The 111,492-nt window shown below is 71.9% G+C and carries 103 protein-coding genes, 2 tRNA genes, 2 pseudogenes and 1 riboswitch (2 of these 108 running past the window's edge); of the genes and pseudogenes, 42 read left to right on the top strand and 65 right to left on the bottom strand.

All coding sequences use genetic code 11. The features are described from left to right. The 3 genes from ACFYUS_RS03165 to ACFYUS_RS03155 all read right to left on the bottom strand — a co-directional run. Positions 1 to 1,331 carry the 5' portion of a cellulase family glycosylhydrolase gene (locus tag ACFYUS_RS03165; protein ID WP_388845009.1) on the bottom strand. 37 nt of this gene lie to the left of the window's left edge, so only the first 1,331 of its 1,368 coding nucleotides appear in the window; its start codon is at positions 1,329 to 1,331; the stop codon falls past the left edge of the window. An 89-nt stretch (positions 1,332 to 1,420) separates the two neighbouring features. After that, on the bottom strand, positions 1,421 to 2,386 hold the full coding sequence (locus tag ACFYUS_RS03160) for a zinc-binding dehydrogenase (RefSeq protein WP_388845007.1): 966 nt from the start codon (positions 2,384 to 2,386) through the stop codon (positions 1,421 to 1,423). A 143-nt stretch (positions 2,387 to 2,529) separates the two neighbouring features. Next, entirely contained in the window at positions 2,530 to 3,741 is a 1,212-nt protein-coding gene (locus tag ACFYUS_RS03155; protein ID WP_388845005.1) for an NADP-dependent malic enzyme, read from the bottom strand. Positions 3,742 to 4,277: 536 nt separating this feature from the next. Between ACFYUS_RS03155 and ACFYUS_RS03150 the strand changes: the two genes are divergently transcribed. Genes ACFYUS_RS03150 through ACFYUS_RS03140 form a run of 3 tightly spaced genes read left to right on the top strand, consistent with a single transcriptional unit; the run spans position 4,278 to position 6,986 of the window. After that, the gene (locus ACFYUS_RS03150) at positions 4,278 to 5,240 is read left to right on the top strand and encodes an ABC transporter substrate-binding protein (protein ID WP_388845002.1); all 963 of its coding nucleotides are present in this window, start codon (positions 4,278 to 4,280) and stop codon (positions 5,238 to 5,240) included. 31 nt (positions 5,241 to 5,271) lie between these two features. Then, complete coding sequence (locus ACFYUS_RS03145; RefSeq protein WP_388844999.1) at positions 5,272 to 6,222, top strand: amino acid ABC transporter permease; 951 nt, start codon at positions 5,272 to 5,274, stop codon at positions 6,220 to 6,222. Further along, complete coding sequence (locus tag ACFYUS_RS03140; RefSeq protein ID WP_388844996.1) at positions 6,219 to 6,986, top strand: amino acid ABC transporter ATP-binding protein; 768 nt, start codon at positions 6,219 to 6,221, stop codon at positions 6,984 to 6,986. Before ACFYUS_RS03145 ends, ACFYUS_RS03140 begins: the two co-directional genes overlap by 4 nt. Before the next feature lie 60 nt (positions 6,987 to 7,046). On the opposite strand, the gene ACFYUS_RS03135 is transcribed toward ACFYUS_RS03140, so the two are convergent. After that, positions 7,047 to 7,796 carry a class I SAM-dependent methyltransferase gene (locus ACFYUS_RS03135; protein ID WP_388844993.1) on the bottom strand — a complete coding sequence of 250 codons (750 nt, stop codon included), beginning with the start codon at positions 7,794 to 7,796 and terminating at the stop codon, positions 7,047 to 7,049. A gap of 106 nt (positions 7,797 to 7,902) precedes the next feature. On the opposite strand from ACFYUS_RS03135, the gene ACFYUS_RS03130 reads away from it, so the two are divergent. After that, entirely contained in the window at positions 7,903 to 8,532 is a 630-nt protein-coding gene (locus tag ACFYUS_RS03130; RefSeq protein ID WP_388844991.1) for a CGNR zinc finger domain-containing protein, read from the top strand. Here ACFYUS_RS03130 and sodX read toward each other — a convergent pair. Continuing rightward, entirely contained in the window at positions 8,436 to 8,870 is a 435-nt protein-coding gene (gene sodX, locus ACFYUS_RS03125; RefSeq protein WP_388844988.1) for a nickel-type superoxide dismutase maturation protease, read from the bottom strand. The two genes, ACFYUS_RS03130 and sodX, sit on opposite strands and share 97 nt — an antisense overlap. A 150-nt stretch (positions 8,871 to 9,020) precedes the next feature. Here sodX and sodN point away from each other — a divergent pair, with 150 nt between their 5' ends. Beyond that, entirely contained in the window at positions 9,021 to 9,416 is a 396-nt protein-coding gene (sodN, locus tag ACFYUS_RS03120; protein WP_388844986.1) for a superoxide dismutase, Ni, read from the top strand. 7 nt (positions 9,417 to 9,423) lie between these two features. Here sodN and ACFYUS_RS03115 read toward each other — a convergent pair whose 3' ends face one another. The 5 genes from ACFYUS_RS03115 to ACFYUS_RS03095 form a co-directional block, all read right to left on the bottom strand. Then, positions 9,424 to 9,669: a hypothetical protein gene (locus ACFYUS_RS03115; protein ID WP_388844983.1), complete on the bottom strand. Its 246-nt coding sequence runs from the start codon at positions 9,667 to 9,669 to the stop codon at positions 9,424 to 9,426. A 310-nt stretch (positions 9,670 to 9,979) separates the two neighbouring features. After that, positions 9,980 to 10,426 carry a hypothetical protein gene (locus tag ACFYUS_RS03110; protein WP_388844980.1) on the bottom strand — a complete coding sequence of 149 codons (447 nt, stop codon included), beginning with the start codon at positions 10,424 to 10,426 and terminating at the stop codon, positions 9,980 to 9,982. A gap of 1,117 nt (positions 10,427 to 11,543) precedes the next feature. After that, the gene (locus ACFYUS_RS03105) at positions 11,544 to 12,200 is read right to left on the bottom strand and encodes an ABC transporter ATP-binding protein (protein ID WP_388844977.1); all 657 of its coding nucleotides are present in this window, start codon (positions 12,198 to 12,200) and stop codon (positions 11,544 to 11,546) included. Between the two features lie 45 nt (positions 12,201 to 12,245). Next, on the bottom strand, positions 12,246 to 14,381 hold the full coding sequence (locus tag ACFYUS_RS03100) for a hypothetical protein (protein WP_388844974.1): 2,136 nt from the start codon (positions 14,379 to 14,381) through the stop codon (positions 12,246 to 12,248). A gap of 140 nt (positions 14,382 to 14,521) precedes the next feature. Beyond that, positions 14,522 to 14,815 carry a lactococcin 972 family bacteriocin gene (locus ACFYUS_RS03095; RefSeq protein WP_388844971.1) on the bottom strand — a complete coding sequence of 98 codons (294 nt, stop codon included), beginning with the start codon at positions 14,813 to 14,815 and terminating at the stop codon, positions 14,522 to 14,524. 453 nt (positions 14,816 to 15,268) lie between these two features. Between ACFYUS_RS03095 and ACFYUS_RS03090 the strand changes: the two genes are divergently transcribed. Then, positions 15,269 to 16,735: a hypothetical protein gene (locus ACFYUS_RS03090; RefSeq protein ID WP_388844968.1), complete on the top strand. Its 1,467-nt coding sequence runs from the start codon at positions 15,269 to 15,271 to the stop codon at positions 16,733 to 16,735. Between the two features lie 9 nt (positions 16,736 to 16,744). Here the strand turns inward: ACFYUS_RS03090 and ACFYUS_RS03085 are convergent, their stop codons facing one another. Then, on the bottom strand, positions 16,745 to 17,086 hold the full coding sequence (locus ACFYUS_RS03085) for a hypothetical protein (RefSeq protein WP_388844965.1): 342 nt from the start codon (positions 17,084 to 17,086) through the stop codon (positions 16,745 to 16,747). 179 nt (positions 17,087 to 17,265) lie between these two features. Between ACFYUS_RS03085 and ACFYUS_RS03080 the strand changes: the two are divergent. Together ACFYUS_RS03080 and ACFYUS_RS03075 are read left to right on the top strand one after the other, a co-directional pair. Then, positions 17,266 to 17,553, top strand: a pseudogene (locus ACFYUS_RS03080) (hypothetical protein); the annotation flags it as partial. A gap of 4 nt (positions 17,554 to 17,557) precedes the next feature. After that, complete coding sequence (locus ACFYUS_RS03075; RefSeq protein ID WP_388844962.1) at positions 17,558 to 17,932, top strand: ASCH domain-containing protein; 375 nt, start codon at positions 17,558 to 17,560, stop codon at positions 17,930 to 17,932. A 21-nt stretch (positions 17,933 to 17,953) separates the two neighbouring features. On the opposite strand, the gene ACFYUS_RS03070 is transcribed toward ACFYUS_RS03075, so the two are convergent. After that, a complete protein-coding gene (locus tag ACFYUS_RS03070; protein WP_388844959.1) occupies positions 17,954 to 18,586 on the bottom strand; it encodes a hypothetical protein in 633 nt (210 codons plus the stop codon). A gap of 190 nt (positions 18,587 to 18,776) precedes the next feature. Then, on the bottom strand, positions 18,777 to 19,763 hold the full coding sequence (locus ACFYUS_RS03065) for a sigma-70 family RNA polymerase sigma factor (protein ID WP_388844957.1): 987 nt from the start codon (positions 19,761 to 19,763) through the stop codon (positions 18,777 to 18,779). A gap of 141 nt (positions 19,764 to 19,904) precedes the next feature. Here ACFYUS_RS03065 and ACFYUS_RS03060 point away from each other — a divergent pair, with 141 nt between their 5' ends. After that, entirely contained in the window at positions 19,905 to 20,315 is a 411-nt protein-coding gene (locus ACFYUS_RS03060; protein WP_388844954.1) for an SgcJ/EcaC family oxidoreductase, read from the top strand. A gap of 15 nt (positions 20,316 to 20,330) precedes the next feature. Here the strand turns inward: ACFYUS_RS03060 and ACFYUS_RS03055 are convergent, their stop codons facing one another. From ACFYUS_RS03055 to ACFYUS_RS03040, 4 genes are all read right to left on the bottom strand, one after another. Beyond that, positions 20,331 to 20,816 (bottom strand): GNAT family N-acetyltransferase, encoded by a 486-nt coding sequence (locus ACFYUS_RS03055; RefSeq protein ID WP_388844951.1) that lies wholly within the window; start codon positions 20,814 to 20,816, stop codon positions 20,331 to 20,333. A 159-nt stretch (positions 20,817 to 20,975) separates the two neighbouring features. Further along, positions 20,976 to 21,395, bottom strand: coding sequence for a DUF6304 family protein (locus tag ACFYUS_RS03050; protein WP_388844949.1), 420 nt, complete (start codon positions 21,393 to 21,395; stop codon positions 20,976 to 20,978). Positions 21,396 to 21,481: 86 nt separating this feature from the next. Next, entirely contained in the window at positions 21,482 to 21,676 is a 195-nt protein-coding gene (locus ACFYUS_RS03045; RefSeq protein WP_388844947.1) for a hypothetical protein, read from the bottom strand. A gap of 36 nt (positions 21,677 to 21,712) precedes the next feature. After that, a complete protein-coding gene (locus ACFYUS_RS03040) occupies positions 21,713 to 22,294 on the bottom strand; it encodes a dihydrofolate reductase family protein (RefSeq protein ID WP_388844944.1) in 582 nt (193 codons plus the stop codon). Positions 22,295 to 22,398: 104 nt separating this feature from the next. Here ACFYUS_RS03040 and ACFYUS_RS03035 point away from each other — a divergent pair, with 104 nt between their 5' ends. Continuing rightward, complete coding sequence (locus ACFYUS_RS03035) at positions 22,399 to 22,974, top strand: TetR/AcrR family transcriptional regulator (protein ID WP_388844942.1); 576 nt, start codon at positions 22,399 to 22,401, stop codon at positions 22,972 to 22,974. 12 nt (positions 22,975 to 22,986) lie between these two features. Here the strand turns inward: ACFYUS_RS03035 and ACFYUS_RS03030 are convergent, their stop codons facing one another. Together ACFYUS_RS03030 and ACFYUS_RS03025 are read right to left on the bottom strand one after the other, a co-directional pair. Then, positions 22,987 to 24,030, bottom strand: coding sequence for a family 2 encapsulin nanocompartment cargo protein polyprenyl transferase (locus ACFYUS_RS03030; protein ID WP_388845972.1), 1,044 nt, complete (start codon positions 24,028 to 24,030; stop codon positions 22,987 to 22,989). Between the two features lie 94 nt (positions 24,031 to 24,124). Next, the gene (locus ACFYUS_RS03025) at positions 24,125 to 25,540 is read right to left on the bottom strand and encodes a family 2B encapsulin nanocompartment shell protein (RefSeq protein WP_388844939.1); all 1,416 of its coding nucleotides are present in this window, start codon (positions 25,538 to 25,540) and stop codon (positions 24,125 to 24,127) included. Between the two features lie 253 nt (positions 25,541 to 25,793). On the opposite strand from ACFYUS_RS03025, the gene ACFYUS_RS03020 reads away from it, so the two are divergent. After that, a complete protein-coding gene (locus ACFYUS_RS03020; protein WP_388844936.1) occupies positions 25,794 to 26,384 on the top strand; it encodes an N-acetylmuramoyl-L-alanine amidase in 591 nt (196 codons plus the stop codon). A 114-nt stretch (positions 26,385 to 26,498) separates the two neighbouring features. Continuing rightward, a complete protein-coding gene (locus tag ACFYUS_RS03015; protein ID WP_388844933.1) occupies positions 26,499 to 27,383 on the top strand; it encodes a 1-aminocyclopropane-1-carboxylate deaminase/D-cysteine desulfhydrase in 885 nt (294 codons plus the stop codon). Here ACFYUS_RS03015 and ACFYUS_RS03010 read toward each other — a convergent pair. Beyond that, positions 27,380 to 28,972 (bottom strand): Na+/H+ antiporter, encoded by a 1,593-nt coding sequence (locus ACFYUS_RS03010; RefSeq protein WP_388844930.1) that lies wholly within the window; start codon positions 28,970 to 28,972, stop codon positions 27,380 to 27,382. The genes ACFYUS_RS03015 and ACFYUS_RS03010 overlap by 4 nt on opposite strands. Before the next feature lie 39 nt (positions 28,973 to 29,011). Between ACFYUS_RS03010 and ACFYUS_RS03005 the strand changes: the two genes are divergently transcribed. The 3 genes from ACFYUS_RS03005 (at position 29,012) to ACFYUS_RS02995 (ending at position 30,926) form a co-directional block, all read left to right on the top strand. After that, entirely contained in the window at positions 29,012 to 29,272 is a 261-nt protein-coding gene (locus tag ACFYUS_RS03005; protein WP_384138487.1) for a UBP-type zinc finger domain-containing protein, read from the top strand. A gap of 233 nt (positions 29,273 to 29,505) precedes the next feature. Next, positions 29,506 to 29,919, top strand: a complete 414-nt coding sequence (locus ACFYUS_RS03000; RefSeq protein WP_019889334.1) for an anti-sigma regulatory factor — start codon at positions 29,506 to 29,508, stop codon at positions 29,917 to 29,919. A gap of 77 nt (positions 29,920 to 29,996) precedes the next feature. Further along, positions 29,997 to 30,926 carry an RNA polymerase sigma factor SigF gene (locus ACFYUS_RS02995; RefSeq protein WP_388844927.1) on the top strand — a complete coding sequence of 310 codons (930 nt, stop codon included), beginning with the start codon at positions 29,997 to 29,999 and terminating at the stop codon, positions 30,924 to 30,926. Between the two features lie 4 nt (positions 30,927 to 30,930). On the opposite strand, the gene ACFYUS_RS02990 is transcribed toward ACFYUS_RS02995, so the two are convergent. Then, positions 30,931 to 31,371, bottom strand: a complete 441-nt coding sequence (locus ACFYUS_RS02990; RefSeq protein ID WP_388844924.1) for a hypothetical protein — start codon at positions 31,369 to 31,371, stop codon at positions 30,931 to 30,933. A 120-nt stretch (positions 31,372 to 31,491) separates the two neighbouring features. On the opposite strand from ACFYUS_RS02990, the gene ACFYUS_RS02985 reads away from it, so the two are divergent. Then, positions 31,492 to 32,460: a diacylglycerol/lipid kinase family protein gene (locus ACFYUS_RS02985; RefSeq protein ID WP_388844921.1), complete on the top strand. Its 969-nt coding sequence runs from the start codon at positions 31,492 to 31,494 to the stop codon at positions 32,458 to 32,460. Positions 32,461 to 32,778: 318 nt separating this feature from the next. Then, complete coding sequence (locus ACFYUS_RS02980) at positions 32,779 to 33,036, top strand: WhiB family transcriptional regulator (protein ID WP_003953983.1); 258 nt, start codon at positions 32,779 to 32,781, stop codon at positions 33,034 to 33,036. A 159-nt stretch (positions 33,037 to 33,195) separates the two neighbouring features. On the opposite strand, the gene ACFYUS_RS02975 is transcribed toward ACFYUS_RS02980, so the two are convergent. After that, positions 33,196 to 34,662: a sensor histidine kinase gene (locus tag ACFYUS_RS02975; RefSeq protein WP_388844918.1), complete on the bottom strand. Its 1,467-nt coding sequence runs from the start codon at positions 34,660 to 34,662 to the stop codon at positions 33,196 to 33,198. A 411-nt stretch (positions 34,663 to 35,073) separates the two neighbouring features. Continuing rightward, a pseudogene (locus ACFYUS_RS02970) lies at positions 35,074 to 35,388 on the bottom strand (TetR family transcriptional regulator C-terminal domain-containing protein); the annotation flags it as partial. Positions 35,389 to 35,657: 269 nt separating this feature from the next. Between ACFYUS_RS02970 and nagB the strand changes: the two are divergent. Next, entirely contained in the window at positions 35,658 to 36,443 is a 786-nt protein-coding gene (gene nagB / locus ACFYUS_RS02965; RefSeq protein WP_388844915.1) for a glucosamine-6-phosphate deaminase, read from the top strand. 61 nt (positions 36,444 to 36,504) lie between these two features. On the opposite strand, the gene ACFYUS_RS02960 is transcribed toward nagB, so the two are convergent. The 4 genes from ACFYUS_RS02960 to ACFYUS_RS02945 all read right to left on the bottom strand — a co-directional run bounded on the left by ACFYUS_RS02960 (position 36,505) and on the right by ACFYUS_RS02945 (position 41,260). Further along, entirely contained in the window at positions 36,505 to 38,028 is a 1,524-nt protein-coding gene (locus tag ACFYUS_RS02960; RefSeq protein WP_388844912.1) for a glycoside hydrolase family 3 protein, read from the bottom strand. Between the two features lie 9 nt (positions 38,029 to 38,037). Further along, the gene (locus ACFYUS_RS02955) at positions 38,038 to 38,916 is read right to left on the bottom strand and encodes a carbohydrate ABC transporter permease (RefSeq protein ID WP_388844909.1); all 879 of its coding nucleotides are present in this window, start codon (positions 38,914 to 38,916) and stop codon (positions 38,038 to 38,040) included. Next, positions 38,913 to 39,905: a carbohydrate ABC transporter permease gene (locus tag ACFYUS_RS02950; RefSeq protein WP_388844906.1), complete on the bottom strand. Its 993-nt coding sequence runs from the start codon at positions 39,903 to 39,905 to the stop codon at positions 38,913 to 38,915. The genes ACFYUS_RS02955 and ACFYUS_RS02950 overlap by 4 nt, the downstream gene beginning before the upstream one ends. Positions 39,906 to 39,979: 74 nt before the next feature. Further along, a complete protein-coding gene (locus ACFYUS_RS02945) occupies positions 39,980 to 41,260 on the bottom strand; it encodes an extracellular solute-binding protein (RefSeq protein ID WP_388844903.1) in 1,281 nt (426 codons plus the stop codon). A 490-nt stretch (positions 41,261 to 41,750) separates the two neighbouring features. On the opposite strand from ACFYUS_RS02945, the gene ACFYUS_RS02940 reads away from it, so the two are divergent. The 8 genes from ACFYUS_RS02940 to ACFYUS_RS02905 all read left to right on the top strand — a co-directional run bounded on the left by ACFYUS_RS02940 (position 41,751) and on the right by ACFYUS_RS02905 (position 51,150). Then, entirely contained in the window at positions 41,751 to 42,515 is a 765-nt protein-coding gene (locus ACFYUS_RS02940; protein ID WP_388845970.1) for a GntR family transcriptional regulator, read from the top strand. A gap of 288 nt (positions 42,516 to 42,803) precedes the next feature. After that, positions 42,804 to 43,769, top strand: a complete 966-nt coding sequence (locus tag ACFYUS_RS02935; RefSeq protein ID WP_388844900.1) for an aldo/keto reductase — start codon at positions 42,804 to 42,806, stop codon at positions 43,767 to 43,769. A 105-nt stretch (positions 43,770 to 43,874) separates the two neighbouring features. Further along, positions 43,875 to 44,858, top strand: coding sequence for a LuxR C-terminal-related transcriptional regulator (locus ACFYUS_RS02930; protein ID WP_388844898.1), 984 nt, complete (start codon positions 43,875 to 43,877; stop codon positions 44,856 to 44,858). Between the two features lie 123 nt (positions 44,859 to 44,981). After that, the gene (locus ACFYUS_RS02925; RefSeq protein ID WP_388844895.1) at positions 44,982 to 45,245 is read left to right on the top strand and encodes a DUF3311 domain-containing protein; all 264 of its coding nucleotides are present in this window, start codon (positions 44,982 to 44,984) and stop codon (positions 45,243 to 45,245) included. Beyond that, positions 45,242 to 46,873, top strand: coding sequence for a monocarboxylate uptake permease MctP (mctP, locus tag ACFYUS_RS02920; RefSeq protein WP_388844893.1), 1,632 nt, complete (start codon positions 45,242 to 45,244; stop codon positions 46,871 to 46,873). Before ACFYUS_RS02925 ends, mctP begins: the two co-directional genes overlap by 4 nt. 87 nt (positions 46,874 to 46,960) lie before the next feature. Next, positions 46,961 to 47,461 (top strand): GNAT family N-acetyltransferase, encoded by a 501-nt coding sequence (locus ACFYUS_RS02915; RefSeq protein ID WP_388844890.1) that lies wholly within the window; start codon positions 46,961 to 46,963, stop codon positions 47,459 to 47,461. Between the two features lie 42 nt (positions 47,462 to 47,503). Beyond that, positions 47,504 to 47,647: riboswitch (cobalamin riboswitch) on the top strand. A gap of 132 nt (positions 47,648 to 47,779) precedes the next feature. Then, positions 47,780 to 50,134, top strand: coding sequence for a ribonucleoside-diphosphate reductase subunit alpha (locus ACFYUS_RS02910; RefSeq protein ID WP_388844887.1), 2,355 nt, complete (start codon positions 47,780 to 47,782; stop codon positions 50,132 to 50,134). Beyond that, positions 50,134 to 51,150 (top strand): ribonucleotide-diphosphate reductase subunit beta, encoded by a 1,017-nt coding sequence (locus ACFYUS_RS02905; RefSeq protein WP_388844884.1) that lies wholly within the window; start codon positions 50,134 to 50,136, stop codon positions 51,148 to 51,150. The genes ACFYUS_RS02910 and ACFYUS_RS02905 overlap by 1 nt, the downstream gene beginning before the upstream one ends. Before the next feature lie 55 nt (positions 51,151 to 51,205). Here the strand turns inward: ACFYUS_RS02905 and def are convergent, their stop codons facing one another. The 8 genes from def to ACFYUS_RS02865 all read right to left on the bottom strand — a co-directional run bounded on the left by def (position 51,206) and on the right by ACFYUS_RS02865 (position 58,507). Next, positions 51,206 to 51,841, bottom strand: coding sequence for a peptide deformylase (gene def, locus ACFYUS_RS02900; RefSeq protein WP_388844881.1), 636 nt, complete (start codon positions 51,839 to 51,841; stop codon positions 51,206 to 51,208). Positions 51,842 to 51,908: 67 nt separating this feature from the next. Beyond that, positions 51,909 to 52,889, bottom strand: coding sequence for a tetratricopeptide repeat protein (locus ACFYUS_RS02895; RefSeq protein ID WP_388844878.1), 981 nt, complete (start codon positions 52,887 to 52,889; stop codon positions 51,909 to 51,911). 79 nt (positions 52,890 to 52,968) lie between these two features. After that, entirely contained in the window at positions 52,969 to 54,237 is a 1,269-nt protein-coding gene (locus ACFYUS_RS02890) for an HD domain-containing protein (RefSeq protein WP_388844875.1), read from the bottom strand. After that, positions 54,234 to 55,613, bottom strand: coding sequence for an HD-GYP domain-containing protein (locus ACFYUS_RS02885; RefSeq protein ID WP_388845968.1), 1,380 nt, complete (start codon positions 55,611 to 55,613; stop codon positions 54,234 to 54,236). The genes ACFYUS_RS02890 and ACFYUS_RS02885 overlap by 4 nt, the downstream gene beginning before the upstream one ends. A gap of 150 nt (positions 55,614 to 55,763) precedes the next feature. Next, a complete protein-coding gene (rsrA, locus tag ACFYUS_RS02880; protein ID WP_366040973.1) occupies positions 55,764 to 56,081 on the bottom strand; it encodes a mycothiol system anti-sigma-R factor in 318 nt (105 codons plus the stop codon). Continuing rightward, positions 56,078 to 56,734: a sigma-70 family RNA polymerase sigma factor gene (locus ACFYUS_RS02875; protein ID WP_030207302.1), complete on the bottom strand. Its 657-nt coding sequence runs from the start codon at positions 56,732 to 56,734 to the stop codon at positions 56,078 to 56,080. The genes rsrA and ACFYUS_RS02875 overlap by 4 nt, the downstream gene beginning before the upstream one ends. 252 nt (positions 56,735 to 56,986) lie before the next feature. Then, positions 56,987 to 57,619, bottom strand: coding sequence for an alpha/beta family hydrolase (locus ACFYUS_RS02870; protein ID WP_388844871.1), 633 nt, complete (start codon positions 57,617 to 57,619; stop codon positions 56,987 to 56,989). 72 nt (positions 57,620 to 57,691) lie between these two features. Next, complete coding sequence (locus tag ACFYUS_RS02865; RefSeq protein ID WP_388844869.1) at positions 57,692 to 58,507, bottom strand: SOS response-associated peptidase; 816 nt, start codon at positions 58,505 to 58,507, stop codon at positions 57,692 to 57,694. A gap of 50 nt (positions 58,508 to 58,557) precedes the next feature. Here ACFYUS_RS02865 and ACFYUS_RS02860 point away from each other — a divergent pair, with 50 nt between their 5' ends. The 4 genes from ACFYUS_RS02860 (at position 58,558) to ACFYUS_RS02845 (ending at position 62,029) form a co-directional block, all read left to right on the top strand. Continuing rightward, positions 58,558 to 59,244: a M50 family metallopeptidase gene (locus ACFYUS_RS02860; RefSeq protein ID WP_388844866.1), complete on the top strand. Its 687-nt coding sequence runs from the start codon at positions 58,558 to 58,560 to the stop codon at positions 59,242 to 59,244. 20 nt (positions 59,245 to 59,264) lie between these two features. Then, positions 59,265 to 60,596, top strand: coding sequence for a 3-phosphoshikimate 1-carboxyvinyltransferase (gene aroA, locus ACFYUS_RS02855; protein ID WP_388844863.1), 1,332 nt, complete (start codon positions 59,265 to 59,267; stop codon positions 60,594 to 60,596). Positions 60,597 to 60,599: 3 nt separating this feature from the next. Next, positions 60,600 to 61,613, top strand: a complete 1,014-nt coding sequence (gene rsgA / locus ACFYUS_RS02850; protein ID WP_388844860.1) for a ribosome small subunit-dependent GTPase A — start codon at positions 60,600 to 60,602, stop codon at positions 61,611 to 61,613. Positions 61,614 to 61,705: 92 nt separating this feature from the next. Next, on the top strand, positions 61,706 to 62,029 hold the full coding sequence (locus tag ACFYUS_RS02845) for a DMT family transporter (protein ID WP_388844858.1): 324 nt from the start codon (positions 61,706 to 61,708) through the stop codon (positions 62,027 to 62,029). Here ACFYUS_RS02845 and ACFYUS_RS02840 read toward each other — a convergent pair. Next, positions 61,921 to 62,556: a TetR/AcrR family transcriptional regulator gene (locus tag ACFYUS_RS02840; protein ID WP_388844855.1), complete on the bottom strand. Its 636-nt coding sequence runs from the start codon at positions 62,554 to 62,556 to the stop codon at positions 61,921 to 61,923. The two genes, ACFYUS_RS02845 and ACFYUS_RS02840, sit on opposite strands and share 109 nt — an antisense overlap. Before the next feature lie 315 nt (positions 62,557 to 62,871). Between ACFYUS_RS02840 and hisN the strand changes: the two genes are divergently transcribed. Continuing rightward, entirely contained in the window at positions 62,872 to 63,672 is an 801-nt protein-coding gene (gene hisN, locus ACFYUS_RS02835) for a histidinol-phosphatase (protein WP_388844852.1), read from the top strand. Between the two features lie 165 nt (positions 63,673 to 63,837). Then, positions 63,838 to 64,230, top strand: coding sequence for a cyclic nucleotide-binding/CBS domain-containing protein (locus ACFYUS_RS02830; protein ID WP_388844849.1), 393 nt, complete (start codon positions 63,838 to 63,840; stop codon positions 64,228 to 64,230). Between the two features lie 62 nt (positions 64,231 to 64,292). Here ACFYUS_RS02830 and ACFYUS_RS02825 read toward each other — a convergent pair whose 3' ends face one another. Beyond that, complete coding sequence (locus ACFYUS_RS02825) at positions 64,293 to 65,804, bottom strand: catalase (RefSeq protein WP_388844846.1); 1,512 nt, start codon at positions 65,802 to 65,804, stop codon at positions 64,293 to 64,295. 72 nt (positions 65,805 to 65,876) lie between these two features. Between ACFYUS_RS02825 and ACFYUS_RS02820 the strand changes: the two genes are divergently transcribed. Then, positions 65,877 to 66,296, top strand: coding sequence for a Fur family transcriptional regulator (locus ACFYUS_RS02820; RefSeq protein ID WP_388844843.1), 420 nt, complete (start codon positions 65,877 to 65,879; stop codon positions 66,294 to 66,296). 154 nt (positions 66,297 to 66,450) lie between these two features. On the opposite strand, the gene ACFYUS_RS02815 is transcribed toward ACFYUS_RS02820, so the two are convergent. From ACFYUS_RS02815 to ACFYUS_RS02800, 4 genes are all read right to left on the bottom strand, one after another. Continuing rightward, positions 66,451 to 66,524: transfer RNA gene (locus tag ACFYUS_RS02815), tRNA-Met, on the bottom strand. 46 nt (positions 66,525 to 66,570) lie between these two features. Continuing rightward, entirely contained in the window at positions 66,571 to 68,544 is a 1,974-nt protein-coding gene (locus ACFYUS_RS02810) for a sel1 repeat family protein (RefSeq protein ID WP_388844840.1), read from the bottom strand. A 204-nt stretch (positions 68,545 to 68,748) separates the two neighbouring features. Continuing rightward, positions 68,749 to 68,822 (bottom strand) — tRNA-Met (locus tag ACFYUS_RS02805). A 45-nt stretch (positions 68,823 to 68,867) separates the two neighbouring features. Then, on the bottom strand, positions 68,868 to 71,771 hold the full coding sequence (locus ACFYUS_RS02800; protein ID WP_388844837.1) for a UPF0182 family protein: 2,904 nt from the start codon (positions 71,769 to 71,771) through the stop codon (positions 68,868 to 68,870). A 135-nt stretch (positions 71,772 to 71,906) separates the two neighbouring features. On the opposite strand from ACFYUS_RS02800, the gene ACFYUS_RS02795 reads away from it, so the two are divergent. After that, positions 71,907 to 72,458, top strand: a complete 552-nt coding sequence (locus ACFYUS_RS02795) for a PPA1309 family protein (protein ID WP_388844835.1) — start codon at positions 71,907 to 71,909, stop codon at positions 72,456 to 72,458. A gap of 75 nt (positions 72,459 to 72,533) precedes the next feature. Here the strand turns inward: ACFYUS_RS02795 and ACFYUS_RS02790 are convergent, their stop codons facing one another. The 4 genes from ACFYUS_RS02790 to ACFYUS_RS02775 form a co-directional block, all read right to left on the bottom strand. Then, entirely contained in the window at positions 72,534 to 73,622 is a 1,089-nt protein-coding gene (locus ACFYUS_RS02790) for a PDZ domain-containing protein (RefSeq protein WP_388844834.1), read from the bottom strand. 65 nt (positions 73,623 to 73,687) lie between these two features. Further along, positions 73,688 to 73,918, bottom strand: coding sequence for a hypothetical protein (locus ACFYUS_RS02785; protein ID WP_388846005.1), 231 nt, complete (start codon positions 73,916 to 73,918; stop codon positions 73,688 to 73,690). A 129-nt stretch (positions 73,919 to 74,047) separates the two neighbouring features. Beyond that, positions 74,048 to 74,509: a molybdenum cofactor biosynthesis protein MoaE gene (locus ACFYUS_RS02780; protein WP_388844832.1), complete on the bottom strand. Its 462-nt coding sequence runs from the start codon at positions 74,507 to 74,509 to the stop codon at positions 74,048 to 74,050. A 79-nt stretch (positions 74,510 to 74,588) separates the two neighbouring features. After that, positions 74,589 to 75,698 (bottom strand): SDR family oxidoreductase, encoded by a 1,110-nt coding sequence (locus ACFYUS_RS02775; RefSeq protein ID WP_388844830.1) that lies wholly within the window; start codon positions 75,696 to 75,698, stop codon positions 74,589 to 74,591. A 212-nt stretch (positions 75,699 to 75,910) separates the two neighbouring features. On the opposite strand from ACFYUS_RS02775, the gene ACFYUS_RS02770 reads away from it, so the two are divergent. Both ACFYUS_RS02770 and ACFYUS_RS02765 read left to right on the top strand, forming a co-directional pair. After that, positions 75,911 to 77,332 (top strand): zinc-dependent metalloprotease, encoded by a 1,422-nt coding sequence (locus tag ACFYUS_RS02770; RefSeq protein WP_388844828.1) that lies wholly within the window; start codon positions 75,911 to 75,913, stop codon positions 77,330 to 77,332. Beyond that, entirely contained in the window at positions 77,329 to 77,853 is a 525-nt protein-coding gene (locus ACFYUS_RS02765) for an NUDIX hydrolase (RefSeq protein ID WP_388844826.1), read from the top strand. The genes ACFYUS_RS02770 and ACFYUS_RS02765 overlap by 4 nt, the downstream gene beginning before the upstream one ends. A 49-nt stretch (positions 77,854 to 77,902) precedes the next feature. On the opposite strand, the gene ACFYUS_RS02760 is transcribed toward ACFYUS_RS02765, so the two are convergent. The 4 genes from ACFYUS_RS02760 to ACFYUS_RS02745 all read right to left on the bottom strand — a co-directional run bounded on the left by ACFYUS_RS02760 (position 77,903) and on the right by ACFYUS_RS02745 (position 81,746). Further along, complete coding sequence (locus ACFYUS_RS02760; RefSeq protein ID WP_388844824.1) at positions 77,903 to 78,658, bottom strand: AIM24 family protein; 756 nt, start codon at positions 78,656 to 78,658, stop codon at positions 77,903 to 77,905. Between the two features lie 17 nt (positions 78,659 to 78,675). Then, the gene (locus ACFYUS_RS02755; protein WP_388844822.1) at positions 78,676 to 79,356 is read right to left on the bottom strand and encodes an AIM24 family protein; all 681 of its coding nucleotides are present in this window, start codon (positions 79,354 to 79,356) and stop codon (positions 78,676 to 78,678) included. A gap of 11 nt (positions 79,357 to 79,367) precedes the next feature. Then, positions 79,368 to 81,044 carry a TerD family protein gene (locus ACFYUS_RS02750; RefSeq protein WP_388844821.1) on the bottom strand — a complete coding sequence of 559 codons (1,677 nt, stop codon included), beginning with the start codon at positions 81,042 to 81,044 and terminating at the stop codon, positions 79,368 to 79,370. A 126-nt stretch (positions 81,045 to 81,170) separates the two neighbouring features. Next, complete coding sequence (locus ACFYUS_RS02745) at positions 81,171 to 81,746, bottom strand: M48 family metallopeptidase (protein WP_388844819.1); 576 nt, start codon at positions 81,744 to 81,746, stop codon at positions 81,171 to 81,173. 223 nt (positions 81,747 to 81,969) lie between these two features. On the opposite strand from ACFYUS_RS02745, the gene ACFYUS_RS02740 reads away from it, so the two are divergent. Next, positions 81,970 to 83,193: a TOMM precursor leader peptide-binding protein gene (locus ACFYUS_RS02740; RefSeq protein ID WP_388844818.1), complete on the top strand. Its 1,224-nt coding sequence runs from the start codon at positions 81,970 to 81,972 to the stop codon at positions 83,191 to 83,193. Between the two features lie 41 nt (positions 83,194 to 83,234). Beyond that, positions 83,235 to 84,581 carry an ABC1 kinase family protein gene (locus tag ACFYUS_RS02735; protein ID WP_388844816.1) on the top strand — a complete coding sequence of 449 codons (1,347 nt, stop codon included), beginning with the start codon at positions 83,235 to 83,237 and terminating at the stop codon, positions 84,579 to 84,581. Positions 84,582 to 84,620: 39 nt separating this feature from the next. Here the strand turns inward: ACFYUS_RS02735 and ACFYUS_RS02730 are convergent, their stop codons facing one another. From ACFYUS_RS02730 to ACFYUS_RS02710, 5 genes are all read right to left on the bottom strand, one after another. Then, the gene (locus tag ACFYUS_RS02730; protein ID WP_388844814.1) at positions 84,621 to 84,803 is read right to left on the bottom strand and encodes a hypothetical protein; all 183 of its coding nucleotides are present in this window, start codon (positions 84,801 to 84,803) and stop codon (positions 84,621 to 84,623) included. Positions 84,804 to 84,901: 98 nt separating this feature from the next. Continuing rightward, positions 84,902 to 85,225 carry a hypothetical protein gene (locus ACFYUS_RS02725; RefSeq protein ID WP_388844812.1) on the bottom strand — a complete coding sequence of 108 codons (324 nt, stop codon included), beginning with the start codon at positions 85,223 to 85,225 and terminating at the stop codon, positions 84,902 to 84,904. Next, positions 85,222 to 85,593: a WhiB family transcriptional regulator gene (locus ACFYUS_RS02720; protein WP_388844810.1), complete on the bottom strand. Its 372-nt coding sequence runs from the start codon at positions 85,591 to 85,593 to the stop codon at positions 85,222 to 85,224. Before ACFYUS_RS02720 ends, ACFYUS_RS02725 begins: the two co-directional genes overlap by 4 nt. 173 nt (positions 85,594 to 85,766) lie before the next feature. Beyond that, complete coding sequence (locus ACFYUS_RS02715) at positions 85,767 to 86,123, bottom strand: hypothetical protein (protein WP_388844809.1); 357 nt, start codon at positions 86,121 to 86,123, stop codon at positions 85,767 to 85,769. 171 nt (positions 86,124 to 86,294) lie between these two features. Beyond that, the gene (locus ACFYUS_RS02710; protein ID WP_388844807.1) at positions 86,295 to 88,475 is read right to left on the bottom strand and encodes an ATP-dependent DNA helicase UvrD2; all 2,181 of its coding nucleotides are present in this window, start codon (positions 88,473 to 88,475) and stop codon (positions 86,295 to 86,297) included. Positions 88,476 to 88,622: 147 nt separating this feature from the next. Here ACFYUS_RS02710 and ACFYUS_RS02705 point away from each other — a divergent pair, with 147 nt between their 5' ends. Together ACFYUS_RS02705 and ACFYUS_RS02700 are read left to right on the top strand one after the other, a co-directional pair. Beyond that, entirely contained in the window at positions 88,623 to 88,880 is a 258-nt protein-coding gene (locus ACFYUS_RS02705; RefSeq protein ID WP_388844806.1) for a glutaredoxin domain-containing protein, read from the top strand. 246 nt (positions 88,881 to 89,126) lie between these two features. Continuing rightward, positions 89,127 to 90,233, top strand: a complete 1,107-nt coding sequence (locus ACFYUS_RS02700) for an acyltransferase family protein (RefSeq protein WP_388844804.1) — start codon at positions 89,127 to 89,129, stop codon at positions 90,231 to 90,233. A gap of 68 nt (positions 90,234 to 90,301) precedes the next feature. Here ACFYUS_RS02700 and nudC read toward each other — a convergent pair whose 3' ends face one another. The 6 genes from nudC to ACFYUS_RS02670 form a co-directional block, all read right to left on the bottom strand. Next, positions 90,302 to 91,249, bottom strand: a complete 948-nt coding sequence (gene nudC / locus ACFYUS_RS02695) for an NAD(+) diphosphatase (protein ID WP_388844802.1) — start codon at positions 91,247 to 91,249, stop codon at positions 90,302 to 90,304. A 35-nt stretch (positions 91,250 to 91,284) separates the two neighbouring features. Next, on the bottom strand, positions 91,285 to 92,703 hold the full coding sequence (locus tag ACFYUS_RS02690; protein WP_388844800.1) for a dipeptidase: 1,419 nt from the start codon (positions 92,701 to 92,703) through the stop codon (positions 91,285 to 91,287). 9 nt (positions 92,704 to 92,712) lie between these two features. Beyond that, complete coding sequence (locus ACFYUS_RS02685) at positions 92,713 to 96,156, bottom strand: ATP-dependent helicase (RefSeq protein ID WP_388844798.1); 3,444 nt, start codon at positions 96,154 to 96,156, stop codon at positions 92,713 to 92,715. 60 nt (positions 96,157 to 96,216) lie between these two features. Beyond that, positions 96,217 to 97,047, bottom strand: a complete 831-nt coding sequence (locus tag ACFYUS_RS02680; RefSeq protein ID WP_388844796.1) for a hypothetical protein — start codon at positions 97,045 to 97,047, stop codon at positions 96,217 to 96,219. Between the two features lie 89 nt (positions 97,048 to 97,136). Next, a complete protein-coding gene (locus ACFYUS_RS02675; protein WP_388844794.1) occupies positions 97,137 to 100,526 on the bottom strand; it encodes an ATP-dependent helicase in 3,390 nt (1,129 codons plus the stop codon). 188 nt (positions 100,527 to 100,714) lie between these two features. Beyond that, complete coding sequence (locus ACFYUS_RS02670) at positions 100,715 to 101,134, bottom strand: MGMT family protein (protein ID WP_388844793.1); 420 nt, start codon at positions 101,132 to 101,134, stop codon at positions 100,715 to 100,717. Between the two features lie 153 nt (positions 101,135 to 101,287). Between ACFYUS_RS02670 and ACFYUS_RS02665 the strand changes: the two genes are divergently transcribed. Continuing rightward, a complete protein-coding gene (locus tag ACFYUS_RS02665; RefSeq protein WP_388844791.1) occupies positions 101,288 to 103,930 on the top strand; it encodes a lysylphosphatidylglycerol synthase domain-containing protein in 2,643 nt (880 codons plus the stop codon). A gap of 97 nt (positions 103,931 to 104,027) precedes the next feature. Further along, complete coding sequence (locus tag ACFYUS_RS02660) at positions 104,028 to 105,602, top strand: alpha/beta hydrolase (RefSeq protein WP_388844789.1); 1,575 nt, start codon at positions 104,028 to 104,030, stop codon at positions 105,600 to 105,602. Positions 105,603 to 105,664: 62 nt separating this feature from the next. Here the strand turns inward: ACFYUS_RS02660 and moeZ are convergent, their stop codons facing one another. The 5 genes from moeZ to ACFYUS_RS02635 form a co-directional block, all read right to left on the bottom strand. Further along, on the bottom strand, positions 105,665 to 106,843 hold the full coding sequence (moeZ, locus tag ACFYUS_RS02655) for an adenylyltransferase/sulfurtransferase MoeZ (protein ID WP_388844787.1): 1,179 nt from the start codon (positions 106,841 to 106,843) through the stop codon (positions 105,665 to 105,667). 63 nt (positions 106,844 to 106,906) lie between these two features. Further along, a complete protein-coding gene (locus ACFYUS_RS02650; RefSeq protein ID WP_388844785.1) occupies positions 106,907 to 107,653 on the bottom strand; it encodes a spherulation-specific family 4 protein in 747 nt (248 codons plus the stop codon). Continuing rightward, positions 107,641 to 108,612 (bottom strand): NAD-dependent epimerase/dehydratase family protein, encoded by a 972-nt coding sequence (locus ACFYUS_RS02645; protein ID WP_388844783.1) that lies wholly within the window; start codon positions 108,610 to 108,612, stop codon positions 107,641 to 107,643. Before ACFYUS_RS02645 ends, ACFYUS_RS02650 begins: the two co-directional genes overlap by 13 nt. Positions 108,613 to 108,741: 129 nt before the next feature. Next, positions 108,742 to 110,208 carry a hypothetical protein gene (locus ACFYUS_RS02640; protein ID WP_388844782.1) on the bottom strand — a complete coding sequence of 489 codons (1,467 nt, stop codon included), beginning with the start codon at positions 110,206 to 110,208 and terminating at the stop codon, positions 108,742 to 108,744. Next, positions 110,201 to 111,492 carry the 3' portion of a glycosyltransferase gene (locus ACFYUS_RS02635; RefSeq protein WP_388844780.1) on the bottom strand. The gene runs 403 nt beyond the window's last position, so 1,292 of the gene's 1,695 nt are visible here — the last part of the coding sequence; its start codon lies off the right edge, out of view; it ends in the stop codon at positions 110,201 to 110,203. Before ACFYUS_RS02635 ends, ACFYUS_RS02640 begins: the two co-directional genes overlap by 8 nt.

Genomic DNA, 111,492 nt, shown 5'->3' with positions numbered 1-111,492 from the left:
GGGGTCGCGAGGATCCAGGCCCGGGTCCGGTCCTTGCGGAGGACCAGGGCGCCGCGGGCGGTCACCCGCCAGTCGCCGGGCGGCAGGGAGAGCTCGGTGACGCGGGAGCCGCGCGGGCCGGCCGCGTCGTACGACAGGCGGTAGACCCCGGCCCCGGGGTCGTACGTGGCGGAGCGGACCGTGCCCGCGACCGCCTCCGCGTACGGCTCGGCGGTCAGCTCCTTGTTCGGGCGGAAGGCCCCGGTGGCGTCCACGGCGCAGTAGCCACCGCCGTAGCACCACTCCCAGCCGGTCCAGCCGGAGCTGTAGCGGGAGAGCGAGGCCATGGCGTCGCGGTAGAAACGGTTCATGTTCGGAAGGGAGTTGTTGAGCGGCCCCCACTCCCCCACGATCACGGGGACCTTGTACTCCTTGGGGTACTGGGTGACCGCCGCCTCGTAGTTCTCGATCCAGCGGGCCGACGGGTCGTAGTCGCCGCCCGCCTCCATCACGCCGTTGTAGAAGTGCGGGGCGTAGACCACCTTCGGGTCGTCGATCCTCCCCAGACCGGTGGGCACGCCCTCGCCCACGATCGGGGTCGGCTCGACGAAGAGCCACCCGTCCTTGTCGACCGAGCGGACCGCGTCCGCGATGCGGTTGTACATCGGGGTGATCTGGTCCCGTTCGATGCGCCGGGCGGCCGTCGCCAGGTCCTCGCCCTCCCGCATCTCGCCCATCGGCTCGTTGATCGGGTCGTAGCCGAGCACGGCCGGGTGGTTATCGAAGCGGTCGGCGAGCACCCGCCACATGCGGGCCTGGGCGCGCTGGAGGTCCTCGTCCTCGTACAGGTGGGTGAAGGCGCGCTGGACGGCGGGCTCGAAGTACTCGGAGAACCAGTCGTCGGGGTGCGGGGTGAAGGGCAGCCCGTCGGTCCTGGTGGCCCAGGCGGGTATGCCCCGCGAGCCGAACGCGGGCCCGAAGATGTCCTGGTGGGCGTCGAGGATGACCTTGACGTCGTACTTCGCGGCCCAGTCGAGGACCCGTTCGATCTTGCGGAGGTAGGACTGGCTGTACTGGCCGGGGCGGGGCTCCAGATCGTCCCAGAAGACGAGGAGACGGGCCGTGTTGTAGCCCTTGGCCCGCATGTCCCGGAAGCTCTTCTCGGTGATCGCGGAGAGGGCGGCGTCGCCGCTGTGCGACTTGTCCGCGAGGTTCCAGCCACGGAGGGTGAGGACGCGGCCGCGGGAGTCGGTGAGGGCGGGTATCGCGTCACCGCCGGCCTCCGCTCGGGCGGCGGTCGGGGCGAGCAGGGAGGCGACGACGACGGTCGCCGCGAGGGTGGTGCGCAACAAGGTGGACCTCCGGCACGACAAGGTGAGAGATGTTCACGTTTCGCGTGCCGGAGATCCCATCAGGTCAACCGACCTGTATCAAGGGGTCGTCACGAGGTCTTCAGAACGATCTTCCCGAAGAGCTCGCCCGAGGCCATCTTCTCGAAGCCCTCCCGGGCCCGGTCCAGGGGCAGGACCTCGTCGATCACCGGTCGGACGCCCGTGGCCGCACAGAAGGACAGCAGGTCCTCCAGCTCGTCCTTGGAGCCCATCGTCGAGCCGACGACCTTCAGCTCCAGGAAGAAGATCCGGGTCAGCTCGGCGTGCGAGGGCCGGTCGCCGCTCGTGGCGCCCGAGATGACGAGCGTGCCGCCGGGCCGCAGCGACTTGACCGAGTGCGACCAGGTGGCCGCGCCGACGGTCTCGATGACGGCGTCCACCCGCTGCGGGAGCCGCGCCCCCGGCTCGTACGCCTCGACGGCACCGAGCTCGACGGCCCGCTTGCGCTTGGCCTCGTCGCGGCTGGTGGCGAAGACCCGCAGGCCGGCCGCCTTGCCGAGGGCGATCGCGGCGGTGGCGACGCCGCCGCCCGCGCCCTGCACGAGCACGGAGTCCCCGGGCCGGACGCCGGCATTGGTGAAGAGCATGCGGTACGCGGTCAGCCAGGCGGTGGGGAGGCAGGCGGCCTCCTCGAAGGACAGCTCCTTCGGCTTGGGCAGCACGTTCCAGGAGGGCACGGTGACGCGCTCGGCGAAGGTGCCCTGGTAGCGCTCGGTGAGGATGGACCGGGGCTCGTTCGGCCCCACGCCGTGGCCCGTCTGGCCGATGACGGAGTGCAGGACGACCTCGTTGCCGTCCTGGTCGATGCCGGAGGCGTCGCAGCCGAGGATCATCGGCAGCTTCTCCTCGGGCAGTCCGACCCCGCGCAGCGACCACAGGTCGTGGTGGTTGAGCGAGGCGGCCTTGACGGTGACGGTGGTCCAGCCGGGACGCACCTCGGGCTCGGGGCGTTCGCCCAACTCGAGGCCGTTCAGAGGCTGGTCGCGGTCGATTCGGGCAGCGTAGGCAGCGAACATGGCCCCGACCCTAGGGGCCCGCGGGTGGGTGACGGAACCGCACCTCACTGTGACGCGCGCCCCACCCGTACCACCGCCCCGCGCAGGCAGAAGGGCCCCGCCCCGCCCTTGCGGACAGGAACGGGGCCCTTCGGGAGTGCGCGTCAGCGGCGCGCGATGCCCTCGGCGCGGGCGGCGGCGGCGACCGCGGCCGCGACGGCCGGGGCGACCCGCTCGTCGAACGGCGACGGGATCACGCAGTCGGCGGCCAGCTGGTCGCCGACCACGTCCGCGATGGCGTTGGCCGCGGCGATCTTCATGCCCTCGGTGATCCGGGAGGCCCGGACCTGGAGCGCGCCGGCGAAGATGCCGGGGAACGCGAGGACGTTGTTGATCTGGTTCGGGTAGTCCGAACGGCCGGTCGCCACGACGGCCGCGTACTTGTGCGCGACGTCGGGGTGGACCTCGGGGTTCGGGTTGGCCATGGCGAACACGAAGGCGTTCGGGGCCATGGAGGCGACGGCCGCCTCGGGGACCGTACCGCCGGAGACGCCGATGAAGACGTCCGCGCCGGCCAGGGCGCTCTCCAGGGAGCCGCTGAGGCCCGCCTTGTTGGTGAGCTCGGCGATCTCGCGCTTGACGTCCGTGAGGTCCTCGCGGTCGCGGCTGACGATGCCCTTGCGGTCGGCGACGGCGACGTCACCGAGGCCGGCCTCCAGGAGGAACTTGGCGATGGCCACACCGGCCGCGCCGGCGCCGGAGATGACACCGCGCAGGTCGCCGAGGGTCCGGCCGGTCAGCTTCGCCGCGTTGCGGAGGGCCGCGAGCGTGACGATGGCGGTGCCGTGCTGGTCGTCGTGGAAGACGGGGATGTCGAGGCGCTCCTGGAGCTTGCGCTCGATCTCGAAGCACCGCGGGGCCGAGATGTCCTCCAGGTTCACTCCGCCGAAGGACGGGGCGAGGCGGACGACGGTCTCGACGATCTCGTCGGTGTCCGTGGTGGCCAGGGCGATCGGGACCGCGTCCACGCCGCCGAACTGCTTGAAGAGGATGGCCTTCCCCTCCATGACCGGGAGGGAGGCCTCCGGGCCGATGTCGCCGAGGCCGAGCACCGCCGTGCCGTCGGTCACGACGGCGACGACCTGGGACTTCCAGGTGTAGTCGTTGACCAGCTCGGGCTGCTCCGCGATCGCGGTGCACACCTTGGCGACGCCGGGCGTGTACGCGAGGGACAGGTCGTCCTTGTCCCGGAGGGGGACGGTGGCCTGCACGGCCATCTTGCCGCCCCGGTGAAGGGCGAAGACAGGATCGAAGGGCTCCTCGGGAGCCCCTTCCGTACCACTGTCATTGCGAGGATTGACGATCTCCGCTGCCATTGGGTTGACCCCTTAAGTCTGCTTCAGTTGAGGGTTGGCCGCTCCTGATGCGGAGCGGTGGGCGGGTCCCGCGGCCGCCGTGTCTGGCAGCCGCGCGGGCGCGCCGCACAACGCGCCCTGAGCCCCGGATGAGGGGTGTAAGGATCCTTCTTACCGGACGGACGGCACCGCAGACGAGTCCATAACCGTTCGGTGACGCGACTCATACCGAGTGCATCCGGACACGGACGGAGAACGACACGTCACCCGATGTCCCGATAGATGCTTTCCGCACCCGATTGGCGGCCTTCCCATCGTCCGAATGGCGAGATGAACCGCAGATCTTCCGGTGATGGGGAAGGGATTCCGAAGAAGATCCGGCCTTGATGTACCGGCCTGTAGCGATTTCGGGGTCACCCGTTATCCGATTTTGACATCCGAGGCCGTCGGTTTGTGGCAGTCCGAATGGCAAGATGCCGTAATCACACGAGGTCGCGACACTCGAAGATGCGTACGCGACTGCCTGGCAGCACTTCACACGCCGGAGGAACCCGACCATGACCGCACGCTCCACGCGCTGTACGACCGCCAAGACCCGCACTTCCCGTCTTGCCGCGGTCGCCGCCATCGCGGTCGCCGGCTCGATGCTGCTGACCGCCTGTGGCGACCAGACGGAGAGCGCGAACACGCCCAAGGAGAGCGGCTCCGCCGCCGCGAGCAAGGCCCCGCTCTTCGCGAAGCTCCCCGCCGACATCCAGAAGGCCGGCGTCATCAAGGTCGGCACGGACGCCTCGTACGCCCCGATGGAGTACACCGACGGCGGCAAGATCGTCGGCATCGACCCGGACCTCGGGGCGGCCCTCAGCAAGCAGCTCGGCGTCAAGCTCGAGTTCGTCTCCGGCACCTTCGACGGCCTGATCACCTCGATCTACACCGGCCGCCAGCAGCTGATCATGTCCGCGATGACGGACAACAAGAAGCGCCAGGAGGGCCTGGACGACAGCGGGAAGAAGATCGGCAAGGGCATCGACTTCGTCGACTACTTCAGCTCCGGCGTCTCCCTCCTGGTCAAGAAGGGCAACCCGCAGGGCGTCAACTCCCTCGACGACCTCTGCGGCAAGACCGTCGCCGTCCAGCGCGGCACGATCTACGAGGACACCTTCAAGGCGCAGGCCACCAAGTGCGGCGACAAGAAGCTGACCATCCAGGCCTTCGACACCGACGCCGAGGCCCAGACCCGTGTGAAGGCGGGCGGCGCGGTCGCCGACCTGAACGACTACCCGGTCGCCTCGTACATCGCGAAGACCTCGGGCGGCGGCAACGACTTCGAGGTCACCGGCAACCAGAGCGACGTCGGCCTCTTCGGCATCGGCGTCTCGAAGGACAACCCCCAGCTCCGCGATGCCGTCAAGGAAGCGCTCGACGCCATCATCAAGGACGGCTCGTACGCTGAAGTCCTGAAGAAGTGGAACGTCGAGGACAGCGCGGTCAAGTCGGCCACCGTCAACGCCGGCAAGTGACCTCTCCTCGTACCACTGAAGGGCAGTCGTCATGACTGACAAGATCAGCAAGGAACCGGCCGCCGCTCCGGCCGGTCCCACCCCCTCGGGCGTCCCCTACGAGGCGATCAAGGCCATCCCCGTGCGGCACTACGGCCGCTGGATCAGCGCCGTGGTGGTCGTCGCGCTCCTCGGATGGCTCGTCTACGCCTTCTCCCAGGGCGACGTCGTCTGGAACACGGTCTGGGACAAGGTGTTCGACCCGTCCGTGATCAGCGGCATGTGGAACACCATCATCATCAGCGTCTCCGCCATGGCGCTGGGCCTCGTCCTCGGCATCCTCTTCGCCGTGATGCGGCTCTCCAAGAACCCGGTGACCGGCGCGGTCGCCTGGCTCTACATCTGGTTCTTCCGCGGCACCCCGGTGTACGTGCAGCTGCTGGTGTGGTTCAACCTGTCGCTGATCTTCCACTACATCAACCTCGGTCCGATCTACAAGAACGAGACCGTGGACGTCATGACGCCGTTCATGGTGGCCCTGCTCGGCCTCGGCCTGAACGAGGGCGCCTACATGGCGGAGATCGTCCGCGCCGGCATCCAGTCGGTCGACGAGGGCCAGACCGAGGCGGCGCACGCGCTCGGCATGTCGCAGACGAAGACCATGTGGCGGGTCGTCCTGCCGCAGGCCATGCGGGTGATCGTGCCCCCGACGGGCAACGAGTTCATCAACATGCTGAAGACCTCGTCCCTGGTCTCGGCCGTGCAGTACACCGAGCTCCTGCGCGCCTCGTCCAACATCGGCAACACGGCCGGCGCCGTGATGGAGATGCTCTTCGTGGCCTCCATCTGGTACCTCGCGCTCACCAGCGTGTTCAGCGTCGGCCAGTACTACCTGGAGCGTCGTTTCTCCCGCGGTTCGACGCGCAACCTCCCGCCCACCCCGTTCCAGCGGGTCAAGGCGAACCTCACCACCTTCAAGCGTTCCCCGGAGGCAAGGGCATGACCGGCGCACCCATGGTCAAGGCCGAAGGCGTCCACAAGTCCTACGGCGCGGCCCACATCCTCCGCGGCATCGACCTGGAGGTGCAGAACGGCGAGGTCTTCTGCCTCGTCGGCCCCTCCGGCTCCGGCAAGTCGACCTTCCTTCGGTGCATCAACCACCTGGAGCGCATCGACGGCGGCCGCCTGTCCGTCGACGGCCAACTGGTGGGCTACAAGCAGAAGGGCGACAAGCTCTACGAGCTGAAGGACAGCGAGGTCGCGGTCCAGCGCCGTGACATCGGCATGGTCTTCCAGCGCTTCAACCTCTTCCCGCACATGACGGCCCTGGCCAACGTCATGGAGGCGCCCATCCAGGTGAAGGGCGACTCCAAGGCGGTGGCGCGCGAGCGGGCCGAGCGCCTGCTCGACCGGGTCGGCCTGCGGGACAAGATGGGGAACTACCCGTCGCAGCTCTCCGGCGGCCAGCAGCAGCGCGTCGCCATCGCCCGCGCGCTGGCGATGGAGCCGAAGCTGATGCTCTTCGACGAGCCGACCTCGGCCCTCGACCCGGAGCTCGTGGGCGACGTCCTCGACGTCATGCGGGACCTGGCCGAGTCGGGCATGACGATGGTCGTCGTCACGCACGAGATGGGCTTCGCCCGTGAGGTCGGCGACTCGCTGGTCTTCATGGACGGCGGCGTGGTGGTCGAGTCGGGCAACCCGCGGGACGTCCTGACGAACCCGCAGCACGACCGGACGAAGGCGTTCCTGTCGAAGGTGCTGTAAGACGCACGGAAAGGGGCGGTACGAGCGAGAGCCCGTACCGCCCCTTTCCGCGTCCCCCGGCTACTTCACCGCGAGGAGGAGCGTGTCGGAGGGGGACGCCCAGACGGCACGGGCCTCGCCGAAGCCGGCGGAGCGGAGCGCGTCGGCGTGCCAGCGGGCGGAGGGCATGTCGCCGTCGGCGTGCTCGCCGTAGATCTCGAAGCGGCGGGCGGTGGGCCCGGCGAGGACCGGGTCCGCGGCGGCGAGGGCCCACCAGTCGGCCCAGTCGAGGACCCCGGCGGCCTTCTCGCGGTCCATGCGGGCGTGCCGCTGGGCGCGCTCGGCGGCGTTGATGCGGGGCGTGCTCTCGTCGATCATGTGGTCGGCGTTCATGAGGACGCCGCCCTCGCGCACGAGACCGGCGAGCTGCCCGTAGAGGGCCTCCAGGGGGCCGCTGTGGAGCCAGTGGAGGGCGGTGGCGGTGAGGACGGCGTCATACGTGTCGTACGGCAGGCTCGCGGCCCACGCGGGGTCCTTGAGGTCGGCGGTGACGAAGGTGACGCGCTCGTCGCCCGCGAAGGAGCCCTCGGCGATGGCGAGGAGGGCCGGGTCGAGGTCGACGCCGGTGCTGCTCGCGTCGGGGAACCTCTGGAGCAGCCGGCTCGTGATACTCCCCGTACCGCACGCGAGGTCGAGGACGCGGGGCTTCGGTCCCACCAGCGCCTCGACCATGTCGAGCATCACGCGGAACCGCTCCTCACGGTCCGGCATGTACCACTCCTGCTGACGGTCCCAGCTCCGCTGCCAGCCCGCCCAGTCGGTTCCGGTCATGGTCGTTCCTCCCCGCGTCGGTCCTACCATTCGTAATACCCTCGAAGGGGAAACAGCCGTTACCCCCTCCGGTCGAGACACTAGCCCGCCGAAGTAAGGACTACAAGTGGAACTGGCCCATTACTCGGACTTCGCCGTACGCCTGGTCAACACCGAGGAGCCGGCCCGCGGCAAGGACACCCTGACCTCCGTCGAGGTCGTACGGGAGCTCTTCGGCCCCGCCACCCAGATGGCCCGCAGGGTCACCGAGGCCGATCTGCCGCGCTTCCGCACGGTGCGCGCCCGGCTGCGGGCGGTCTTCACAGCGGCCGACGAGGGCGACCACACGGGGGCGGTGGACCTGCTGAACTCGCTCCTCCTGGAGTTCCCCGTCAGCCCGCAGATCTCCGGCCACGAGACCCTCGACGAGGAGGGCCGGCCCCGCTGGCACATGCACCTCGCCGACCACTCCTCGAACGCGACCACGGGCTACGCCGCCATCTCGGCGATGGGCCTCGCCTTCCACCTGACGGAGTTCGGCGCGGACCGGCTCGGCCTCTGCCAGGCGCCGCCCTGCCGCAACGCCTACCTGGACACCTCCACGAACCGCTCCCGCCGCTACTGCTCGGACCGCTGCGCGACCCGCGCCAACGTGGCCGCCTACCGGGCCCGCAAGCGCCAGGAGGCCGAGCGGACGGACCGGACCGGCCTCACCGCGGACACCAGCCAGGAGATCATCACCCCCGCCGAACGCTGACGCCCCGGCGTCACCGGCCGGTACCGCGCCCGCACCCGCCCGAGGACCAGCTCGGGCGGTACGGCCCCGAAGACCCGGCTGTCCCCCTCGGCGTCCGGATTGTCGCCCAGCACCCACCAGCCGCCGTCACGTCGCTCGATCAGCCGCTTCACGATGAGCAGATCCTGCTGGAGCGGATGCCGCAGCACGGCCACGCACCCGGCCCGCAGCCGCGCCCCGTACTGCACGAGCAGCTGGTCACCGTGCAGCAGCGTGGGCACCATCGAGATCCCCGTCACCTCGGCGATCCCGAACGGGGCACCGGCCTCCCCCACCTGCTGCCGCCCCGACCGCGCCATCCGGCACCTCCCGATCCACTCGTCCACTCGTACACGCGTCCCATGGTGACCCTGGACTTTTGACCTAAGCCCCAGGGGGCGCCCGCGAAAACGCCCTTCTCACCGAGTAATGTCCCACCTGAGAAGACGATCACGAGGAAGGACGGCTCAATGCTCTCCCGCCTGTTTGCCCCCAAGGTCACGGTCAGCGCCCACTGCGACCTCCCCTGCGGCGTGTACGACCCGGCCCAGGCCCGCATCGAGGCCGAGTCCGTCAAGGCTGTCCAGGAGAAGTACCTGGCCAACGAGGACCCGCACTTCCGTGCGCGCGCCACGGTCATCAAGGAGCAGCGCGCCGAGCTCGCCAAGCACCACGTCTCGGTGCTCTGGAGCGACTACTTCAAGGCCCCGCACTTCGAGAAGTACCCCGAGCTCAACCAGCTGGTCAACGACACCCTGAAGGCCCTCTCGGCCGCCAAGGCGTCGACCGACCCGAAGACGGGCGAGAAGGCGCTGGAGCTCATCGCCGAGATCGACCGCATCTTCTGGGAGACCAAGAAGGCCTGATCTCCCTCTAGGTGACCTGACCTGTGCTTTCGCAGGTCGTGCCGCTTAGCTGTCCGCACCCGGTCCGCAGGCCGCCGAGCACGGCGTCCATGACGGCCCGGGTGCGGTCTTCTTCCCCCGGCCACAGGTGCGCGTAGATCCGCAGCGTGATCACGGCGGACGCGCATCCGAGGACCAGCCGCACCTGCTTGACGCTCGCACCGCCGGCGATGAGCGCGGAGGCGTAGAAGTGCCGCAGGTCGTGGGGGACCATGTGCGGCAGCTCGACGGGCTTACGGCCTTCCCCGCTCGGCTGCCCCGTTCTCGGCCGCCTGGAGCGCCTTGCGAGCCCCGTTCCCCCCGGTCTTCCACCGCCGTTGGTTGAGCGGCTCCCCCCTCCATCGTGAACAGCCACTCCCTGGAGGGGCGTGCGGCGAGATGCGCGAGGAGCGCGTCGGTGACGACCTCGCCGACCGGAACCGTGCGCCGGGACTTCGCGATCTCCGGCGGGCCGCTCCTCCCCGACTGGAGCCGCTGCCGCTCTACGCGGATGGCGCCGGCCTTGAAGTCGACGTCCGACACCTTCAGGCCGAGCAGTTCACCGAGGCGCGGCCCTGATCCGGCGAGGGGTGACGATCGCCGCTCGGATGCACGAAGGCCGCTCGGATGCACGGCGGCATCACGCGCACCATCGCCTCGACCTGCTCGACCGTGGGCGGGATGACCTCCTCGTCCGGCATGGCGGGGAGGGTGATCCGGCGGCAGGGGCTGGAGGCGATGGCCTTGTCGTCCACGGCTGCCGTCATGACGCGTACGAGGACGTCGTGGACGTTCCGCACGCTGCCGGGGCCTAGCTGGTCGGAAGGGTGCTTGAAGGGCACCTGGATGTCGTTGCGGCGTATCGCTGCCATGGACCGGGCGCCCTGCGCCGGTACGAGGCGGAGCCGCAGCGCGTTGTCGGTGATGCGCTCGCCCGCCTCGCCGGCTATGAGCGAGGCCTCCCACCCCTCGGCGTACTTCTCGAACGTCACGCGGCCGGCGCGGGGATCGACGTACTGGCCGGTGACCAGGCTGACCGTGACCTCGTCGAGGTTGATGCGGTACGAGCAGACGGTGATCGACGGCCAGGACGAGTGGGGCCTGGCCGTGTAGCCACAGACCCGAAGCTTCCGGGGTCCTCACCCACCCCTGAACGACCAGCCGACGAGAAGGCGGACCAGGCCCCCCCTCCGCCCCTCGCCAGAAAGGAACGCCCATGGAGGGCACCGCCTCCCCCACCCCGTCGACTGCCTCCGCCGCAGACGATCGGCCGCCGGCCGCGGCCCCCGGGCAGGGCAGGGCATCCCGTGGCACGGTCCGGGTTGCCCACGGTGCTGCGGGGACGGTCCCCGGACCGGGGACCGAGGACCGCGAGCGCGCCGGCCTCACGGCGGGCCGGGACCAGGACGGAGCCGTCGTGCTGGACGAGCCGCGCGCCGCGATCGGCCGGTACGCCGTACTGCCGAGCGAGGAGGCTCTGACGGCGGTCACCTCGTGGGGGGGCGGCCTCCCGCATCCAGCCCGCCCTCCGGCACGCGCCGTGCCTGGTCGGCCCTCGTCACCGCCCTCGCGCGTGCCGAGTCCGCTGGGCACCGCCCTCGCCGACTCCTGGCCCAGGCTGCCACCGAACGCGAACTGGACACCGCCGAGCACCCGGCCCAGGACCTGATCCGGCGCAGCGTGACCCAGTCCAGCAGGCGGGCGCAGGCGGCATCCCGGCGAGCCCCAGTCGGCGCCCCCGCTTCCATGCCTTACCAGCGCATCCGCGTCTTGGTGGGCTCCGGGCCGACTCCGCAATCGCCAGGGGCTGTCGTGGCGAAACCGCATCGTGCCGGCACGCTTCCCAGCGCCGTGGTGCCCCCGACGCGCCGCCGCGGAAACGACGGCCCGGGCGTCAGTCTGGTGGCAGGCGTCCGGATCGGCGCTGATCCACACCAGGAACGGCACGGCCGGTGCCGCCGCCGTCCTCACGTCGTTGGCGCGGAAGCCCCCACGTACACCGAGAGCCTGGTCGACCGCGACGGTGGCGCCTGAACGCACCCGAGTCTCGGGCCGTCGCGACCGCGACCAGGTCGGGGGCGCATGCCGCCCGAGGCCACCGCCCCCGGTTCAGGCGACTTCGGGCACGAGCGGCGCTCCCACGGCAAACACGTTGTCACAGGCGTCACGGACGGTGTCGTCATGGGTGGCGATCACCACTGCGCACCCGGCTCGGCTCATCTCCCGTAGCGAGTCCAGGACCATGGCAGTGTTGTCAGCGTCCAGGGCGGCGGTCGGCTCGTCCGCGAGGACGAGCGTCGGTTGCTGGACGATGAGACGGGCGAGGGCCACACGCTGCTGCTCGCCACCGCTGAGGCGGTGGACCGTCTCCTTGTGCCGCCCAGCCAACCCGACGCGCTGCAGTGCTTCCGCGAGGGACGCGCCGGCCGTGTCCCGGAGCGCACGACGCGGCTTCACGGCCACTTCCAGGTTCTCCTCGACGGTGGCGTTCTCGATGAGGGCGTACCCCTGAAAGAGATAGCCGAGAACATCCCTGCGGAACAGGCGGGCCTCACGCCTGCCGAAACGCGTGATGTCTTTCCCCTCGTGGCGAATGGCCCCGGCACTCGGCCTGTCGAGCAGCCCCAGACAGTTCAGGAGAGTCGACTTGCCGGAGCCGCTCGGACCGGTGAGGGCGAGCATTTCACCACGACCGACCGTCAGGTTGATATCGCGCCACAGCGTTCGCTTGCCGAAACTCTTCGACAGTCCCTCGACGTCAATCACAATTGCACTCCGGCTGGATGGGGGATTGCTTCGATTCTCGAGAGGTCACGCCTCGCATGCGCCTTCCTTCACGATCCGGCGGTGAAACGCCGACAGGGCGAGGAGGACCACGGCGAGTTCGACCACGGCAAGGCCGGCGATGAGGGCCAGTTCTGCGGGTTCGACGCGCAACGGCGGGAAGGGGGCCGGCAGGCCTGCCGCGGTGAACTCGGCGATCTCCCGGTTCTGCTGCCACACCTCGATGGGAATCCGTACCGCGAAGACGATCGCGATGGCCGCCTCCACCGCCAGAATGAAGCGATGGGATGTGGCGAACGTCCAGCCACTGATGTGACGCACGAAGATGAGCTGGGCGTTCTTCCTCGTGTAGATGATGCAGATTCCGACCCCCGCGACCAGGAGGACCGCCACCGCGAGGGCCAGGTTGAACATCTGCAGCCGGAAGTCGCCGACCGCGTCGCTCAGCTCCGTCGCGATCCGCTGCCCGACCGGGGATACGGACGACACATAGTCCTGTAGCCCGTCCGACGCGATAACGTTCAGGACGTCGTCGGGGTCGAGGAAGACGACACCTTCCTGAGTCGCGAAGGTGACGTAGGCGTCATCGGTGAGGAAATCCGAGCCGTTCGGGACTACGACCACGATCGGATCGCGCATCAGCGATCTGTCCTCGTTCGCGGGATGCGCCGAGCTGTAGACCAGGGCACCGGTGTTGTACCCGAAGAGCCGCTGCCCGTTCTTCGCGCCGAGCGTCTCGACGGGGATGTTCCGACCGAGTCCTGGGTCGAGCTTCCTGGAGACCGCCTTGGCGATCGCTTCTGTGTGCGAGGCGTAGGAAACGGGAATCATCACGCGCACGGGGCGGGGCTGCGAGGTCTTCGCGCCGCCTGTCCCGGGGACGTAACGGCGGCCCTCCTGATCGAGAACCGGCTGCTCCCGGGCGTAGGTCTCGTTGACGATGAGGATCTCGCCCGCCGGCAGGTTCGCATCCGGTGCCGTCATCTGGAGATCCCCTCGGCCGGCTACGACGATCTCGCCTCGCGCGTCCGCCGCCCGGAGCCACGGCCCGACCTTCCGGTCCAGTTCGTCGGGGCGGGTGGCGAACGCACCGCTGAGACGAATCGAGACGGCATCCCCCACGCTTCGGTAGACGTCGCGGTTCTCCTGCCGTTTCAGGACGTTCTGGCCTGCCATCGCGACGCTCAACGCGATGCTCAAAGCGAGGAGCAGCGCCGGTACGCGGACCACGTAGAGGCTGATGGTCGCCGCTCGCGAGGGCAGTTCGCCCTTCAGGAACGAAAGGATTCCGACCCGGAAGACGAGCGCGAGAACTGCGGCGTGGGAGCCGAGCACGAGGAGGGTCAGCAGGGCGGCGATTCCCAGAGCGACCGAGGCGAACAGACCGAGTCGGGCACAGCCGTTGTAGAGACCGAGGGCGCCGAGCGTCACCGCCACCACGCCACCGAAGGAGACGAGCCAGGAGCCCGCCGTCTGCCTCAGATCGCGCGCCAGGATGTCCGTGTAGGACATGCCCTGCAGGCGAAGGACGGCGTAGGTCTTCGCTCGCAGCAGCACGCTCGCCCCGGTCAGGGTCACGGCGGCGAGGGCCATGACGCCCAGGGACCAGGGCAGGGGGCTGCCGGAGTAGTCGGTCGCCAGCGTCGTGTAGGACAGCGGGTACGCCACGTTCGCACGGAGCCCGAGCTGGGTGAATTCGCCGACCAGGGCGTCGACGGCTTCGGGCGGACCGAAGACGTGATAGGCGCCGCGCGGATCGAGGTGTTCGATCTCGGACAGGGGATGGACGCGGGTCTCGACGTTCCGGCTGAAGGACGGGTAACCCTCGTCCAGCCACGCCCCCGTCGCCGATCCGCCGTCTCCTGTGGCGAGGTACAGATGCCGGAGCCCCTCGGGGTTCTTCAGATCCGGCACCTCGCGGGCCACACCGATCCGCCTCTCGGCCGCGACCGACTCGACGGCGTCCACAACGCGCGCGGAGTTCACCGAGCCATCGGAGTCGATCACGTCGACCAGGGCGACGCTTCCCAGGACTCGGGTCTCGTCGAGGCCTCGCACGAAGAGGAAGGCGAGGAGAGCGGAGAAAGCCAGTGTGACGGCGTGAACGAACCTGATACCTCGCTGCAGCATTGCCCATCTTATTTCGGAGTTCCAGGGAGCCATGCATGTCAGGTGAAAAAGGAGCAGAATGAAGCGACTGCGGGCGTGCAGCAGAACCGCACACCCGCAGCCGCGCCGGACCAGGGCCTCGGCTCACTCAGCTCTATCTGCTGCGCACTCTCACGACCTGAGCCCGGGCGGAATCAGCACAGGGGGTCGTAGTACCAGCTGACCGCGCCACCGTTCTTGCCGCCGGACGCCAGCGACCAGCTACCGGCCGAAGTGCAGCCGCTCCGGAAGATGTTAGCGCCGATCTTCACCGAGGACGCGTGCTTGTTGCCCGAGTGGTAATAGTTCGACCAGGCGCTGTTCGCCCCCTGGTCGTAGGTCCACCGGCCGCCGCCGACGTCCACCGTGATGGCCATCGCCGGAGCGGCCGCTCCGAGAATCAGCGCCGCAGAGGCGAGCGTGGCCTTCAGAGCACTTCTCTTCTTCATGAACGCTTCCCCTTACATGGTGATCAGTTTTCCGAGACGAGATCTTTGCCAACGGTTTAACAACCGGTCAACCCCGCCCTACGTGACCTGAATCACCGTCACATTTCGGCCGTGCCGCAATGTCAGCCATTCTCGTTCGACTTGACGTATTCGGTACCGGAATTCTTGGATCCGCTTACACGCACCCATCACCTTTACGCCAACTCGAAGCCCTCTTGGCGCGAAACGTTCCCCCATGCGGGAATCCCGGCCAGCACCCTCCCGCTTCACTGCCCCTTTCAGGCCGAAAATCGACGCTGCCCAGCCGTTCCGCGAAACCTCTCAGACAGGGCATGGCACCCCTTGCCGTAAGCTCACGACCGCGCTGCCGGCCTGCCCATCATTCGGATTCACGCCGAGCACCACACCTTGCGAACGATTACGTGAATTCGACCGGCCAGGGGGCGACCGACTTTGACGAGATTCACCGATTTCCGTTCTCGGTTCCGTGCTCCCGTCTGGCTGATTCCCTTCCTGTGGACCGTCGCGCTCGGCCTGTGGGGGCTGTCGCGGGAGGACAGCGTCTGGCGGGACGAGGCCGCGACCTGGCAGGTCGCCCTCCGGTCCACCGGCGACATCACGCACATGGTGGAGCACGTCGACGTCGTCCACGCCCTCTACTACCTGTTCATGCACACGCTGTTCGAGTGCTTCGGCCCTTCGACCACGGTGTTACGACTGCCCTCTGTGCTGGCGGTCGCGGCGGGAGCGGCATGTGTGGCGGAACTCGGCCGGCGGCTTTCCGGAAATCCGGTGGGCCTGGGCGGAGGCATGGCGTTCGGGCTGATCCCCTCCGTGCAGTTCTACCTTCAGGAGGGCCGCCCGTACGCCCTGGTGGCGGCGGGCTCCGGGCTCTCGACGCTGCTGCTCGTGACGATGCTGCAGGGACGACGGAACCGGTGGGGGCACTGGACCGCCTACGGCTGCACGGTCTTGGTTTGCGGCCTCCTGAACTGGCTCGCGTTACTGATCCTGCCCGCGCACCTGGCGACCCTGGCATGGGCACGCGCGACGCGCAGGACGTGGGTGTGCTGGACAGCGGCATCCGCGGCGGCGACGGCGGGCGCCACGCCATTGATCCTCTTCAGTCGCACCCAGTCCGGGCAGGTGTCCTGGATCCCGCCGCTGACCTGGCACATGTTGATCGGGCCGGCGATCCTGCTCGCCATCGCCGGCATCGGGACCCTGCTGGACCGCCCCCGGGCGGGACGGCTCTCGACAGCGGCCGTCGGGCTGCCCCTGCTCGCGGTCCCGCAGCTCGGTCTCGTCGGGATCTCGCTGGTCAAGCCGCTTTTCGTGGATCGCTACGTGCTGTTCAGCCTCCTGGGCCTGGCCTTGATGATCGGCGTCGTCCTCGGCGCGCTCGTGGAGGCGGTGCAGCGGCGGTCGCGGACCGTCGCGCGCTGGGTCCTTCCCCTCACGGTCGCCGTCGCTTCGGTCGCCCTGCTTTCGCAAGCGCTCGCGAAGCGCTCGCCGCAGAGCCGCGTGGACGATGTCCTGGCAGCCGCAGCGCAGGTGGAGCGGTTGAAGAAGTCCGGGGACGCCGTGCTGTTCGTCCCGGCGGCGCGGCGGGACACCAGATCGGTCTCCCCGCACGCCTTCATAGGCCTGCGGGACATCGCCCTGGAGGAGACGCCGGAACGCTCCGGAACGCTGAAGGGAGTGGAGTGGGATGCCGCGCGCATCCGGACCGAGATGCTCGCCCGACAGCGCATCATTCTCGTCACCGACGCGGGAGACCCGTCGAAGCCGACGAGTTCGGCGCGGGACAGGACCAAGATCTCCACGCTTCGGGAGCACTTCCGTTCGGTGGCCGACGAGCAGGTCCGCGGCCGGCGAGTGACTGTGTACGAGAGAAGTACGCCTGACCGATCGTCGTGACCTTTGACCTCAGCGCCGTGTGCCACCTTGCTCCACCACGCCGCCGAGGCAGGTGATCTCGTACGCCCCGTGGCGGGCGATGTGGTCGGCGACGAGAGCCCGGGCCCGGTCGGTGGCCCCCTCGAAGGGCACGTCGTGCTGGTCCGCCCAGGCGCGACAGGAGGCCACGCGGGCGATGACCGGGTCGGGGTCGCGGACCGTGCTGGTCCCCGGCAGTTCGGCGACCTCCACCCGGCCGAACTCCTCGGCGAAGAAGGCCAGAGCCTTCTCCGGGGAGAAACGTGCGCTGAGCGAGATCCGGGCCGGACCGCGGTCGATACCGAGGACATCGCCGGCGGCCCGCTGCCACAAGCTCGTCGAGCTCTACCTTGTCGCGGTCGCTGGAGGCGATCACAAGCCCGCTGTGGGCGACGACACGGGCCAGTTCCCTGACCGCGCCTGGGGGATGCCGGGCAGGTCGTACCGGGACGTCTGCCACTGCTAGAGCGACTGCCGGGCAGCCGGGTCCCGGTCTCCCTTGTAGGCGCTGCCTCACCCGCGCACAGCTGCCGGCACGGCTGCTCTGCCCCCAGGTCGTCACCGACACCGGCGCCAAGCTGTCGAAATCCCTCATACGAGAAGGCCGTGCCCCCTTGCCCGAGGGTGCAGCCCCCTGGATGCTCGACACCCGGCAGTGGCCCGGCACCGTCACCGAGTACGCCGACCGGCTGCTCATCATGAGCGAGACCCTGCTCTCCGACCCCCGCCACTTCTTCCGCTCGTACTCGGCCGCCGAGATCGGCCGCCTGACCACCGCACCGTCCCCAGGAGCGTTCCCTCCCGATGACCGACCGCACCGAGCGCCCCGCCCGCGTCCGCGAGCTCAACCTCTACCGCCAGTACTTCGAGCTCGTCGCCGCGGGCACCAAGACCATCGAGGTGCGGGTCAAGTACCCGCACCTCGCGGACCTCACCGCCGGCGACACCATCCGCTTCCGCGTCAAGGACACCGACGAGACCTGCGACGTCGAGGTCCTCCGCGTCACCGGGTACCCCGACTTCGAAGCCCTTCTCGACGGCGAGGGCCCGTCCGGCGTCAACCCGACCGCCACCCGCGACCAGCAGCTCGCCGACATCCGCACGATCTACGGCCCCGAGAAGGAAGCCCTCGGCGCGCTCGCCATCGAGGTCACTCGCTCGGAGCCGCCGCCGGCATGACGCCGAGCACGAAGCAGGGCCCTACGGCCTCGGCGGTGCGGGCAGGTCGAGGACTCGGGCGATCGCAGAGACGACAGGAGCTGCGTGGTCGGGCAGATGGCGGTCGGTCCAGGAAGCGGCCAGCCGGAGGAAGTCGGCCAGGTCGCGTTCCGCGTCGGCGAGCAGGTCCCGCAGGTGGCTGACGGGGAGCTCGATCACCGGGCTGTCGTCCTGTTCGGCATCGACGGTCAATCGCACCGCAGTGCCGACGCGTTCGGCGAGCGGGGAGGGATCGTGTCCGAAGGAGGCCCAGCCGTCGCCGTCGATGACCTCAAGCCAATCGCGCCGCTCCTCCAGCCCGTTGCAACAGCCCGGCAGCAGGGTGATGCCGGTCGCGGTGTCGGTGACCCGCAGGCCGCCGGCGGCAAAGAGGTGGTCCATGGTGAGCAGTCCGTGGAGGAAGCTCCCGAGTGGATCAGCGGGGCGTGGCGAGCGGCCGTCGACCTCCGGGTCGATGTCGTTGCACTCGGCGATGCGCATCACCGCCGTACCGACCTGTGCCGGCTTGAGCGCCCCGCCGAGCGGCAGGAAGCCGTTCGCCCCGAAGGCGGCGACCGGCCAGAGGTCGAAGCCGTTGGGGGCGCGGACTTCCAGGACTGGCTGCAGAACGATCACCTGCAGAGTGTGCGGCATTCCTTCACGGCAGTGCACTCGTATTCGGCGCGGCTTCTGATCACCGGCAGATCACCGCTCCGACCGGCGGCAGTCCGCACACAGCCCGCAGGACACCCGCTCAAGACCGTCGCACCCCATCGCCACCCATGTTTTTCGCGCTGTTTCCCGCCGCTTTCCCGCCGCGGGACGGTCAGCGCGCCGGTGGGAGGGTCTTCGGGAGGTCGAAGGCGGTGAGGACGGCGGGGTCCTGGAAGACCGTGTTCCGGGTGATGCGGCCGTCGGCGACGTCGAAGACCTGCAGGGTGTGCGGGCGGTAGGACTCCGTGGCGGTGTGGCGGACGTAGGCCGCCATCGCGGGGCTGCCGTTCGCTGCGGTGGGGAGGACGCGCCAGTCGGTGCCGTTCGCCGCGAACACCCAGGTCATGAAGCCGGCGTACCGGTCGCGGCCGGTGAACCAGGTGCGGACCGGCGGCATTTCCAGGATGGCGTCGTGGGCGAGCAGTGCGGTCAGCGCGCCGATGTCGGCCTTCTCGAAGGCGGCCGTGTACCGGTCCACCACCTGCCGGTCGGCGGCCTCTTCCGTCACCCGTGTCTCGGCGACGCCGGCGTCGGCGAGACGTGCCCGGGCGCGCTGGAGTGCGCTGTTGACCGCGGCCGGGGTGGTGTCGAGGAGCGCGGCGGTCTCGGCGGCGGAGTGGTCGAGGACGTCGCGCAGGATCAGCACGGCCCGCTGCCGCGCGGGGAGGTGCTGCACGGCGGCCACCCAGGCCAGGCGCAGGGTGTCGCGGGCGGCCAGCACCTGGCCCGGGTCCGCGAGCCACGCGTCCGGGATCGGCTGGAGCCACGGCACCTCCGGCGCGTACTCCAGCGGCGTCAGCGGGTCCTCGTCGGGCGCTCCGAGGCCGCTGGGCAGGGGGCGGCGCGTGCGGCTGTCCAGCGCCGTGAGGCACACGTTGGTGGCGATCCGGTACAGCCACGTGCGCACGCTCGCACGCCGGGCGTCGTACCGGTCGAACGCGCGCCACGCGCGCAGCAGGGTGTCCTGCACGAGGTCCTCGGCGTCGTGCGCGGAGCCGAGCATCCGGTAGCAGTAGGCCAGGAGCTCCCGGCGGTGCGGATCGGTGCGTCGGGCGAACTCGGCGGCCGGGTCGTCGGGGTGTGGGCTCGTGGTGGTCATGCCTGCCTCTCTCGGTGCGGTGATGTACGTACCGGCGACCCTCCCGGAATTCATCGGTGATCCGTGCGGCCGGCGGCGATGAGTTCCGGTCGCCCCGGCGGTACGTACCGGTGACATCCCTCGACCTTCCAGGAGGACGCCATGACCACGACGACCGCGCAGGACACCGCCGAGCAGCAGGTGCGGTCCGTGATCGACGCCGTGTACGCCGCATGGGCGGCCAACGACGCCGACGCCTTCGTCGCCGTCTACACCCCCGACGCGACCTCCGCACTGCCCGGCTCCTTCCGCGACGGCCGCGAGCGGATCCGTGCCGCGATGGCCGCCGGGTTCGAGGGCCCGTTGAAGGGATCGACCGTCCGCGACGAGCTCCACGGCGTGCGGTTCCTCGGCGAGTTCCGGGACTCGGCCGTCGTCGTCGCCCGCAGCGCCGTCGTCCTCGCCGGCGAGACCGACGTGCCGGACGGCCGCTGGGTCCGCGCGACCTGGGTGCTGGAGCGTACGTCCGACGGCGTCTGGCAGGTGGCGGCCTACCACAACTGCGCCGACTGACCGCCCCGGACGGCGCTACGCCCCGGCCGGGAGCGTGTAGCGGCGCTTCCGTCTCGAGGTGGCGCCCAGGCGGTCGTAGAAGGCGATCGCCCGGTCGTTCCATTCCGGAGTCTGCCACTGGAGTTCCGGGAGGCCCAGGGCGCGGGCCTCCGTGCGGAGGGCCGCGATCAGGAGGGGCCCGAGGCCGTGGCCGCGGGAGGCCTCCGTGAGGTAGAGGCAGTCCATGTGGAGGTACTCCGCGCCGTCCCAGGTGGAGAGTTCCGGGGCACAGGTCGCGTAGCCCGCGAGGGTGCCGTCGGGGAGGGCGGCGACGAGGCAGCGGAGGCGGGACGGTTCGGGGCCGAAGAGGAGGCCGGCGAGGCGGTCCGCGAGGCCGGGGGCCGGGGTCGCGGCCTTCTCGTACGCGGCGTGTTCGGCGATGAGTTCCACGACCCGGGGCAGGTCGTCGGGGCGTGCGGGGCGTACCTCTGCCCGGCCGGGATCGTCCTCGCGTTCGCTCATGCGGTCATCATGCACGGCCCCGCTGACAGCGTGCCCGTCGTCCACGGCGACCTGTGCGGCGAGTCGGTGTCGGGCGGCGCCCCTCCCCGGGGCGCCCCCTCCCCGAGACGCCGCCGCCCCCGAGACGCCGCCGTCCCCGGGGCGCCGCCGTCCCCGGCCTCAGGCTGCCTGGAGGAGCCTGCGGCCGAAGTCGGCGCCGGCCGGCAGCTGTTGCCGTACCCGCTCCAGGGCCCCTTCGAAGTCGCCTCCGGCGACGCACGCTTCGAAGGCGGCGCCGCCGTAGTGGAGGGTCAGGCTGAGGTCGGCGCGCTCGCCGAGGGTCAGCAGGCAGGCCAGCGTGGCCTGTTGGGTGGTGCCGTCGACGACGACGGGGAGCGGCAGGTCCCACTCCAGGACGCAGCCCGTGAGGGGCCGCCCACCCTCGTCGGCGGCGGTGAGCGCGGCGAAGCCCTCGCCCGTGTACTCGACCCCCCTGATGCGGGTGGCGACGCTTCGCCCGTCGGCCGTGATGACGATCGCTTCCGCGCCGCTGCGGTCCCGGTACCAACCGGTCCAGACTTCTGTCGACTCCGATGACATGCGCGGACTGTAGCGGTCTGACCGGCTCCGCCGCGCGTCCGGTCACCCCGGGGCCGGACTTCTCCCGATCTCGCCGTTCTTGCCGGTCACGTGCGTGGTAGCGGCTTCCGTGACTCGTACAGCGGGCAGTCCTGGTTGCGGCAGGGCTGCACCTCCCACTCCGGCACCCAGGCCCCGAGGACCTTGTGCCGGGTGGCCACCGTGCCGAGCGGTTCGCCGCAGGCCGGGCAGTGGCGCTCGGCCAGGGGGTCCCGCGTCGTGCGAGGCGCCTCTTCACCCATGCGTCCAGGGTAGGTCGCCTCGCACGGCGCCGCCTGTCACCGCTTCCTGGTGTACGTGCGGACGAGTACGCCGTTGTCGAAGGCGCGGACGTCGCCGAGCTCGAAGTCCCGGGGCTCGAAGCCGGCGCCGAACATCGGCATGCCGGTGCCGTAGACCTGCGGATAGGTCTTGATGACCAGCTCGTCGATCTCCTCGATGAGCTCGCCGGCGATGGTGGAGCCGCCGCAGAGCCAGATGTCCAGGTGGCCGTCCTCGGCCTTGAGCGCGCGGACGCGGCCGACGAGGTCGTCGGCGATCAGCTCGACGTTCGTGTGGGGCGACTCGGCGAGCGAGCGGGTGGCGACGAACTCGCGCAGGTGATTGTACGGGCTGGTGACGCCGATGTCCAGGGCGAGCCGGTAGGACCTCGATCCCTGGACGACGGTGTCGAAGTGCTTGTTCCCGCCGTCGATGCCGAGCATCTCCCGGCCCTGCGTCGGAATGGTCTCCGGGTATTCGGTGCCCATCCACGCCATGTACGACCCTTCGGTGTACTTGAACATGGAGGTGGCGTCGCCTTCGGGGTCGCCGATGAAGCCGTCGATGGTGCAGGCGATGTAGTAGGTGAGCTTGCGCAAACCGGTCCTCTTCGTCTCGGGGAGGTGGCTGCCCTCGCAACCACGACAGTTATAGTGCTTCATCTGTAGTGGTTGCGCAAGATCTTCATGTGAAGGAGTCCGACGTGGCGAGAAATCCGGAGCGCCGTACGAACCTGCTCGACGCCGCGATCGAGGTGCTCGCGGACGAAGGCGCCCGCGGGCTGACCTTCCGCGCGGTCGACTCCCGGGCGGGGGTCCCCACGGGCACCTCGTCCAACTACTTCAGCGACCGGGACCAGCTGCTCTCGCAGGTCGCCGACCGGATCTTCGTACGGCTGACCCCGGAGCCCGGCGCCATCGACACCGCCCTGCTGCCGGCGCCCAGCCGCGCCCTGGTCGTCGAGCTGATGCGCTGGCTCGCCCGGCGCATGACCGCCGAGCGCACCTGCTACCTGGGGCTCTTCGAACTGCGCCTGGAGGCCGTGCGCCGCCCCGAGCTGCAGAAGCGGTTCACCGAGGTGCTCCGGGCCGACCTCGACCACAACATCCGGCTGCACCTCGACTCCGGGATGCCGGGCGACGCGGACACGGTCCGGGTGCTCTACGTCGCCCTCACCGGGCTGCTCCTCGACCACTTCACCGTCCCCGGGCTCCTCGGCGACCGGGAGCTGGACGAGATGATCGAGACCGTGGTCACCCGGATCGTCCCGGAGGCGTGACCGCCCCCCGGATCAGCGCGTACGCCGCGTGACGAACTCCGCGAGGGCGAGCAGGTCCTCCGCCGCCGCCAGGTCCGGCACCGCCTGGGCCAGGTGCTCGACGGCGCGGCCCATGCGCTCGGCGGCCTGGGCCTGCGCCCAGTCGCGGCCCCCGGCCCGCTCGACGGCGTCCGCCGCCGCCCGTACCCCCGCCGCGTCGAGCGTCGGACGCGAGTACAGCTCGGCCAGCTCCTCCCCCGCGGGCGTGCCGGAGGTGAGCGCCGCCACCACCGGAAGCGACTTCTTGTGGGCGACGAGATCGGCACCGGCCGGCTTGCCCGTGCGGTCCGGGTCGCCCCAGATGCCGATGAGGTCGTCGATCAGCTGGAAGGCGAGGCCCGCCTCCCGGCCGAAGGCGTCCATCGCCGCGACCTCCTCCTCCCCCGCGCCCGCGTAGAGCGCGCCGAGGGCGCAGGAGCAGCCGAGCAGGGCGCCGGTCTTGGCGGTGGCCATGGCCAGGCACTCGTCGAGGGAGACCTCGCGCGGGTCGCGCTGCTCGAAGGCGCAGTCGGCCTGCTGGCCGGCGCAGAGCTCGATGACGCAGGCGGCGAGGCGCGCGGAGGCCGCCGCGGAGGCGGGGTGGGGATCCTCGGCGAGCAGCCGCAGGGACAGCGCGCTCATCGCGTCACCGGCCATGAGGGCGTCCGGGATGCCGAAGACGGTCCAGGCGGTGGGCCGGTGCCGTCGGGTCGGGTCCTCGTCGACGATGTCGTCGTGGAGCAGGGTGAAGTTGTGCGCGAGCTCCACCGCCGCCGCGGCGTTCACGGCACGGGTCTCGTCGGCGCCGAGGGCGCGGGCCGCGGCGAGGACCAGGGCGGGCCGGATCGCCTTGCCCGACTGCCCGGTGTCCGGGGTGCCGTCGGCACGCTCCCAGCCGAAGTGGTACATCGCCACCCGCCGCACCGAGTCCGGCAGGGACTCGACGGTCGAGCGGAGTCGGGGATTGACGGCCGCGCGCGTCCGGTCCAGGAGCGTCACGGCCCCCTGGCCGTCGGCTACGGCGTCCACGCTGGTCATGGTCACGGTCATTTCCTTCGCATCCTTCGCGGCGGTCGGCCGGGGAGCGCCCGGGGGCGGGCGGGTTCGGTGCCCGCCCCCGGGCGCCGACGACTCAGCGCCAGCGGCTGACCTCGACGTTCTCCAGGACACCGAGCGCGTCCGGGACGAGGATCGCCGCCGAGTAGTAGGCCGTGACCAGGTAGGAGATGATCGCCTGCTCGTCGATGCCCATGAAGCGGACGGAGAGGCTGGGCTCGATCTCGTCGGGGAGGCCGGTCTGGTGCAGACCGATCACGCCCTGGTCGGCCTCGCCGGTGCGCATGCAGATGATCGAGGTGGTCCGGGCATCCGTGACCGGGATCTTGTTGCACGGGTAGATCGGCACGCCGCGCCAGGTCGGGATGCGGTTGCCGGCGATCTCGATGGTCTCGGGGACCAGTCCGCGCTTGTTGAGCTCGCGGCCGAAGGCGGCGATGGCGCGCGGGTGGGCGAGGAACATCTTGGAGCCCCGGCGGCGGGAGAGGAGCTCGTCCATGTCGTCCGGGCTGGGGGCGCCGTCGTGCGGCTGGATCCGCTGCCCGTAGTCGCAGTTGGCGAGGAGGCCGAACTCCTTGTTGTTGATGAGCTCGTGCTCCTGGCGCTCGCGGAGCGCCTCGACCGTGAGCCGCAACTGCTGCTCGGTCTGGTTCATCGGCTGGTTGTAGAGGTCGGCGACGCGGCTGTGGACCTTCAGCACGGTCTGGGCGACGCTCAGTTCGTACTCGCGGGGCGAGGCGTCGTAGTCGACGTAGGTGTGCGGGACGACCGCCTCGCCGACGTGGCCGGCGGAGAGGTCGATGGCGGCCTCGCCGTAGGTGTTGGTGCTCCGGTCGGGCGTCGAGGCCACGCCCGCGAGGTGGGCGGCGAGCGAGCCGACCCGGTCCGCGAGGTTGCGCACGTCGTCCCGGGTGAGCTCCAGGACCGTACAGGCGGTGGCGGCCCGGGCGGTCCAGTCCCAGGTGGCGTCCGCGGAGAGCAGCGCGGCCTCGCCGAGGTAGGCGCCGTCGGCGAGGACGCCGAGGACGGCCTCGTCGCCGTAGGGGCCCTCGCCGATCTGCTCGATGCGGCCGTGCGCGAGGAGGTGCACCCGGTCGGTGGGGGCGCCCGCGACGGCGATGACCTCGCCCGCCGCGTACTCCCGCTGGGTGCAGCGGGCCGCGAGCTCGGTCAGCGCGCTCTCGTCCTCGTAGCCGCGCAGGGCGGGGAGTTCGCCGAGTTCGGCGGGGATCACCGCGACGCGCTCTCCGGTCTGGACGAAGGTGACGCGGCCGTCGCCCACGGAGTAGCTGAGCCTCCGGTTCACCCGGTACGTGCCGCCCTGCACCTGGACCCACGGCAGCGTCCGCAGCAGCCACCGGGAGGTGATCTCCTGCATCTGCGGGGCCGACTTGGTGGTCGTGGCGAGGTTCCGCGCGGCGGCGGTGCCGAGACTCTGCTGCGGACCCTGCTGCTCCGCGCGGACCTCGCCGTCAACCGAACCAACGGACATGGAACTCCCTCTCGTATGACTGAGTTGCGAAGGAAGCCTTTCAGTACGGAACGTGTCGGCGCCATTACACATTCGGGTGGGACTGTTCGACGATCTTCGGGGCATGTCACGCAATTTCCATCCGAACAGCGGAGCCCCACCCGCCTCCTGGCCATCTGTCCGGATCGGCTCGCACACGGTCCGAACGGATGGCGGCGGAGTGGTGGACTCCGGTACTCCGGAAGTTCACCCCGTCCTCCGGAAGGAGTCGGTCATGAGCTCACCCATGTCCGCGAGCAGGTTCCTGAACGCGCTACGCGGCGAGGGCCTCGCGGTCGTCCAGGTCGGCGACTGGTCCACCCACAACCGCAACCACAAGGGCCCCTGGGGCCCGGTGCACGGCGTGATGATCCACCACACCGTGACCCGGGGCACCGCCGCCACCGTCCGGATCTGCCGGGACGGCTACGAGGCCCTGCCGGGACCGCTCTGCCACGGCGTGATCGCCAAGGACGGCACGGTCCACCTCGTCGGCTACGGGCGGGCCAACCACGCGGGGCTCGGCGACGACGAGGTCCTCCGGGCCGTCATCGCCGAGCGGCGGCTGCCGCCGGACGACGAGGCCACCACGGACGGCAACCGGCACTTCTACGGCTTCGAGTGCGAGAACCTCGGCGACGGCGAGGACCCGTGGCCCAAGGTCCAGCTGGAGGCCATCGCGAAGGCGGCGGCGGCCGTGTGCCGGGTGCACGGCTGGACGCACCGCTCGGTCATCGGGCACCTGGAGTGGCAGCCGGGCAAGGTGGACCCGCGCGGGTTCACGATGGCGTCGATGCGGGAACGTGTCGCCGACCTGCTGCGCTGACCCCACGGGGCGTCCGTCGCCCGGGCCGGACCAGGGGCGGCGAGGGGAGCCGACGGACGCGTTCGACCGGCGAGAGGCGCCGGCAAGACGCGTTCGACCGGCGAGAATGTCCGGGTGAACGCGTCCGACCTCTCCCGTCTGCGGCCCCGGCTCCCCTCGCCCCTGGAGCCGGTGGAGGACGAGCGCTTCGCCCGGCGCGGCCTCACGCTGCTCCTGAAGCGCGAGGACCTCATCCACCCCGACCTGCCGGGCAACAAGTGGCGCAAGCTCGCGCTCAACCTGCGCGAGGCGGCCGGGCGGCCCGTGCTCACCTTCGGCGGCGCGTACTCCAACCACCTGCGGGCGACGGCCGCCGCCGGGCGGCTGCTCGGCTTCCCGACGGTCGGGGTGGTCCGGGGCGACGAGCTGGCCGGACGCCCGCTCAACCCCTCGCTCGCGCGGTGCGCGGCGGACGGGATGCGGCTCCAGTTCGTGGACCGGGCCACGTACCGCGCGAAGAACGACCCGGCCACGCTCGCGGGGCTCCTGGAACGGGCCCCCGCGGGCGCGTACGTGGTCCCGGAGGGCGGCAGCAACGCGCTCGCCGTCCACGGCTGCGTGGAGCTGGGCCGCGAGCTCGCCGGCCTCGCCGACGTCGCCGCGGTCGCCTGCGGCACGGGCGGCACCCTGGCGGGGCTCGCCGCCGGGTTCGAGGGCCGGACCCTCGGCGTCCCCGTCCTCAAGGGCGGCTTCCTCGGCGGGGAGGTCCGCGCCCTCCAGGAGACCGCCTTCGGCGGCCCGCGCGGCGACTGGGCCCTAGACGAGCGCTTCCACGGCGGGGGCTACGCGCGCGTGCCCCCTGCCCTGGAGTCCTTCGCACAGGACTTCGAGACGCGGCACGGACTCGCCATCGAGCGGCTGTATGTCGCCAAAATGCTCCACGGTCTGACGACCCTCGCGGAGGAGGGCGCCTTCCCGCCGGGCACCCGGCTCGCCGCCGTGATCACGGGCGCGCCCTAGTCGGCCTCCCGGTACGCCGCCGCCTCCTCCAGGTCGAGGCGGCGGAGGAGGGTGCGCATCATCTCGTCGTCGATGCGGCGGGCGTCGCGGAGCTGGACGAAGACCTCGCGTTCGGCGTCGATCATCTCGCGCGAGAGGCGGCGGTAGGTGTCGTCCACCGTCTCCCCGGTGATCTCGTTGACGGCGCCGAGGCGTTCCCACACGGAGTTGCGGCGGCGTTCCATGACCGTGCGCAGCCGGTCGGCGAGGGGTTTCGGCAGGGCGTTGCGCTCGTCGGCGAGGAGCGCGTCGAGGCGTTCCTCGGCGGCCCGCGAGGCCTCGCTCTGGGCCTGCGCCTCGGCGAGGGTCTCGGCGTACCGGTCGCGGCCGGGGAGCTTCAGGAACCGGATGAGGGGCGGCAGGGTGAGGCCCTGCACCACGAGGGTGCCGATCACGGTGGTGAAGGTGAGGAACAGGACGAGGTTCCGGGCGGGGAACTCCTCGCCGTCGGTGACGACGGGGATGGAGAAGGCGATGGCCAGCGAGACCACCCCGCGCATGCCGGCCCAGCCGACGACGAGCGGCGCCCGCCAGTCCACCTCGGGCTCCCGCTCCCGGATGCCCGGGGACATCCAGCGGGGCAGGAACGTCGCCGGGTAGACCCAGACGAAGCGGACGACGACCACGGCGACGAAGACCCCGACCGCGTACCAGGCCGCCTCGCCCATGCCGTACCGGCCGAGCCCCTTGACGACGTACGGCAGCTGGAGGCCGATCAGGGCGAAGACGGCGGACTCCAGGACGAAGGCGACCATCTTCCAGACGGCCTCCTCCTGGAGCCGGGTGGCGAAGTCGACCTTCCAGGCCTTGTGGCCGAGGAAGAGGCCGACCACGACGACGGCGAGGACCCCGGAGGCGCCGACCTCCTCGGCGGCGGCGTACGCGATGAACGGGATGAGCAGGGAGAGGGTGTTCTGGAGCAGGGCCTCGGTGAGGTGGGTGCGGAGCCAGTGGATCGGCACCATCAGGACCAGGCCGACGCCGATGCCGCCGACCGCGGCCAGGACGAACTCCCACAGGCCGCCGGCCCAGCTGACGCCCGCGCCGACGGCGGCCGCGAGGGCGACCTTGTACGCGGTGATCGCGGTGGCGTCGTTCACGAGGGACTCGCCCTGGAGGATCGTGGTGATCCGGTTCGGCAGGCCCAGCCTGCGGGCGATGGCGGTGGCGGCGACCGCGTCCGGCGGGGCGATCACGGCGCCGAGGACGAGCGCGGCGGTGAGCGGCAGGTCGGGCACGAGGACGTACGCGAGCCAGCCCACGGCCACGGTGGCGAAGAGGACGTACCCGACGGAGAGCAGCGCCACGGGCCTGATGTTGGCCCGCAGGTCGAGGTACGAGGAGTCGACGGCGGCCGTGTAGAGGAGCGGGGGCAGGACCAGCGGCAGCACGATGTGCGGGTCGAGGGTGTAGTCGGGGACCCCCGGCAGGTACGAGGCGGCGAGGCCGACGGCGACCAGGAGCAGCGGGGCGGGCACGAAGGTCCTGCGGGCGAACCCGGCCACGGCGGCGCTCGCCGCCACCAGTCCCACCAGCTGAAGTGCGTCCATCCCCGACCCCGTCCCGTGCCGCAACGTAACCTGGCCATCATGAGCGAGTGCCCGCACGTAGCCGAAATGCCGCGCCCCGAGCCTGCCCCGCTGGCCGACACCTGTCCCGAGTGCCTGGCGGACGGCACGCACCCGGTCCAGCTGCGGCTCTGTCTGAGCTGCGGGCACGTGGGCTGCTGCGACTCCTCGGCGGGGCGGCACGCGACGGGGCACTTCTCCACGACCGGGCACCCGGTGATGCGGACCTTCGAGCCGGGCGAGGCCTGGCGCTGGTGCTTCGTCGACGGTTCGATCGTCTGACGGCCGGTGCGTCCGGGACGGTTCGACCGTCCGACGGCTGGGTACGTCACCCCTCCGCGGGTCTCCGCGGCTGCCGGCGGCGGGGGATCACCTGGTCTTCAGGGCTCGCGGCGACAGGGCAGGATGGATCGCGATAGCGTCACGGCGGACCGCGCAGGCTCCCTGCGTACCGCCCGGTTCGGGGGTCTTCGCCCCCGGACCCCGAATGAGCTTGTGCCACCTTGGAGGTGAGGGTGTCCCAGATCGCAGGCGAGCCCGGGACCCAGGACTTCGTGGAAGTCCGGCTGCCCGCTGCGGGTGCCTATCTGTCCGTGCTGCGTACGGCCACGGCCGGTCTCGCGGCGCGCTTGGACTTCACCCTCGACGAGATCGAGGACTTGCGGATCGCGGTCGACGAGGCCTGCGCCATCCTGCTCCAGCAGGCCGTGCCGGGGTCCGTCCTCAGCTGTGTCTTCCGGCTGGTCGACGACTCCCTCGACGTGACCGTCTCCGCCCCGACGACGGACGGCAGGGCGCCCGAGCGGGACACCTTCGCGTGGACCGTGCTGTCGGCCCTCGCCGGGAAGGTGGAGTCGTCGGTGGCCGATGACCGCACGGTCTCGATCAGCCTGTACAAACAGCGCGGCGCGGGGCCAGGCCCGGCGTGAGGAGCGGGGACGCGACGGCCGGCATCCCTGAGCAGCAGGCGCGGCCGAACAGGGTCGCTACGGAGCAGGCGGACCAGATGAGCGAGCACGAGCAGCACCCCGAGGTTCCCGAGACACCAGGGACCGCCGAGGCCCCCGCGCGTCCCGAGGGCTCCGCCGAGGCCCCCGGGGCGCAGGCGCCCGAGGGCGCCGGGGCGGCCGGGGCGGCGGGGAAGGCCGAGGGCGGCGACGAGGACGACGCCGTCCCGGACCCGCACGACCGGAGCGGGGCCCGCGCCCTCTTCATCGAGCTGCGCGAGCTGCCCGAGGGCTCCCCGGAGAAGGCGGAGCTGCGCAACCGGCTGGTGCGCATGCACCTGCCGCTGGTGGAGCACCTGGCCCGGCGCTTCCGCAACCGCGGCGAGCCGCTGGACGACCTGACGCAGGTGGCGACGATCGGCCTGATCAAGTCGGTCGACCGCTTCGACCCGGAGCGCGGGGTGGAGTTCTCCACGTACGCGACGCCGACGGTCGTCGGCGAGATCAAGCGTCACTTCCGTGACAAGGGGTGGGCGGTCCGGGTGCCGCGCCGGCTCCAGGAGCTGCGGCTCTCGCTGACCACGGCGACGGCGGAGCTCTCCCAGCAGCACGGCCGCTCGCCGACGGTGCACGAGCTGGCGGAGCGGCTGGGGATCTCGGAGGAGGAGGTCCTGGAGGGCCTGGAGTCGGCCAACGCCTACTCGACGCTCTCCCTGGACGTCCCGGACACCGACGACGAGTCGCCGGCGGTGGCGGACACGCTGGGCGCGGAGGACGAGGCCCTGGAGGGGGTCGAGTACCGCGAGTCGCTCAAGCCGCTCCTGGAGGACCTGCCGCCCCGGGAGAAGCGGATCCTGCTGCTTCGCTTCTTCGGGAACATGACGCAGTCGCAGATCGCGCAGGAGGTGGGCATCTCGCAGATGCACGTCTCCCGGCTGCTGGCCCGGACGCTCGCCCAGCTGCGGGAGAAGCTTCTGGTGGAGGAGTAGTCCCTCAGGCGCCCTGACCGGGGCGCCGGATGCCGAGCGCCTCGGTCGTGGCCGGGTTCACCAGGAGGACGAGCCCGGCCACGGCGAGCGCGGCCAGGGCGATCCCGTAGGGGATCACGCCGTCGGTCTGGAGCATCTGCCAGGCGACCGGCAGGGCGAGGATCTGGGTGATCACGGCCGGGCCGCGGCTCCAGGAGCGCTTCGTCCACAGGCCGCGGGCGGCGGCGAGCGGGATCAGTCCGAGTGCGATCACGGTCACACCGCCCGTCACCCCGGTGGTGACGTCGCCGCCGCCGGAGCCCCCGTCGAGGAGCGTCCGCACCAGCATGTAGACGCCTCCGGCGAGGAGCCCGAGGGCCTCGACGAGGGTCACGCCCGCGGCCGCGGCCAGGCGGGCGGGGCGGGAGGTCTGCTCCGTACTGCTCGTACTGCTCGCACTGCTCATGCAAGGCAGCGTAACGGGGGCGCCTGAGGCACGGGGCCGCACCCCGGCCCGGCCCGTCGGAGGTGTCCGGGGATCGGCCTGGGCTGGGCCCGGTACCGGAGGGTAGGTACGCTGGCGGTCATGCGCGCACTCCTCGTGGTCAACCCGGCAGCCACCACCACGAGTGCCCGCACCCGGGACGTGCTCATCCACGCGCTGGCCAGCGAGATGAAGCTGGAGGCGGTCACCACCGAGTACCGCGGGCACGCCCGCGACCTGGGCCGGCGGGCCGCCGAGGCCGGGAACATCGACCTGGTCGTGGCCCTCGGCGGGGACGGCACGGTGAACGAGGTCGTCAACGGGCTGCTGCACGAGGGGCCCGATCCGGACCGGCTGCCGAGCCTCGCGGTCGTCCCCGGCGGCTCGACCAATGTCTTCGCCCGCGCCCTCGGCCTGCCGAACGACGCCGTGGAGGCGACCGGCGCCCTGCTCGACGCGCTGCGTGAGCGGCGGACACGGACGGTGAGCCTCGGGCTCGCGTCCGGGACGCCGGGCACGGAGGACGAGTCGGTTCCCGAACGCTGGTTCACGTTCTGTGCCGGTCTCGGTTTCGACGCGAGCGTCATCGGCAGGGTCGAACAGCAGCGCGAGCGCGGAAAGAGATCGACGCACGCCCTCTATCTGCGCCAGGTGGTGCGCCAGTTCCTGGAGGAACCGAACCGCCGGCACGGCACGATCACCCTGGAGCGCCCCGGCGCGGAGCCGGTCGAGGACCTGGTCCTCTCCATAATCTGCAACACCTCCCCCTGGACCTACCTGGGCAATCGCCCGGTGTACGCGTCCCCGGAGGCGTCCTTCGAGACCGCGCTCGACGTGCTCGGACTGCGCCGGCTCTCCACTCCGGCGGTGGCCCGTTACGGCGCCCAGCTGCTCACTTCGACCCCGGAGCGGGGCCCGCGCGGCAAGCATGCCGTGTCTCTGCACGATCTGACCGACTTCACCTTGCATTCGAAGGTTCCCCTCCCTCTGCAGATGGACGGAGACCACCTCGGACTGCGTACGAGCGTGACGTTCACAGGCGTACGCCGTGCACTGCGTGTGATTGTGTGAGTGGAAGGGCCCAAAGTCCTTTCACTCGAACGTTTAGGCGCGCATCCACCCCTAAGAAGTACGGCTGTGACCTAGCCGACACCGAGGAATCAAAAAAAACTTTCCGGAAGGGGTTGTATCCGCTGCTGGGGTTTGGGAGTCTCTTCTTGGCGATCGGGACGGCCCGCAAGACCGGCCTCCACTGAGAGCCAGAACCCCACCTCAAGCAACAGGACCACACCAGTTCATCTGGCAGTCGGCCCTTCCCTTGTCGAGGGATTCGTGAAAGCGTTCACATTCACAAGCAACTCGCACGTAACACTGAGAGAGGTAGCAGCCATGGACTGGCGTCACAACGCCGTTTGTCGTGAGGAAGACCCCGAGCTGTTCTTCCCCATCGGCAACACCGGTCCTGCGCTGCTGCAGATCGAGGAAGCCAAGGCCGTCTGCCGCCGCTGCCCCGTCATGGAGCAGTGCCTGCAGTGGGCGCTCGAGTCCGGCCAGGACTCCGGCGTCTGGGGTGGCCTCAGCGAGGACGAGCGCCGCGCGATGAAGCGCCGTGCCGCTCGCAACCGGGCGCGTAACGCCAGCGCCTGAGCCACCTGCACAGCCTGAGGCACGCGGCGCGTACACCGCGTACGCAATCACCGCCCCCGAGCCGCAGCGCGCAGCAGTAACCCACAGCATTCGAGCCCCGGACCGATTCCCTTCGGTCCGGGGCTCGCTGCTGTGCGCCCGTCTTTCTGCTGCGGCGCCTTACTTCTGCGGCCGTACGGGAAGGTCGAGGACCACCTTCGTGCCGCGCTCGGCGCCCGGCAGCATGTCGAAGGAACCGCCCAACTCCCCTTCCACCAGGGTCCGCACGATCTGGAGGCCGAGGTTGCCGGCCCGCTGCGGGTCGAAGCCCTCGGGCAGACCGCGGCCGTCGTCCTGGACCGTGATCAGGAGCCGGGCGTCCGCCCGGGTCTCGCCGCGGACGGCGCTGACCTCGACCGTGCCCTGCTCCCCCTGGGCGAAGGCGTGTTCCAGCGCGTTCTGCAGGATCTCGGTGAGGACCATGGAGAGCGGGGTGGCGACCTCGGCGTCGAGGATGCCGAAGCGGCCGTTGCGCCGGCAGGTGACCTTGCCCGGGGAGATCTCGGCGACCATCGCGATGACCCGGTCGGCGATCTCGTCGAACTCCACCCGCTCGTCCAGGTTCTGGGACAGCGTCTCATGGACGATGGCGATCGAACCGACGCGCCGCACGGCCTCGTTGAGGGCCTCGCGGCCCCGGTCGGAGTCCATCCGGCGGGCCTGGAGGCGGAGCAGGGCGGCCACCGTCTGGAGGTTGTTCTTCACCCGGTGGTGGATCTCCCGGATGGTGGCGTCCTTGGTGATCAACTCGCGCTCGCGGCGGCGCAGTTCGGTGACGTCCCGGAGCAGGACGAGCGAACCGATGCGGGTGCCCTTGGGCTTGAGCGGGATCGCCCGCAGCTGGATCACTCCGCCGTTGCCCTCGACCTCGAACTCGCGGGGCGCGTAGCCGGAGGCCAGTTTGACCAGGGCTTCGTCCACCGGGCCCCGGGAGGGGGCGAGTTCGGCGGTGATCTGGCCGAGGTGCTGGCCGACGAGATCGGCGGCGAGACCGAGCCGGTGGTACGCGGAGAGGGCGTTCGGCGAGGCGTACTGGACGACGCCCTCGGCGTCGAGGCGGACGAGGCCGTCGCCGGCGCGCGGCGAGGAGTCCATGTCGACCTGCTCACCGGGGAAGGGGAACGTTCCGGCGGCGATCATCTGGGCGAGGTCGGAGGCCGACTGGAGGTAGGTGAGCTCCAGGCGGGAGGGGGTGCGGACGGTCAGCAGGTTCGTGTTGCGGGCGATGACGCCGAGGACCCGGCCCTCGCGGCGCACGGGGATGGACTCGACCCGCACCGGGACCTCCTCGCGCCACTCCGGGTCGCCCTCGCGGACGATCCGGCCCTCGTCGAGGGCGGCGTCGAGCAACGGGCGGCGGCCGCGCGGGACCAGGTGGCCGACCATGTCGTCCTGGTAGGAGGTGGGGCCGGTGTTGGGCCGCATCTGGGCGACGGAGACGTACCGCGTGCCGTCGAGGGTCGGGACCCAGAGCACGAGGTCGGCGAAGGAGAGGTCGGAGAGCAGCTGCCACTCCGACACCAGCAGGTGGAGCCACTCGAGGTCGGAGTCGCTCAGGGCGGTGTGCTGGCGGACGAGGTCGTTCATGGAGGGCACGGTGCGAGCGTACCTGCGGAATTACAGGGGCGGTGAACCTGGATCTCCGGGGCTCCGTGTTGGAGGATGGGCCGGGAAGGACCGCGTTCCCATGGATGGACAGACAAGAATGGTCTAGTCCACAATGAACGCAACAGAGCCTCCATCCTCCCCGCACAGGAGGATGGACGAGGTACCCGGCGCTCTCTGCCCTGACTGCGCCGAGACCTCCCACACGGCCGCGGGACCGCACACCCTCGGCCGGGCAACTCCGGGCTGCGGTGCCGGGCGGGCTGAGGGTCCCGCCAGGCGCCGCGGCCCGCGGGTCTTTCCGGGGCCTTTCCCCCGCCCCCACCGCTCTCGCGCCGCCCGGCCCCGGGGGCCCTCGCAGGCTTCGGCCAGCAGGCCGGGCCCCGTCCGGCATCAGCCCGCCGCCACCGGCCGGGCCCGCCCCGCCGCCTCGGCCACCGCCGCCGGCTCCTCCGCCGTCGCCCCGTCGCGGGCCCGCTGGGACATGCCCTGAAGGACGGCACCTCTGAAACGGGCGAGCGCGCGAGGGTCGGTGCCGGCCGGCAGCTCGCCCGACTCGACGTCGCGGCGGATCCGGTCCTCGGACAACGCCAGGTTCGCGTTCCGGCGGCCGCGCAAGGCCTCCTCGCCCTCGGGGGTCGAGCAGTTGATCGCGGCGGAGGTCATCAGGCAGCCACGGGGATGCCCCGGATCCGTGAAGAGGCGGGCGACCCCAGGGACGGGGATCGGGCGGCTCCCGGGGCGGGGGTCGAGCGGCTCCCGGGGCGGGGGTCGAGCGGCGTCGGGGGCGGGTGGGCGGCGGCTTCCGGGGGTGGGTCCGAGTGGCTGGTGCGACGGGGGCGGCCGACGATGGAGGTGGTGTCGTCCGCGGGGCGGAACGGCATGGGGAGAAGGCCTTCCCTCTGCTAGATTTGGACCTAGATTGGTCTATACCACACGGTCCTTCACCAGCCCCTCACCAGATCGGCAGGCACAGCGTGGAAGTTGTCATCGTCAAGGACGCCAAGGCCGGCGGCGAGCTCATCGCGGACGGCATCGCCGACCTCCTGCGCCGCAAGCCCGACGCGCTGCTCGGCGTGGCCACGGGCTCGACCCCGATCCCGATCTACGACGCCCTCGTCGCCCAGGTGAAGGCCGGGGCCGTGGACGCCTCCCGGGCCCGCATCGCCCAGCTGGACGAGTACGTCGGCCTGCCCGCGGGGCACCCGGAGTCGTACCGCTCCACCGTGCTCCGCCAGGTCGTCGAGCCGCTCGGGCTCTCCCCGGAGGCCTTCATGGGCCCCGACGGTTCCGCCGAGGACGTCCAGGCGGCCTGCGAGGCGTACGACAGGGCCCTGACCGAGGCCGGAGGCGTGGACCTGCAGATCCTCGGCATCGGCACCGACGGGCACATCGGCTTCAACGAGCCGTGCTCCTCGCTCGCCTCCCGCACCCGGATCAAGACGCTCACCGAGCAGACCCGTGTGGACAACGCCCGGTTCTTCGACAACGACATGGAGCAGGTGCCGCACCACGTCATCACCCAGGGCATCGGCACCATCCTGGAGGCCCGCCACCTGGTGCTGCTCGCCACCGGCGAGGGCAAGGCCGAGGCCGTGGCGCAGACCGTCGAGGGCCCGGTGGCGGCGCTCGTACCGGCCTCCGCGCTCCAGCTGCACCCGCACGCCACGGTCGTCGTGGACGAGGCGGCCGCCTCCAAGCTGAAGCTCGCGGACTACTTCCGCCAGACCTTCGCCGCCAAGCCCTCCTGGCAGGGCATCTGAGGCGTACGGCGAAGGGCCCCGCACCCGGTCGGGTGCGGGGCCCTTCTCGTACGGAAGACCCTCAGGCGCCGGTGCCGGCCACGGCCTCCGCCGCCGCGCGGCCGCAGACCCGGGCCGCGCCGTGCGTGGCGATGTGCAGGGCCCCGCGGGGCTCCGCCTCGTTGAGGCCCATCTCGACCACGACGGTGTCGGGGCGGGCCGCGAGGAGACCGTCCAGGGCCTCGATCATCCACGGGTGCCGGTGGGCGTCCCGTACGACCGCGACGATCCGCCGCTCCCCCGCGGCGGCCAGGACGGCGTCCACGGACGGCTCGTCGTACGAGGCGGTCTCCGTGCCGGGCAGCAGGCGGTCCAGCTCGGCCGCGATGCCCCAGGGCGTCTCGTCGCCGACCGCGAAGTTCGCGACCGGGGTGAAGGCGGCCACGTAGGGGGCGCTGGTCATCGGCGTGTACGGCCGCTCCCCCCGGGTCACCTTCAGGGCGCGGCGGGCCGCCACCAGTCCGATGTCGGCGCCGGGCGCGGTCCCCTCCTGTGATGCCACGCCCGGCACCGCCACAGCCCCCCTGGCCCGGTGCGCCTGGGTCCAGGCCGCCAGGGCGCGCACGCGCGCCGCGGCGTCGGCCAGCCGCTCCTCGGGCAGTTCACCGGTCCGTACCGCGTCGACGAGCGCGTCGCGCAGCCGCAGTACGGTGTCCTCGTCGCACAGCCCGCCGCCGACGCAGATGGCGTCGGCGCCCGCGGCGATGGCGAGGACCGATCCGCGCTCGATGCCGTACGTCGCCGCGACGGCCTGCATCTCCATGCCGTCGGTGACGATCAGCCCCTCGAAGCCCAGCTCCTGGCGCAGCAGACCGGTGAGGATCTGCGGGCTCAGGGTGGCCGGACGATGGGGGTCGAGCGCGGAGAGCAGAATATGCGCGCTCATGACCGCTTTGGTACCCGCGGCGACGGCCGCGCGGAAAGGTACCAGCTCACGGGCGTGCAGTGTGGCGAGGTCCACATCGATCCGGGGCAGCGCGTCGTGGGAGTCCACGTTGGTGTCGCCGTGTCCGGGGAAGTGCTTCGTGCAGGCCGCGACCCCGGCTCCCTGGAGCCCGTCGACGTACGCCACGGTGTGCCGGGCGACGAGGTCCGGGTCCGGTCCGAAGGAGCGGACGCCGATGACCGGGTTCTCGGCGTTGGAGTTCACGTCCGCCGAGGGCGCCCAGTTCAGGTCGACGCCGCACTGTGCGAGCCGGCGGCCGAGCTCGCGGGCGACGGCACGGGTGAGCTCGACGTCGTCGACGCTGCCCAGCGCGTAGTTGCCGGGGAAGGACGAGCCCTGCTTGACCTCCAGGCGGGTGACGTCGCCGCCCTCCTCGTCGATGGCGACGAGGACGTCGTCCCGCTCGGCGCGCAGCTGCGCGGTGAGCGCGGCGAGCTGCGCGGGGTCGACGATGTTCCGGCCGAAGAGGCCGACCGAGGACAGGCCCTCGCCGATGCGGCGGAGCAGCCAGTCGGGGGCGGTGGTGCCGACGAAGCCGGGCTGGAGGACCGTGAGCGCGTCACGGGTCAGGGTGTCCGAGCCGTGTACGAGTGTGGTCATGGGAAGCCGTTATCCCTTCACCGCGCCGGCGGTCAGGCCGGCGGCCATCTTGCGCTGGACGAGGAGGAAGAGGATCACGATGGGGACGGCCATCATGGTGGAGCCGGCCATCATCGGGGCGTACTCGGTGCCGTTCTTGGTGATGAAGTTGGAGAGCCAGACGGTGGCCGTCTGGTTCTGCTGGCTCATCAGCATCAGGGCGTAGAGGTACTCGTTCCACGCCTGGATGAAGGCGTAGACGGAGGTGGCCACCATGCCCGGCGCGAGCAGCGGGAAGACGACGCGGACGAAGGCGCCGGTGCGGGTGCAGCCGTCGACCATGGCCGCCTCCTCCAGCTCCTTCGGGATGTTGACGATGAAGCCGCGCAGCGTCCACACCGTGAAGGGGAGGATGAAGGTCAGGTAGGTGATGATCAGGCCGCTGAGCCTGTCGTACTGACCGAGGTCGTTGAGCAGCAGGAAGACCGGGATGATCATCGCGACGAGCGGGACCATCTGGACGGCGAGGATGCCGACGATGACGGCCTTGCGTCCGCGGAAGGAGAAGCGGGAGATCGCGAGGGCGGCGAGCAGGCCGACCGCGATGCCGATGACGACCACGACCAGCGAGACGACGAGGCTGCGGCCGACGGGGCCCCAGAAGTCCGCGATGTCGAGGGCACGCTTGAAGTTCTCCAGCGTGAAGGTCGACGGGAAGAAGTGCGGGTCCGGGTCGATGGCGTCCTTGGCCGGCTTGAACGCCGTGTTGATCATCCAGTAGACCGGGAAGCCGGCCGTGAGGACGACGAGCAGGCCGAGGACGTTCCAGCCGAGCTTGGACTTGCGGCGGTGGGTGACGGCGGGCGCCGGCGACTTGGCCGGGGCTGCCGTGGCGTTGGCGGCGCTCACTCCACGTCTCCGATCTTGAGCATCTGGCGCATGTAGACGGCGACGACGCCGAGCAGCAGCAGGACCGTGACGAGCGCGATCGCGGAGCCGGTGCCGTAGTCGTTGACGACGAACGCCCGGTCGAAGGAGTACGTGGTGAGGAGCTGGAACTCGGGCTCGGGGTGGCCGTTGCGCATCACGTAGACCTGCGGGAAGACGCCCATGTCCCAGATCACCGACAGCGTGGTCAGCATGACGATGATGGGCTTGAGGATGGGCAGCGTGACGAAGCGGAAGACGCCCCAGGCGCCGGCTCCGTCGAGGCGGGCGGCCTCTTCGAGCTCCTTGGGCACCTGCGTGAGGCCGGCGCTCAGGGTGATGACGACGAAGGGGACGGCGCCCCAGACGACGAGCAGCATGATCACGGCGAGGCCCTGCGGGCCGCTGGCGAACCAGTTGTGGCCGATCATGTCGACGCCGGGGATGCGGCTGAGCAGCCAGTTGAGCACGCCGTAGTCGGCGTCGAAGAGCCACTTGAAGATGGCGGTGGCGACGATGATGGGCATGCCCCAGCTCGCCACGAGCACGATGTTGATCAGTGTCTTGACCCAGCCCGAGACGCGCTGGAGCAGGAGGGCGATCATCATGCCGAGGACCATGGTGACGATCACGGCGCCGGCCGCGAACAGCACGGTGCGCAGCACGACGGTCCAGAACTCGCCGTCACCGAGGATCTTGGTGAAGTTGTCGAAACCGGCCCACTCCGCCTCCTGGAAGCCCCACAGCTGGGGCTGCCCGAAGTTCTGGAACGAGAGGATGACCAGCCGGGCCAGCGGATAGCCCAGCACCAGGAGGAGGACCAGGAGGCATGGCGCGAGCAGCAGCCATGGGACGCCTGCCCCGCCGTCCGACTTCTTGCCGGGCTTCCCCGGGCCACCGGCTGTGGAGCCGGAGGGTGGCGATTGCCGCACCGGCGGCACCTTCGCGGTGGTTGTGTCTGCGGCACTCATCCCGTGCTCCTCAGCGATCCCTCTCGTGGTGCGGGCAGCAGGGCCCCGTCGGCGTGACGGGGCCCTGCCCTAGGTCACTTGGTGTTGATGACCTTGTCGATCGCGGTGTCGGCGGCCTTGGCGGCCTCCTCGACGGACTTGCCCTTGGCGATGTCGATGAGCATCGTCTTGAGGATCTGGGCCTTCTCGACCTGGCCCCAGCCGGGGGCGGTCGGGACGAAGTAGCTCAGCTCGGCCGCGGTCGCCGGGACGGCGGTGGCCGGGTTGCTCTTCAGCGGGGCGAGGTCCGCCTTGTTGTTGGGCAGGTTGCCCTTGGCGACGAGGCCCTTCTGGCCCTCGGCGCCGGTGAAGGCGGCGATCCACTCGCCGGCGACGCCCTGCGCCTTGGACTTGACCGGGATGGCGAGGTCCGAGCCGCCGAGGAAGACCGGGAGGGGCTTGCCGGACGGGCCGGGCATCACGAAGTTCTCGAGCTTGTCCTTCAGCCCGCCGACCTTGTCGCTCTTCGGGTCGGCGGCGGTGGCGCCCTCCCAGCCGGCGGCGAAGATCGTCGCGGACTTGCCCTGGCCGAAGACGACGGGACGGTCGGACTCGTCCTTCGTCTTGTCGCCGTGCATGTACTTGTCGAGGATGTTCTTGTACTCGGTGAGGCCCTTGATGGACTCCGGCGAGGACAGGTTCGCCTTCCAGGTCTCGCCGTCCTGCTTGGCGATGGAGCCGCCGGCGTCGAAGACGAAGGACATCGCGGCGTACCAGTCCGGCGACGGCTGGTACCAGGCGCTGAACTTGTCGCCCTTCTTCTTCTGGATGGCGTCGAGGGCGGCGGTCAGCTCGGCCCAGGTCTTCGGGGCGGCCTTGACGCCCGCCTCGGCGGCGACGTCCTTGCGCCAGGTGCCGACGCGGCCACCGGCGTAGTAGGGGACGCCGTAGGTCTTGCCGTTGTAGGTGACCGAGTCCTTGAGGGCGTCGAGCCACTTGTCGGAGTTCTCGAACTTCGACGCGTCGACCTCGGCGAAGGCACCCTTGGCCATGTAGCTGATCATCTCGGTGTTGCCCATCTCGACAACATCCGGGGCCTTGTCCGTGGCGAGCACCGCGTCGAGCTTGGTGTTCTTGTCCGGCCAGCCGTAGTACTCGTGCTTGATCTTGATGCCCGGGTGCTTCTTGGTCACCGCGTCGTCGGCGGCCTTGACCAGCTCGGGCCAGTTGTTCTGGGCGTCGACCGTCAGCCAGACGGTGAGCTCCTTGGCGTCGTTGCCGCCGGCCTTGTCGCCGCCCTTGTCGGAACCACCACACGCCGCGATGGAGACCATCATGCCCGCGACACCGATCGCCGCGATGAGCTTGCGCTTCACGCCACCCTCCTCAGGGATGCCTGCAACCCCCCTGCCCACCGCGCGAAGACATACGTCGGGTAATGCTCGTGGGGCTGGGACCTGGTCTTTAATGGTTTAGACCAGTACCGGGAGCTTGGCCTAGACCTTTTGGGGTGTCAAGGGTGTGCAAGAGGGGTAACGGTGTCCGTTATCGGACCGACACCTCCCCCCGCCCGGGCTCCCCCGGAGGCCCCGTACGCACCGTGAGGACGCGGTACTTCACCGTTCCGACGGCCCGCGCGGGCGGCGGCAGCCACGCGGGGCGAACGGTCCACACCCCTCCGCCGGAATGGCCTAGACCAACGAGGGATCTCTCGGTGTATAAGAAGCAGGAGGACGACTCCTCCTCGCCGAACCGGCACATATCGGCAGGAGAAGACGTGATGGCACACGAAGCGTGCCACCATGTGAGCCGCGACATTCGGAGGAGCCGGTGACGGCAGCAGCACAGGAGTCGGGAAGGCAGGCCATGGCCACGGACGCGGGCAGCACGGAGACGGAGGGCGGGGTCGCCACCCGCACCGCGCGCGTGCCCAAGTACTACCGACTGAAGCGGCACTTGCTCGACATGACGGAGACCCTGCCGCCCGGCACGCCGGTCCCGCCGGAGCGGACCCTCGCCGCCGAGTTCGACACCTCGCGCACCACCGTGCGCCAGGCGCTCCAGGAGCTGGTCGTCGAGGGCCGCCTCGAGCGCATCCAGGGCAAGGGCACGTTCGTGGCCAAGCCCAAGGTCTCCCAGGCCCTCCAGCTCACCTCGTACACCGAGGACATGCGGGCCCAGGGCCTGGAGCCCACCTCCCAGCTCCTCGACATCGGGTACGTCACGGCCGACGACACCCTCGCCGGGCTGCTCGACATCTCGGCCGGCGGCCGGGTGCTCCGCATCGAGCGGCTCCGGCTCGCGAGCGGCGAGCCGATGGCGATCGAGACCACCCACCTGTCGGCGAAGCGCTTCCCCGCCCTGCGCCGCTCGCTGGTGAAGTACACCTCGCTCTACACGGCCCTCGCCGAGGTCTACGACGTGCACCTCGCCGAGGCCGAGGAGACCATCGAGACCTCCCTGGCCACCCCGCGCGAGGCCGGACTGCTCGGCACGGACGTCGGCCTGCCGATGCTCATGCTCTCCCGCCACTCACTGGACGCCCAGGGCGAGCCGGTCGAGTGGGTACGGTCCGTCTACCGCGGCGACCGGTACAAGTTCGTGGCGCGCCTCCAGCGCCCGAACGACTGAGCTTGCCGTACGGAGCTTCCTGTACGGAGCTTCCGTACGGATCTCCCGTACGAGACGAACGGCCGCATCCCACCGGGTGCGGCCGTTCGGCGTCTCCCGGCACCTTCCGCCCGGCAGGAAGGTGCCATCGCCCGGAAACCCCCTGGTCAGAAGCGTTCGGCGACTGCTTTCAGATGCAGGACCGAACCGGCCACGCGCTTCATGCCGCACGGTTCCCGCTGACAGGGCGCCCCGCGGCGGGCGAGCCTGGGACGGCTACCGCCCCCGGCGAGGAAGAGGAAGAGACCGATGGAGTACACGAGCCTGGGCGGCCCCGAGGGCCCCCGCGTGTCCGCGCTGTGCCTGGGCACCCTGCCGTTCGGCACCCGGATCGACGAGGCCGCGGCCTTCGCCGTCCTCGACCGCTTCCACGAGGCCGGCGGCACCTTCATCGACACCGCGAACACGTACGCCTTCTGGGAGCCGGGGGCGACCGGTGCCGAGAGCGAGCTGCTCATCGGCCGGTGGCTGCGCAGCCGGGGCGTCCGGGACGAGATGGTGATCGCCACCAAGGTCGGCGCGCTGCCGGACCCGCCGGGCGCGGCCTGGCCGGAGTGCGCGGAGGGCCTCTCGGCGCCGGTGGTCCGCCGCCAGGTGGAGGAGAGCCTGCGGAACCTGGGCACGGACCGGATCGACCTGTACTACGCGCACATCGACGACCGGTCGACCCCGGTCGCGGAGACGATGGGCGCCTTCGGCGAGCTGGCGGACGCCGGGAAGATCGGCCGGGCCGGCTGCTCGAACTTCGCGGCCTGGCGGATCGAGGAGTCCCGGGGCGCGGCGACGGCCGCCGGTGTGCCGGACTACGCGGCCGTGCAGCAGCGGTACACCTACCTGCGGCCGCGCCCCGGGGCGGAGTTCGGGGTGAACCCGCACGCCTCGGAGGAGCTGCTCGACTATCTGGGGACGCGGCCGGAGCTGACGTTCACGGCGTACACGACGCAGCTGACGGGCGCGTACACCGATCCGGGCAAGGAGATCCCGGAGCAGTACCGGCACGCGGGTTCGGAGCGGCGCCTGCAGGTGCTCGCCGAGGTGGCGGCGGAGCTCGGGGTGAGCGCCGGCCAGGTGGTGCTGGCCTGGGCGCTGGGCGGGGAGCTGCCCGTCCTGCCGGTGATCGGGGCGAGTGCGCCGGCGCAGCTGGACGAGGCGCTGGGCGCGGTGGGGCTGACCCTGGACGCGGAGCTCAGGAAGCGGCTGGACGAGGCCGACTGAGGCCCCGCGCCCCCGAGTTCGCCATAATTGGTCTAGACCTAGACCGTTCCTCCCTCTAGCATCGACGACCGCGATCACCCATGCGGCCACGGGGGGAGACACCTGATGCTGGAGGCGCTCGGCCTGGAGGAGTCGGCGGAGGCCGTCTACCGCCTGCTCCTGGAGCGGCCCGGGTGCGCCGTGACGGACCTGACGGCCCGGCTGGGCCGCCCCGAACCGGAGGTCCGCGCGGCCCTCGCCCGCCTCGCGGAGCTCAAGCTCGCCTTCGTGGACGACGCCTCGGACGAGGCCGAGCCCTTCACCCCGGACGTCGGCCTGTCGTTCCTGCTCTCCCGCGCCGAGGCCGAACTGAGCAGGCGCACGCGCCGGTTCGAGCAGGCGGGCCGGGCGGTGGCCGGCCTCCTCGCCTCGCACGCGGACCGCCCCCGGCCGGGCGTCCGGCACGACCTCGTGGACCGCATCACGGGACTCGACGAGGTCCGCGAACGCCTGGAGGACCTGGCCGCGAACGCCCGCACCGAGTGCCTCTCGCTGCTGCCCGGCGGCGCCCAGCTCCCCGACACGATGGACGCGAGCCGGCCGCTCGACGAACTCGCCCTGGAACGCGGGGTGAGGATCCGCTCGATCTACCAGGAGAGCTTCCGCAACGACCCGCCGACCGTCGACTACGTGCGCTGGTACTGCGGCCTCGGCGGCGAGGCCCGGACCGTGCCCGTGGTCCCGATGCTCCTGGTGATCGTCGACCGCGAGGCCGCGCTCGTCCCCCTCGACCCGGCGGACGGACGCGCGGGCGCCCTCGAAGTGCGCAGCCCCGGCCTGGTCCACGCGCTCGTGGTGCTCTTCGACCGGCTGTGGGACTCCGGCACCCCCTTCGGCGAGGCCCCGCGCCGCGACGCCCACGACCTCTCCCCGCAGGAGCGGGAGTTGCTGATGCTCCTCGGCATCGGCTGCACGGACGACATCGCGGCCCGGCGGCTCGGCGTCTCGCTGCGGACCGTCCGCCGGATGAGCTCGGAACTGATGAACCGTCTGGGCGCGCGCAGCCGTTTCGAGGCGGGCGTACGGGCGACAAAAGAAGGCTGGCTCTGACCACGCATTCGAGCCGATTACGAAGAATCGCTTCCGTTATGCGGACAGGGGTTCCCAGCACGAGAACCGTCCCCTAGATTTCCCACGCATTATCGAGGTGATCAGTGAGGGGACGGAATCGCCATGCCAGAAGCGTCAGATGTGACACAAGGGAAACAACCGACCATCACTCCCCTGCGGGTGGTGATCGCGCTCTGCCTGTTCGCTCCGTTCGTGGCGATGCTCTGGGTGAGCTCGTATGCGAAGGCCGAACCGCTTTTCGCCGGAATCCCGTTCTTCTACTGGTACCAGATGCTCTGGGTGCTGATCTCCACGGCTCTCACCATGATCGCGTACAAGCTGTGGCAGCGGGATCAGCGTGCCCGCAAGGGAGGTGACGCGCGATGAAGGACGGCGTGAACGGCGTGGCGCTCGGCGTCTTCGTCTTCTTCTTCCTGGCCGTCACGGTCATGGGCTTCCTCGCCGCGCGCTGGCGCAAGGCCGAGAACGAGCACAGCCTCGACGAATGGGGCCTGGGCGGCCGGTCGTTCGGCACCTGGGTGACCTGGTTCCTGCTCGGCGGCGACCTCTACACGGCGTACACCTTCGTCGCCGTCCCCGCCGCCATCTACGCGGCGGGCGCGGCCGGCTTCTTCGCCGTCCCGTACACGATCCTCGTGTACCCGCTCATCTTCACCTTCCTGCCGCGCCTCTGGTCGGTCTCGCACAAGCACGGATACGTCACCACCTCCGACTTCGTGCGCGGCCGCTTCGGCTCCAAGGGCCTGTCGCTCGCGGTGGCGATCACCGGCATCCTCGCCACCATGCCGTACATCGCGCTCCAGCTCGTCGGCATCCAGGCCGTCCTGGACGTGATGGGCGTCGGCGGCGGCGAGGACACGAACTGGTTCGTGAAGGACCTGCCGCTGCTCATCGCGTTCGGCGTGCTCGCCGCGTACACCTACTCGTCCGGCCTGCGGGCGCCCGCGCTCATCGCGTTCGTCAAGGACACGCTGATCTACATCGTCATCGCGGTGGCGATCATCTACATCCCGATCAAGCTGGGCGGCTTCGACCACGTCTTCGCCAAGGCGGACGAGGCGTACCAGGCGATCAACCCGACCACCGGCAAGCACAAGGGCGCGCTCGTCCCCGGCGAGGCCGGCCAGTGGACGTACGCGACGCTCGCGCTCGGCTCGGCGCTCGCGCTCTTCATGTACCCGCACTCCATCACGGCGACGCTGTCGTCCCGGAGCCGCGAGGTCATCCGCCGCAACACCACGATCCTGCCGCTGTACTCGCTGATGCTGGGCCTGCTCGCGCTGCTCGGCTTCATGGCGATCGCCGCGGGAATCAAGGTCACCAACCCCCAGCTCGCCATCCCGCAGCTCTTCGAGGACATGTTCCCGGACTGGTTCGCGGGCGTCGCGTTCGCCGCCATCGGCATCGGCGCGCTCGTCCCGGCCGCGATCATGTCGATCGCGGCGGCGAACCTCTTCACCCGCAACATCTACAAGGACTTCATCAAGAAGGACGCCACCCCGGCCCAGGAGACCAAGGTCTCCAAGCTGGTCTCCCTCCTGGTGAAGGTCGGCGCGCTGATCTTCGTCCTCACCATGGACAAGACGGTCGCGATCAACTTCCAGCTGCTCGGCGGCATCTGGATCCTGCAGACCTTCCCGGCGCTCGTCGGCGGCCTGTTCACCCGCTGGTTCCACCGCTGGGCGCTGCTCGCCGGCTGGGCCGTCGGCATGGTGTACGGCACGGTCACCGCGTACGGCGTCGCCAGCCCGACCAACCCGGCCCAGAAGCACTTCGGCGGTTCGGCCGCCGAGATCCCCGGCATCGGTGAGATCGGCTACATCGGCCTCACCTCCTTCGCGCTCAACGTCCTCGTCACGGTCGTCCTGACCTTCGTCCTCAAGGCCGTCAAGGCCCCCGAGGGCGTCGACGAGACCTCCCCCGAGGACTACACGGCGGACGCGGGCGACGCCGGCGTCCGCGACCTCCCGAAGGTCGGCGCCGGAGCGCACTGACCCACGGACACGTCGAGGAGGGGCCCGGGATCTCACCAGGAGAAACCCGGGCCCCTCCGCACGGCCGGGCGCGGCAGACTGGCGGGCATGGACTTCACGATCAGGGCGGTACGGCCCGAGGAGTACGAGGAGCTCGGCGACCTCACCGGGTTCACCTATCTGAATGACGGGCTGCTGCTGCACGGCGAGGACGACTTCTACCTGGACGTGCTCCGCGACACGGCCCGGCGGGCGCGCGAGAGCGAGGTGCTCGTCGCCGTCGACGCCGACGGCGGGATCGTCGGCGGGGTCACCTTCGCCCCCGGCGGCACCCCCTGGGCGGACATCGCCGTCCCCGGCGAGGCCGAGTTCCGGATGCTCGTGGTCGCGCCGGCGGCCCGCGGCAGGGGCGTCGGAGAGGCCCTCGTACGCGCCTGCGTGGACCGGGCGCGGGCCCTCCCCGGCTGCGCGCGCCTGGTGCTCTCCACGGCCGATCTGATGGTCTCCGCGCACCGGATCTACGAGCGGCTCGGCTTCGTCCGCACCCCCGAACGGGACTGGGAGCCGATCTCCGATCACTCGCTGCGCACGTACGCCCTGGAGTTGTAACTCCCGGGACCGACACAACATGTGGGGGGTGCCACGAGCGGCGCCCCCCACATGTATGCTCGTCCTCGCTGTCGACGCAGGGAAATCCGGCGCGAATCCGGAACTGTCCCGCAACGGTGTGCTTCGTGCGGTTTCGTGCTTCGTACGGAGCGAGTCCGAGGACCTGCCGGCAGCGCGCCCGGTCCGTCCGTTCCGGGTGTCACAGACGTCCGGGCCTCGCGGAGTGGGCCGGTGGACGCGGCGCGCCCGCGCGTACGGGTGCCCGCCTGCCCGCCTCCCCCCGCCCTGGCCCCGAGCCGAGCGAGGGAGAGCCCCCACGTGACCATCGCGCCCGCCGATCCGGCCGCAGCGATCGAGACCGACGGCCCCGGGACCGTACTCCTGCGGACCCTGACCGATCTCACCGCCGACCTCCCGGACACCGACCCCGGCAAGGTCGCCGCCGCCGCGCTGCGCGGCCGCAGCGCCACGTCGGACGAGGCGGAGCTGCGCGAGCTGGCCACCGAGGCGGCCGCCGGCCTGATCGCCGAGGACCCCGCGTACTCCCGGCTCGCCGCCCGGCTCCTGACCATCACCATCGCCGACGAGGCCGCCGGCCAGGGCGCCGTCTCCTTCTCGGCCTCCGTCGCCGTCGGTCACCGCGAGGGCCTCATCGCCGACCGCACCGCCGAGCTCGTCGCGGCGCACGCGGCCCGGCTCGACGCCACGATCGACCAGGCCGGCGACGACCGCTTCGGCTACTTCGGCCTGCGCACCCTCTACTCGCGCTACCTGCTGCGCCACCCGATCACCCGCAAGGTGGTCGAGACCCCGCAGCACTTCATGCTGCGCGTCGCCTGCGGCCTCGCCGAGGACGACAGCGCCCGCGCGCTGGACGAAGTCGCCGCCCTGTACGGCCTGATGAGCCGTCTGGACTACCTGCCGTCCTCCCCCACGCTCTTCAACTCCGGCACCCGCCACCCGCAGATGTCCTCCTGCTACCTCCTGGACTCCCCGCAGGACGAGCTGGACTCCATCTACGACCGCTACCACCAGGTCGCGCGCCTCTCGAAGCACGCGGGCGGCATCGGCCTGTCGTACTCCCGCATCCGCGCCCGCGGTTCGCTGATCCGCGGCACCAACGGGCACTCCAACGGCATCGTGCCGTTCCTGAAGACCCTCGACGCCTCCGTCGCCGCCGTGAACCAGGGCGGCCGCCGCAAGGGCGCCGCCGCCGTCTACCTGGAGACCTGGCACGCGGACATCGAGGAGTTCCTGGAGCTCCGCGACAACACGGGCGAGGACCAGCGCCGTACGCACAACCTGAACCTGGCGCACTGGATCCCGGACGAGTTCATGCGCCGCGTCAACGCCGACGCCGAGTGGTCGCTGTTCTCCCCGGCGGACGTGCCCGAGCTCGTCGACCTGTACGGCGAGGAGTTCGACGCCGCCTACCTCAAGGCCGAGGCCGCCGGTCTGGCCCGCAAGACGATGCCGGCCCGCGACCTGTACGGCCGGATGATGCGCACCCTCGCGCAGACCGGCAACGGCTGGATGACGTTCAAGGACGCCTCGAACCGCACGGCCAACCAGACGGCCGAGCCGGGCACGGTCGTCCACTCCTCGAACCTCTGCACCGAGATCATCGAGGTCACCAACGACGGCGAGACGGCCGTCTGCAACCTGGGTTCGGTGAACCTCGGCGCCTTCGTGACCGGCGGCGACATCGACTGGGCGCGCCTGGACGAGACCGTCCGCACGGCCGTCACCTTCCTCGACCGGGTCGTCGACATCAACTTCTACCCGACCGAGCAGGCGGGCCGCTCCAACGCCAAGTGGCGTCCGGTCGGCCTGGGCGCGATGGGCCTCCAGGACGTCTTCTTCCAGCTGAAGCTGCCGTTCGACTCGGCCGAGGCGCGCGCCCTGTCGACGAAGATCGCCGAGCGGATCATGCTCGCGGCGTACGAGGCCTCCGCCGACCTCGCCGAGCGCAGCGGTCCGCTCCCGGCCTGGGACAAGACCCGCACCGCCCGCGGCGTCCTGCACCCCGACCACTACGACGTGGAGCTCAACTGGCCGGAGCGCTGGACGGCCCTGCGCGAGCGCATCGCGTCGACCGGCATGCGCAACAGCCTCCTCCTCGCCATCGCCCCGACCGCGACGATCGCCTCGATCGCGGGCGTCTACGAGTGCATCGAGCCGCAGGTCTCCAACCTGTTCAAGCGCGAGACGCTCTCCGGCGAGTTCCTCCAGGTCAACTCGTACCTCGTCGACGAGCTCAAGAAGCTCGGCGTGTGGGACGCGCAGACCCGCGAGGCGCTGCGCGACTCCAACGGCTCGGTCGCCGGCTTCACCTGGGTCCCGGCCGAGGTCCGCGAGCTGTACCGCACGGCCTGGGAGATCCCGCAGCGCGGCCTGATCGACATGGCGGCGGCCCGGACCCCGTTCCTGGACCAGTCGCAGTCCCTGAACCTCTTCATGGAGACGCCGACGATCGGCAAGCTGTCGTCGATGTACGCGTACGCCTGGAAGCAGGGCCTGAAGACGACGTACTACCTGCGCTCCCGCCCCGCGACCCGGATCGCCCGCGCCGCCCAGGCCGCCGCCCCGATCCCCGTCCAGCAGGCGACCCCCGACGCCGACGCGATCGCCTGCTCCCTTGAGAACCCCGAGTCCTGCGAGGCCTGCCAGTAATGAGCTCCACCGAGAAGAAGAACCTGCTCGACCCGGGCTTCGAACTGACCCTGCGTCCGATGCGCTACCCGGACTTCTACGAGCGCTACCGGGACGCCATCAAGAACACCTGGACCGTCGAGGAGGTCGACCTCCACTCGGACGTCGCCGACCTCGCCAAGCTCACCCCCGGTGAGCAGCACATGATCGGCCGGCTGGTCGCGTTCTTCGCGACGGGCGACTCGATCGTGGCGAACAACCTGGTCCTGACGCTGTACAAGCACATCAACTCCCCGGAGGCGCGGCTGTACCTGAGCCGTCAGCTCTTCGAGGAGGCGGTGCACGTCCAGTTCTACCTGACCCTCCTGGACACGTACCTGCCCGACCCGGACGACCGCGCCGCCGCGTTCGCCGCCGTCGAGAACATCCCCTCCATCCGCGAGAAGGCGCAGTTCTGCTTCAAGTGGATGGACTCGGTCGAGAAGATCGACAAGCTGGAGACGGCCGCCGACCGCCGCCGCTTCCTGCTCAACCTGATCTGCTTCGCGGCCTGCATCGAGGGCCTGTTCTTCTACGGCGCCTTCGCGTACGTCTACTGGTTCCGCTCCCGCGGCCTCCTCCACGGCCTGGCGACCGGCACCAACTGGGTGTTCCGCGACGAGACGATGCACATGAACTTCGCGTTCGAGGTCGTGGACACCGTCCGCAAGGAGGAGCCGGAGCTCTTCGACGACGCTCTCCAGCAGCAGGTCACCGACATGCTGAAGGAAGCCGTCGAGGCGGAGCTGCAGTTCGGCCGCGACCTGTGCGGCGACGGCCTGCCGGGCATGAACACCGAGTCGATGCGCGAGTACCTCCAGTGCGTCGCCGACCAGCGCCTCCAGCGCCTCGGCTTCCCGCCGGTGTACGGCTCGGAGAACCCGTTCGCCTTCATGGAGCTCCAGGGCGTCCAGGAGCTGACGAACTTCTTCGAGCGCCGCCCGTCCGCCTACCAGGTGGCGGTCGAGGGCTCGGTGGACCTCGACGAGGACTTCTAGTCCGTACGACGAAGGGCCCCGCACCGGCGACGGTGCGGGGCCCTTCGTCATGGCGTCACTCGTTCGGGACGACCTCGTAGCGCGGGGTGCCCTCGGCCATCTGGCGCAGGGCGTCCTTGCGGTCGCGCTTGGAGAGCTTGTCGATGTACAGGAAGCCGTACAGGTGGTCCGTCTCGTGCTGGAGGCAGCGGGCGAAGTAGCCGGTGCCGCGCACCTTGATCGGGTTGCCCTGGGCGTCCTGGCCGTGGACCTCCGCGTAGTCGGGGCGGGCCAGTTCGGCGTAGGCGGTGGGCACGGACAGGCAGCCCTCGTTGGACTCGTCCAGGACGCGCAGTTCGGCCGGGAGCTCCTGGAGGACCGGGTTGATCACGACACCGGTGTGGCGGACGCCCTCGTCGTCGGGGCAGTCGTAGACGAAGACCTTGAGGTCGACGCCGATCTGGTTCGCGGCCAGGCCCACGCCCTCGGCGGCCTTCTGGCTGGCGAACATGTCGTCGATCAGCTGCGCGAGCTCGTCGTCGAACTCGGTGACGTCCTTGCACTCGCGGTGGAGCACGGGGTTGCCGACGACCGTGATCGGGCGGGCCGTGCCGCGCTCGCGGTGGGCGAGCTCGCGCGCCTCGCAGTCCTCCGTGTCGACGACGTAGCCGTCGTTGATCTGCGTCTGCTCGTCCGTGTCCTGCTGCGCCATGTCAGGCCGCGCCCTTCTGAAAACCCGATTCCGTCGAAGGACAGCCTACGGGGCCGGGGGCGGACGCTCAGCAGACCTCTTCGAGATCACGCCACTCACGGGAGTCCGGGCTGTCCGCGACCCAGCCGTCGAGGAGACCCCGCACCAGGCCCGGCGGGGCCGCGATGCCGCACTCCCGCTCCGGGACCCACAGCTCGCCCGGCGAGCGGTGGCCGAGCGGTCCGGGGTGGCCGGGCTCGCTGTGGTCGTGCGGGTCGGAGTGCTCGCCCTCGCCCTCGGCGCTCGGCATGGTCGACTCGGAGCAGGCACGGCAGAGCAGCCGCACGGAGGACGACCAGTCCTCGGCGGCGAATCCGGCCTCGGCGGCGAGCTGCTCCAGGGCGTCCCGGTCGGCCTCGGTGGCGGCCTCCAGGAGGACGACCCAGGTGGGGACGGGCGAGGGCGCCCACAGCTCGATCTCGTCGAAGACGGGGTAGGAGGGCCCGGCGCTGGTGGTCCGCTCGCCGTTCGGCACGCCGTCGTGGAGGACGACCTCGCCCCAGCGGCGGCCGGAGGACGGCAGCGGGATGGACAGGACCTCGATCCGGGCCGGGTCGAGCCGGCGGCCCCACACGACCTCGGCCTCGCCCTCGGGCGAGAGGCGCACGGCGGCGCTGCCCAGCTCCATGCCGGCGGGCTCGCCGGTGCCCGCGGCGGCGCCGGGGACCTTCAGTCCGTACGCCTGCCAGGCACGGCGGGCCAGCGGCCAGTCCTGGAGCGCGGTGGCCGCGATGCCCACGTTCCACCAGTCGGGGGCTCCGGTCTCCTTGTCCAGGAGCGCGACGGCGCGCAGCCCGGCGGCCCGCGCCTGCTCCCAGTCGTGCCGGAACTTGTGCAGCAGCGCCAGATTGAACCAGGACTCGGAGAGCCAGGGCTCCAGATCCGCCGCGCGCGTCAGAAGTGCGCCCGCGTCCTCGTACCGGCCGTCGCCGATCAGCGTGAACGCGCGGTCGGTGGCCTGCCGCCATGAGGCGGAGGGCCGATGCCGTACCTTCCCGAAGATCTTCACGATTCCCGCCTGCCGGTCGCTTCACCCTCTTGTTCGCATCCAACCATGCCCGGTCGGACGCGCGCTCATTACCCATGGGTTACCCAGGGATCCCCGAGGTCATCCCGGGAGCCCCGCCCCGCGCCAGGACCCTGGCCAGGCTCTCGACGACGTCCGGGTGGTAGTCGCGGGCGGTGCCGAGCCGGAGCCGCTCCAGGGCGTCGAGAGCGGCGCCCGCGCCGCCGCCGGCGAGCTCGCCCGCGAGGTCGTCGTAGGCGTTCACGGCGCGGACGATCCGGGCGGCCCTCGGCTGCTCCCGGTACGGATCGGCCTGCCGCTCGACGACGACGGCGACGGCCTCGGGGACCCCGGTCCTGCGGACGACCTCGCCGCCCAGGAGGGCGATCCGGCGCTGTTCCTCGGCCGGCAGGAGGGCGGTGGCGCCGCCGGCGACCGGGTCGACGAGGGAGAGCTGTCCGATGTCGTGCATGAGCGCCGCGTGCTCCAGGACGGTCAGCTCGGTCCCGGAGAGGCCCAGCTCGCGCCCGACGGCCGCGCTGAGGGCGGCGACCCGGCGGGCGTGGCCGGGCGGGGTGCAGCCGGCGATCTCGGTGGCGCGGGCGAGGGAGGCGATGGTCTGCCGGTTGACGGTCCGCACGGCCGCGTACCTCCGGAAGGAGACCTGGGTGAGCAGGAGCGGGACGGCGAGCACGGGCAGGGCCCACAGTCCGGCGGCGGCGACGCCGAGCGCCATGACGGTGCCGGTGGCGCAGACGGCGGAGGCGATGCCGAGGCAGGCGCGGAGTTCGTCGCGGAGGAGGGAGCCGTACGGGAAGCCGGTGCGGGCGCGCAGGACGAGGGCGGCGAGGACGGCGTCGCAGAGGGCGGTCAGGACGAGCAGGAGGACCAGGAAGAGGGCGTACGCGGGGCCCTGGCCGAGGTGCTCGGTGACGGCGCCCGAGTTGTAGAGGGGCTGGAAGCAGAGGGCGGCGAAGCCGGTGGTGAGGACGCGGCGGGCGAGGTGGTCGGGGCCGGGGCCCCGGCCGCGGGCGAGGTGCGGGACGATCCCGGCGAGGCCGGCGGCGACGACGACGGCGACGGTCTGGAGGGCGCCGTGGGTGGTGGCGGTGCCGGCGCTGGTGCCGAGCAGGGCGTACGCGAGGGCTCCGGCGGCGGCGAGCGGCGCGGGTTCCCGCTCGCCGGGGGCGGCGCCCCAGCGGGCGAGTTCGCCGAGGGCGATGAGGGTGCCGAAGGCGAGGGCGTTGCCGGGTTCGTCGATGCCGTGCCAGAGGGTGTGGGCGAAGCCGGCGAGGCCGAGGAGGAGGGCGGCGCCGCGCAGGGCGCCGACGGTGGGCGCGCCGGGTCTCACGCGGGTTCCCTGGTGGCCGGGGCGGGGAGGGGCTCGCGCGGCGGGGGGACGGGCTGCGGGGACGCGTCCGTCGTCTCGTCGGCGGTGACGGCGGGCTGCCAGCCGTGCCGGTCCAGGGCCTGGGTGAGGGCGGTGACCATCCGGGGGTCGAACTGGGTGCCGGCGCAGCGCTCCAGTTCGGCGAGGGCGGTGGGCACGGGGCGGGCGCGGCTGTAGGAGCGCGTGGAGGTCATGGCGTCGAAGGCGTCGGCGACGGCGACGACCCGGGCGAACTCGGGGATCTGTTCGCCGTGGAGCCCGTAGGGGTAGCCGCTGCCGTCCATGCGTTCGTGGTGGTGGAGGATCGCGTCCCGTGCCTCGCCGAGGAAGCCGATGCCGCGGACCATCTCGTGGCCGTACTCGGGGTGGAGTTCGATGGTCCGGCGTTCCTCGGGGGTGAGGGGTCCGTCCTTGCGGAGGACCCGGGTGGGCACGCCGAGCTTGCCGACGTCGTGCAGGATGCCGGCGAAGCGGACGACGTCGAGGCGGTCCTCGGCCATGCCGAGCTCACGGGCGATCAGGACGGAGGCGTGGCCGACGCGTTCGCTGTGGCCCCGGGTGTAACGGTCCTTGATGTCGACGGCCTGGACGAGGGCGCGGATGGTGGCCTGGTGGGCGGCGCGCTCGCGGTGGTACTGGGCGAAGACCCAGCAGGAGATGTACATGGGGAGGAGCACGAAGAGCGCCGCGACCGGGCCGTACGTGCTGCGCCAGAGGACGGCCATCATCAGTCCGGCGAGGCCGTGGACGGTGTGCGGGGCGACGGCCCGGCCGAGGAGTCCGCGCCAGGCGGCCCGCAGCGGCAGTCCGCCGGCGGTGGCGCGGATGCCGCCGTCGAGGGCGGTGAGGGCCAGGCAGAAGGCGAGGGCGGCGGCGCCGGCGGGCAGCAGCGCGTACGGCAGGTCGGGGGCGTCGGGGCCGCGGCCGAGGGCGGTGGGGCCGCCGAGGGCGCCGGCGGTACGGGCGGCGGCCCAGACGGCGAGGGTGGTGGCGGCGGCCCGCCAGGCGCGGCGGGGTGCGGCGGGGGGTTCCTCGACGCGGGCGAGGAGGCTGCCGGGGATCGCGGTGAGCACGGCGGCGGCGGGCGGCAGGAGCAGCGCGGAGGCGAGGAGCACGGGGAAGAAGGAGCCGGTGCCCACGGGGACGGAGCCGCCGAGGGCGCGGCCGATGAGCCGGCAGCGGGCGGGCAGCTCGCAGAGCGCGTACAGGGCGGCGAGGAGTGCGGCCGTGCCCCAGGGGACGGCGGCGCCGGGGCGCAGCGCGGGCAGGGCGCACGCCCCGGCGGCGAGCAGGGCGCAGCCGATGTACACGCGGGCCGCTCGTGGAATGACCTTCACGCCCATCACGCCCGCCACGCTAGCGAGTGGGGCGGCACGGGACGGCGCGGTCGGGGTGATTCGCACCATCGGGTGATACAAGCTGATATATGCGCGAGGCCGCCGCGAGCGGATCGCGGCGGCCTCGTCGTCTCCCCTGCGGGAGGGGCGCTATTCCTGTGGGGCCGGTGTCGTCGGGGCGCTCACCGTGATGTCCTGCTCGGGCACCAGGTGTCCGGCGCGGATCAGGTCGATGCGGCCCATGACCTTGGCGCGCAGGTCGGTGGGGACGTCGTCACTGCCGCAGCAGCGCTTGACGAGCTTCTTCACCGCCTGCTCCAGGCCGTACTTCTCCAGGCACGGGGAGCACTCCTCGAAGTGCACCTCGAACTTGGTGCAGTCGCTGTCGGGCATCTCATGGTCGAGGAACTCGTAGAGATGATCCAGGACCTCTGAGCAATCCGTCTCGTGCGGCTCTCCGCAGCTCATGAGCCCGAGCCTTTCAGATCGTTCGACGACTCTCCGGCGCCCGCGGGTACGAGCCCGCGGTCGCGAGCGTAGTCCTCGAGCATTCCGCGCAGCTGGCGGCGGCCCCGGTGCAGTCGGGACATCACCGTACCGATGGGTGTCCCCATGATGTCCGCGATCTCCTTGTACGCAAAGCCCTCGACATCGGCGAGATAGACGGCGATGCGGAACTCCTCGGGAATCGCCTGGAGCGCTTCCTTCACGTCGGAGTCCGGGAGGTGGTCGAGCGCCTGGGACTCGGCGGAGCGCAGGCCGGTCGACATGTGCGACTCGGCGCGGGCGAGCTGCCAGTCCTCGATCTCCTCGGCGGCGCTGCGCTGGGGCTCGCGCTGCTTCTTGCGGTACGAGTTGATGAAGGTGTTCGTGAGGATCCGGTACAGCCAGGCCTTGAGGTTCGTGCCCTCACGGAACTGGTGGAAGGATCCGTACGCCTTGGCGTAGGTCTCCTGCACCAGGTCCTCCGCGTCCGCGGGGTTGCGCGTCATGCGCAGCGCGGCCGAGTACATCTGGTCGAGGTAGCCGAGGGCGTCCCGCTCGAAGCGCGCGTTGCGCTCCTCGGTCGTCTCCTCGGGGCCGTCGTCGGTCCCTGTGTCGGTCCCAGTGACCGGACCCACCTCCTCCAGCGCGGCGGCGAGCCCGAGGGCGGACCCGCTCGTTTCGGAGGATAGACGAGGAACCGCTCCGCCCGCCGCCCGAATCTTGGCGGTCCTGGGCGCGGGCAGCACTGTCCAGTCGAGGTCAGCGGCCTGCGCGCGCTGTGGGCAGATGGTCGAACCCATGCGACGGACTCCCTCTTCCTTGCTCTCACACCGACGTTCTCCACAACAGTGGTCACCGGCGTCGCATTCCCGGTACACGCGGTGAAGTCAGCGGAGGGCGGTGATCCACTTCGTGACGCCGTCGACGAGACCGGCGAGGGCCTCGTCCTGGGTCAGCGGCGCGCGCTTGGGGAGCGCGAAGCCGTGGTCCCCGTACGGGATCTCCAGGAGCGCGTACGGGCCTTCCGGGTACTCCTCCGGCCGGCCGAAGGGGTCGTTGCCGCCCTGCACGACGAGCGTCGGGAGCCCGGCGTCGAGGAGCTCGTCGGCGCGGGTCCTCTCGGGCTTGCCCGGCGGGTGGAGCGGGAAGCTCAGGGCGAGGACGGCGAGCGCGCCGAGCTCCCGGCCGGTGCGGCAGGCGACCCGGGCGCCGGCGCTGCGGCCGCCCGCGATCACCGGGAGGCCGGGCTTCGCGAGGTGCGGCCAGAGGCCGCGCCAGCCGGTGTCGAGGGTCTTCGGCGCGGGGGCGACCTTCTTGCCGGCGACCCGCCAGGGCTGCTCGACGAGGGCGACGGTCACGCCGTGGGCGGGCAGCGCTCCGGCGAGGGCCTGGAGGTCGCGGGCCTCGACGCCGCCGCCGGCGCCGTGGCCGAGGGCGAGGACGGCCCACGGCTTCGTGCCCGCGTGCCAGGTGATGCGCGCCTCGCCGGCGTCGGTGGGGACGGTCTCGTACTGTGTCACGTCCCCATCCTGCCGTCCGTTCGCCGTGAAGGGTCTTCAGGGAGGGTCTTCACGGAGGGATTTCGCGGAAGGTCAGAACAGCGTGCCGACCTCCGGTCCCGACAGCTCCTCCAGGAGTTCGGGGCCGTTGTTGCGGACGTTGCTGACGGCGGTGGCGACCGGGTAGGCCCGCATCAGGCCCCCGGGCGGCGGGGCGAGCAGCCCGCGGAGCTCCTCGGGGTCGGTGCGGCCCGGGTCGAGCCAGGCGTCCCAGCGGTCCTCGGTCAGCATCAGCGGCATCCGGGGGTGGATGTCGTGGAGCGAGCGGGGTCCCTCGGCGGGGGCGACGCCGAGGGGGCCGGTCTCGGCCTCGGTGGTGATCACCGAGCAGGTGACCCACCACGCGGAGGGGTCCCCGTCGGGCAGCGTGCGGTCCCGCCAGAACTCGTACAGTCCGGCCATCGCGAAGACGGAGCCGTCGGCGGGGGTCACGAAGTACGGCTGCTTCCGGGGCCGCTTCTTCTTCCCCTCGACCTCCAGGTCGCGCTCGGCGGTCCCGGTCACCCACTCGTAGTAGCCGTCGGCGGGCAGGATGCACCGGCGCGACTGGAAGGCGCGCTTGAAGGAGGGCTTCTCGTCGACGGTCTCCGCGCGCGCGTTGATCATCCGGGCGGCGCCCTCGGGCGTCTTCGCCCAGGACGGCACGAGCCCCCATCTCAGCGTGCGCAGCTGGCGAACCGGCCGGGGGGATCCGGCGTCTTTCAGGGGGCGTTCCAGAACGGCCCAGACCTCTTTGGTGGGGGCCACGTTCCAGTCGGGGGCCAGGGTCTCCTCCGGGTCCCACCGCTCGATCCCGAAGGTCTCGACGAGGTCCTCGGGCCGTCGACTCGATGCATACCGTCCGCACATACGTGCCACACTGCCACGTTCCCGCCCGCGACCGAGGAGCCGTCCGCCAAATGCCCCAGATCCTCGGCACCCAGCCCGCTCCGGACCAGTGGATCGTCTACGTCACGGGCGCCTGCGCCCTGGCCCTGGTCGTGTTCCGGCGGCTCTGGCTCCCGGCCCGCAACGCGATCACCATCGCGCACGAGGGCGGCCACGGACTCGTCGCCCGCGCCACCGGGCGCCGCCTGGAGGCGATCCGGCTGCACTCGGACACCAGCGGGCTGACCGTGTCCCGGGGCCGGCCGACCGGTCTCGGGGTGGTCCTCACCCTCGCGGCCGGCTATCCGGCGGCCCCGCTGCTCGGCCTCGGCGGCGCCGCCCTGCTCGGCACCCGCCACGTCACCCTGCTGCTGTGGATCGCGACCGGGCTGCTGCTCGCGCTCCTGGTGATGGTCCGCAACGCGTACGGGATCCTCATCGTCGTCCTCACGGGCGCCGCCTTCGTCCTCGTCTCCTGGCTGGCCGGCCCCGAGGTCCAGTCCGTGTTCGCGTACGCGGCGGTCTGGTTCCTGCTGCTCGGCGGCGTCCGGCCCGCCTTCGAGCTCCAGGCGAAACGGCGCCGCGGCGGTGCGCCCGACTCGGACGCGGACCAGCTCTCCCGGCTCACCCAGGTGCCCGCCGGGGTGTGGCTCCTCTTCTTCCACACGGTCGCGCTGTCGGCCCTGATCGGCGGCGGTCGCTGGCTCCTGGGCATCTGACTCCCCCGTACAGTGAGTCCATGACCGCAGCAGCTTCCGCGCACACCGATCCGTCCACCGACCTCTGGCCCGCTCCGTACGCGCGCGGCGCCGTCGACGCGACCGTCACCGTGCCCGGATCGAAGTCGGTCACCAACCGCGCCCTGGTCCTCGCCGCGCTGGCCGCCGAGCCCGGCTGGCTGCGCCGGCCGCTGCGCTCCCGCGACACGCTCCTGATGGCCGAGGCGCTCCGCACCCTCGGCGTGAAGATCGAGGAGGGGGTGGGCCCGGACGGCTCCGGCGAGGCCTGGCGGATCATCCCCTCCCCGCTGCGCGGCCCCGCCACGGTCGACGTCGGCAACGCGGGCACGGTCATGCGCTTCCTGCCCCCGGTCGCGGCGCTCGCCGACGGCCCGGTGCGCTTCGACGGCGACCCCCGCTCCCACGAGCGCCCGCTGCACGGCGTGATCGACGCGCTGCGCGCGCTCGGCGCCCGGATCGACGACGAGGGCCGGGGCGCGCTCCCGATGACCGTGCACGGCGCCGGGGGCCTGGACGGCGGCACGGTCGAGATCGACGCCTCCTCGTCCTCCCAGTTCGTCAGCGCCCTGCTGCTCTCCGCGCCCCGCTTCAACCAGGGCGTCGAGGTGCGGCACGTGGGCGGCCGGCTGCCCTCGCTCCCGCACATCCGGATGACGGTCGACATGCTGCGCGCGGTCGGCGCCCGGGTCGACGAGCCGGAGCACGGCGGCGAGCCGGACGTGTGGCGGGTGGCGCCCTCCGCGCTGCGCGGCCGGGACCTGGTCGTCGAGCCCGACCTGTCGAACGCGCAGCCGTTCCTGGCGGCGGCCCTGGTGACCGGCGGCCGGGTGACGATCCCGGACTGGCCGGAGCGGACCACCCAGCCGGGCGACGAGCTGCGGCGGATCTTCACCGAGATGGGTGGCTCCTGCGAGCTCACCGACGCGGGCCTGATCTTCACCGGCACGGGCCGGATCCACGGCATCGACGTCGACCTGGGCGAGGTCGGCGAGCTGACCCCCGGCATCGCGGCGGTCGCGGCCCTCGCGGACTCCCCGTCGACCCTGCGCGGGGTCGCCCATCTGCGGCTGCACGAGACGGACCGGCTCGCGGCGCTCACCCAGGAGATCAACGAGCTGGGCGGCGACGTGACCGAGACCGAGGACGGCCTCCACATCCGCCCGCGCCCGCTGCACGGCGGGGTCTTCCACACGTACCACGACCACCGCATGGCGACGGCGGGCGCGATCATCGGCCTCGCCGTCGAGGGCGTGGAGATCGAGGACGTGGCGACGACGGCGAAGACCTTGCCGGACTTCCCGACGATGTGGACCGAAATGCTCGGGGTCTGAACCATGCGGCGCTACGGCAAGCACACCGACGAGGACGACATCCGCCAGCGGCCCAACCGCAAGGGCACCCGTCCCCGCACCACCATCCGCCCGAAGCACGAGGACGCCGTCGAGGGCATGGTCCTCACCGTCGACCGGGGCCGGCTGACCTGTCTGGTCGACGACCGGACCGTGACGGCGATGAAGGCCCGTGAGCTGGGCCGCAAGGCCGCCGTCGTCGGCGACCGGGTCTCCCTCGTCGGCGACCTCTCCGGCGAGAAGGACACGCTGGCCCGGATCGTGCGGATCGGCGAGCGCAGCTCGGTGCTCCGGCGCACGGCCGACGACGACGACCCGTACGAGCGGGTGGTCGTCGCCAACGCCGATCAGCTGGCGATCGTCACCGCGCTCGCCGACCCGGAGCCGCGGCCCCGGCTGATCGACCGCTGCCTGGTGGCGGCGTACGACGGCGGGCTCTCCCCGCTGCTCGTCCTGACCAAGTCGGACCTGGCGTCGCCGGACGAGCTCCTGGAGATGTACGGGGCGCTGGGCGTGCCGTACGTGGTGACCACCCGCGAGGAGTTCGTCGACGGGGTCGCGGCCGAGCGGGTCCACGAGCACCTCAAGGGCCGCACGACGGCGTTCGTCGGCCACTCGGGCGTCGGCAAGACGACCCTGGTGAACGCCCTGGTCCCGCCGGAGCGGCGGCGGACGACGGGTGTGGTCAACGCGGTCACGGGCCGCGGCCGGCACACCACCACCTCGGCGCTCGCGCTGCCGCTCAACGACAAGGAGGGCGGCTGGGTCATCGACACCCCGGGCGTGCGCTCCTTCGGTCTGCACCACGTCGACCCGTCCCGGGTCATCCACGCCTTCCCCGACCTGGAGCCGGGCACCGAGAACTGTCCGCGCGCCTGCAGCCACGACGAGCCGGACTGCGCGCTGGACGCCTTCGTGGCGGAGGGGCACGCCGATCCGGCGCGGCTGGTCTCGCTGCGGCGGCTGCTGGCGACCCGGGAGCGACGCGAGGGCGACTGAGCCTCCGGCGTTTACGCCTGCTCGCTGCCGGTAAGTGCATAATCGCACCAAGTGCGACGAAGCAGTCACCGACGGCGTGGGAGGCACTGACGATGGCGTGGCTGCTGGTGGTGATCGCGGGGATCCTGGAGACGGGGTTCGCGGTCTGCCTGAAGCTCTCGCACGGTTTCACCCGGCTGTGGCCGACGATCGCCTTCGCGTCCTTCGCCCTGGGCAGCTTCGGCCTCCTCACCCTCGCGCTGCGGAAGCTCGACGTGGGTCCGGCGTACGCGGTGTGGACGGGGATCGGCGCGGCCGGGACGGCGATCTACGGGATGGTCTTCCTCGGCGACGTGGTCTCCACGCTCAAGATCGTCTCGATCACCCTGGTCATCGTGGGCGTCATCGGACTCCAGCTCTCCGGCTCGGCGCACTGAGGGTTCATCGGCAGGGCCGGCGCGACGACGTGGCTGAGGGCGATCCGTACGGCCAGTTCGCAGCCGGCCGCCCAGCCCTCCCCCGCGCAGGCCGCGGCCTCCGCCACGAGCTCGCCGGGTGCGGGCGGCCCGGCGTCGGCGCGCCGCTGGGCGGGGACGGGGGCCGGCCGGGCGCCGGGCCGGACCGGCCGGGGCTGGGGCAGCCGCTCGTTCCAGGCGCCGGTGAGCAGGGCCCGCAGTATCGGGCGGGCGGCGGCGCGGGCGACGATCCACTCGGCGACGGCGACGAGTTTCCGTTCGGGCGGGGCGGGGGCGGCGAGCAGGGTCCGGACGCCCTGGAGGTAGGCGTCGGCCTCCCTCCGCACGAGGGCGCGGGCCAGTCCCTCCTTGGAGCCGAACTCGTTGTAGAGGGTCTGCCGGGAGACCCGGGCCGCGGTGGCGAGGTCGGCCATCCGCACGGCGGACCAGGGGCGGTGCACGAGCGCGGCGAGCGCGGCGTCGAGCAGGGCCTCGCGGGCGTTCGCCATCCTCACCTCCGGGAGGGAACGGTTCTCCGCTCAGCGTCGACAGGCGCCCAGGCGCTGTCAAGGGTCGGGACGGGACCACGTGCGGGACGACCGGGGGGGTCCGTGGACGGCGTCGGGGGTCGACGCGGGACGGGCGGAGGGGCGCCCGTGGACGGCGCCGGACGGCCGGAGGGGCTTCCGTGGACGGCGTCGGAGGTCGACGCGGGACGACCGGGGGGCTTCCGTGGACGGCGCCGGGGGTCGGCGCGGGACGGGCGGAGGGGCGCCCGTGGACGGTTCCGCGCGCGTTCCCGCCTCGGGGATAGAGTGCCGACCATGGCCGACTACCACGATGATCTGCGTCTCGCCCACGTCCTCGCGGATGCCGCCGACGCGGCCACCATGGACCGATTCCAGGCGCTCGACCTCAAGGTCGAGACGAAGCCGGACATGACTCCGGTGAGCGAGGCCGACAAGGCGGCGGAGGAGCTGATCCGCGGACAGCTCCAGCGCGCCAGGCCGCGCGACGCGATCCTCGGCGAGGAGTTCGGCGTGGAGGGCTCGGGCCCGCGCCGCTGGGTGATCGACCCGATCGACGGCACGAAGAACTACGTGCGCGGGGTGCCCGTCTGGGCGACCCTGATCGCGCTGATGGAGGCCGGGGAGACCGGCTTCCAGCCGGTGGTGGGCGTGGTGTCCGCCCCGGCGCTCGGCCGGCGCTGGTGGGCGGCGAAGGGCCTCGGCGCGTACACGGGCCGCAGCCTGGCCTCGGCGAGCCGGATCGGCGTGTCGAAGGTCGGCCGCCTGGAGGACGCCTCCTTCGCGTACTCCTCGCTGAGCGGCTGGGAGGAGCGGGGCCGCCTGAACGGCTTCCTCGACCTCACGCGCGCGTGCTGGCGGACCCGGGCGTACGGCGACTTCTGGCCGTACATGATGGTCGCGGAGGGTTCCGTGGACATCTGCGCGGAGCCGGAGCTGTCGCTGTGGGACATGGCCGCGGTCGCGATCGTGGTCCAGGAGGCCGGCGGCACGTACACGGGCCTGGACGGCCGGCACGGCCCGCACAGCGGCAACGCGGCGGCCTCGAACGGCCTCCTCCACGGCGAGCTGCTGAGCTACCTGAACCAGGAGAACTGAGCGCCCCACCGCACCACCGGGGGCGCCTCGCGCGCCCCCTTGTCGACCCGCTCCCCCGGTGCAACCCTGAGAGTCCCCCGCTTGTGAACTTGTGCATCCTTCATCAGGCGCCTCCGGCGCCGGGCGTTCTCATTCGAAGGGTTCACCAAGGAGGTGGCTCCGTCCATGCTCGTCCGTGACGCCATGAGCACCGTGGTCCTCACCATCGGCCCCACCCACACCCTCCGGCAGGCAGCCCGGCTGATGGCGGCGCGGCGCGTCGGCGCGGCCGTCGTCCTCGACACCGACGCCGGCGGGCTCGGGATCATCACCGAGCGCGACATCCTCAACTCCCTCGCCCGGGAACAGGATCCCGACCAGGAGACCGCCGGCTCCCACACCACCCGTGACGTGGTCTTCGCCGCGCCGACCTGGACCCTGACGGAGGCGGCCGAGGCGATGACCCGCGGCGGCTTCCGCCACCTCGTCGTCCTCGACGGCCGGGGCCCCGTCGGCATCGTCTCGGTGCGCGACATCATCCGCTGCTGGATCCCGGCGCACAGCGTGGCCGCGGGCTGACGCGGGAGCGGGCCGGACTCCGCACGGAAGTCCGGCCCGCCCCCTCCCTACGGCAAGCGCCCTCAGCCGCGCAGGGCCTGGACCGCGGCCTCCAGCCGCTTGCCGAAGTCACCGTCCGCCTGGCGGAAGTTGCCGATCGCCCGCTCGGCGATGTCCTCGCGCGAGACCTTGGCGATGAAGCCCGCCAGGTTCGCGACGAGACGGCCCTTCTCGTCCTCGGACATCAGGCGGTAGAGGTTTCCCGCCTGCACGAAGTCGTCGTCCTCGGCGTGCGAGGGGGCGGCGTGGTCGCCGGTCACGCCGGTGACCGCGGAGCCGGCCCAGAGCGGCCGGTCCGTCTGGTGCGGGCCGCCGAAGCTGTTCGGCTCGTAGTTCTTGGCCCCGCCGTGGCGGCCGTCGTAGAGGAAGCCGTCACGCGCGTGCGTGCGCGCCTCGGTGGCGTGCGGGCGGTTCACCGGCAGGTGGTCGGCGTTGATGCCGACGCGGTAGCGGTGGGCGTCGCCGTACGCGAAGAGACGGCCCTGGAGCATCTTGTCCGGGGAGGGTCCGATGCCCGGCACGAAGTGCGCGGGGCTGAAGATCGACTGCTCGACCTCGGCGAAGATGTTCTCCGGGTTGCGGTTGAGCTCCAGCTTGCCGATCTCGATCGGCGGGTAGTCCTCGTGCGGCCACACCTTGGTGAGGTCGAAGGGGTTGAAGCGGTAGGTCGCCGCGTCGGCCGCGGGCATGATCTGGACCTGCACGGTCCAGCTCGGGAAGTCGCCGCGCTCGATGGCCTCGCGCAGGTCGCGCTGGTGCGAGTCCGGGTCCTCGCCGGCGAGGCGGTTGGCCTCGTCCTGGGTGAGGTTCTTGATGCCCTGGTCGGTCTTGAAGTGGTACTTGACCCAGAAGACCTCGCCGGCCTCGTTGTTCCACTGGAACGTGTGCGAGCCGTAGCCGTTCATGTGGCGGTACGAGGCGGGGATGCCGCGGTCGCCGAAGAGCCAGGTGACCTGGTGGGTCGACTCCGGGGAGAGGCCCCAGAAGTCCCAGACGTTGTCCGCCTCCTGCGAGCCCGTGTACGGGTCGCGCTTCTGGGTGTGGATGAAGTCGGGGAACTTGATGGCGTCCTTGATGAAGAACACCGGGGTGTTGTTGCCGACGAGGTCGTAATTGCCCTCCTCGGTGTAGAACTTCAGCGCCCAGCCGCGGGGGTCGCGCACCGCGTCCGCCGCGCCGAGGTTGCCCGCGACGGTGGAGAAGCGCAGGAAGGTCTCGGTCTCCTTGCCGACCTCGGAGAGGAACTTCGCGCGCGTCCACCGCGTGACGTCGCGGGTCACCGTGAAGGTGCCGTAGGCGCCCGCACCGCGCGCGTGGACCACGCGCTCCGGGATGCGCTCGCGGTTGAAGTGGGCGAGCTTCTCCAGGAGGAGCTGGTCCTGGACGAGGACCGGCCCGCCGACACCCGCGGTCTCGCTGTTCTGGTTGTCCGCGACCGGCGCCCCGGCCTCCGTGGTGAGCGGTCCCTGCGTCACGTGCGCCTCCTGCGTGCTGTACGGCCTGTCCTGTTCTGGATATGAGCCTACAATAGACATTGTCCAAGTCAAGGTGGCATCCAGAGTCACACCCGTTCGGGACCCGATCCCCCGACTGTTAGGCTGGCCCTCATGAGTGACCTGTTGGAACGACTGCGCGGACGCGGCTGGCGGATGACCGCGCAGCGGCGTGTCGTGGCCGAGGTCCTCGACGGGGACCATGTGCACCTGACCGCCGACGAGGTGCACGCGCGCGCCGTGGCGAGGCTGCCCGAGATCTCGCGCGCGACCGTCTACAACACGCTGGGCGAGATGGTCACCCTCGGCGAGGTCATCGAGGTCGCGACCGACGGCCGCGCCAAGCGGTACGACCCCAACGCCCACCGGCCCCACCAGCACCTGGTCTGCGGCCGCTGCGGCGCGATCCGCGACGTGCACCCGGCCGGCGACCCGCTGGCGGACCTCCCGGACACCGAGCGCTTCGGCTTCACGATCTCGAACGTCGAGGTCACGTACCGGGGCCTCTGCCCGAGCTGCGCCACGACGGCCTGACAGAGCGAAGAAGCCCCCGCCTCGGCGGGGGCTTTCTTGTGTCACCGGCCCGGTGGGGTTCTCCCGCGTCACCGGCCCGGTGAGGTTCTCCCGTGTCACCGGCACATACGACGAAGGCCCGGATCCGAGGATCCGGGCCTTCGTTGCTACTGAGTAGCGGGGACAGGATTTGAACCTGCGACCTCTGGGTTATGAGCCCAGCGAGCTACCGAGCTGCTCCACCCCGCGTCGGTGAACACAACCTTACGGGACCGTTCGGAGCAGGGCAAATCCGTTAGGCGGTGAGCTCCTGGTGCAGCGCCTCGCTCAGCCGGGCCGCCCGCTCGGCGACCTCCGCCGGGCCCAGCTCCACCGCGCGGTCGCACCAGCGGCGCCCCTCGGTGAGCTCGCCCCGGCGCGCCGCGAGCAGCGCGAGCCGGAGCGCGGCGCGGCCGTGGCCGGCCCGGGCCGCCCGGGTCCACCAGAGGGCGGCCTCCCGCTCGCTGCCCTCGCGGGCCAGGAGCAGCCCGAGGTTGAAGGCGCCGTTGCGGCTGCCCGCCTCGGCGGCCTCCCGGTACCAGCGGTCGGCCTCGGCGAGGTCGCCGCGTCCGGCGGCGAGCATCCCGACCCGCACCTGGGCGCGCCGGTGGCCCTGCTGGGCGGCCCGCTCGTACCACTCCTCGCACTCGGACTTCTCCTCGCGCGACGCGCCGAGCACGGCGGGGCCGGGCTCGGGGCGGCGGGCGTCGAGCACCGAGGCGAGCCGGAAGGCGGCCTCGGCGCTGCCGCCGCCGGCCGCGCACCGCAGGTGCCGCTCGGCGGTCCGCTCGTCGCCGTCCCTGAGGGCGGCGATGCCGACCTGGAGGGCGGCCTCGGTGTGTCCGGCGGCCGCGGCCCGCTCGTACCAGACGAGGGCCGTGCGGTCGTCGTCGCGGCCGGCGTGGAGGATGCCCAGGTTGAAGGCGGCGTCCACGCTGCCGGCCTCGGCGGCCTTGGAGAACCAGGGCTCGGCGCCGTTGGCGTCGCCGGCCTGGAGGAGCAGGACGGCGAGCGCGTTGGCGGCCTCGCGGTGGCCCGCGTAGGCGGCGCGGCGGTACCACTGCTCGGCCTGCGGGATGCGGTCCTGGGCGGCGTAGAGCAGCCCGAGGTTGTAGGCGCCGTTGACGTCGCCGGCGTCCATGGCGGCCCGGTACCAGCGCTCGGCGGTCTGCTGCTCGCCCCGGGCTGCGTGCAGGGCGCCGAGCGCGTTGGCCGCGTTGCCGTCGCCGTCCTGGGCGGCCCGCAGCCACCACACGGCGGCGCTCTCCTCGTCGCCCGCGTCGCGGAGCAGGAAGGCGAGCGCGCAGGCGGCCTTCGCCTCGCCCTCCCGGGCGGAGCTGAGGTACCAGCGGCCGGCCTCCTTGAGCTCGCCGCGGTGCTCCAGGATCGCGCCGAGGTGGAACGCGGCCCGCCGGTGGCCGCGCGCGGCGGCCTGCCGGAACCACTGCTCGGCCTCGGCGGCGGCGCCCGCGCCCTCGCCGCCGGGCTGCCCGGGCACGGCGCCCGGGGTGCCGGTCGCGGGCGCGCCGACGGGAACGATCGCGGCGGTGCCCGGGACCCGGAGCCGGGTGCCGGTCTCGTGCGGTCCGCGGGTGGTCTCGGTGGCGCGGCGCTCCAGGGCGACGGCGAGGCGGTAGGCGGCCTCGCGGTGGCCCTGCTCGGCGGCGGCGCGCAGCCAGCGCTCGGCGCCGACGTCGCTGCGGTGCTCCAGGAGGTCGGCGAGCGCGTACGCGCCGAGGGCGTGGCCCTGCTCGGCCGCCTGGCGCAGCCAGTACTCGGCGGCCGGCTCGTCGCCGCGCTCGCGGTGGTGGCGCCCGAGCGCGTGGGCGGCGGGCGCGGAGCCGGCGACGGCGGCGACCCGCCACCAGCCGGCCGCCTCGTCGGCGTAGCCGCGCTGGTGCAGCAGGACGCCCAGGTTGTTGGCGGCGGCCCGGTCCCCCTCGGCGGTGGCGCCCCGCAGGTACGGCTCGGCGCCGTCGAGGTCGCCGCGGCGCAGCAGCAGCGCGCCGAGCGCGCTCATCGAGGCGGGGTCGCCGCGCTCGGCCGCCCGTCGGTGCCGGGCCTCGGTCTCGGTCTCGGTCTCGTTCTCGGCGTCGGTCTCTGCGGTGGTGTCGACGGCCGCATCGACGGCCCCCACTGCCTCGATGATCTCGTCTGCGGCTTTTCTGGCGTGCCGCTGCACAAACCGCCCTGTCTCCAACAGAGTTGCCCTGTCCCCCATAAATACCATCGTCGCACCACCCGCAACCCGAGCACACCTGGTATACCGCAGCCAGTGAGGTCACTCAGCGTTTTGTCGACATGCCCACAGAGAGACAAGTCAAACACGACTCACGCCAACTCGCCCCTTCCCTACCGCTCTTCGGCACCCCCCGGCACGACGACACACGACAAGGGCCCGGATCCTTATGGATCCGGGCCCTTGCCCTCTGAGTAGCGGGGACAGGATTTGAACCTGCGACCTCTGGGTTATGAGCCCAGCGAGCTACCGAGCTGCTCCACCCCGCGTCGGTGAAACCACCGTATCACGACGCGGGGGCGGAAAAGCTCAGGTCAGCCGCCCGACCCGGGCTTCGTGATCTTCGCCTCGGCGTCCGCGGCCCGCTGGAGCGCCGCCTGGAGGTCCTCCTGGGCCTTGCCGTACGCGGTCCAGTCGCCCTTCTGCAGCGCGGTCTGGCCCTCGTCGTACGCCTTCTGGGCGTCGGCGATGGCCTGCTTCAGAGCGGCGTCGTTCGAGGCGGGCGGCTGGGTCGTGCCCGGCGGCTGCGTGGTGCCCGGCGGGGTCGTCGGCGCGGTGGGCGCCTCCACCCCGAAGACCGCGTTGAGCGCCTCGGTGAGGTTGTCCTCGAACACCGTGGTGTCCTTGGTCGTGTCGCCGTCCGGCTGGTCCGCGTCCACGTACGACACCGCGACCTTCTTCAGGAGCGGATAGAGCGCGTTGCGCCCCTGGGCGTAGACCGGCTCCACGTACAGGAACCCGCCGTCGAGCGGCACGGTCAGCAGGTTGCCGTACTGGATGTCGGAGTCGGCGCCCTTCATGTCCCGGACGAAGGTGGCCACGGCGGGCAGACCGTTGAGCTTGCTCTGCACCTGGGCCGGGCCGGGCACGTCCTCGGTGACCCGCAGCAGTCTCAGCCGGCCGTACTCCTTGCTGGCGGCGTCGGCGTCGACCGCCATGAAGGCGCCCAGGTTGGGCCGCCCGTTCGGCGTGAACGTCGTCGTCAGCGAGAAGCGCTGCGCCGTGTCCCCGGGCATCTTCATGCTCAGGTAGTACGGCGGGACCGCGTTGCCGTCCTTGTTGGTCGGGTCGTCCGGCACCTGCCAGGCGTCCGAGCCGCTGTAGAACTGCGCGGGGTCGGTGACGTGATAGCGGGTCAGCAGCTCGCGCTGGACCTTGAACATGTCCTGGGGGTAGCGCAGGTGCGCCAGCAGGTCGCCCTTGATCTCGGACTTCGGCTTCACCGTGCCCGGGAAGGCCTTCATCCAGGTCTTGAGGACCGGGTCCTGGGTGTCCCACTCGTAGAGCTTCACCGTGCCGTCGTAGGCGTCGACGGTGGCCTTGACCGAGTTGCGGATGTAGTTGACCTGGTTCTGCTGGGCGACGACCGCGCGCTGCTGGTTGCCGACGGTCAGCGAGTCGGCCGTGGTGTCGCCGAGCGTGGTGCGCGAGGCGTACGGGTAGCCGTTGGTCGTCGTGTAGGCGTCGACGATCCACTGGATCCGGCCGTCGACGACCGCCGGGTAGGCGTCGCCGTCGATGGTCAGCCAGGGCGCGACGGCCTCGACGCGCTCCTTGGGCGTGCGGTTGTAGAGGATCCGGGAGCCGTCGCCGATGGCCCCCGAGTAGAGGATCTGCGGCTCGCTGAAGGCCACCGCGTACGCGGCGCGGTTGAAGGTGCTGGAGAGGCTGACGCCGCTCTTCTCCTTGTAGCTGGTGGTCTTCTCGCCGTTCTCCTCGTAGTCCAGCTCCTTCTGCGGGCCGCCCACGATCGAGTACTGGTCGGTCTTCTCGCCGTAGTAGATCCGCTGCTGGTACGTGCCGAGGGAGCCGGTCGTCGGCAGTCCGGACTCGGTGAAGACCGGGGAGCCGTTGGCGTCCGTCTGCGTGCCCGAGGCCAGGATCGCGCCGTAGCCGTGGGTGTAGGTGAAGTGGTCGTTGATCCAGTTCCGCTTCGGGATGCCCTTGATGTTGAGCTCGCGCAGACCGACGACGGTGTCCTTGCCCTGGTAGCGGTCCACGTCCAGGGTCGTCGGGAACTGGTAGTACTTCCGCTTCTGCTCCAGCTGCTGGAACGTCGGCGACACGATGTTCGGGTCGAGGATGCGGTAGCTGGCCGCCGTGTCGGCGTCCGCCCGCAGCTTGTCCTTGGCCTTGACCGTCGACTTGCCCGAGTAGTTCTCGGTCTTCGTCCCGTCGATCGCGTACGCCTTGCGGGTCGCGTCGATGTTCTTCTGGATGTACGGCGCTTCCTTGGCCTGCTCGTTCGGCTGGACCTGGAACTTCTGCACGATCGCCGGGTACAGGCCGCCGATCAGGATCGCGGAGAGGACCATCAGGCCGAAGCCGATCACCGGCAGCTGCCAGGTGCGGCGCCAGATCGTCGCGAAGAACAGCAGCGCGCAGATGACGGCGATGCAGAACAGGATCGTCTTCGCCGGCAGGAACGCGTTGGCGTCGACGTACCGCAGACCCGTCCAGTTGCCCGTGGCCTTGAAGTCACTGGACTTCACCGCCAGGCCGTACCGGTCGAGCCAGTACGCGACGGCCTTGAGCGCGACGAAGAGGCCGAGCAGCACCGAGAGGTGGCCGGTGGCCGCGGCGGTGGCGCGCGCGCCCGGGCTGGTGATCCGCAGCCCGCCGTACAGGTAGTGCGTGAGCGCGGCGGCGATCAGCGACAGGACGGCGGCGGCGAAGCCGAACGCGAGGAGGAAGCGGTACCAGGGCAGGTCGAAGGCGTAGAACGACACGTCGAGGCCGAACTGCGGGTCCTTCTGGCCGAACTCCACCCCGTTGACCCACATGAGCCAGGTGCGCCACTGGCCGGACGCGGAGGCGCCCGCGATCAGCGCCACCAGGGTGGTGACCGCGAGCAGCACCCACTTCTTGAACGGCGCCAGACCCATCCGGTACCGGTCGAGGCTCTGCTGCTCCAGGGACATCGCGCTGAGCGGCGGCCGCAGCCGGTACGCCAGCCAGACGTTGAAGCCGACGGCGAACCCCATCAGCAGGCCGAAGACCAGGAAGAGCCCGATCTTGGTCCACAGGGTGGTGGTGAACACGGACGAGTACTCGACCGAGCGGTACCAGAGCCAGTCCGTCCAGAACCCGGCGAACATCACGAACGCCATGGCGAGGACGGCCAGCACCCCGAGTGTCATGAGCAGGGTGCGGGCCCGCCGGGACGGCCGGCCGACTCTCACCCTCGGCCCGGACGGGCCTTGGCCACGGTCCGGCATCTGGAAAGCCAACGTGCGCCCCTCGATGTTGATGCGTCTGAAAGCAGGCCCCGCGATCGTAGAGCCCACTGGTGCAACTTACTGAGGCTTTACCTAGTTCCCGACTTCCGGCGAAGAGGAGGCAGGATATTGCTCATGTCCAACCTTTCCCCCTCCGGCCCGGCCATGGCCGCGAGCCCCCTCACCCGCGCCGTGCTCGAGATCGACGAGTACGCGTCGGGCCTCGGCTGGGACCAGCCCGCCCGCCTCTTCGCCCTGGTCGACACCGCACGGCTGCGCGCCCAGGAACCCAAGCTCGCCTCCCAGCTCGGCCTGGGCGACGACGCCACCGCCTACACCCCGATCGAGCAGGACAAGCTGCCGCGCGGCAAGGCCCTCGACGAGTTCCTCGGCACGATCGCCTGGCCCGAGGCCGTCGTCGGCTGCGCCCTGACCGTGGAGCGGCTCATGCTGCCCCCGTCGGCCGAGGCCCAGGTCCCGCAGGGCCTGAACGAGAAGCAGCTCGCCAAGTGGGTCGCCGGGCACCCGGACCGTCAGGAGGTCCGGATGACCGTGGCGGTGCTGCGGAACGGCACCCGCGAGGCGGCGATCCGGCTGCGCGAGAAGGACTCCGCGACCGAGGTGCTGACCGGCCCCGACCTGGTGCCGGGCCTCGCCGAGGCGCTGGCGGCGACCTTCGAGAGCTGAGCCCGTAGCGACTCGTAAGGACGAGGGGCGCCCGGTCATGGACCGGGCGCCCCTCTCGTGTACGCGCGCGCGTGCTCAGCTCTTCGAGCAGCTCGGCAGCGCCTTCACGTCGCCCGCGCGGAGCTTCTCCAGCGACTTCGTGGCGTCGTCGATGGTGTTCACCTTGATCAGGGTGAGGCCTTCGGGCGTGTCGGCGGCGGCCGCCTCGCAGTTGTCGGCGGGGGTGAGGAAGTACTCCGCGCCCGCGTTCCGCGCGCCGACCAGCTTCATCTCGATGCCGCCGATCGGGCCGACCTGGCCCTTGTCGTCGATGGTGCCGGTGCCGGCGATGAACCGGCCGCCGGTGAGGCTCTCCGGGGTGAGCTTGTCGACGATGCCGAGGGCGAACATCAGACCGGCGCTGGGACCGCCGACCCGGGCCAGGTTGATGTCGATCGTGAAGGGGAAGACGTGGTCGGTGCCGGCCTGGATGCCGACGACGGCCCGGTCGCCCTCCTCGGAGGTGGTGGTCTTGATGACCACCTTCCGGGTGACGGTGGGCTCCTTCTGGGCCTTCTCGGCCGCGGCCGCCTCCTTGGCGGGGACGACCGTGAACGTGACGTCCTGGCCGGGCTTCCGCTTCGTCACCTGCTTGGCGACGTCGGCCTGCTCCTTGATCGGAACGCCGTCGACGGCCTTGATGACGTCCCCGGCGTGCAGCTTGCCCTCGGCCGGGGCGCCCTTGACCACGGTGGCGACGACGACCCGGGAGACCACCGGGATGCCCAGCTCCTTGAGGGCCGCCACCTTGGCGCTCTCCTGGGACTGGGTGAACTCCTCGGCGTTCTCCTGGCTCGACTGCTCCTCGGTCTTGCCGTCCGGGTAGAGGGTGTCGTGCGGCACCACCACGTTGTCGTGGGCGAGCCATCCGTAGACGGCCTCGACGGCGTTCATCTTGTAGTCCGCGCTGGTGACGCGGACCGTCGTCATGTTGAGGTGGCCGTCGGTCGGGTAGGTCTTGCGTCCCGAGATCTTGAGGACCGGTTCCTCCCCGGCCTCACCGAGGGTGTTGACCGTGGGGCCCGGGCTCATCTCCGCGTACGGCACCGGGATCAGGACGCCCGCGATGAGCAGACAGATCAGGACCAGGGTGGAGGCGAGCATCGTCGCGGTGCGGCGTGGCATGGAACGACAGTACGGGACTCGCCTGTGGGTGCACCCCTGGGGCGGTCCGTACGAGGCGGCTCGCGTCAGCCGGACGCCGAGGTGCCGACCGCGGAGGCCGTCGCGGCGGGCTCGCGCTCCGCACGAACGGAATCGGCGGTCGTGGGGTGGGTACGCTCCATCGCGTCCCGGAAGCGTGCGTAGCCGGCGAGCTCGGCCACGTCGCCTATGGTCTTGTTCCTCGAAGCCCAGCTTCCCCATATCGCCGCGCCGACGACTGCGAAAAGCGGAATCAGCAACCAGGCCAGCGCTGCCATCCCGACCTCCCATCCCCAGTGAGTGGATCAGCAGACTGTGTCATCTGTGGGATCAACGCTCGCGCCTGGGGGCCGGTTACGCAAATCGGGCGTTCGGCTACGCCCTGTCGGCGCGCCGCCTTGCCCCCCTCAGCAAGCCCCCACCCACTCCTCGGTGCCGTCCGAGAAGGTCTGGTGCTTCCAGATCGGGACCTCGTGCTTGAGGTCGTCGATGAGCTTCCGGCAGGCCTCGAAGGCCTCACCGCGGTGGGGACAGGAGACCGCGACGACGACCGCGATGTCGCCGACGCGCAGGTCACCGACGCGGTGGACGGCGGCCAGGGCGCGGACCGGGTAGTTCGCGACGACCTTCTCGGCGACCCGGCGCAGCTCCGCCCCGGCGGTCGGATGGCAGGAGTAGCCCAGCGCGTCGACGTCCGCGCCGCCGTCGTGATTGCGCACGGTGCCGACGAAGAGGGTGGTGCCGCCCGAGGCGTCGTCCCCGACGGCCCGGAAGACCTCGTCGACCGAGAGCGGGGTGTCACGGATCGCGAGCAGCTTGATCGGGTCGTCCGAGGCCTGCTCACCGGGGTGGTCGTACGTCTGCGCCATGCGCTCCATGGTGCCGCACGGCTCCGACAACGGGTAAGGGACCTTTCGCCCTGTGGACGAGACCCTCCGTAGGAGGGTCCTACAAGCCGCGCCGCTTCCGCATCTGCCGGACCAGGGCCGCCGTGCCGAGCAGCGCCACCGTCGCGCCGGCCGCGCCCGCCGCCGTCGCGTCCTTGCGGCCCAGGCGGCGGCCGGCGACCGTGTGGCGGCCCTCGACCTCCTCCAGGAGCGCGGCGAGGACCTCCTCGTTCGTCCACTTCGGGCGCCAGCCGGCGTCGTGCAGCCGTCCGACGCTCACCACCCACGGGTGCATCGTGTAGGCGAGATCGCCCGCCGGCGACGGGGTGAGGCCGATCCGGTGGAGGCGGGCGGCCGTGCCGAGGGCGACCGCCGAGGGCAGCTCCATGCGCCGGATCCCGGAGAGCTCCTCGACCTCCTCCTGTTCGAGCCAGCCCTCGCAGCCGACCGCGAACTCCCCGTCGACCTTCTCCAGGGCCGCGTACTCCAGGGCGCTCACCAGGTCCTCGACGTGGCAGAACTGCCAGGTGGGCCGGGATCCGGCGACGACGAGCAGCCGGGGCGACTCGAAGTAGCGAGTCAGCGCCGTGTCCGTGCCGCCGACGAGGACGGCGGGGCGGACGACGGTGACGTGGAGGCCGGGGTGGGCGCGGGGGGCGCGGCGGCCGAGGCGCTCGATCTCCAGCATGTCGCCGACGCCCGTGGCCTCGGCCGTCGCCCTGAGCTCGGCGTCCTCGGAGAGCGGGATGTCGTTGTCGGGCAGGGCGCCGTAGACCATGGCGGAGGTGCAGAGCACCACCCGGTGCACTCCGGCCGCGGCGGCGGCGGTCAGGACGGTCTGGGTGCCGCGCACGTTGTAGGCCGTCCGGGCGGCGGGGTCGGTCTCCAGATCGAGGTCGACGGCGAGGTGCACGACGACGTCCGCGCCGCGCAGCTTCTCGGCGATGGCCGGGTCGCGGACGTCGAGGATGTGCCACTGCGCCTCGGTGACCTCGCCCCGGCGCTCGTCGATGGCGACGACCCGTTTGATCTCCTCGGAGGCGGCGAGGCGTCTGGTCAGCAGGTCTCCGACGCCGGAGGCGGCACCGGTGACCGCGACGACGGGGCCGCGCACGGCTGACCGGGTTGAGGGGTTTCGCGCTCCGCGAACCTGTGGATCTGGGGAACTCACCGGGCGTCTCCAGCGGTTGTCTTCAGTACGCACGCGCATGACGCGTACGGACCAGGTGGCGTCCATCCTGCCGCAGGGCACGGCCGGGCGGAGCACCGAGCCCGAATCCGGGCCCGGATGTCTACGCTGGTGGTGTGCGGGTCTGTCTGACAGGCCTGGTCGGGCAGTCGCCGTCGGCAGGAGGCCGGCGGCCCTACGAGCCGAGGAAACCTGTGAGTGACACCCCATTCGGATTCGGCCTTCCGCCGGAGGAGCCGGAGAACGGCGACGAGGGCAAGAAGAAGGACCCCGCCGGAGGTGGGCAGGGGTCCGGCGGCAACCCGTTCGGTGCGAACCCGTTCGGCTTCGGCGGGCTGCCCGGCATGGGTGGTCCCGGTGGCGCGGACAATCCCTTCGCCGCGATGTTCGGCTCCCTGAACCCCAGCGATCTGGGCGCGGCCTTCCAGCAGCTCGGGCAGATGCTGAGCTATGAGGGCGGTCCCGTGAACTGGGACATGGCCAAGCAGATCGCCCGCCAGGTGGTGGCCCAGGGCACCGCCGACGGCGTCAAGGACGCGAGCGTGGGCCCGGCCGAGAAGTCCGCGGTCGAGGAGGCCGTGCGGCTGGCCGACCTGTGGCTGGACCAGGTCACCTCGCTGCCCTCGGGCGCGAACACCGCCGTGGCGTGGAGCCGCGCGGAGTGGGTCGAGGCGACGCTGCCGGCGTGGCAGCAGCTCGTGGACCCGGTCGCCGAGCGGGTCGGCTCGGCGATGGGCGAGGTCCTGCCGGAGGAGATGCAGGCCATGGCCGGCCCGCTGATCGGCATGATGCGCTCGATGGGCGGCGCCATGTTCGGCCAGCAGATCGGGCAGGCCGTGGGCGCGCTGGCCGGTGAGGTCGTCGGCTCCACGGACGTCGGTCTGCCGCTGGGCCCGGCCGGGCGTGCCGCGCTGCTGCCGCTGAACATCGAGGCCTTCGGCAAGGACCTGGGCGTGCCCTCGGACGAGGTGCGGCTCTACCTGGCCCTGCGCGAGGCCGCGCACCAGCGTCTCTTCGCGCACGTGCCGTGGCTGCGGGCGCACCTGTTCGGTGCGGTCGAGGGGTACGCGCGCGGGATCAAGGTCGACACCTCGAAGCTGGAGGAGGCGGTCGGTCAGCTCGACCCGACGCATCCGGAGCAGCTGCAGGAGGCGCTCCAGCAGGGCATGTTCCAGCCGCAGGACACCCCGGAGCAGAAGGCGGCCCTGGCCCGTCTCGAGACGGCGCTCGCGCTGGTCGAGGGCTGGGTGGACGCGGTGGTCCACGAGGCCGCGAAGTCCCGGCTGACCTCGGCGGACGCGCTGCGTGAGACGCTGCGCCGGCGCCGGGCCTCGGGCGGCCCCGCCGAGCAGACCTTCGCGACCCTGATCGGTCTGGAGCTGCGTCCGCGGCGGCTGCGGGACGCGGCGCGCCTGTGGGCCTCGCTCACCGACGCGCGCGGGGTCGACGGCCGGGACGGGCTGTGGGAGCACCCGGACATGCTGCCGACGGCGACCGATCTGGACGACCCCGACGGCTTCGTGCACCGCGAGCACCTGGACTTCTCCGAGCTGGACAAGATGCTCGGCGAGGCGGCCAGGGGCGAGAACCCGGAGGACGGGGACACCGAGAAGTGAGCCTGTACGACGACGCGGTCCTCGTGCTGAAGGGGTACGAGGGCCAGCCGGAGCTGCGCGATGTCTATCTGGACCATCTCGCCGAGCACCCGGACGGCATGTACAAGCCGTGCGAGGCCGGGCATCTGACCTCCAGCGCGCTGGTGATCGACCCGTCACGCGGGCGCGTGCTGCTGACCCTGCACAAGAAGCTGGGCATGTGGCTGCAGATGGGCGGTCACTGCGAGCCGGGTGATCCGACGGTGGAGGCGGCGGCGCTGCGCGAGGCGACCGAGGAGTCCGGCATCGCGGGTCTGAGCCTGCTGCCGGGCGGTCCGGTGCGGCTCGACCGGCATCCGATCCCGGCGCCCTGCCACTGGCACCTGGACGTGCAGTACGCGGCGCTGGCGCCGGCGGGCGCGGTGGCGGAGATCAGCGAGGAATCCCTCGACCTGCGCTGGTTCGCGTACGAGGACGTGGCGGGTGTGGCCGACACGTCGGTGGTGGAGCTGCTGAAGGGCACGCTGGCGCGGCTGGCCTGACGGACGGCGGTGAGGGCCGGCCGCGGTGGCGGCCGGCCCTCACGCGTGCTCAGTTCCAGACGTTGTTCTGGTTCTGGGCGTGGGAGCCGTGCTGGCCGGCGCCGAACTGGGCGGCGATGCCCTGTCCGATGGCGGCGTTCTGCGGGGGCATGACCTCGCTGGGCTGGACGAGCGCGAAGCCCTGTCCGAGGAAGCTGAGCTCCCAGCCCTCGCCCGTGTTGCCGCGGCGGCGGCGGACGCTGGAGTTGGTGGTCTGCGCCTGCATCTGGACGCGGAGGCCGGTGGACCAGGCGACGATCGCGTCGGCGTCGGCGCTCACGTACTTCTCGGGCGTGACCTGCATCATCAGCGGCTGCCCGGAGGTCATCAGGGCGACCTTGCCGCGGCCGGTGATGTTGAGCTGGTACTTGCCGGAGCCGGAGATGCCGTACTGGCTGTCGACGGCGATGACCTCGGTGTGGAGGGTCGAGTCGAGCGCGAGGACGTAGGCGCTGTCGACGGTCAGGCCGTCCTGCTCGACCTCCACGATGTGGACGTGCTGGGCGAGGTTGGCGAAGTAGACCGTGCCCTGGCCGGAGCAGCGCATCAGGTCCAGGCCCTCACCGGTGCGGGCGCGGGCCCTGCGCTGGTTGGGGGTCTGGTACTCGCCGTCGAAGTCGATGAGTCCCTGGTACGCGACCATGGCGCCCTTGCGGGCGAGGACGTCGTCCTGCCCGGTGAGGCTGACCCGCAGGAGCTGCGGGTTCTGGATGACGTACCGCTCCTGGCTCTGCTGCTCGGCGTGGTTGAAAAGCGGGCTCTGCATGGTGTTCTCGCTCCCCCTCAGCCCCGGACCCGGAGGCGGTCGGTGCTGTCCTCGCTCGGCTGTACGACGACGATGCCCTGGCCCGAGAAGGCCATCTGGTATGCCTCGCCGCTGCCCCGCCCGATGAGGGAGGACGCCTTGAAGCTGCGCTTGCCCTTGACCTTGAGCGCGGGCGACCAGGCGACGAGCGCGTCGGGGTCGACGTACGTCTCGTCCTCGCCGCGGCCGCAGTCGACGACGATCGGCGTGCCGCGCGAGGTGAGCGCGACCCAGCCGGTGCCGGCGATCTCCACGTTGAACAGGCCCTGTCCGGCGAACTTGGCGAGGCCCTTGACCCGCTCGACGCCCCACTGGAGGTGGGCGTCGAAGGCGAGCAGGTTGGAGCCGTTGACGGAGAGGGAGTCGTTCTGGAGGTTGATGACGACGACGTCGGCGCCGTAGTCGGCGAGGTAGAGCAGTCCGTCGCCGGAGCACTTCATGATCGGCGCGCCCTCGCCGGTGGCCCACTGCTGGGCGTACTGGCGGACGGCGGGCGGGTTGGGCTCGTAGGTGATGAAGCCCTCGTAGGCGACCATCGAGCCGGTCCGGGCGTACAGGTCCTGGCCGGAGGCCATGGCGACCTTGAGCATGGTGTGGCCGTGGTTCTCCATGCGGGCCGCGACGGGGGTCGGGGCGTAGCCCGCGAGTTGCTGGTTCATGACGGGCTCCCTCAGACCTCGTAGGGCTGGACGACGATGAAGTTGCCGGGGGCTCCCCGGAACTGGAGGTTCACGGTCTCCCCGCTGTGGCCCGGGTAGGCGTTGCGGCGCAGCCTGACCTGGCTGGAGAGGACGACCTGGGACGCGGACGACCAGGCGACGACGGCGTTGCAGTCGGCGAAGGTGGTCGGCGTGACGGGCAGGACGACGGGGACGCCGTGGGTCTTCACGACGACGGTGCCGGAGCCCTGGAACTGCATGGTGAACAGGGCGCCGCCGGGGATGCCGTGGCCCTCGATGCGGCGGACCTCGTACTGCAGGGACTCGTCGAACGCGAGGACGTTCTCGGCGGAGACGCAGATGCCGTCGCCCTGGAGCTCGATCGGGTGCAGGTGCGCGCCGTTCTCGGCGAGGAAGACCTGGCCGCGGCCGGTGCAGCGCATGAGCTGCATCTCCTGGCCGGTGGCGTTGCCGACGATCCGGCCGGCGAAGCCCGCGCCCTTGTAGCCGAAGTCGACCTTGCCCTGGTACATGACCATGGAGCCCTGGCGGGCGAGGACGGGGGCGCCGCCCATGGCGAGGTCGACCCGCATGAGCTGCTGGTTCTGCGGGGTCCAGCGGGCGCCGGTGGCGGTCTCCTTGTACGGCGCGAGCGCGGCGGCGAGCCCCGCTCCGGTGGCCGGCATTCCCTGCGGGACGCCCTGGGGCGCCATGCCCTGCGCCGGCATGCCGGGCTGCTGGCCGTAGGGGGCCGGCTGACCGTACGGGGCGGGGGCCGGCTGGCCGTAGGGGGTGCCCGGAGGCGGGGTGTGGCCGGGGTACGGGGCCGGGGCCTGCCCCGGGACCTGGCCGTACTGGGGCTGCTGCGGCTGCCCGTAGGGCGCTGCGGGCTGGCCGTACGGCGGCGGGGTCGGGGTCGGCGGCGCCGGAGCGGGCGGCGGGACCGGGGCGGGCGCCAGCGGAGCGACCATCGTCGGCTGCGCGTGGACCGGCTGCACGGGCGGGGCGGGCGGAGCGGGCGCGGGCGGGGCCGGCGGCGCGCCGAACGCGGGGGCCGGGGCGGGCGCGGCGGGGGCGCCGAAGGCGGGGGGCGCGACGGCCTGCGGCGGCGGGGCGAAGCCGGGGGCCGCGGCCTGCTGCTGCGGGGCGGCGGGCTCCTCCTCGGCGACCTCGCCGCCGAAGTTCCGCAGGAGCGCCTCCAGGCCTCCGTCGAAGCCCTGGCCGACGGCGGCGAACCGCCACACGTCCTTGAGGTAGAAGTCGCCGAGCATCACCGCGCGCTCGGTGGAGAACTCCGCGCCCGTGAACGCGTACCGCGCGACCTCCTCGCCGCCCGCCACGATCCGCAGGTGACCGGGGCCGACCTGGGACATCTGGCCGGCGCCGTCGATCGTCGCCGTGAACGACAGCTTCTGGATGTTCGCGGGGATGCGGTCGAGGGTGACGCGGAAGGACTCGGTGTCACCGGACTGCGCGCCGAGCAGCTGGATGGACTCCTCGGGCGACTTCGGCTGGTTGAAGAAGACGAAGTAGCGGTCGTCGGAGAGCCGCTCGTCCGCGTCGAGCCCGAAGCAGCTGATGTCGAAAGTCAGTCCGGGCGCCGCGATCTGCACACCGACGTACAGATCGGTCCCCGCGGTCAGATCACTGATCTTGGCCTTGTGGCCGCGTTGGAATTCCCTGGCCATGCGTAACGACCGTCCCCCATCCCGAATGGCGAATGCTCGCGCCAGGCTAACCGCTGCGTACGACATTGAGACAGGCCAGGTCGTATTCGGTACGAAATCGGGAAACCCGCGCGCGTGGCCGCGCCGTCACTCCTCGCGGGCCGCCGGAAGGTGCGGCAGGCGTGCGGCGGCGACCACGCCCTCCAGATAGCCGCGGGCCCGCTCGGTGCGCGGATAGGCCTCCAGGAGCCGCCAGAACCGCGGGCCGTGCCCGGGGACGAGGAGGTGGGCCAGCTCGTGCAGGAGGACGTAGTCGACGACGTACTCGGGCATGCCCTGGAGCCGGTGGGAGAGGCGGATGCTGCCCTCGGAGGGGGTGCAGGAGCCCCAGCGGGTGTTCTGGTTGGTCACCCAGCGGACGGATCCGGGGCGGGCCCGGCCGCCGAAGTACTGCTCCGAGAGGTGCAGCGCGCGCTCGGTGAGTTCATGGTCGCCGAGGACGCTCCGGCTCTCCTGGGCGGCGAGCTTGTCCAGCATGACGCCGACCCAGCGGCGCTCCTCCGCCTCCGACATGCGGGCCGGGATGAGCACGATGGTGCGGTCGCCCTCGCGGTAGGCGGAGACCGTTCTGCTCCGCCGCGGGCTTCTGCGGACCTCGACCGCGCTCGTCCCCGCCCCGCGGGGCGGTTCGCTGGTCACGCTGCGCTGTGGGTCGGCGGGCACGGCCCCGACGTTACCCGCTGCCGGCGGGGGAAGTCCCGCCTCCGGAACGGTTCGGGGAACGATCCGCCCCCTCCTCCCCTCATTTGAATGACTAATCCCCCTGGCCTGTGGACAACTTTCGGCGGCGATCACGGCGGCGGGGCATTCTCGCCTCGGGACGACACGAATGGCGTTGTCGATCATGAAATGCGGGTCACGGGTGAGGACGGACGGGGGCGGGGAAATGCATCCGATGGTGAAACCGGCGCTGCGGCGGGCATGGCGGAGTCTGCGGTCCGTCCAGTTCGGCGTCGCCCCGGCGCACGCGGTGGTGCTCGGCCCGGTCGACCGGGCGACGGGGGCGGTGCTCGGGCTGCTCGACGGCACGCGCGGGACCGCGCTGCTGCGGGCCGAGGCGCGGGCGCTCGGCCTCCCGGACGGCCGCCTGGAGGCGCTCCTCGGACGCCTCGAGTCGGCCGGACTCCTCACGGACGCGGCGAGCGGACGGCCCGGGAAGGCGGGGCCGGCCGCCGGTGCGGTGGACGTGGCCCTCGATCCGCTCCGCGCCGACCTGGCCTCCCTCTCCGTGGTCCATCCCGAACCGGAGCGGGCGGCGCGGACCCTGACGGCCCGGCAGGCCCTGCGCGTCCAGGTCCGGGGCGCGGGGCGGGTCGGGTCGACGGTGGCGGCCCTGCTCGCGGCGGCGGGCGTGGGCTCGGTCGAGGTCCTCGACTCGGGCCGGGTCGAACCCTGGGAGACGGCCCCGGGCGGCCTCCCCGCCGAGTCCGTCGGCGAGCGCCGGGCGACGGCGGCCCGCCGTCTGGTCGGCCACTGGACACGGGAACACGGAGGCGCGCTCCGAACGACCGGAAGAACCGACCGTGGAGACCGGGGAGGCCCCGAAGGGCCCTGCGGTTCGGGCGGGTCGGGCCGTCGCAGCGGATCGGGTGAAGTCCCTCGGGAGCCGGGGCTGTCACTCGTCGTGGTGACGCCCCGGGACGGTCTCGGCGCGTACGTCCCCGATCCGGTCCCCGCCGAGCCGTGGATCGCCACCGGCACTCCCCATCTGTACGCGGGCGTCCTGGAGGCGACGGGGACGGTCGGGCCGCTCGTGCTGCCCGGCGGCACGGCCTGCGCGCGGTGTCTCCAGGAGGAGCGGACGGACCGGGACCCGATGACGCCCCGTCTGCTCGCCCAGTGGCGGTCCGGTGCCCCGCACCCGCTGCCCGCCTGCGACCTCGGCCTCGCCACGGCGGTGGCCGGACTGGCGGCCGCGCACGCCCTGGCCTTCCTGGACGGGGACCTTCCGGCGAGCACGGGCACCCGCTGGGAGGCGTCGCTGCCGCTCCTGGAGTGGCGGGCGGAGCGGCTGAGACCGCATCCGGCGTGCCCCTGCGGGGCGGCGCGCGCGGGAGAAGGGGAGCGCGCCTCGGCGGTGGGGGACGCACAGGACACAATGGCGGGGTAACGGCCCTGCGCGGCACGGCAGTCTGGGTTTTGGAGGGGCTTATGTCTGATCTTCCCCGGAAGGCGGTCACCCGGACCGCGAAGTTGGCCGCGTTGCCTCTGAGCTTCGCGGGCCGGGCCACCTGGGGTCTGGGCAAGCGGATCGGCGGCAGATCGGCGGAGCTCGTCGCCCGCGAGCTCCAGCAGCGCACGGCCGAGCAGCTGTTCAAGGTGCTCGGCGAGCTCAAGGGCGGGGCCATGAAGATGGGCCAGGCCCTGTCCGTCTTCGAGTCGGCCCTGCCGGAGGAGGTCGCCGGGCCGTACCGGGCGGCGCTGACGAAGCTCCAGGAGGCGGCCCCGCCGATGCCGACGCGCACGGTGCACGCGGTCCTGGAGGAGCGGCTCGGCGCCGAATGGCGGGAGCTGTTCCTGGAGTTCGAGGACAAGCCGGCGGCGGCGGCCTCGATCGGGCAGGTGCACCGGGCCGTGTGGCACGACGGGCGCGAGGTCGCGGTGAAGGTGCAGTACCCCGGCGCGGGGGAGGCGCTGCTCTCGGACCTGGCGCAGCTGAGCCGCTTCGCCCGGCTGCTCGGCCCGCTCGTCCCGGGCATGGACATCAAGCCGCTGATCACCGAGATGCGGGAGCGGGTCTCCGAGGAGCTGGACTACGCCCTGGAGGCGGAGGCCCAGCGGATCCACGCGGAGGAGTTCGCGGACGATCCCGACGTGGTGGTGCCCGCGGTGGTGCACCAGTCGGACCAGATCCTCGTGACCGAGTGGATGGACGGGGTCCCGCTCTCGGAGGTGATCGCGGACGGCACCGAGGAGCAGCGGGACCGGGCGGGACAGCTCCTGGCCCGCTTCCTCTTCTCCGGCCCCGCGCGCACGGGTCTGCTGCACGCGGATCCGCACCCGGGGAACTTCCGGCTGCTGCCCGGCGCCGACGAGGACGGGGGGCCGGAGGGCTGGCGGCTCGGCGTCCTCGACTTCGGCACCGTGGACCGGCTGCCGGGCGGACTGCCGGAGACGATCGGCACCTGTCTGCGGATGGCCGTCGCCGGAGAGGCCGAGACGGTCTACGAACTGCTGCGCGCCGAGGGCTTCGTCAAGGAGTCCGTCGCGCTCGCCCCGGACGCGGTCCTGGAGTACCTGCTCCCGATCATCGAGCCGGCCGAGGTGGAGGCCTTCGGCTTCACCCGCGGCTGGATGCGCACCCAGGCGGCCCGGATCGCCGACCCCCGCTCCCCCGCCCACCAGCTGGGCAAGCAGCTGAACCTGCCGCCCTCGTACCTGTTGATACACCGGGTGACGCTGAGCACGATCGGGGTGCTGTGCCAGCTGAACGCGACGGTGCGCCTGCGGGACGAGCTCGCCGCCTGGCTCCCGGGCTTCGAGCCCCCGACCCCGTAGGACCGCCGCCGACCGGCCCGGTGCGGCTCACCACCGAGCTCACCACCAGGAGGAGTCGAGGCGGCCCTCGATGGCGCGGATGTTCTCGCGGGCGCATTCCTCGCAGAAGTACTGGCGCCGGCCGTTCTCGACGGAGCAGGTCCAGGTCATCGGGAGGGGGTCGGCGGTCCTGCCGCAGCGGGCGCAGGAGACGGGCTCCTCGGGGACGCGGGCTTCGTTCACTCTGGTGACGATAGTCCGGCGAGGGGGCGCGGGGCGGACAACGCACCGCGGGGGCCGGTCCGTTCGGACCGGCCCCCGCGGAGGCATCACGGCGATGCTCAGTGCATGACGGCCATGGCGAGCGCGCGGCGGGCGCGCAGCGAGACGCGCTCGGCGCGGCGCTGCATGCGCCGGGCGGCGACCAGGCGCACGGCCTGGCGTTCCGCCTCGGCCTCACGCTGTCGTTCGCGCATATGGGCACGAGCCAGGGCTTCGGGGGCGAGTTGCATTTCACGGGTCCTGTTCTGACGCGCGGTGTGCGCGGCGGTGGGGGAGAAGACTGGGGTCGCGGAGCCGGCGGGCTCGCTGGTGGAAGAGGTCATCGGGGCCTGCTTCTGGGGATCGTGCGTCAGGGGGCGGTCGATGGTTCCGGTGGCGTTCATGCCGCTACCGGGTTCTTGCGCGGACGACCACGGGGCCGCTTGCGGGCGACGACCACACCCTGGACGAAGAGCTCTCCACCCCAGACGCCCCAGGGCTCGCGGCGCTCCTTGGCGCCGGCGAGGCAGGCGGCCACGAGCGGGCAGGTCTGGCAGAGGGACTTCGCGTACTCGACGTCGGCCGGGGACTCCGCGAAGAAGACCTCGGGGTCGTAGGCGCGACAGGGGACGGGGACGCCGAGGTTCTCGATGGCGTCGTCGAGCGCGGTGAGCGCGGTGAGGGGGGTCAAAGCGGGGTCCTCCGTGGAACGGCCGGGCAGGGGGATCGATTCGGAAGGCGGTACGGACGGGGCGTGCGCTTCGAGTTGCACGGTGGTCTTTCCTCGTCTGGTCGTTCCGGCCTGTTGGCCGGGGTTTCGGCTGGTACCGGGCGGTGTCTTTCCCGAGGCCCCTTCGCTCCGTCGTCCCCGTTCGGGGACAAACAGAAGGGCCGCGGATCCCGGGTGGGGTTCCGCGGCCCTGAAGGCGCCGGCCTGATCATGGATCAGACTGGATCACTCCAGGGTTCGAGCCCACGGAAGGCCCACATCGTGTGGTGGTGCGTCATCGTCTGCTGCTGGGTTCCGGCACCGGTCGCCGCAAAGTCATAGGCCTTGGCCTTGCCCGCGTCTCCTGCTTCCAGTGCCTTGGTCGGTCGCTCATTGCGCGGAGCCACGGCGGCCGCACCGAGACCGGAAAGACCGGTGACGGGCAGGCCGGCGACGGGCAGACCGGTGCCAATGAGAGCCGAGGCGGAGAGGCCGAGAGAGCAGGCGGAGACGACCGAGCGATCGGTCATTTTGGCCATGCCGACGAGAGCGGCGGTGCTGACGGTGCTGGTCTGAATGGTGTAGCTGATCACTGGAATCGCCTCCTCTCGGCGTCTCGGAGGGCTCGGGTGCGAGCCGGACCCTCGTGTTTATTTGGACAAGTACAGCACGAAGACAGGGCTTCGAAGAAGCACTGTTTCCGTGGTTAAGAACCTATGGGGCTTGACGGGGCGGGCGCAAACTATTTTTCCGACGAGTTTTCCTCAGACCTCGTCCGGGCCCGTCCCATCCTCCTCACCTGCACAGATGGCCAGAACCTCGGCTCCGAAGCGGTCGAGCTTGCGCGCCGTGACGCCGGAGATCGAGGAGAGCTCCCCTCCGGTGGCGGGGACGCGCTCGGCGATCGCCATGAGCGTCTTGTCGGTGAACACGCAATAGGCGGGCTGGCCGAGCTCCGTGGCCTGTTCCGATCGCCAGTCCCGCAGCCGCTCGTACAGGGCCTCGTCCATGTCCGAGGGGCAGTCCTCGCAGCGCATCAGCTTCATCGCGCCGGCCTCGGTGAGGGTGGTGCCGCAGACCCGGCAGCGGACGGGGCCGCGCGGCTTGCGCCGGACGGGGCCGATCCCCCGCTCGACGGAGCCCGCGCCGCCGCCGGAGCCGAGGGTGCCGAGGGAGCCGGAGCCGGGCCGCAGCCCCTTGAGGAAGCGGCTGGGGCGCCGGTTGGCGCGGCCGCCCGGGGAGCGGGAGAGCGCCCAGGAGAGCGTGAGGTGGACCCGGGCCCGGGTGACGCCCACGTACAGCAGGCGCCGCTCCTCCTCGACCTGCTCGTCCGTCTTGGCGTACGTGATGGGCATCATGCCCTCGGTGAGGCCGACCAGGAAGACGGCGTCCCATTCGAGGCCCTTGGCGGCGTGCAGCGAGGCGAGGGTGACGCCCTGGACGGTCGGGGCGTGCTGGGCGGCGGCCCGCTCGTCGAGCTCGGCGACCAGGTCGGAGAGGGTGGCTCCGGGCCTGGCGCGGTCGAAGTCCTCGGCGAGCCGGACGAGGGCGGCGAGGGACTCCCAGCGGTCGCGGACGGCGCCGGAGCCGGCGGGCGGCCTGCTGGTCCAGCCCTTCGTGGAGAGGACGGCCCTGACCTGCGCGGGGAGGTCCTCGGCGTCGTCGAGGAGCGAGTCGTTGCCCCCGGCGCGGGCGGCGCCGCGCAGGGCGATGCCCGCCTCCCGTACCTCCTGGCGCTCGAAGAAGCGCTCGGCGCCGCGGAGCTGGTAGGGCACTCCTGCGTCGGCGAGGGCCTGCTCGTAGACCTCGGACTGGGCGTTGATCCGGTAGAGGACGGCGATCTCGCCGGCCGGGACTCCGGCGGCGATGAGGTCGCGGATGCGGCGGGCGGTGCCCTCGGCCTCGGTGGGCTCGTCGGCGTACTCCGTGTAGACCGGCTCGGGGCCCGGGTCGCGCTGGGAGATCAGCTCCAGGCGGTGCTCGGCGGCCCGGCCGCGGGCCTGGCCGAGCAGCCCGTTCGCCAGGTGGACGACCTGCGGGGTGGAGCGGTAGTCGCGGACCAGCTTCACGACCGTGGCGCCGGGGTGCCGGGTGCGGAAGTTCAGCAGGTGGTCGGGGGTGGCGCCGGTGAAGGAGTAGATCGTCTGGCTGGCGTCGCCGACGACGCAGAGGTTCTCGCGGTCGCCGAGCCACAGGTCGAGCAGCCGCTGCTGGAGCGGGGAGACGTCCTGGTACTCGTCCACGACGAAGTGCTGGTACTGGCGGCGGATCTGGTCGGCGATGTCGTGCCGGTCCTGGAGGATGCCGACGGTGAGCAGCAGCACGTCCTCGAAGTCGATCACCGAACGGTCGCGCTTCAGCTGCTCGTACATGGAATAGATCTGGCCGATCTCGGCCGGGTCGCGGGGGGCCTCCCTGACGGACCTGGCGACGGCGGCCGGATAGTCGGCGGGGACGGTCTGGGTGACCTTGGCCCACTCGATCTCGCTGGTCACGTCCCTGAGCTCGTTCCGGTCGAGCCTGATCCGGCAGCGGGCCGCGGCCTCGGAGACGACCTGGGCCTTCCGCTCCAGGAGCCGGGGCAGCTCGCCACCGACTGCTTTCGGCCAGAAGAACTGGAGCTGTCGGAGGGCCGCGGAGTGGAACGTACGGGCCTGGACGCCGCCCGCGCCGAGCTGCCGCAGCCGGCCGCGCATCTCGCCCGCGGCGCGGTTGGTGAACGTGACGGCCAGCACGCTGGCGGGCTGCAGGACGCCCGCCCGCACCCCGTACGCGATGCGGTGGGTGATCGCCCGCGTCTTGCCCGTACCGGCTCCGGCGAGGACGCACACCGGCCCGTTCAGGGCGAGGGCGACCTCGCGCTGCTCGGGGTCGAGCCCGTCGAGCACCGCGTCGGCCGTCTCCGGGACCTGCGGGAAGAGAGTGGAGTGCGTTGCTGCTGTCACCCCGCCATGCTGCCAGGTCGGGCGGGGTCGGTGCGGAGGACTGTCCACAGGCACGTGCCGCCGGTCATACGAATTCCGGGAATGGTGCGGAGGGCGCGTACGTTCTCCTCCTCGGCACCCGTCCGCGAACAAGAGGAGCGCCTGGCCATGCAGGGCACTGTGACGATGTACAGCACCACGTGGTGCGGCTACTGCCGTCGGCTGAAGAGCCAGATGGACCGCGAGGGCATCGCGTACACCGAGGTCAACATCGAGCTGGACCCTGATTCGGCCGCGTTCGTCGAGAAGGCCAACGGCGGCAACCAGACCGTTCCGACCGTGCGCGTCCTCCCCACCACCGGTGGCGACGAGGTCGTCATGACCAACCCGAGCCTCGCCCAGGTGAAGCAGGCGCTCGGCGTCTGACCGCGAGAAGCGGCAGCGGCCCCGTCGACCGGTGAGAACCGGCCCACGGGGCCTTTTTGCGGACCTATCCGGCGGCCCGGCCGACCCTGGACGTTCATGTGCGCCCACAGGTTCCGTGAAGAGCGTCACAACCTGACAAATCTTCACCCCGTCCATGAAAACTTCATTTAAATCGCACTTATGCTCTCGTTGGCCCGCCTCCCGAGGGTGGCGATCCGTGGCCGAACATCCAGGTGGGGATATGCAGTGCTCAACCAGATAACCCCTGTCGCGCGGACGCCGCTCGCATACGCGGGCGAACCGAAGGTGACGCAGGACTCCGCGCCGAGAAAGCCGGGGCGTCTCTACATCCTCGACGGCCTACGCCTCAGTGCTGCGCTCATGGTGGTCGTGTACCACTACATGGCGCGCGGGCAGGGCTGGTCGACGCCGGGCCCCGAGCTCTTTCCCGAGACCTTCCGCGTGGCCTCCTACGGCTACCTCGGCGTGGAGATCTTCTTCGTCATCAGTGGCTTCGTCATCTGCATGAGCGCCTGGGACCGATCGCTCAAGGACTTCTTCGTCTCGCGTGTGGTGCGCCTCTACCCCGCGTACTGGTTCGCCGTCATCGCCACCTCCGTCACCCTCGCGGTGATCCCCGGGCACCGTGCCCACCTGCCCTGGAACGACATCCTCACCAATCTGACGATGCTCCAGGAACCGCTGGGGGTCGCTCACGTCGACGGGGTCTACTGGACCCTCTTCACCGAGCTCCGCTTCTACCTGCTCTTCGCCCTGCTCGCCTGGTGGGGGCTGACGTATCGCAGGGTGCTGCTGTTCTGCTGCGTCTGGGGCGCCGCCACGCTGCTGGTCTCCGAGGCCCCGGACGGTCCCCTGCGCCTGATGCTGATCCCCGAGTACAGCTGGTTCTTCATCGCCGGCATGGCGTTCTACCTCATCTACCGGTTCCGCCCGAACCTGATGCTCGTCGGGATCATCGCGGTCTGCTACTGCGCCTCGCTCGCTCACACCATCCGCCAGTTCGAGCGGCTCACCTTCCTCGGCGACCGGCCGGCCTGGCCCGTGCTCGTGCTCCTCGCCGCCTTCTTCGGGGTGATGGCGCTGATCGCCACGGACAAGCTCTCCGGCATCCAGTGGAAATGGCTGCCGATCGCGGGGGCGCTCACCTACCCGCTGTATCTCCTGCACCAGGCCATCGGCTACGAGTTCTTCGGCCACTTCGAGTCACGCGTCTCCCCGTGGGTGCTGGTCACCTCCGTGATCCTCGGGATGCTGGTGCTGTCGTACCTGGTTCACCGGCTCGTCGAGAAGCCGCTCAGCCGGTACCTCAAGCGTCATCTCGCCCGTCTCTGATCACCACGGGAAAGGTCCCCGCCCGGCAGTGCCGGGCGGGGACCTTTCCGTTGGGGAGTCAGGGTCGGTCAGATCACGTCGCCCGGCTTCGGGAGGGGCTTGCCGTACCAGCGTTCGATGAGGCGGGAGGCGATCGAGATGCCGTACGGAGGGAGGACCTCGCCGGACTCGAAGGCGGCGGCCAGGTCCTCGCGGGAGAACCAGCGGGCCTCGTGGATCTCCTCGCCGTCCACGTTGATCTCGGACGAGGTGGCCTTGGCGAAGAAGCCCAGCATCAGGCTGGACGGGAAGGGCCAGGGCTGGCTGGCGATGTACTCGACCTCGCCGACCGTGACACCGGCCTCCTCGAAGACCTCGCGGGCCACCGAGGCCTCGATGGACTCGCCCGGCTCGACGAAGCCGGCGAGGGTCGAGAAGCGGCCTTCCGGCCAGTGCACCTGACGGCCGAGGAGCGCCCGGTCCTGCTCGTCGGTGACCAGCATGATCACCGCGGGGTCGGTGCGCGGGTAGTGCTCGGCGCCGCAGGCCTGGCAGCGGCGGACGTGGCCGGCGGCCGCGATGACCGTGCGCTCGCCGCAGCGCGAGCAGAAGCGGTGGAGGCGCTGCCAGTTCTCCAGGGCGACGGCGTGGACCATGAGGCCCGCGTCCCGGTCGGAGAGGAGCAGGCCCGCCTCGCGCAGACCGGCCGGGCGCGCGGACTGGTCCATGCGGCCGGGCAGGGAGTCCTTCTGGAGCGCGAAGTAGGAGACGCCCTCCGCGTCCGTGCCCAGGAAGTAGCGGTGGGTCTGGGTGACCGGCGCCTCGAACGCCGGGGTCATCACGATCTCCGTGCGCCCGTCGGGGGTGTCGTCGATCAGCACCTGCCCGCCCGAGACCACGAAGACCCGGGTCGTGGGGTGGCTCCAGGCCGCCGCCAGCCACGCCTCGTCGAGGCGGTGGTGGGCGGCGCGGTCGATGCCGCTCGGGGCGGTGAGCGAGATCGGGCGGTCCGCTGACGCGTTCTTCAAGGTGCTCACAGGTGCTTCCAACTCCCCCGGATCGGTGTGTGGGTTCAACGCGTGGTGGCGCGGAAGGCGTCGGGCAGGTCGCCCCACAGGTACGCGGTCGTCTCGACGCCCTTCATGAGGAGGTCGAGCTCGATCTTCTCGTTGGGGGCGTGCCAGCCGTCCGACGGGACGGAGATGCCGAGGAACAGGACGGGCGCCCCCAGGACGTCCTGGAGGTCGGCGGCCGGCCCGGAGCCGCCCTCGCGGGTGTAGCGGACCTTGGCGCCGTCGAAGGCCCTGCTCATCGCCCCGGCCACCGCCTTGAGAGCCGGGTGGTCGAGCGGGGTGAGGCAGGGGCGGGTCGGGGCGCCGAAGACGATCTCGTACCGGATGCCGGCGGGGACGAGCCCGGCCAGCCAGTCCCGTACCGCGAGCTCGATCTTGGCCGGGTCCTGGCCCGCGACCAGCCGGAACGACAGCTTGAGCTGCGCGGAGGCGGGGACGATCGTCTTGCCGCCGGGGCCCTGGTAGCCGCCGCCGATGCCGTTGACCTCGGCGGTCGGCCGGGCCCACACCCGCTCCAGGGTCGAGAAGCCGGCCTCGCCCAGCGTGCCGTGCGACTTGGCCGTCCGCAGCCAGGACTCCTCGTCGAAGGGCAGCTCGGCGACGAGGGCCCGCTCGGCCTCGGTGAGTTCCGTCACCCCGTCGTAGAAGCCGGGGATCGCCACGTGCTCGTGCTCGTCGTGGAGGGCGGCGACGATCCGGCCCGCGACGGTCGCCGGGTTCGGCACGGCGCCGCCGAAGGAGCCGGAGTGGATGTCCTGGTCGGGCCCGTACAGCTCGATCTCGCAGTCGGCGACCCCGCGCATGCCCGTGCACACGGTCGGGGTGGTCTCGGACCACATGCCGGTGTCGGAGACGATCACGGCGTCGGCGGCGAGGCGGTCCGCGTGCGCCTCCACGAGCTCCCGGAAGTGCGGGGAGCCGGACTCCTCCTCGCCCTCGATCAGCAGCTTGAGGGTGACGGCGGGCGCGGTGCGGCCGGTCGCCGCGAGGTGAGCGCGGACACCGAGGGTGTGGAAGAACACCTGCCCCTTGTCGTCCGCCGCCCCGCGCGCGTACATCCGGCCGTCGACCACCGTCGGCTCGAACGGGTCCGTGTGCCAGCCGTCCTCGCGGGCCGCGGGCTGCACGTCGTGGTGGCCGTAGACGAGGACCGTCGGGGCGTCCGGGTCCCCGGAGGGCCACTCCGCGAAGACCGCGGGGGCGCCGTCCGTCTCCCAGACCTCGACCGTGCCGAAGCCGGTCTCCGTGAGCTTGGCGGCGAGCCACTCGGCGCTGCGCCGCACGTCCCCGGCGCGGTCCGGCTGGGCCGAAACGGAGGGGATGCGCAGCCAGTCCGCGAGGTCGCCGAGGAAGGCGTCGCGATGCTGCTCGACGTACGTGCGTACGGTGCGGACGGCGCTGTCCGGGGTCTCGCTCATGCCCCGAGCCTATCCGGCGCCCGGGGGTGCCCCGTCAAGGAGGACGGCTTCGAGCTCGGCCCGGCCGGGCAGGCGGGCCGGACGGGCGACCTCACCCGTCCGGACGTACACGAACGCGGCGGCCACCTCCTCGGGCGCGAGGCCGTGCTGCTCGGCCCAGGCGAGCCGGTAGATCGCGAGCTGGAGCGGATCCGCGGAGCGGTCCCGGCTGGTCTTCCAGTCGACGATCTCGTACGCGCCGGAGTCCGGGTCCCGGTAGACGGCGTCGATCCTGCCCCGGACGACCCGGCCCGCGAGGGACAGGTGCACGGGGACCTCGACGCGGTACGGGGTGCGGTGGGCGTACGGGGTGCGGGCGAAGGCCTCCTTGAGCTCGTCGAGGTCCCGCTCGTCGAGGATCTCCGGCTCCCCCGCGAACTCCTCGCCGCCGGGCAGCTCCTCCGGGCCGAGGAACGGCAGCGGGAGCTCCTCGAACCGGGACTCCACCCAGGCGTGGAAACGCGTGCCCCGGCGGGCCGCCGGCTGCGGCGCCTTCGGCATCGGCCGGGCCAGCTCCTGCGCGAAGCCGTCGGGGTCGGCGGCGAGGCGGAGGACCTGGGAGGCGGAGAGGTACGCGGGGAGGAGGACGTCCCGGGTGGTCGCGCGGGCGCGGCGGAGCTCGGTGGTGAGGGCGGTGAGGTCGCGGTCCCAGGAGGCGATGGTCTTCGTGTCCTCGGGGGTGAGCCGACGGACCTCTTCCCGGGGGGCCGGGATCGCGTCCTTGTGGAGGTCCTCCGGGAGTTCCTCCTCGTCCCAGACGGGTTCCTCCTCGTCGGGCCAGAGGTCCTCGGGGTCGGGGTCCGGGAGGTCGGGCGCCGTGCGCGGGGGGGTGTGCCCGACCGTTCCGTCCTGCGGACCGATGGCCCACAACCGGTTCCGGACCAGGTCCGCCGCCCGCCTGCGGCGTGCGAACGCCTCCGCGTCCAGCGGCAGCGGCCACGCCTGGTCCTGGCCCTGTTCCGTCAGGGACGGGTTCTCCGCGTCCTTCTCCGGTTCCTCCGCCCAGGCCTCGATCTCGCCGTGGCCCGCCGCGCAGTGGTCGTGCAGGGCCTGGAGGAAGTCCGAGGGGCCCCGGGGTTTCTTCTGCGCCGGGCCCCACCAGTGGGCGGAGCCGAGGAGGAGGGAGCGGGGGCGGGTGAAGGTGACGTAGCCGAGGCGGAGCTCCTCGGTGTGCTGGTGGTCCCGCATGGCGTTCTTGAAGGACGTGAGGGACTTGGCGTCCCAGGTGTCGATGTCCGGCAGGGTGGCCGCGTCGCCGCGCAGGGCGTGCGGGAGGACCTGGGGCTGCGCGGTCCACGACTCGCGGGCGCGGGCGCTCGGGAACTGGCCGGTGACCAGGCCGGGGACGGCGACGACGTCCCATTCGAGGCCCTTGGACTTGTGGGCGGTGAGGACCTTCACGGTGTTCTCGCCGCCCGGCAGGGCGGCGTCGAGGCCCTTCTCGAACTGGACGGCCGTCCGCAGGAAGCCGAGGAAGGCGAGGAGGCTGGCCTCGCCGTCGAGGGAGGCGAAGCCGGCGGCGATGTCGAGGAAGTGGCCGAGGGTCTCGCGGCGGCGGGCCGCGAGCGCGTGCGGGGAGGCCGAGAGCTCGACCTCCAGGCCGGTCGCGTTGAGGACCCGGTGGAGCACGTCCATGAGGGGGTCGGCGAGGGAGGTGCGCAGGGCGCGCAGTTCGGTGGCGAGGCGCGCGAAGCGGACCCGGGCCTCGGCGGAGAAGGCCAGGCCGTCGTCGGCGGCGCCGCCGGAGTCGAGGAAGGTGTCGAGCGCGTCGGCGAGGGAGACGACCTCGGCCGGGTCGACGCCCTCGACGGCGGCGGCGAGCCGCTGCTCGGGGTCGGCCTCCTCGCCGCCCCGGTGGACCAGGAGGCGGGCGCGGCGGCCGAGGAGGGCGAGGTCGCGGGGGCCGATGCGCCAGCGGGGGCCGGTGAGGAGGCGGACCAGGGCGGCGTTGGCCCCCGGGTCCTGGAGGACCTCGCAGACGGCGACGAGGTCGGCGATCTCGGGCAGGTGGAGGAGGCCGGAGAGGCCGACGACCTCGACGGGCACGTCACGGGCGACGAGGGCCGCGTGGATGGCGGGGAAGTCGGTGGCGGTACGGCACAGGACGGCGATCTCGCCGGGCTCGCGGCCGGTCCGTACGAGGTGGGCGAGGGAGTCGGCGAGCCAGTCGATCTCCTCGGCGTGGGTGGGGAGGAGCGCGATGCGGACGGTGCCGTCCTGCTCGGCGCCCGGGGCGGGGCGCAGCGCCTCCACGCCCGCGTGCATGGCGCGCAGGGGGGCGGCGAGCCCGTTGGCGAGGTCCAGGAGGCGGCCGCCGCTGCGCCGGTTCTCGGAGAGGGAGTAGCGGCTCGCGGGGCTGCCGTCGGCGTGCGGGAAGTGCTCGGGGAAGTCGTCCAGGTTGGCGACGGAGGCGCCGCGCCAGCCGTAGATGGCCTGGCAGGGGTCGCCGACGGCGGTCACGGCGTGTCCGGTGCTGCGGCCGCCCGGGCCCTGGCCGAAGAGTCCGGAGAGCAGCAGCCGCTGGGCGACGGAGGTGTCCTGGTACTCGTCGAGGAGGACGACCTTGAACTCCTCGCGCAGGATCGCGCCGACCTCGGGCCGGGTGGTGGCGAGCTCGGCGGAGCGGGCGATCTGGTCGCCGAAGTCGAGCAGGTCGCGGGAGCGTTTGGCGGCGCGGTAGCGGACGACGAGGTCGAGGAGCTCGCGGCGGGCGGCGGAGGCCTCGGGGATCTTGCGCAGCTCGGCGTTGCTGAGCCTGGCCCCGGCGAGGGCGTCGAGGAGCTCGGAGTCGTACGCGAGGAGCCGCTCGGGCGGTACGAGGTGCTCGGCGAGCTCGGCGTCGAGGGCGAGCAGGTCGGTGATGAGGGTCGGGAAGGACCGGGTGAGCGCCGGATACGGGCCGGGGGCCTCGCGCAGCACGCGCGCGGCGAGCTGGTAGCGGGTGGCGTCGGCGAGGAGCCGGGAGGTGGGCTCCAGGCCGATGCGGAGGCCGTGGTCGGTCAGGAGCTGCCCGGCGAAGGCGTGGTACGTGGAGATGCGGGGCTCGCCCGGGAGGTAATAGGGGTCGGCGGGAACCGCCGTCGTTGAGGGGTGGTGGCCGGGCGACGGGTGGGAGGGGTCGATGGCGTCGGGGTCGGTGACGCCGGCGCGGACGAGGGCGGTGCGGACGCGCTCGGCGAGCTCGCCGGCCGCCTTGTTGGTGAAGGTGAGGCCGAGGACCTGCTCGGGAGCGACCTGGCCCGTGCCGACCAGCCAGACCACCCGGGCGGCCATCACCGTCGTCTTGCCGGAGCCGGCTCCGGCCACGACGACCTGCGGGGCGAGCGGCGCGGTGATGCAGGCCGTCTGCTCCGGGGTGAACGGGATGCCGAGGAGCTCCTTGAGCTGCTCGGGGTCGGTGATGCGTGCGGTCACCCCGAAGAGGCTAATGGGGCCGACTGACATTCCGGTCCCGCACGGCCCCGACCTGGGGTGTCACGCGGGCACGCCGCTGTCCAGCTTCGAGAGGTCCACCGTCTCGTCGGCCGGCGGGACCTTCACGTCGACCGGCTTGTCGTAGTCGGAGAGCACGATCGCGCCGGGCTCGTCGCCGCCCGTCTTGACCATCTTCAGGATGTACGGCTTGCCCTGCTCGGAGACGGACACGGTGGCCGTCTCGCCGTCCGGCTTCTTCTTCACGAGGGTCGCGACGGGGGTGGTGCCGACCTTGCCGTCCGGTCCCCGGGTCAGTCCCCGGCGCTGCTCCTTGTCCTTGCCCAGGTCGGAGAGGAGCGACTTCAGGTCGCAGACGCCGCCGAGGTCCTGGCTGCCCGCCTGTCCGGGGGCGATCTTCAGCCAGCGGCCCTTGATCAGTTCGATGGTGACCGTGATCTGCGGCTCCGGCATGCCCTGGGAGGTCATGGAGGCCCGCCAGAAGGCCTCGTCGCCCTTCAGGTAGGTGATGTGGTCGACCCGGCGCAGTTCGGCGGCGCCGCCCTTGATCTTGATCAGGCCGGTGCACTCGTCGTTGTCGTTGACGGCGAAGTCGATGCCGAGCGGCTGCCCCTCGCTGACGACCTTCCCGGTCATGCGCAGGGACTTCGCGGACTGGGTGGCGGTCACGGCCCGGTCGCCGATCTCGTCGGCGGTGAGGCCCGCGAAGGGGTCCGGGGAAGGGGTGGGGGTGGGAGCGAGGGCGGGTGTCACCGCGCCGGGTGGGGCGGCCGCCGGGCCGGTGGTCGCCGCCCAGGACGTGACCGGCGCGGAACCCGTGACGACGACGGCGCAGACCACTGCCGCGGCGCGGAGCTTTCGGTGGGACGCCATGCGAGCCTCCTCGCGTTCCCGACACCCCTGCCCACCAGGGTCGCCCCGCGCGCGCGTGCCCGCTACTCCGCGCGGGTGAGGCGCGGGCGTCAGTCGACGACCTGGCGGCCCTCCGGCTGGGCGCTGCACGAGGCCCGGAAGGAGCAGGTCGTGCAGTGCTGGCCGGTGCTCGGGGTGAACCGCTCGTCGAGGACCCGGCCCGCCGCGTTCGCGAGCAGCTCGCCGACCCACTCCCCGGTCAGCGGCTCCTGCGCCTGGACCTTCGGCAGGGCGTCGCCGCCCTCCTTCTTCGGGGCGGCCTGCCGCAGCTGGACGAGCTCGGCGCCGCCCGGCTCCGGGCGGTCGCCGCCGAAGACCTCGTCGAGGGCGCCCTCCCGCACCGCGAGCTGGTAGACGGCGAGCTGCGGGTGGTGGGCGACCTCGTCCTTGGTGGGGGCCGACTTCCCGGTCTTGAAGTCGACGACGTACGCGCGCCCGTGCTCGTCGGTCTCCACGCGGTCCATGGAGCCGCGGATGCGGACCTCGTACTCCCCCGCCTCCAGGGTCACGTCGAAGTCGTGCTCGGAGGCGGCGGGGGTGCGGCCGCCGCGGTCCATGACGTGCCAGCTCAGGAAGCGTTCGAGGGCCACGCGCGCGTGCTGCTTCTCCTGCGCCGACTTCCAGGGCGCGTCGAAGGCGAGGGCGTCCCAGACGGAGTCCAGGCGTGCCATGAGGACGTCGAGGTCGGCCGGGGTGCGCCCGGAGGCGACCTCGTCGGCGAGGACGTGGACGACGTTCCCGAAGCCCTGGGCGGCGGTGGCGGGGGCCGCCGCCTTGACCTCGCGGCCCAGGAACCACTGGAGGGAGCAGGTCCCGACGAGGTTCTCCAGGGAACTCGGCGACAGCGCCACCGGCCGGTCGCGCTCGCGCAGCGGCGCCGGGCTGCGCGTCGGCTCGAACAGGCCCCACCAGCGGTCCGGGTGCGCGGCCGGCACCAGCGGCTGGCCCTCGTCGTCGGTGAGCGCGGCCAGCCGGGCGAGCCGGTCGGCGGCCGCCTCCCGGAGCTCGGGGGAGGCCTCCGGGTCGACGGTGGTGGCGCGGAGCTCGGCGACCAGGGCGGAGACGGCGAGCGGGCGGCGGGGGCGGCCCGGGACGTCCTTCGGTTCCTCGCCGAGCTCGGTGAGGAACCGGGACGGCTGGTCCCCGTCCTCGGCGGCGGCCTTCACGGCGGTGACGACGAGCCGGTCACGCGCGCGCGTGGCGGCGACGTAGAAGAGCCTCCGCTCCTCGGCGAGGAGGGCGCCGGGGGTGAGCGGTTCGGCGAGGCCGTCGCGGCCGATGCGGTCGGCTTCGAGGAGGGAGCCCCGGCGGCGCAGGTCCGGCCAGAGGCCCTCCTGGACGCCGGCGACGACGACGAAGCTCCACTCCAGGCCCTTGGAGCGGTGGGCGGTCATGAGGCGGACCGCGTCCGGGCGGGTGTGCCGGCGGGTGAGCGTGTCGGCGGCGATGTCCTGGGCGTCGAGCTCTTCGAGGAAGTTGAGGACGCCCCGGCCGCCGACGCGCTCCTCGGCGCGGGCGGCGGTCTCGAAGAGGGCGCAGACGGCGTCGAGGTCACGGTCGGCGTTGCGTCCGGCCGGGCCGCCGCGGAGGGCGGCGCGCTCCAGGCGGCCGGGCCAGGGGGTGCCCTGCCAGAGCACCCAGAGGGCCTCCTCGGCGGTGCCGCCGGCGTCGAGCAGGGCGCGGGCCTCCTGGAGGAGCTTCCCCAGGCGCTGCGCGCCCTTGGCGTAGGCCGGGTCGTGCACGGCGAGGCGCCGGGGTTCGGCGAGGGCCCTTGCCAGGAGGACGTCGGAGGGAGGCGGGACCTTGTTGCCCGCGGCGCGCTCTTCGTCCCTCAGGGCGCGGCCGAGGCGGCGGAGGTCGGCCGGGTCCACCCCCGCGAGGGGGGAGGCGAGGAGCTCCAGGGCGGTGTCCACGGGGAGCCAGTCGGGGGTGTCGTCCACCTCTGGTGCGGGCTCGGCGTCCGGGGCGGGTGCGGCGCCGTCGTGGTTCGCGCCCACCCGTTCCGCCCCTGCGGAAAGCATGCCCGCGGCCTGGTCCGACTCGGCGGAACGCCTGCCCGCCACGGTTGCCACCGCCCTCAGCGCGAGCAGCAGCGGCGTCACCGCCGGTTCGTGGCGCAGGGGGGTGTCCGCCGCGTCCGTCTCCACCGGGACTCCGGCCGAGGTGAGGGCGCGGCGGAGGGAGGGGAGGGAGGAGGAGGCGCGGGTGAGGACGGCCATGTCCTGCCAGGGGACGCCGTCCTCCAGGTGGGCGCGGCGCAGCAGGTCGGCGATGTTCTCGGCTTCGGCCGAGGCCGTGGGGTAGGTGTACGCCTCCGCCCGGCCGCCGTCCCGCACCGGGGCGAGTTCGCGGTGGGCGCGGACCTTGTCGGCGGGGAGCCGGGGCATCGGCATCCGCTGGGCGAGGAGGCGGGTCGCCCCGAGGAGCTCGGCGCCGGAGCGGCGGGAGGTGCGGAGGACGTGGACGGCCGCGCCGCCGAAGGCGGACGGGAAGTCGAGGATGCCGTTCACGTCGGCGCCGCGGAAGGCGTAGATGGACTGGTCGGGGTCGCCGAAGGCGACGACCGTGCCGCGGCCGCCGCCCGCGAGCGCGTGCAGCAGCCGGACCTGTGCGGGGTCGGTGTCCTGGTACTCGTCGACGTAGATCGCGTCGTACGCGGGCAGGCGGGTGTCCCGGGCGATCGGTACGGCGCGGTGGACGAGCTCCGCGTAGTCGAGGACGCCCTGGAGGTCGAGGACGTCGAGGTACTCGGCGAGGAAGCCGGCCGCCGCCTTCCAGTCCGGGCGGCCGACCCGGTCGGCGAAGCGGGCGAGCGCGTCCGGTCCGAGGCCCAGCTCGCGGGAGCGCGCGAGGACGGCCCGTACCTCGTCGGCGAAGCCCCGGGTGGTGAGGCAGGCGCGGAGTTCGTCGGGCCAGCGGACGCCGCCGAGGCCCGCCTTCTCCAGGTCGATCTGACCGGCGAGGAGCTCGCGGACGGCGAGGTCCTGCTCGGGTCCGGAGAGGAGCCGGAGGGGTTCGGCGAAGAGCTCGGCGTCCTGGTGGGCGCGGATCAGGGCGTAGCAGTACGAGTGGAAGGTCGTCGCCTGCGGCGGGCGGCGGCCGCCGAGCCGGGTGGCCATGCGGTCGCGGAGTTCGACGGCGGCCTTGCGGCTGAAGGTGAGGACGAGGAGGCGTTCGGGGTCGGCGCCGTTCTCCATGCGGGCGGCGACGGCCTCGACCAGCGTGGTCGTCTTGCCGGTGCCGGGTCCGGCGAGGACGAGGAGAGGTCCGCCGGTGTGGTCAACCACCTGCCGCTGGACTGCGTCCAGCTGAGGGGGATCCAGCGGGGCCGGCGTGGTGCGCACCAGTCGGTACGCGCCCGGGGTCCGCTGCCGACCCGGACCCGGGTACGGCTGTCCCTGGTGCGGCGGCGTATGCCGGGTGGTGGAGGAGGAGCTCACGTGGTTCGCCGGTCCTGGTGGGTGTGGTGGTGCGGGTGAGGCGGCCGTGTGCCGTGGCCGCCGCCTCGGGAGAAGCGAACGACGACGTTACGCGAAGCGGACCGTCGACGAGCCGCACTCCGTACCGCGTCCACCCCCGCCGCCCGGTCCGGGCCGGGGTCCCGCCCCTGCCCACCGGGGCGGCTTCCTCAGGTGTGAGTTCCGGCACCCCGACCGGCGCCTCCGCCGGTGCCTCCGCCCTCCCCCGCACCCCCGTCCCAGCGGGCCCGCCGCATGTCGATGCGCGGTACGTGCCCCTCGGCCGCCGGGCCCGCCGCGCGCAGCGGGGTGCCCTCCTCGCGGTAGTGTCCGAGGGCCCGCAGCTCGTGGCCCGGGAGCAGCGTGCCGTCGGCGCGGACCACGCGCCACCAAGGGGCCGTTCCGCCGTACAGGGCCATGACCCGGCCGACCTGGCGCGGTCCGCCCTCGCCCAGCCACTCGGCCACGTCGCCGTAGGTCATGACGCGGCCGGGAGGGATCGCGTCGGCGACGTCGAGCACCCGCTCCGCGTACTCGGGCAGCTCTCCGGGCTCCCCGACGGTCTCCCCCACAGGTTCCTCCATGCTCATCCGCCCCATCCTGCCTCACCGCACCGAGATGGCCCTGATGCCTCCGCGCGGCAGCTCTTCGTGCCACCATCGTCCGGGCGGTGACTGGTGATACGAGATCAAGAGCGACACGTACGAGAACAAGAACGACACGACGCACATGCAGAGACGGACATGGTGATGGGGCAGGACAAGCGGCCTCCTGAGGAGGCTCAGCCCGACGTGCCCGAGAAGGTCTCCGGTGACGAGCCGCTGCTCGCCGCCCGTGTCCACCGGCCCTCCGACCTGATGCGGCTGCTCGTCGGTCTGCTCGCGATCGGGCTCGTCATCGCCGTCGCGGCCTTCGCCCACGGCACGACCTCGGGCCTGGAGGAGGACATCAACAAGGGCGCGGTCGGCGCCCCGGACGTCTTCGTCAAGATCGCCGGTCTCGTCTCGTCCATCGCCGTCCTGCTCGTGCCGGTCGCCTTCGCCATCGAGCGGCTGATCAAACGCGACGGGCTGCGCATCGCGGACGGCGTCCTCGCCGCCGTCCTGGCGCACGGCGTCACCCTCGCCACCGACCTCTGGGTCGCCCAGGCCGCGCCCAGCACCATCCAGGACGCGCTGACCCAGCCGCAGTCCGGCGGCGGCCTGACGGACCCGGTGCACAACTACCTCGCCCCGGTCATCGCGTACATGACCGCCGTCGGCATGGCCCGCAGGCCCCGCTGGCGGGTGTCGCTCTGGGCGGTGCTGCTGCTCGACGCCTTCACGATGCTGGTGGCGGGCTACACCACCGCCCTCTCGATCATCCTGACCGTCCTGATCGGCTGGACGGTGGCGTACGGCACGCTCTACGCCGTCGGCTCGCCGAACGTCCGGCCCACCGGGCAGACCCTCCTCGCCGGCCTGCGCCGGGTCGGCTTCCGGCCGGTGACCGCGCTGCGCGCCGAGGGCGTGCCCGAGACGGCGGACAGCGGGGACCGGGGCCGCCGGTACATCGTGACCCTGGAGGACGGGCCGCCGCTCGACGTCACCGTCGTCGACCGGGAGCAGCAGGCGCACGGCTTCTTCTACCGCGCGTGGCGGCGGATCACCCTGCGGACGATCACCACCCGCCGCTCGATCGTCTCGCTGCGCCAGGCCCTGGAGCAGGAGGCGCTCCTCGCCTACGCGGCGATCGCCGCCGGGGCGAACGCGCCGAAGCTGATCGCCACCTCGGAGCTCGGCCCGGACGCGGTGATACTCGTCTACGAGCACATCGGCGGCCGGAGCCTGGACTCTCTCGACGACGCCGAGATCACCGACGAGCTGGTCCACGGCGCCTGGCGGCAGGTCCGGGCGCTGCAGTCGCGGCGGATCGCGCACCGCAGGCTCACGGGGGACGCGATCCTGGTGGATCGTTCCGGCAAGGTCATCCTCACCGATCTGCGGGGCGGCGAGATCGCGGCCGGAGACCTGGTCCTGCGGATGGACATCGCCCAGCTGCTCACCACCCTGGGTCTGCGGATCGGGGCGGAGCGGGCGGTCGCCGCGGCCGTCGAGGTCCTCGGCCCGGACGCCGTCGCCGACTGCCTGCCGCTGCTCCAGCCGATCGCGCTGAGCCGCTCCACGCGCGCGACGCTGCGGAAACTGGCGCGGGAGCGGTCCGCGCGCGAGCGGGAGGCCGTGCTCGCGGCCTCGGAGGCGGCCAAGCACGAGCGGGAGCTCGCCAAGGCCGAGGCGGCGGCGGGCCGGAAGGCCGTACGGGCGGAGACGAAGGCCGAGAAGAAGGCGGACAAGAAGGCCGAGAAGCGGGCCCTCGACACCGCGCTCGACGAGGCCCGCGAGGAGGACCTGCTCGCGCAGATCCGGCAGCAGGTGCTGCTGATCCGCCCGCAGGCCCCGGTGGAGCCGGTCCGCCTGGAACGGATCAAGCCGCGGACCCTGGTCAGCCTGATCGCGGGCGCGGTCGCCGCGTACTTCCTGCTCTCGCAGATCGCCCGTACGCCGCTGTCGACGGTCAGCGAGGCGGACTGGCGCTGGGTGGCGGCCGCCGTGGTGTTCTCCGCGATCAGCTATGTGGCGGCGGCGATGGCCCTGCTCGGGTTCGTGCCGGAGCGGGTCGGGTTCTGGCGGACGGCGGCGGCGCAGGTCGCCGGCTCCTTCGTGAAGATCGTCGCCCCGGCGGCGGTCGGCGGCGTCGCGCTGAACACCCGCTTCCTCCAGCGCGGCGGGGTGCGCCCGGGGCTCGCCGTGGCGAGCGTCGGCGCCTCGCAGCTCGTCCAGCTCGGGGTGCACATCACGCTCCTGCTGTCCTTCGGCTATCTGACGGGCACGGAGAAGTCGCAGTCCTTCACCCCGTCGAGGACCGTCATCGCCGGCCTGCTGACGGTCGCGGTCCTCGTCCTGGTGGTGACGGCGATCCCGTTCATGCGCAAGTTCGTGTCGACACGGCTGCGCTCGCTCTTCGCCGGTGTCGTACCGCGCATGCTGGACGTGCTCCAGCGGCCCATGAAGCTGGCGACCGGCATCGGCGGGATGCTGCTCCTCACCGGCGCGTTCGTGCTCTGCCTGGACGCCTCGATCCGCGCCTTCGGGCACGGGAGCACGACGCTCAGCTACGCGAGCGTGGCCGTCGTCTTCCTCGCGGGCAACGCGCTCGGCTCGGCTGCGCCGACCCCCGGCGGCGTCGGCGCGGTCGAGGGCGCGCTCACCCTCGGTCTGGTCGCGGTGGGCCTGCCCATCGAGGTCGCGACCCCGGCGGTGCTCCTCTACCGCCTGCTGACGCTGTGGCTCCCGGTGCTGCCGGGGTGGATCTGCTTCAACTGGCTGACGAAGAGGGAAGCGCTCTAGGACCCGTCCGACCCTGATCCGGCGGACGGGCCACGGCGCCCACCCGGTTGGCCCCCCGTCCCGCGCGGGGGCGGGGACGGCGGCACACGATGGGCCTATGCCGATCTCCGCCGCCCAGCGCGCCGCTCTGCTCACCGCCACCACCGTGCTGCTCGCCGCCGGGTGCTCGGGTGGGGGAGACAAGGCGGCGGACGCGGTGACGCCGAGCGGTTCGGCGGGGCTCTCGGCGCTGGCGTCGCAGAAGCTGTCGTGGGCGCCCTGCCCGGCTCCGTCCGCGGCGGAGGGCGGTGGGGCCGCGCCCTCCCCGCTGCCCGGGGGCACCGTCTGGGAGTGCTCCTTCCTCCAGGCGCCGCTCGACTGGTCGGTGCCGGAGGGCGAGACCATCGAACTGGCCCTCATCCGGGCCAGGGCCCGGGACAGCGCCCGGCGGATCGGCTCGCTCGTCTTCAACTTCGGCGGGCCCGGCGGCTCCGGCGTCACCGCGCTGCCCGGCTTCGCCGCCGACTACGAGACCCTGCGCAGCCGCTACGACCTGGTCTCCTTCGACCCGCGCGGGGTCGGCCGCAGCGACCCCGTCGAGTGCGCCACCGACAAGGAGCTCGACGCCTACTACGCCCTGGACTTCACGCCCGACGACGAGGCGGAGGAGCGGACGCTGTCCGACGCGCAGAAGCGGTACGCGAAGGGCTGCCAGCGGGACGCGGGCGCGGCCCTGCCGCACGTCGGCACCGAGAACGCGGCCCGCGACATGGACCTGATGCGCCAGGTCCTCGGCGACGAGAAGCTGTACTACTTCGGCATCTCGTACGGCACCGAACTCGGCGGCGTCTACGCCCACATGTTCCCCAAGAACGTGGGCCGGGCCGTCTTCGACGCGGTCGTCGACCCGGACGCGGGCGTCGAGGACGGCGCCCTCGGCCAGGCGAAGGGCTTCCAGCTCGCGCTGGACAACTTCGCCCAGGACTGTGTGGACCGCGGCGACGCGTGCTCCCTGCCCGGCACCAGCGTCACCGAGATCGAGGCGGGGATCACCGACCTCCTCGCGGCCCTCGACAAGGAGCCGATCCCCGGCATCGGCGACCGCAAGCTCACCCAGACGCAGGCCACCAACGGCATCGCGCAGGCCCTGTACTCGAAGGAGTTCTGGCCGTATCTGGAGCAGGGGCTCGACGCGGCCGACGGCGGCGACGGGGCGCTGCTGCTCTCCCTGTCCGACTCGATGAACGGGCGCGGCGAGAACGGCTCGTACAGCAACATCCAGGCCGCGAACGCCGCGATCAACTGCGTGGACTTCAAGGAGCGCTACACCCTGGGCCAGGCGAAGGAGCGGCTCGGCCAGTTCCGCGAGGCCTCCCCCGTCTTCGGCGACTACATGGGCTGGGCGCTCGCGAGCTGCTCGCAGTGGCCGGTGCCCGGGCTCTGGGACCACCCGGACGTCTCGGCGCCGGGCTCGGCGCCGATCGTCGTCGTCGGGAACACCGGCGACCCGGCGACGCCGTACGAGGGCGCCCGGTCGATGGTGAAGGCGCTCGGCGAGGGCGTCGGCGTGGAGGTGACGTACGAGGGCCAGGGCCACGGCGCCTACAACAGCGGCAGCACGTGCGTGAAGAAGACGGTGGACGACTATCTCCTGGCGGGCAAGGTCCCGGCCTCGGCCACGGTCTGCAAGTGACCGGCCCCGTACACGGACGGAAGGCCCCGGACCTCAGGTCCGGGGCCTTCCGTCCACTGCTTCTAGTAGACCGGCTTCTCGGGCTCGATCTGGTGGACCCAGCCGATCACGCCGCCGCCGACGTGGACCGCGTCCGCGAAGCCCGCGGACTTCAGCACCGCGAGGACTTCCGCACTGCGGACACCCGTCTTGCAGTGCAGGACGATCCGCTTGTCCTGCGGGAGGTCCTGGAGGGCGTTGCCCATCAGGAACTCGTTCTTCGGGATCAGACGCGCGCCCGGGATCGAGACGATCTCGTACTCGTTCGGCTCGCGGACGTCGATGATGTCGATGTTCTCGCCCTCGTCGATCCACTCCTTGAGCTGCTTGGGAGTGATCGTCGAGCCGAGCGCCGCCTCCTGGGCCTCCTCGGACACGACGCCGCAGAAGGCCTCGTAGTCGATGAGCTCGGTGACGGTCGGGTTCTCGCCGCAGACCGCGCAGTTCGGGTCCTTGCGGACCTTGACCTGGCGGTACTGCATCTCCAGGGCGTCGTAGATCATCAGGCGGCCGACCAGCGGGTCGCCCACGCCGGCCAGGACCTTGATGGCCTCGGTGACCTGGATGGAGCCGATGGACGCGCACAGCACGCCCAGGACGCCGCCCTCGGCGCAGGACGGGACCATGCCCGGCGGCGGGGGCTCCGGGTAGAGGCAGCGGTAGCAGGGGCCGTACTCGGACCAGAACACGGAGGCCTGGCCGTCGAAGCGGTAGATCGAGCCCCAGACGTACGGCTTGTTCAGCAGCACACAGGCGTCGTTCACCAGGTAACGGGTGGCGAAGTTGTCGGTGCCGTCGACGATCAGGTCGTACTGGCTGAAGATGTCCATCACGTTCTCGGCTTCGAGCCGCTCTTCGTGGAGGATCACGTTCACGTACGGGTTGATGCCGAGGACCGAGTCCTTCGCGGACTCCGCCTTGGAACGGCCGATGTCGGCCTGGCTGTGGATGATCTGGCGCTGGAGGTTCGACTCGTCGACCTCGTCGAACTCCACGATGCCGAGCGTGCCCACGCCGGCGGCGGCCAGGTACATCAGTGCCGGGGAGCCGAGGCCGCCGGCGCCGACACACAGCACCTTGGCGTTCTTCAGCCGCTTCTGCCCGTCCATCCCGACGTCCGGGATGATCAGGTGGCGGGAGTACCTGCGGACCTCGTCTACGGTGAGCTCGGCAGCCGGCTCGACCAGGGGTGGCAGCGACACGGGGACTCCGGTGGTCGGTATGTCAGTACGGTTGTTCTTCCCGTAACACTGCCACGCCCCTTCTCATTCCGAGACACCTGTTCCGATCCGCGAGACGATTTCGTCCCAGTAGCCGGGCAGGGTGTGGAATTGGTCGCTTTGTCCCGGGCGGCCGGCGCGATCGGTGAAGAAGATCGTTCCCGCCCCCTGCCAGCGCGCGATCCGCAGGGCCTCGTCGAGGTGGGTGCGCGGGACGCCGTGGACGAGGTGGACGAACTTGGCCTCCGTGTACTCGGCGGTCCACTCCGCCACCTGCGACCAGCGGTAGTCCACCCAGGAGCCGGCGAAGGTCACCAGCTGGTCGGCGGCCTCGGCGTACCCCGGGTGGGGGTGGGTGCCGTGGCCGAGGACGAGGTGGGCCTCGCCGCCGAGGACGGCCTCCAGGGTCGCGGTCAGCCGACGCGTCCCGGCCAGGTCCGCCCGGTCGGCGGGGGCCCGGTCGAGGTAGAAGCCGCCGACCTTGTACCAGTCGAGGAAGCGGTGGGCGTCCGAGACGAGTTCCCCGAGGGGCCGGGAGCCGTACGCCAGGTCCAGGTGTCCGAGGACCTTGCCCCCGGCGTCACGGAGCTTCCCGGCCGCCTCCAGGCAGTGCGGGTCCGGCCGGGTCCCCGGGCCCTCCGCCACGTTGAGCACCGCCCAATGCAGGGGGGTCCCGGGGCGGGTCAGCTCGGCCCATTCGACGGGGGCGAGCAGCGGATGGGCGTAGCCGGGGACGCCGAAGCCCAGCGCCTGGACGGCCCCGGTGGCCGTGGTCGCCGTCAGATGCGACACGCCGCCTCCATCCAGATGTCGGCGAGGGACTCCTCCAGGTTGATCCGGGGCCGCCAGCCGAGCCGGTCGCGGGCGGTGCGGACGTCGGCCTGCTGCCAGGGTCCGCAGCCGTCGGGGTACGGGTACGGGGCGGAGGCCAGCTGGTCGGCGATGGTCCCCTCGGTGCGGGGGGCGCCGATCATGGGCCGCTGCGGGATGCCGTGCGGGCCGTCCAGCTCGTTCAGGTTGCCGGCGTAGCCCGCGACCCGGGCGAGGACGGCTGCGGCGTCCCGGAGCCGGACGGCGCGGCCGGTGCCGATGTTGACGACGCCCTGGGCGGCGGAGAGGGAGGCGGCGTGGACGGCCCGCGCCACGTCCCGTACGTCGACGAAGTCCCGCTGCACGCCGAGGCCGCTGAGCTTGAGCTCGCCGTCCCCGGCCTGCATCGCGCGGCGCATCGCCTCGGCGAGGCGGCCGAGCGGGGAGCCGGCGGGGGTGCCGGGCCCGACGGGCGAGAAGACCCTCAGGACGACGGCGTCGAGGCCCGAGCCGAGCACCAGCTCGGTCGCGGCGAGCTTGGACACGCCGTACGGGCCGCCGGGGCGCGGGATCGCGTCCTCGGCCGTGGAGGAGCCGGGCTGGCTGGGCCCGTACTCGGAGGCGCAGCCGACCTGGACGAGCCGGGCGCCGCAGCCGCTGCGGCGCAGGGCCTCGCAGACGGTGGCGACGGCGACGGTGTTGTGCCGGGTCAGCTCGCGGGCGCCGCCGCGGGTGGCTCCGGCGCAGTTGACGACGACCCCGGGGTGGACGGCGTCCAGGAAGCGGGTGAGGGCTCCGGGGCTGCCGGAGGCGAGGTCGAAGCGGACGTCGGCGTCGTCGCCCCGGCCGAGCGCGGTGAGGTGGACGGCCGGATCGGCGAGCAGCCGGTCGGCGACGAAGCGGCCGATGAAGCCGTTGGCTCCGAGCAGTAGCACCCTCATCGTGCGGCCCCTACGTGCCGACCGGCCGGTGCTTGGGCTTGAGGGGTCATGGTCTTCGGTCTCCTTGCGGGTGATGAGAGAGAGGTGACGGGGCACGCCCGCGGCGTCGGCTCCGCGGGTGGGCGGGGTTCAGGGGGTGACGTGGGCCGAGGCCCGGGTGAGGGCACCGGTCGCGTGGGCCAGCAGGCCGAGCGCGACGGCGCCGCAGACGAGGGTGGGTACGGCCCCGGGCCCCCAGGCCCCGACGAGGGCCCGCACCGGGGTGGCGAGCGCGTCGAAGCCGGGGACGGGGACTCGGGCGGCGAGGACGCTCGCGAGGGCGAGCGCCTCGCCCGCACTGGCGGTGGCGAGGGCGGCGGCGGCCGTCTCGGGGAAGCCGTGGACGGTGAGGAGCCGGGCCAGCAGGAGGAGCGCGCCGAGGGCCAGGGCGCCGGAGCTGAACCCGGTGAGGGCGAGCAGCCCGGTGAGGGCGAGCAGCCCCGCGAGGGCGAGGAGTTGCAAGGTCACGGTGCCGAGGAGCAGCGGCCGCGTGGCGGCGGCGAAGTCGGCCAGGCCCCGGCTGTCGGCGATCCGGCGGCGGGCCCGCCGGGCGAAGAGGTGCGCCCCCCAGGCGGCGGGCGCGACGGCGAGGGCGAGCCCCAGGAGGGGTGCGGGGCTCAGCGCCCAGGGCCCGTCGGGGCCGCCGCTCAGGACCTCCCCGAGGAGTCCGTCGCCGCCGGCCGCGTACGCCAGGAGCCAGAGGGTCCAGAGCCGGGCGGCGGGAACGGTCCCCCCGTCGGGCGCGCGGAAGGGCCCCCGCCGGACGGCGAGGAACAGCGCCCCGCCGAGGGCGAGCGCCCCGACCGCCCCCACGGCCAGGCGCACGGGTCCGTAGCTGAGGGCGAGCCCGATCCCGGTGAGCCCGGCGACCCCACCGGGCGCGAACGCGGCGAGCACCCAGGGCACGCGGGCCGGTTCGGGTGCCACGACGGGTCCGGGCTTCTCCTGCCCGCGCGACACGCGCGCGTACAGCTCCTCCGCGAGCGAGAACACGTCCCGGTGGCGGAACCGCGCGGCGGTCCGGTCGGTGAACCCCTGCGCTTCGAGCCCGGCGGCGATCTCCAGCGGGTCGACGGCCCGCTCGCAGAGCTCCCGGTGACGGTGCATGAGGACTTTGACGGGGTCGGCGGTTCCGCGGCGGGGGCGGGGGGCGGTGGAGGCGGGGCCGGGTGCCGCGGGGGTGGGGGCGAGTGGCGGGGCGGCGGGGCCGGGGGCCGGGGCTGTCGCCGTGGTCGCCTCCGGCGCACCGCCCGCGCCGGGCCCGGCCGGTACGGCCCGGTGCCGGGTGTCGTCGGTGCCCGGCGCGGCACCGGCCACGGCATCCGCCGGTTCCGGGGCGTCCGGCACCGGTTCCGGGGCGGTCCAGGCCGTCCCCGGGGTCGGGGCTATCCCGGAGGGGGCGGCCTCGACGGGGTCCTCGGGGGCGGGGGCGCGGAGGTCGAGGGTGCCGGACGGCGTGAGGGCGGGGGTGCCGAGGAGGGCTTCGGAGCGGGCGTCCCAGGCTCCGGGGCTCGTCGGGGCGGCGGGGCCGCGCATGGGGGTGCCTCCTTCAGGCATCGGGGGCTCCTGTCCCCGTGGCCACGGCCTTGTGCGCCCAACTGCCCGGCACATGGGCCTCGGCCGGGTGGGCGAAGGGGACGCCGTCCCCGGGGCGGTGGCGCACCGGCGCGTGGGAGAGGAGTTCGAGGTAGATGCCGCGGAACGCGGCGAGGTTCTGTTCGACCGTGAAGAGTTCGAGCGCGCGGGCGCGGGCGGCGGCGCCGAGCCGGTGGCGGCGCTCGGGGTCGCGGAGCAGCGCGAGGCAGGCGTCGGCGAGCGCCCGGGGGTTGCGCGGGGGGACGACGAGGCCGGTGCCGCCGATGATCTCGACGACGGCGCCGACGTCGGTGGAGACGGTGGCCCGTGCGCAGAACATCGCTTCGACGAGGCTCGCGGGGAAGCCCTCGACGAGGCTCGACATGACGACGAGCGCGCCCGAGGCGTAGGTGTCCTCCAGGGTGGGCGCCTCCGGCCCGCCGAGCTCCTCGAAGGTGACGGGGTTCTCGCCGACGGCGTGCGCCCCGGCGGCCTCGTCGGGGAAGAGCTGGGCCGCGAGCCCCTTGCAGTACGTGAGGTACGCGCCGGCGGCCGGTTCGCCGACCGGCACGGCGACGATCCGCAGCCGGGCGTCGGGCTGCCGGGCCCGGATCTCGGCGAAGGCGTGGAGGAGGCCGATGAGGTCCTTGGCGGGTTCGACCCGGCCGACCCAGACGAGGGTGGCGGGGTCGCCGCTCTCCTCGTCCTCGCCGACCTCGGCGAAGCGGTCGGCGGCCATGCCGGGGTGGACGGTGCGGATGCGGGCCCGGTCGGCGCCGCACTTCTCCTGCCAGCGGCGGGCGTGGGCGTTGCCCGGGGTGAGGAGGGCGGCCTGCCGGTAGATCTCGGCGGCGAGCCGGCCGTGGAGGGCGGCGAGCAGGGTGCGGAGGGGGGCGGAGCGGTCGGCGCCGGCCGCCGAGAGGTAGTGGGCGCGCAGCGGGACGCCGTACTCGGTGACGAGCAGCGGGGTGCCGAAGAAGCGTTTGGCCAGCAGCCCGGGGAGGGCGGTGGTGCCTCCGGCGGCGGCGTGGCAGAGGTCGGCCGCGCCGAGCGCGTCCTCCCCGTACCAGTCGAGGGAGAGGGGGCGCAGGGCCCGCTCCAGGTGCTCGGCGAAGGCGAGGTGGTCGCGGAGCCCGGCGGCGGCCGCGCCCCGGCGCGCGCCGGGCGCGCGGCAGGCGGACTCCAGCGCGCGGACGGCGTCGTCGGAGCGGAGCGCGCCGGGCAGTCCGCCGCGCTCCCGGGCGAGTTCGGCGAGGGCGTAGAGCC

The sequence above is a fragment of the Streptomyces sp. NPDC004284 genome (assembly GCF_042874035.1).
Lineage (GTDB): Bacteria > Actinomycetota > Actinomycetes > Streptomycetales > Streptomycetaceae > Streptomyces.
Note: the sequence above shows the minus strand (reverse complement) of the source record. Positions and strands in the feature narration are given on the sequence as shown.

Bases quoted from the DNA above. Each gene is read 5' to 3' on its own strand.
- ACFYUS_RS02865 (WP_388844869.1), bottom strand. From the start codon at position 58,507: ATGTGCGGACGGTATGCATCGAGTCGACGGCCCGAGGACCTCGTCGAG.
- ACFYUS_RS02975 (WP_388844918.1), bottom strand. From the start codon at position 34,662: ATGAACGACCTCGTCCGCCAGCACACCGCCCTGAGCGACTCCGACCTC.
- ACFYUS_RS02935 (WP_388844900.1), top strand. From the start codon at position 42,804: ATGGAGTACACGAGCCTGGGCGGCCCCGAGGGCCCCCGCGTGTCCGCG.
- ACFYUS_RS03140 (WP_388844996.1), top strand. From the start codon at position 6,219: ATGACCGGCGCACCCATGGTCAAGGCCGAAGGCGTCCACAAGTCCTAC.
- ACFYUS_RS02990 (WP_388844924.1), bottom strand. From the start codon at position 31,371: ATGAGCAGTGCGAGCAGTACGAGCAGTACGGAGCAGACCTCCCGCCCC.
- ACFYUS_RS03115 (WP_388844983.1), bottom strand. From the start codon at position 9,669: ATGGTCCCCCACGACCTGCGGCACTTCTACGCCTCCGCGCTCATCGCC.
- ACFYUS_RS03020 (WP_388844936.1), top strand. From the start codon at position 25,794: ATGAGCTCACCCATGTCCGCGAGCAGGTTCCTGAACGCGCTACGCGGC.
- ACFYUS_RS03045 (WP_388844947.1), bottom strand. From the start codon at position 21,676: ATGGGTGAAGAGGCGCCTCGCACGACGCGGGACCCCCTGGCCGAGCGC.
- ACFYUS_RS02985 (WP_388844921.1), top strand. From the start codon at position 31,492: ATGCGCGCACTCCTCGTGGTCAACCCGGCAGCCACCACCACGAGTGCC.
- ACFYUS_RS02780 (WP_388844832.1), bottom strand. From the start codon at position 74,509: ATGGCGCAGACGTACGACCACCCCGGTGAGCAGGCCTCGGACGACCCG.
- ACFYUS_RS02670 (WP_388844793.1), bottom strand. From the start codon at position 101,134: ATGAGCATGGAGGAACCTGTGGGGGAGACCGTCGGGGAGCCCGGAGAG.
- ACFYUS_RS02820 (WP_388844843.1), top strand. From the start codon at position 65,877: ATGAGTGACCTGTTGGAACGACTGCGCGGACGCGGCTGGCGGATGACC.
- ACFYUS_RS03005 (WP_384138487.1), top strand. From the start codon at position 29,012: ATGAGCGAGTGCCCGCACGTAGCCGAAATGCCGCGCCCCGAGCCTGCC.
- ACFYUS_RS03060 (WP_388844954.1), top strand. From the start codon at position 19,905: ATGACCACGACGACCGCGCAGGACACCGCCGAGCAGCAGGTGCGGTCC.
- ACFYUS_RS03145 (WP_388844999.1), top strand. From the start codon at position 5,272: ATGACTGACAAGATCAGCAAGGAACCGGCCGCCGCTCCGGCCGGTCCC.
- ACFYUS_RS02740 (WP_388844818.1), top strand. From the start codon at position 81,970: ATGCATCCGATGGTGAAACCGGCGCTGCGGCGGGCATGGCGGAGTCTG.
- ACFYUS_RS02680 (WP_388844796.1), bottom strand. From the start codon at position 97,047: ATGGCGTCCCACCGAAAGCTCCGCGCCGCGGCAGTGGTCTGCGCCGTC.
- ACFYUS_RS02785 (WP_388846005.1), bottom strand. From the start codon at position 73,918: ATGGCAGCGCTGGCCTGGTTGCTGATTCCGCTTTTCGCAGTCGTCGGC.
- ACFYUS_RS03100 (WP_388844974.1), bottom strand. From the start codon at position 14,381: ATGGCTCCCTGGAACTCCGAAATAAGATGGGCAATGCTGCAGCGAGGT.
- ACFYUS_RS02905 (WP_388844884.1), top strand. From the start codon at position 50,134: ATGAGCTCCACCGAGAAGAAGAACCTGCTCGACCCGGGCTTCGAACTG.
- ACFYUS_RS03065 (WP_388844957.1), bottom strand. From the start codon at position 19,763: ATGACCACCACGAGCCCACACCCCGACGACCCGGCCGCCGAGTTCGCC.
- ACFYUS_RS02810 (WP_388844840.1), bottom strand. From the start codon at position 68,544: ATGGTATTTATGGGGGACAGGGCAACTCTGTTGGAGACAGGGCGGTTT.
- ACFYUS_RS02950 (WP_388844906.1), bottom strand. From the start codon at position 39,905: ATGAGTGCCGCAGACACAACCACCGCGAAGGTGCCGCCGGTGCGGCAA.
- ACFYUS_RS02830 (WP_388844849.1), top strand. From the start codon at position 63,838: ATGCTCGTCCGTGACGCCATGAGCACCGTGGTCCTCACCATCGGCCCC.
- ACFYUS_RS03030 (WP_388845972.1), bottom strand. From the start codon at position 24,030: ATGACCAGCGTGGACGCCGTAGCCGACGGCCAGGGGGCCGTGACGCTC.
- ACFYUS_RS02790 (WP_388844834.1), bottom strand. From the start codon at position 73,622: ATGCCACGCCGCACCGCGACGATGCTCGCCTCCACCCTGGTCCTGATC.
- ACFYUS_RS03095 (WP_388844971.1), bottom strand. From the start codon at position 14,815: ATGAAGAAGAGAAGTGCTCTGAAGGCCACGCTCGCCTCTGCGGCGCTG.
- rsgA (WP_388844860.1), top strand. From the start codon at position 60,600: ATGCGGCGCTACGGCAAGCACACCGACGAGGACGACATCCGCCAGCGG.
- sodN (WP_388844986.1), top strand. From the start codon at position 9,021: ATGCTCTCCCGCCTGTTTGCCCCCAAGGTCACGGTCAGCGCCCACTGC.
- ACFYUS_RS02860 (WP_388844866.1), top strand. From the start codon at position 58,558: ATGCCCCAGATCCTCGGCACCCAGCCCGCTCCGGACCAGTGGATCGTC.
- ACFYUS_RS02940 (WP_388845970.1), top strand. From the start codon at position 41,751: ATGGCCACGGACGCGGGCAGCACGGAGACGGAGGGCGGGGTCGCCACC.
- ACFYUS_RS02795 (WP_388844835.1), top strand. From the start codon at position 71,907: ATGTCCAACCTTTCCCCCTCCGGCCCGGCCATGGCCGCGAGCCCCCTC.
- ACFYUS_RS02735 (WP_388844816.1), top strand. From the start codon at position 83,235: ATGTCTGATCTTCCCCGGAAGGCGGTCACCCGGACCGCGAAGTTGGCC.
- ACFYUS_RS03150 (WP_388845002.1), top strand. From the start codon at position 4,278: ATGACCGCACGCTCCACGCGCTGTACGACCGCCAAGACCCGCACTTCC.
- ACFYUS_RS02690 (WP_388844800.1), bottom strand. From the start codon at position 92,703: ATGAGCGAGACCCCGGACAGCGCCGTCCGCACCGTACGCACGTACGTC.
- ACFYUS_RS02825 (WP_388844846.1), bottom strand. From the start codon at position 65,804: ATGTCTATTGTAGGCTCATATCCAGAACAGGACAGGCCGTACAGCACG.
- ACFYUS_RS02640 (WP_388844782.1), bottom strand. From the start codon at position 110,208: ATGCCTGAAGGAGGCACCCCCATGCGCGGCCCCGCCGCCCCGACGAGC.
- ACFYUS_RS02665 (WP_388844791.1), top strand. From the start codon at position 101,288: ATGGTGATGGGGCAGGACAAGCGGCCTCCTGAGGAGGCTCAGCCCGAC.
- ACFYUS_RS02995 (WP_388844927.1), top strand. From the start codon at position 29,997: ATGAGCGAGCACGAGCAGCACCCCGAGGTTCCCGAGACACCAGGGACC.
- ACFYUS_RS03155 (WP_388845005.1), bottom strand. From the start codon at position 3,741: ATGGCAGCGGAGATCGTCAATCCTCGCAATGACAGTGGTACGGAAGGG.
- ACFYUS_RS02930 (WP_388844898.1), top strand. From the start codon at position 43,875: ATGCTGGAGGCGCTCGGCCTGGAGGAGTCGGCGGAGGCCGTCTACCGC.
- ACFYUS_RS02755 (WP_388844822.1), bottom strand. From the start codon at position 79,356: ATGAACCAGCAACTCGCGGGCTACGCCCCGACCCCCGTCGCGGCCCGC.
- mctP (WP_388844893.1), top strand. From the start codon at position 45,242: ATGAAGGACGGCGTGAACGGCGTGGCGCTCGGCGTCTTCGTCTTCTTC.
- ACFYUS_RS03025 (WP_388844939.1), bottom strand. From the start codon at position 25,540: ATGTCCGTTGGTTCGGTTGACGGCGAGGTCCGCGCGGAGCAGCAGGGT.
- ACFYUS_RS02845 (WP_388844858.1), top strand. From the start codon at position 61,706: ATGGCGTGGCTGCTGGTGGTGATCGCGGGGATCCTGGAGACGGGGTTC.
- ACFYUS_RS03160 (WP_388845007.1), bottom strand. From the start codon at position 2,386: ATGTTCGCTGCCTACGCTGCCCGAATCGACCGCGACCAGCCTCTGAAC.
- ACFYUS_RS02800 (WP_388844837.1), bottom strand. From the start codon at position 71,771: ATGCCGGACCGTGGCCAAGGCCCGTCCGGGCCGAGGGTGAGAGTCGGC.
- ACFYUS_RS02840 (WP_388844855.1), bottom strand. From the start codon at position 62,556: ATGGCGAACGCCCGCGAGGCCCTGCTCGACGCCGCGCTCGCCGCGCTC.
- ACFYUS_RS03075 (WP_388844962.1), top strand. From the start codon at position 17,558: ATGACCGACCGCACCGAGCGCCCCGCCCGCGTCCGCGAGCTCAACCTC.
- ACFYUS_RS02645 (WP_388844783.1), bottom strand. From the start codon at position 108,612: ATGAGGGTGCTACTGCTCGGAGCCAACGGCTTCATCGGCCGCTTCGTC.
- ACFYUS_RS02915 (WP_388844890.1), top strand. From the start codon at position 46,961: ATGGACTTCACGATCAGGGCGGTACGGCCCGAGGAGTACGAGGAGCTC.
- ACFYUS_RS02660 (WP_388844789.1), top strand. From the start codon at position 104,028: ATGCCGATCTCCGCCGCCCAGCGCGCCGCTCTGCTCACCGCCACCACC.
- sodX (WP_388844988.1), bottom strand. From the start codon at position 8,870: ATGGCGCGGTCGGGGCGGCAGCAGGTGGGGGAGGCCGGTGCCCCGTTC.
- ACFYUS_RS02750 (WP_388844821.1), bottom strand. From the start codon at position 81,044: ATGGCCAGGGAATTCCAACGCGGCCACAAGGCCAAGATCAGTGATCTG.
- ACFYUS_RS03135 (WP_388844993.1), bottom strand. From the start codon at position 7,796: ATGACCGGAACCGACTGGGCGGGCTGGCAGCGGAGCTGGGACCGTCAG.
- ACFYUS_RS02980 (WP_003953983.1), top strand. From the start codon at position 32,779: ATGGACTGGCGTCACAACGCCGTTTGTCGTGAGGAAGACCCCGAGCTG.
- ACFYUS_RS03055 (WP_388844951.1), bottom strand. From the start codon at position 20,816: ATGAGCGAACGCGAGGACGATCCCGGCCGGGCAGAGGTACGCCCCGCA.
- ACFYUS_RS02705 (WP_388844806.1), top strand. From the start codon at position 88,623: ATGCAGGGCACTGTGACGATGTACAGCACCACGTGGTGCGGCTACTGC.
- hisN (WP_388844852.1), top strand. From the start codon at position 62,872: ATGGCCGACTACCACGATGATCTGCGTCTCGCCCACGTCCTCGCGGAT.
- ACFYUS_RS03050 (WP_388844949.1), bottom strand. From the start codon at position 21,395: ATGTCATCGGAGTCGACAGAAGTCTGGACCGGTTGGTACCGGGACCGC.
- aroA (WP_388844863.1), top strand. From the start codon at position 59,265: ATGACCGCAGCAGCTTCCGCGCACACCGATCCGTCCACCGACCTCTGG.
- rsrA (WP_366040973.1), bottom strand. From the start codon at position 56,081: ATGAGCTGCGGAGAGCCGCACGAGACGGATTGCTCAGAGGTCCTGGAT.
- ACFYUS_RS02760 (WP_388844824.1), bottom strand. From the start codon at position 78,658: ATGCAGAGCCCGCTTTTCAACCACGCCGAGCAGCAGAGCCAGGAGCGG.
- ACFYUS_RS02925 (WP_388844895.1), top strand. From the start codon at position 44,982: ATGCCAGAAGCGTCAGATGTGACACAAGGGAAACAACCGACCATCACT.
- ACFYUS_RS02725 (WP_388844812.1), bottom strand. From the start codon at position 85,225: ATGAACGCCACCGGAACCATCGACCGCCCCCTGACGCACGATCCCCAG.
- ACFYUS_RS02960 (WP_388844912.1), bottom strand. From the start codon at position 38,028: ATGACCACACTCGTACACGGCTCGGACACCCTGACCCGTGACGCGCTC.
- def (WP_388844881.1), bottom strand. From the start codon at position 51,841: ATGGCGCAGCAGGACACGGACGAGCAGACGCAGATCAACGACGGCTAC.
- ACFYUS_RS03010 (WP_388844930.1), bottom strand. From the start codon at position 28,972: ATGGACGCACTTCAGCTGGTGGGACTGGTGGCGGCGAGCGCCGCCGTG.